Origin of the sequence: Mucilaginibacter sp. SG538B (genome assembly GCF_013376065.1) — a bacterium.
Classification (GTDB): Bacteria; Bacteroidota; Bacteroidia; order Sphingobacteriales; family Sphingobacteriaceae; genus Mucilaginibacter; species Mucilaginibacter rubeus.
Genome location: NZ_JABMJI010000004.1, coordinates 115,344 through 230,686, shown reverse-complemented (window position 1 = coordinate 230,686; position 115,343 = coordinate 115,344). Strand labels below are relative to the sequence as shown.

The window sequence follows — 115,343 nt, the reverse complement described above, 5'->3', positions numbered from 1 at the left end:
CCAGGGGAAAAACCCGGCCGATTTCCAGGCTGTGCCCATGCTCTCAAAACCAACGTGGGTAACGGCCTGGGTATCGGCTACGATGCGGTCGTGCTCGTGGTAGTCGGCAATTTCAACTATATTGCTGCCAATGGCCGTAAACAGGTCGTACATGCGCTGGTAGGCATCGGGTGTTGAGCGGTGCGGGATCAGGATGAGGGTTTGCCCGGCGGGTTCAAACCCCGGGCCGTGCATCCCATGAAAGGTAACTATCTGGGCATCGGCAGGCAGGTGCTTTTCAAAGGTGGCAATCTCCGGGGACTTAACCGAAGTTTGCCCGGCCACTATAGCGCCGTACTTGGTTGAAGGGCCATACTCTGCAACCACACGCTCCATGCTATCGGCCTCAACCGAATAGATGATCAGGTCGTTGATGCGGGCAACATCGCTGCCGTGATCCATTACGGTGATGCCATGGGGCGTAAGCTCTTCTTCAAGCTTTTCACGGTTGGCAGGCAGATCGCAGCCCGAAACGGTGTAACCGGCCTTTGCGAAAGCCTTTGCGTAAAGGCGGCCCATATCACCTAACCCAATAATACCTATATTCATGCCGCTAATATAACTATGAGTAGGTTAATTACGTACGAAAGCTTATTTTAGCCTCAAAAACGCAGGGTGTATATAATAAAAACCGTAAACATCCTGTTTTGTTAATAGCATATACCTAATTTTACATTTGATGAACAAGCATTTACTACTTACGATAACGGTTTTAATAGCGATGATAACGGGCAGTGTTGCGGCAACTTTTGCACAGGACAGCACCAGGAAGAAAACCGCTGCCTTAAAGCCTAATGCTATTCCGCCCATTGTAAGATCGAGCCCGGCAGCGCTTAAAAATCCGGCTGTAACATCGCAACAACCTGCTAAATCTGCTTATACCCTGCCCAAAATCAGTGCTGCTGCCGATTCGGCCCTGCAAAAAGATAAAAGCCTTAATGGCCAGTACAAATACCTGCTCAGCAAACTATACCACTATCAGCAGCCGCTGGTTGCCGCCCTGTGGAAAAACATGAAGGATACCCTGAACACCGAGCGCCGCCAGCTTAAAGAGGCCCGGGCCAAACTTGCCGAACAGGGTAAAAATGTTGAAAGCCTTAAATCTGACGCAAGCAATAAGGAACAAGCCCTCAACGAATCAAACGCCAAACGCGACGAGATCAGCCTGCTGGGAATTCCCTTCACCAAAGCAACATACAACCTGGTAATGTGGGGCTTGGTTATTGTTTTTGGTGTAGTTGCCGTTATAGTGATAGCCCGCTCAGGTGCACATAGCCGCGAGGCTAAATACCGCATCAAACTTTACGAAGAGCTTGATGAGGAATACAAAGCCTTCAAGGCCAAAGCCAACGAAAAAGAAAAGAAACTTGCCCGCGAGCTTCAAACCGAACGCAATAAGCTTGACGAGCTGTTAGGCAGAGGATAATCTCTTTGATTTCGGAATTGGGATTTTCGATTTCGGATTTTCTATCGGCAACTGAACATTTATTGATTTTATTTGTCATCTTGAGCGATAGCGAAAGATCTTCTTCACTTGCATAACTGCTATACAGGACGAAGAAGATGCTTCACCATGCCAAAATATTAACACCTACTATGCCCAACACCAACCTGCTTTCCCTTATAACCCAACTACGTTCCATTGCCGATACAGGTCTGCTATACGCCAAAAACGAATACGATATTGAACGTTACCAGGAACTGCAACACCTGAGCACTAAAATGTTTGATGAGGTAAGCGGCTATGGTGCAGAGACCATCAATATGCTATTTCCCCAGGCAACGGATTACCCTACTGCCAAAGTTGACTTGCGTGGCATCCTGCTTTCGCCGGATAATAAGATCCTGCTGGCTAAAGAGAGCGGGGATGGAAAATGGTCGTTACCCGGTGGATGGGGCGATATAGGCTATACACCTAAGGAAACCATAGTAAAAGAGTTTTGGGAGGAAACCGGTTTCCAGGTTACCGCCGACAGGCTGCTGGCCGTATTTGATAAAAAAATGCACCCGCACCCGCCACAGCCTTTTTATGTGTATAAAATGATTTTCTACTGTAAAGCCATAACCACAGAAATTAATAAAGGCTTTGATGTGCTGGATGTTCAGTATTTTGACATCAACAATCTGCCCCCACTATCGGAAGACCGGATCCTGAAAAGCCAAATCGAACTGCTCTATCAAAAGATCATTACTAACGATATCAGCGTTTGGGCAGATTGATTAATGCTAACTGCGCCAACTCATATCTAACCCAAACTGCTACTGCAACTGTCGCTGCTACTAAAAAAACTACTCTTTCAAATCGGGCAGCGTACGTTTATCAGCCGGCAGTGCCAGATACTTCTTGTACGAATCATTGATATAAACCGCCAGCGACGGACCACTGTTACTTTTGATGAACGCGTATGACGGCCTGTAAAGCGTCATGAAATTTTCAAGCTCCCGGCCACGCAACGGAATAATGCTTTGCACGTAGTTCATGGTAAACACTTCGTCTACATGGCGCTCTTCTTCTTCGTGCTTAAAGTATTTTTTTAAACGACGGGCGTCTTTTGCTTCCTTGCTAAACCATGAGGTTGGGGACAGGGGATAAATTTTACTCCGGGTGTATACCTCGGGATATTCTTTATGAGCATCAAAAGTTTCGCGTTTGGCGTTGATGTTAACCTGCTTTAAAGCTATGGTTTGAGCAACCAATTCTATTTTTTTGTTGGTAAAATCGGTAACATATAAGGTATCCGATACATAACCCGGAGAACTGAAAATAAGCGTATGCCCTGTTTCGGTACGGATACTGAAATTACCTTTGCTGTCGGTAATGGTCATCTGCCGGTTTTGGTTATCGCGCACAAAAACATCCCCCATTTTATTGTTTTTACCAAACTCAAAAACAGTGCCTTTTACAACGGTTTGGGCATTTACGGTGCAGGCTAAAAACAGTAATGCGAATAATACAAGGTATCGGTATTTCATAGTAGATTATTTGTGCTGTAAATTAAACTTATTTTTTGTACCAAAGGTTTTCAATTTAACACTTTTTAACCCCACCCTTGTCTTAAATGACAAAACCCTGAACCAGCATTACCATATGGTGCAAAAAAAACGCTCCATCAAATTGATGGAGCGGATGGCAAGTCATTATTGTTGTATTATGTCCCGGTATCGTTTTACTCAGGATTTAGGTTAATATCGGTTAACTTTAAAATCAGAGATCCCACCACTCATATGGATCAGGATCCTGTTTTTTGCGGCATCAAAGCCATCGGTTTCGTAGTCGTTATCACTCTTTTTACTAAAGCCCTCAAACTCGTTTGATGAGAGGCCGGTATTGGAGGTGATACGGCATGCAGCGCCCTTTGGTACCCTTATAGTAACCTCCGACGCGCCGGTTGAAACCTCTATATTAGTATTGGCAAGAGGGGCTCCAAGCTTAACATCAAACGAGGCTGCACCGCCCTTTAAAGATAAGCTTTTTATTTTAAATTTTGAAAGATCAAAATTTAAATCTGTTGCACCTGTAGTTACGTCAATATCCCAAACCGGATTGGTGTTTAATTTGATGTCGGCCTTATTGTTTTTGCGGTCGTCGGAGTCAAAATGAAAACCTTTATTATTTTTCAAATTAAGGTTAAGCACATATACCGAATCATCCTTACTATGGTTAAAGGTATACTTACCGTAAAGTTCCTGCGTTTGGGCATTGAACAAATCGGCAGTGCTGTCGCTTAAATTATATATGGTACCGCCGCCGCTGATGTTAAGGCGGGCATGTTTAATATCCGCAGTATACTCCTGTTTAAAAGTTTTATCGCCGCCTATTTTAACCACACCCTGATCGGTGTTGGTAGTATCGCTGTCATCGTCATTGTTATAATCATCGCTGTGGAAGGTCCATGCATTTGGCCAAAAATGGTAGCGTTTGCCAAAGTTGCCAAATACCAGCAATGCAAAGCAGCCTACTACAACCGCCAGCTTGAGAATAGTAGCTAATGGCGACCGGTTGCCTGCAAATACCAGGCTGATACCCCCCATTATTAAAAATATAGGCCATAGATACAGGAGGTTCATCCAGTCGAAATTTATTACGTGGAAGTTATCCAGCAGGAATACCACTCCCAACAATACCAGGATCGCGCCCGGAACAAGTTTATCGCTTCTCATAATATTATATAGTTGGAGGTGTATCTTTTGTTTCAGTTTCTTCTTTTGCAGGTTCGGCTTCCGGAGCGTCTGTTACCTCGTTAGCATGCCAGTTTTGTTTTTCCCATGGCTGTTTTTTTACTCCTGAAATTATCAGGGCAATACCGGCGCCTACCAGCATTACGGGCCAAAGGCTTTCAAAATCCCAGTCGGGCATCAGGTCAAGCTCGTTAAGCAGAAATATCGACCCTAAAAAGATCATCGCCACGCCAAATATTAACCCAACTGTTGAAGCCTGCTTTTTAGGAGGATTTACAAATGGCGGAGGATTAAAAGGCCGGCCGGCAAATTTCGGGTCGTAAAATGGTCCTGATTGTGGAGCACCTGTAAACGGGTTATCCTGCGGAGGTACCCTGTAATCAACGCCGGGGGTAAAGTCAAAGCCTTTCTTGGGCAATACTATCCATAGTACTATATATATAGGTAAGCTAAAGCCTTTTAAAATAAGGGTTACCAAAAATATCGCCCTGATAACTGCCACGTCCGTGCCAAAGTGCTCGGCAAGGCCCGCGCAAACACCGCCTATTACCTTTCGGTGTTCATCGCGATGAAGTTTCTTTTCCATAATTTATGTTCGTTTATGTTTTAAGTTGATTTATCATAACTGGCCCGGCGCAGGTTTGATGATGATTTCGTCGACATTGGCGCCGGGGCTCATCCTGTAAATATTGATGATTGCCGATGCTATGTCTTCGGGCAGCACCATGGTATTTGGGTCAACCACCGCGCCTTTCCATGAATCCGTTAACGTTGATCCCGGAATTACGGCCGTAACTTTTACACCATGCTCCTGCATCTCGAGCCTCATTACTCTTGTTAGACCTAACAACGCATACTTTGTTACACTGTAACTACCCGCTTGTGGCACCGGGTTTATAGCGGCTACCGAACATATATTAAAAAAGTGGCCTTTATGCGCCTTTGCCATGGTTTTACCAAAATAACGGTACAACTCATAGGCCGGCATCAGGTTGGTATTCATCTGTACCTGAAGGGTATCCTCGTTATCATCCAATATACTTGCGGGGATGAACGTGCCCAGGTTATTTACTACAACATCAATAAAACCAAATTCTGCTTCTGCTGCAGCTGCAAATTTCAGCAGTTCGGCTTTATTACTGCCATCGGCCTTCATAGCAAAAACCTTTACCCCGGCATCAAATTGTTCAAGCTCATCTTTAAAATTCAATAATTCCTGCTCGTTCCGCGAACAAATTGCCACGTTTAATCCTTCATTAGCAAAAGCAATTGCAATTGAGCGGCCCATGCCTTTAGTTGAACCGGTGATGAGTACGTTTTTCATATTGTTTAAATTAATTTTTATAGTTAGTGAAGCTTTATGCCCGCAATTTACGTAAGCAGAGTAATTGAAACGCTTATAAAATTGAATTTAAATGACTGGTTTTAACACCTGACCATTTAGGCTTAAAGGTAAAAAGCGTATTTTTAACCGATTTTTTATGCATCTACATGTTTCATAGCTTAGGAAAATATATACTCTTACTGCGTTTAAGTTTCAGGAAACCCGAAAAATTCAGTGTATACTGGGCCGAGATCATGCGTGAGATGGTTTCGGTGGGTATTGGCTCTTTAGGCATTGTTGCTATTATTTCGCTTTTTATTGGCGCGGTAGCTACCATCCAAACGGCTTTCCAGCTTATCAGCGATTTTATCCCCAAAACAGTGGTAGGAGGTATTACCCGCGATTCAACTATCCTGGAGTTTAGCCCAACCATATCGGCACTGGTATTGGCCGGCCGTGTAGGCTCGGCCATGGCATCGCAAATTGGCACAATGCGCGTTACCGAACAGATAGATGCCCTGGAAATTATGGGTGTAAACGCCCCTGGTTATTTGATATCGCCTAAAATCATTTCCGGTGTTACCATGATCCCCTTACTGGTTATTGTTTCTGTAGGTTTAGGATTAACCGGCGGCTATATTGCCTGCTGGGCATCAAATGATGTATCAACCAATGATTATTTGAGAGGCCTGACCGACGGATTTAACCCGGTTATTGTCACTGTTTGCGCCGTTAAAGCGATATCATTCGGCTTCGTAATTACCTCCATATGTTCATACCAGGGCTTTTATGTTAACGGCGGATCACTTGAGGTTGGCCAATCTGCAACACGCGGAGTGGTGTGGAGCTGTATCATGATCCTGTTTTGTGACCTTATCATTTCACGCCTGTTACTATGATCGAAATACAAGACGTATATAAAAGCTTCGGCGAAAACGAAGTACTGAAGGGCATCACTGCAATTTTCCATCCCGGAAAAAACAACCTGATCATCGGTGGGTCTGGTTCTGGTAAAACCACTTTGCTTAAATGCATTGTTGGGCTGCATGAACCTACTAAGGGCGATGTGATTTTTGATGGCGAGAATTTTACCAATATGAATTTTGAGCAACGCGTGCCTATCCGTACTCAAATAGGGATGCTTTTTCAGAACTCGGCCCTTTTTGACTCCATGACGGTTGAGCAAAACATTATGTTTCCGCTTAACCTGTTCACCGATCAATCAAAAAGCGAAAAACTTGACCGCGCCAACTTTTGTCTCGAAAGGGTTAACCTTGCCGGCAAAAACAAATTATATCCATCCGAACTATCAGGAGGTATGAAAAAACGTGTGGGTATCGCCCGCGCCATTTCCATGCAACCTAAATATTTGTTTGTTGACGAACCGAACTCGGGCCTTGATCCGGTAACATCTATCCTGATAGATGAACTGATTGCCGAACTTACAGCAGAGTACAGCATTACTACCGTAGTGGTAACCCACGATATGAACTCGGTAATGGGGATTGGCGATCACATCATTTTCCTTCACCAGGGTAAAAAATGGTGGGAAGGATCGAATAAGGAGATAGCCAAAACCGACAACAAAGAGCTCAACGAATTTGTATTTGCCAGTCCGTTTATGCGGGCAGCGAAGGCTACGCTATAGCGAGTCAGAAGTGGGAGGTCCGAAAGTCCGAAAGAAAGCATTTTTGTGTGAAAATTGAGAGATCGAAAGTCCGTAGGAAAAACCTTAGATTTGCGCAATTAAATTAATTAACGCAAGATTTCCGGCAATAGACTTCTCTATCTTTCGGACATCCGACTTACGGACTTTCGGACTTCAAAAAAATGATCCAATTACTTACCCCAACGCACTGGAAAGATTACGAACTGATTGATTGCGGCGACTTTGAAAAGCTGGAACGTTTTGGGAATATCATACTCATCCGTCCCGAACCGCAGGCGGTTTGGAACAAAACCCTGCCCGCTTCAGAGTGGCAGCGTCTACACCATATCAAGTTTAAAGGCCGTTCGGCAACATCAGGCGAGTGGTTGAAAAAAGATCCTAAAACTCCCGACCGCTGGCATATCGAATATAAAAACAAGGAAGCCGCCATTAAATTCAGGCTGGGCCTTACCTCGTTTAAACATGTGGGCATCTTCCCGGAACAGGCCGTAAACTGGGATTACATTAGCCAAAACGTTAAACGCTTCAAAACGCCAGATCCTAAAGTACTTAACCTGTTTGCCTATACCGGCGGTGCTTCATTAATTGCGCGCGCCGCAGGTGCCGATACCACTCACGTTGACTCCATTAAACAAGTAGTTACCTGGGCCAATGAAAACCAGGAAATTTCAGGACTTAAAGATATACGCTGGGTTGTTGAGGATGCTCTGAAGTTTGTTAAACGCGAATTGAAACGCAGTAAAAAATACAATGGCATCATTCTCGATCCGCCAGCTTACGGCAATGGGCCAAACGGCGAAAAATGGAAACTGGAAGATAATATCACCGAAATGATGCGTGATGTAACCCAACTGCTCGACCCTGAAGAGCATTTCCTGATCCTGAACACTTACTCTCTTGGATTTTCATCTGTAATAGTTGAAAACCTCATTAAAAGCTCGTTCCCGCAGGTGCAAAACCTCGAAATTGGTGAGCTTTACCTGCAGGCAACAGCCGGGCCGAAACTACCTTTGGGGGTTTTTGGAAAGTTTCATAAAATTAAAAGTAATTAATTTCCAATATCTATCTTTGGCGGCGACCAAACCAACACAATTGCTGCTTTATAAGTAGCTGGAAATTAAATTAATTAGACACGCCTTACATACACCTGCATTATATTGAAAGTTAAAACAATGAAATTAAAAACGCTTGTACTATCCGCTACATTTGTGGCATCGGCAGCTTTGCTTTTAAACAGCTGCTCACAAAACGGCAGCAATGCCAAAACCGACGGTAAAAAAACCGCAGCTGCAGTTAAAGGTGATTCGGCCCAGGCTGAAACAGCAGATACCTTAAGCGTTAAAAAATCCACCTACCCTCCTATTGATAAAAAGCTGTACGATTCGTTGATGAAATTCAACGCGCATGGTGATACTACAGGCAGGTGGCCAGTAAAAAATACGCCTTATCCAATTGGTGGAGCTATTTTACCATTCAAACGTGTAGTTGCTTATTACGGTAACCTATACTCAAAAAGAATGGGCATTTTGGGCGAATTGCCGCCAAAAGAAATGCTTGCCAAATTAAAAGGCGAAGTAAAACACTGGGAAAAGGCAGATCCTAAAACTCCTGTTCAACCTGCGTTGCATTACATTGCCGTTGTAGCCCAGGGCGATGGCGGTAAAGATGGCAAATTCCGTTACCGTATGCCATTTAAACAGATCGACAGTGTATTGGTACTGGCTAAAAAAGCCCATGCTATTGTATTTTTAGATGTACAGGTAGCTTTAAGCAACATCCGCGCGGAATTACCACTACTTGAAAAATACCTGGAATTGCCACAAGTACATTTTGGTATGGACCCTGAGTTTTCAATGAAAGACGGAACTCACCCAGGTAAAAAGATTGGCACTTATGATGCCGATGACATCAACTACGTATCAGACTATCTTGCCAAAATTGTTAAGAAAAATGGACTGCCGCCAAAAATCCTGATAGTTCACCGCTTTACTAAAAAGATGGTGACCAATTATAAGAGTATCAAATTGCACCCGGAAATTCAACTGGTAATGAACATGGATGGCTGGGGCGAACCTGACCTAAAAACCGGCACTTACCGCTACTTCATTAACCAGGAGCCGGTACAGTTTACAGGCTTTAAATTGTTTTACAAAAACGATATCAAAAAACCACCTCACCACATGTTAACCCCTGAGGAGGTTTTATCAAGATACAAACCATACCCGATTTATATCCAGTATCAATAAGTTGGAAGTCTTAAGTCGAGAGTCTAAGTAGGAAGTTAAAAGTCCTGAGTAGGTAATAATATATTATTTACTCAGGGCTTTTGCATTTAAAGCCATATACTTGAAAAATCAATTTTTGACTTAGAACTCCGAACTTAAGACTTAGAACTATGTTTAAATGGGGCATTATTGGATGCGGGCGTATTGCACACAGATTTATGCAGGGTTTCGCAGTTGTTGATGGCGTTGAACTTTCAGCATCCTATTCGCGTAGAGCCGAAACTGTTGATGCCTTTGTTGCACAATATGGTGGTATAGCTTGTAGAAGTATCGATGAATTACTTGCGAGCGATATTGATGCAGTTTATATAGCTACGCTGCCTGACAGCCATGCCGCCTATAGCATTGCCGCGCTTAAAGCAGGTAAACATGTGCTTTGCGAAAAACCGGTTACCGTAAACCTTGCCGAGTTGGATAATGTACTTGCCGTTGCCAAACATACCGGCTTGCTTTTTATGGAAGGAATGAAACCGCCCTTCTACCCTTTATACAGTAAATTAAAAGAATATATTACTGATGACCCTATAGGTCCTGTTGGCTATATACGCGCCGGATCGGCCGTGGCCGATTGTCCGCCCGATCATCCAAATTACAATCTTGAACTTGTCGGTGGTAGCCTCATGGGGATTGCCATTTACGAAGCCTTTTTGGCACTCGACTGGCTCGGCCCCATGCAGGACATCCAAGCCATGGGCAGGTTTGGTGAAACCGGGATCGACATGTTTGCCATTTTTCAAACCCTGCATCAAAATGGCTACGCCCAATTGTATTGCGGCTTTGATATGCATGGTAAAGGCGACGCATTGATAGTAGGTACGCTGGGGCATATTACCATCCACAAAAACTGGTGGAACCCGGCAAAGGCAACTATTAGTTATCTTGATGGCCGCACGATAGAACTGGATGAACCATTTGTTGGCGGAGGGCTTAATTATGAAATCATCCATTTTTGTGAACTTATAAAACAAGGCAAAACCGAAAGCTTGGTACTGCCTCATGATCTATCCAGGCAGATGATTGCCATGATAGATCAGGCAAGGGAGCAAATAGGGTTAAAGTATCCGGTGGAAAAGTAGAATCTATAATAAACTTTGCTGGCGCAAGTTTTGTGCGATAGCCTGAGCACGCTAACTTGTGCCTTCTACGTCATGCAAAGGGACAAAGCAGGAAAAGCACAAGTCAGCCACCCACATACCCAGGGCTCAAGACTTTCGCTAAAAATACTCCATAATAAATCCGAAATTCTATTTACAGTTTAGCTGAGTTTAGCACCGGGTTTTGGCTTGCGTTTACCTGGTAGGTGTAGATAGCATTTTGCTCATCAACTTCAACTATGCGATAGCCTTTGTAGTCAGTACCCCAGTCACCGCCTATATGCGAATCAAAAAAATGTGGGAGTTTATCGGTATAACGTACGCCATCTAACAAATGATCATGCCCATGAAAAACAGCTTTAACGTTGGGATAAGCATGCAGCAATTGGATAGTTTCAGGGCAATCGACAAATACATCATTCTTAACCCATTTGGTAGGCGGGATGTGCAGTATCACAAAAACTATCTTTTTATCTGCAAGTTTGTCTAATGAAGCTTTCAGAAAAGCATTATTGGGGCATGTATAAACGCCTTTTGTATCAGCGGTGTGAGCCAGTACAAAACCTATATCGCCAAACTCTACCGTGTATTTATCCTCATAACCAAAGGCATTCTTCCAAACTGTGGCATCCGCAAAATCATGATTGCCGGGGATGGTATGGTAGGGGACATTTAATTTATCAAGGTATTTTGTTTTGATCTCCGGGAGCAGGTCCGGGCGATTGTGTACCAGGTCGCCGTTCACGATAACAAAATCAAGGTGGTTTTTGCTATGATCCTCGTTTAGCCATTTAATCATGTTGCCGGTGTGTAAAGCAAAGTCAGTTTCCGGCTGCCCGTAGTGAATATCAGATGCTAAAGCAAACCTTAATTTTAGTTTGGTTTTAGTGGCACGGCTATACCGGTTATTTTCGGCAGCAAAACTGTTAACAGCAGGTAAAAGACTTAAAGCGGCAACACCTGTTAAGGCAGTGCCAAAAAATTCGCGGCGCGAGGTCATAGGCTATTAGTTTACGGCAAAGGTAGGCTTGGGGTGTTAAATGAAAATTAAGAAAACATCGAATTTGACGTGTATTGTAATATACCGTAAGAAGTTTACTCCAGTTTTAACGGCGGACCCACTATTTGCATATCATGGTCGTTAAAAATTTTGGCGAGTTCCTGTTTTGTTGGTTCATGATCCAATGCTTGCATTGTTACAAAAAAATCTTCAAGCTTACCAGCAGGTTGAAACGTAACCGTCATTTTTCCTTTTTCAGATACTTGTGTCCATGCATGTGGTACATTTCGGGGTAAAAAAACACTATCGCCTGTACTCAAATGGAACTTATCTTCACCAACCTGGAAGTAGTAGGTACCATCTAAAACATAAAATATTTCGTCTTGCAAGGGATGCACATGCAATGGAGTACCCCGGCCTTGCGATAAACTTGTTTGTTCAAAAATAGCCAGGTCGCCGTCGGTATCACTGCCAGATACTTTCACATCCATTATATTTGAATTGACCCCTTTTAATTTAATATGCCCATGTATGCGGCCCTCTCCCGCACCTATTTTAAATCCTTTGTTTACCCGCATAAATCTCTTTACATCTATAGAAAAGGACGTTAAAGGCATTGCAGCAAAAGCTAACATGGCAGTAATGAAATTATTTCTTTTCATGGCAAAGCGGTTTTACATTGGTTTATAAAAAGAAACTTGTTAATATCTTACCTCATTGATATAAAAGTAGTTATAATTATTCAGTTACGCTAATCCCTAAATATTCTTACGTAATTGGGGTGCCGTTTTAGTTGATATATACTTGAGGGCTTTGATATTGCCCGCAAACATTTACTGGTTAGCGGGGCATATACCGAAAGGTCGCGGCGCGAGGTCATAGGATATTATTTCATTTGCAAACGTTGCTCTGTTATGGTAAATGACAGTTAAGAAACTATCTGAATCAGAATTTTCAAAATGCTTGAATTTTCAGAATTAAACACATCACATTCCGGACATTCTGAAAATTCTGATTCAGACAATTTACCTCAACCCCTTTTCTTTTAAAAACTTCACCAAAGCGGCAGGATGGTCTGTTTGTAAACCTTTTAAACCTGCTACAAGGGCTTTGTTCCAATCCGCGGGGCCTTCACCTACACTTTGGATATCAGGCCAAACCGGGATGTGGTATTCTCCGGCCAAGGCCACCATATCAGCAGTGTATTGGTTATAAGATCCGTCAAGAATATCGGGGTGATACTGATCAATGAAGCTTTTCATGCCGGCAGTATTTTTAACACTATCGGGCAGGCTCAGCATCAGCGGCATTTTGGGGGAAGCTTTTCGCCAGCCTGTAAATTGAGCGGCGCTGTTGATATAAACCAATACCTGCTTTTCCATGCCATATTCTTTGATCATTTGGTAAGCCTGTTCGGGGTCTGCAGCCTTAAAATCAAGGTAGATCCCTATCCGGTTTTTACACAATTGCAGGATCTGCTTAAAGGTTGGGATCCGGAATACCTGTTTACTTGCAGTATCTTTACTCTTAACTTTTAACTGCAGCAATTCCGCAAGTGTAAAATCCTTCAGTTGGCCTTTGCCATCAGTCATGCGGTTAATGCTGCCATCATGCATGCTTACCAGCTCGCCATCTTTGGTGGTACGCAGGTCTATCTCTACATAATCCGCCTCATTTTTTATTGCCTCCTTATACGCTTCAAGCGTGTTCTCCGGATAAATGACGTGATCGCCGCGGTGGGCAGCGACTATAAACTTGTGCCTTGAAACAGGAGCCGGGTTGGCCTGCCATCCATCACCGGGCAGCAGCCATAGTAAACCCAAAATTGTTAATAGTTGAAAACGCATCGTTATTTATTTTTTAGCTGTAACACTATTTATCGCATCCCCCACCTCATGACCTGCCGCGGCTTTAAAATCAAAGCCCAATAAATTGGCTATGGTTTGGGCCAGTTGCTTATGATAAGTTGTTTCACCTTGTTTCATTTCTCCTGATGCCGGGGTATCCGGGCCGATTACCGCAAACCAGGTTTGCTCTGAATGCAACACGTCCGACCCATGGTCATGCCATTTCTTCATTGGCTCATCGCCCCTGCCGTGGTCACAGGTGATGATCAGGGTAGTTTTGTTTTTATATGCCGGTTCTGATTGGATATAATCCCAAAGTTGTTTTATAAAGCCATCTTCCTGTTTAATGCGATCAAGGTAAAATTTATAATTGCCTGCATGGGCCATATCATCCGGTTCATCAAACGATACATATAAAGCACGCGGCTTGTATTGCATCATGTAATTTTTGGCAAACTCAAATGTCAGGAAGTCGATGCGGGTTGAATCGCTGATATAACGCGGTGCTTCCAATTGCAGTTCATTCAAGTATTTCAGGCGGTCGTTCATACCAGGAACATCCAGAGGCATAAAACCGGCGTTAACTAAAATACCGGCACGTTTCGGGCTTAAGATCTGCGAAAAACGTTCCCACGATGCAAATGCGGCTACCTTGTTTTCAAAACCTTTTTGCTTATTCAGAAATTCAAGCAGGTTCACGTTGGGGTTATAGATCCCATCGTTGGTATTCATGCGCTTATCCGGGAACCCAGTAAATATTTCATTATATCCGGGGTATGAAAAATGATAGGGGTTGGCTACTTCATCTTTACTCCCCAGATCGCGGTTTCCGTAAAGCTGACCTTTTTCAACCAAAGTACTCCAAAAGAAGGGCATCAGCAGTTTACGACGGTCAGCGGGTGCGTCGGCCCAGAAATTTTTACGCACCTCATTTTTATCATGCGTATCATTTGAATTGATGATGGCCGAATCGGCACCACGGAAAACCTCCTGCCAGCGTAAACCATCGATGGTGACAATAACTACATTTTGAGTTTTGCGCGTTTGCGCAAAGAGGGGGGTAAAAGATGCTGAAAACAGCATCACTAAGATCAGCTTTTTCATAGGTTGTGTTTAATCAATAAAGGCCCCAAACTAAGGGGCCTTTATATAGTGTTATTTACGGTTTGTTATTTAAGCAACCACATGATGCCATTGATATCATCACTGCCGCCAAACTGGCTTGTTAATGCCGCTTTGTAATTTGTAGCGTTAACAGTACGCTCTGACTGCGGATATTCAAAACGTGTAGGGATACGGCTGCTATTACCCGTCCCCGGCCCGGTAGTGAATGCAGGTACACCTGTACGACGATAAGTGAAATATGACTCAAGGCCTGAGTGACGGAACAACGCGAGATATTTTTGCTGTAATATTTGTGTAAGACCTGTTGCACCGTCGGCATATTTTACAGCAGGTTGCGCATAGTAGGTTGTCCAGTTAACAGTAACTGGGAACACATCATAGCTCGACTGATCGGCTGGACCTTTGGTTGCGCCCGGTCTGTAAAAGTATGCCGAAAATATACTTGAACCGGCAACTGTTGGGATACCATAATACTGGTACGATGCCTGGATACCATTAATATAATAGGTTTCGGCATTGCCTGTTGCCCAGCCGCGGTTAATACCTTCGGCAATATTGAACATCAATTCAGGATAGCCTATCTGGATACTTGGCTCGCCTATATAAGTTGAATAAAAGTGTTTACGGTTAATGAACGAGTAGCGCTGTAAGGTTGCATTGTTATACATCACACCAAGGTCAAGACCCGGATCGGCACCTACAAATGAATCAAAACTTGTTGGGCTTTGTTTCAGCGTATCAACCAAATAACGTGAAGGCTCTGCAGTTACAAAAACCCTTGGATCTTTAAATTTAGTAAGCAAACCGATATAAGTTGCCGATGAGTTTTGCCTTGATCCGTTTTGACCAAAGTTATCCGGGTTTTGAGGATAGTAGTTACTCGGCGCTACAAATTTATATTGCAGGTTATCGTCATTGCTGGTCATCAGCGGGTATTTAGTTGGATTACCAACAATAGCGGCAAATTGTGCTTTTACATCAATATCAGCTGTTTTTTTACTTAATGCAAGTAATAACCTGATGTGGAAACTGTTTACAGTTTTTTGCCACTTTGTAAGATCATTACCAAAGTAGATATCGTTTGACAAAGCGGCACCAACCCCTGTACCGCCCGAATTTGGATCGGCAATCAGTTTGGTTAAGTCGGCATTAGCGGCTTCAAGCCATGCTAAACATTGTACCATTACATCTTTCTGCGCATCATATTTGGGAGTAAGGTTATCCAGGCCTTTCAACGCATCGGTCATTGGAATATCACCTTCTTCGAGGCTCATTTTGCTGAAGAAGTAAGCCCTGAAAAATTTACCCATAGCTTCATACGGGTTAACGGCAGCGCCACCGGTTGCTGCAGCACGCTGCTCCATTACTACTACGTTTTTTAACGTGTTGTAATAGTTATCGCCACCGTCGGCAAAGGCATCATAACGGTTATTGCCATAATAATCGTAGTTATAAAGGTAATATTGCGAATAGATCTCATTGCTTGATTGTGGCAAATCAGCCATCTTATTAAGGATCCCGTTGAATAATAATGATGCCGGCACAACGCTTGGCACATTATTATTTTTGGTAAGGTCCTCAAAACTTTTCTTACATCCGGTTACTGTTAGCAAAGCAAACGCCGGCAGTATTAAAATTCTAAATATCTTTTTCATAATCATCGTATGTTTTATTAGAATGATACATTTAAGTTAAAACCATAGCTACGTACTGTAGGCGACTGCAATACAGTTGAAGAAGTAGCATAGTTATACTGATCTAAATCCACATCCTTGAAGCGTTTGTCTCCGTAGAAGTATAGCAGGTTACGGCCATAAACCGATACCGATGCTTTTTTGATGAATGATTTATCAAGCCATGCTTTAGGGAAATCATAACCAAGGGTTACTTCACGAAGTTTTGAGAAGGTTTTGCTCATCAGGTTTGACTCGTCGACATTGTAATATTTACTTACATAATCCTGCACAAATACTGTTTTGCCGTTAGGAGCGTATTGCAAAGCACCGTAGTTAATAATTTTACCTGTGGCCGGGTCATAGTTAATAGCGGCACCATTTGACACGGTTACGCCTTCGCCTACATAACTGCCGTTATAACCCTTTTTACCAAAGTTTTGCCAGTCTTTATAACGGGCGTCACCCAAAGCACCTGTAGCGGTTTCAATGTTTGCACCACCACGCATGGTTTTATTGTGCATGTAATCGATGATCACACCACCAACCGAACCGTCAAACTGGAAACCCATATTGAAGTTTTTGTAACGCAGTTTGTTACTGAAGCTCCATGAGTATTTGGCATTTTCGTTGCCTAAATATTGCGGAACCGGCAATGCTAACGGTTTACCGGCAGCATCATTGATGATTTGGCCCTGAGGAGTTCTTGCAAAAGCGGTACCATATAGTTTATCGGTACGGTCGCCTTTTTTGAAGAATGTTTTATAAGCGTCCTGACCCGGAGGCAACTCTTCATAAACGTCTTTAAAGGTAGCTACGTTAACTAAAACATTCCAGCTAAAACCGCCAAGATTTTTGATAGGGGTGCCTTCTAATGAAAACTCATAACCGGTTTTCCTGGTTTTTAAAGCGTTAAGATATAAAGTGGTGTAACCAGTAGCCGTTGAAATTGAGTTAGCTAAAATTTGCGGACCGTCAATATATTGGAAAGTAGTAGCCGATAAACCTAAACGATTTTGTAAGAATTTGATATCGAAACCTTCTTCGTAGTTAACGCGAGTTGAAGTTTTGATATTTGGCTGATACAAAAAGTCAGATGCAGAAGCTGCCGGTTGGCTGTTATAGGGTTTACTGGTTAAGTAGAACGGGTTAAGCTGATAACTTGGGCCGTTATAAGGCGAGTTATAAGTACTGCCGTAACCAAGCGGATTTAAGAATAACGGGTTTGAATTTGGATTGCTGGTAGTTGTTGAACCGCCATAAACCGAAATAGCGTTAAATGGGGCAGGGCCAATTGTTGAACTTGAAGCATCGGCTTTTACTGTTGAGTAAGATGCCCTTGCTTTTAAGAATGAGATAACCTCGGGCAGTTTAACGTAATCAGAGATCACTGTAGCTGCCGATACACTTGGATAGTAATAAGTAGTTACGTTTTGAAAAGCCGACGATTTATCAATACGGCCGGTGCTTGATAAGGTAGCATATTTACCAAATGTAGCGTCAATTGAGTAGTAACCGCTTAACACACGTTCGGCTGATGAGAAGTTGGTTGACTGTACAGCGTTTTTTGAGTTACTGAAAGCGTAAACTTCCGGCACGTTCAAATAATCTGTTGATGTCCAGCTGGAGTTGTAGTTGAAGCTACGCAGGTTTGAACCAACTAAACCTGATAAGTTCACGAAGTTTTTGATCGTGTAGTTGTAGTTAACAAATAACTCGGTGTTGTTATCAAACAGGTTACGACGGTCTTCGCGGTAATCGCCCTGATTACCTTCACGGCCATAAGGGTGGGCCGAAAATGGAAGGTCTTCAGTACGAAGGATGTTATACGTATCAATTTGTGAGCGCAAAGTAACATTTAAGTTATCGTTGATTTTGAAGTTACCTGACAAGTAACCGTAAACGTCGTTTTTGTAATGGCCGCGGGTCCATTTTTGAGTTAACAGGTAAGGGTTATGGTAACGGGTGTACTCGGCAAATACCGATTGTACGCCTTCTTTACCTGGCTGCCAAATGGCTTTGATATCCGGTGCGTTGATATTCCAGTCGGCACCTGTCCATACAGCAATGTTATAGATAATACTGTTAGGGCCGTATTGCACATCTGGAAAGTTATCAGTTGATTGCCTGTTAAAATCAACGTTCGCTTCAAATTTCCAACGCTTTGTAGGAGTGAATTGAGCGTAAAAGTTAGCATTGGCTATATCAAGGTATTGAGAAGGGATATAGCTTGTCTGGTGCTGTTGTGAAACTGAAAAACGGGTTACATAAGTATCACCAACCGAACCTAATGATATGTTATTGTTGGTTTGGTAACCGGTTTTCAAAAAGTTTTTCAGGTTGTCTTTACCACGTGCAACCCATGGAGTGCCCTGGCGCACGCCGTTAACAACCGGGCTGTCATATTGCGGGATTAACTGACCTGCAAAGTAAGGACCCCAAACGTCGTAATCGCTGTCCACACCACCTGGTGCACCACCTTTACCATCAACAAAGGTATAAAAAGTGTTTTCACCCGGACCAAACAAGCTTTGGGTACGAGGGAAAGCAAGGAAGCCCGTATTCATTACCGTACTGCTGTTAATATCAACTGTCAAGCCTTTTTTGTTTTTCTCGCCTTTCTTAGTGGTAATTAAAATCGCACCGTTTTGTGCACGGCTACCATATAGTGCGGCTGCAGACGGGCCTTTTAACACTGTATAGGTCTCGATATCATCAGGGCTGATGTTATAGGTATCAGTATTAATAGGAAAACCGTCAACAACATATAATGTAACCGAGTTACCCCTGATCAATACAGATGGGTTACCCAAAAGTTCGGCCGAAGGGCCTACTGATAAACCGGCCACTTTACCTGTTAAACCTGTAATAGGGTTAGGGTCGCGGGCCATGGTAACATCGGCACCGTTTACTGATTGGGTTGAGTAACCGATACGCCTGGTTTCTTTCTTTACACCAAGGGCTGTCACAACAACCTCATTTAAAGCCTTGCTATCGCCAATCATAGTTATGTTTATGGTTGTTTTGTTATCAACTACAACGTAAACCGGCGCGTAACCTACAAATGAGTAAATGAGTGTTTGACCGGCAGTTGCCGTAATACTGTAACGGCCATCAATATCGGTAACAGTGCCTTTATTTTGTTCTTTAATTCTTACGCTTACGCCCGGCAGGGGCAAGTGTTTGTCATCGGTAACAGTACCGCTTATTTTGGTTTGTCCGAATAAAATAGATGGAGCTACGCAAAATAACAAAACCGTTATTACGGTTTTTAATCTCTGGTAAATCTTGTTCATCTGCTAAAGTTTAAGGGTGAAACAGTCAAATTTTTCATGCAGCAATACTAAACTTTGTTTATTATTAGTAAACCAATTTAGTATTAAGCTATACTTAACTTGATGTTCACCCTGTGTTAAGCAGGTGATTTTTGTAACAGGCAGATTATATATTAATCACAAAAACTTAATATGATATTATTCGTTTACCACCTGCAGATGCGCCAGGGCAATAGCTTTTAAATGATCAAGGTTATTTACGGGTACATACATTTCCTTGGCCATGTCGTCCCAGTAGCGCAGTCTGATGATAAGTTCAGCATCCTGGTTTAATTCAAATTCTGCAGCTTCGGCCGCAGTCATTACGCCTCCCTGAAATTCGAGGGTGGCTTTACTGGCATCCGACAGGCGATTATAGTATTCGGGATATTTATAAGTAAGATATCTTTTGGCAATTACATGGCCCTGCACCAGGTTGGCAACCCGTTCAGAAAACCCACGCTCTAACAGGTAATCGGCACCCAGGCGCTCATGGTCAACATTGCCCATGCCATCCATACTTCCTGCTTCTTCAGCATCAGCACAAAGATGCCCTATATCATGAAAAAACGCGGCAAGTACAACCTCATCGTCATAGCCCTCAGCCTCCGCAAGCGAAGCTGCCTGCGACATATGCTCCAGTTGAGAAACAGGCTCCCCTATATAATCGGCATCGCCAAATTTTTCGTATAAAGAAAACACTTCATCAACCACAGCTTTCGGATTATATTGAGATGGTGCCATGCAATTAAAATTTTTAGGTGCAAATAAACAGCATGCAGGTTAGGTAATTATTAAATATTCATGAAATATATCAATCAGAACCCATATTTAACATTAAATTTTAATACAACAGGGCCGCTTATCTTGCTAAAGATAGGCAATTTCAAAACGCACGTATTGTTATTGAAACTTAACTAATACAACAATATTATATAAATATCCGTTAACATTTACACTATACTGTTCAAAGCGTAACAAAAAAATCATTTTGGATAAATAGCCTGATTAATTACTTTGCGCACCAAATAACCTGCTATAGATGGAAGAAGACATACTGATACAGATCAGTAACCGGATAAAAGAACGCCGCCGGGAAAAAAATATAACCGTACAGGAACTTGCTATAAGGGCTAACGTAAGCAAAGGCCTGATATCCCAAATTGAAAACAGCCGTACCATTCCATCGCTTATCGTACTGATAGATATTATTAAAGCACTGGAGATAGATTTGAACGAGTTTTTTAAAGATATGCGTTCAAAAAGCGATCATCTCCCAGTTTTGGTAAAGCGCAAACACGAATACGATCATTTTGAAAAAGAACATGCCGATGGTTTTCATTACCAGCGCATCTTTACACAATCAATAAGTCAAAGTACTGTTGATATCGTAATATTGGAGCTTGAACCCGATGCCTCCCGTCCGCTTGTTGAAACCGAAGCATTTGAATATAAGTATATCCTATCCGGCCAGGTTGCTTACCGGTTTAATGACGATACCGTAACCCTTAACCAGGGCGACAGCATGCTCTTTGACGGGCGCATCCCCCACACTCCAAAAAACATGGGCGATACCACGGCGAGCATGCTGGTGGTATACTTTTTTGAAGAGAAGAAGTAGTTTAGTGAATGGTTGATTGGGTTGATTAAGTGAGTGGTGAATTGGATATAGAATAATACACTTTTATCAACAGAAAAAACTCCGGTTAGTGCGTCCACTCGGTAGGTGCTTTGCCAAATTCTTTTTTAAACGAATGGGAAAAATGGGCCAGGCTTTCAAATCCTAAATCGAGGTAAATTTCAGATGGTTTACGGTTTTTGTTTTCGATGAGGTGGCGCGCCTCCGCAAGTCGCCTGGTTTGCAGCCAATGTCGGGGCGAAGTATCAAAAGTTTTTTGGAAATCGCGTTTAAATCCCGCAAGGCTCCGGCCGGTAAGTTGCGCGAATTTCTCGACAGGTACGTTAAAATGAAAATTGCTGAGCATAAATTTTTCCAGGTCGATTTTATGAGGCTCCGAAAAATCGAACAGGAAATCTTTAAGCTCGGGCATAGTATGTAGTAATAAGTGTACGGCTTCCCTTACTTTCAGCATGCCCAGTTGTTTGGTTATTTTTTCGTTGGGATGGTGCACATAAGGAATCACAGATTGAAAAAAGCCCCGCAGAAATTCACTTTCGGGGATTTTGATATTGGGCTGACCGGTGTATTTCCGTCCCGGCTCTATCTGTTCTTCCAGGGCAAGCTGCCGCAGCATATCTTCTTTCAGGCAAATGATGATAGTTTGATAGTCACCGCCATCAACGGGCATTTTGACGAGTTCGCCCAATTGATTTTTACGGATCAGCATCATTTCGCCGCCCTTCATCGAAATTTTTTGATTTGCGGTTTCGATGCTGAATTGCCCTGAAACCTGTAATACCAGGGTGCTATGCTCAAAAAAACCTACCTTTTCCTTTCTCATCCCCGAGAAAAAAGAATAAAAGATTACGCCTGGAATTATTTCGGTTGGATTGGTCACTATGTAAATATATAAAACAGGAGGGGCTTATGCAGCCCCGTCCATTTATCGTTGCAGGTATGTACCACCTAATATTGCCCCCTGGGCAAAAGCGGTGTTGAGTGTATTCATTTCCTCAGCACTAAATTCAATTTGCATGGCCTGTATATTTTCCGGCAGGCGCGATCTGCGGCTCATGCTTACCAGCGGCATAATGTTATCGCCCTGAGCGTTTACCCATGCAATGGCAAGTTGGGTAGGCGTGTAGCCTTTGTCGCCGGCCATTTGTTTTAGTACTTCAACTTTTTCAAGGTTCTTCACCAGGTTTTCTCCCTGGAAACGTGAAAAGTGATTATGATAGCTATCTGCCGGAAGCGGCGCTTTCATATCGCCCGTAAGTAAACCTTCGGCGGTATTGGCAAATGCTACTACGCCAATGCCCAGTTCTTTAGCAGTAGGCAGCAGATCGTTTTCAATTTGCCTGTCAGCTAATGAGTAGCCTATTTCCAGCGCGGTTACCGGGTGTATGCTGTTGGCTTTGCGTAACTGATCGGCTGTAATTTCAGAAACACCAAGGTGGCGTACTTTACCTTCCTTAATCAGATCTGCAACGGTACCTATCACATCCTCCACCGGTACGCTGTTATCCAGGCGGCATGGCTGATACAGGTCGATAGTATCGATACCTAATCGCACTAACGAATAATTGATGAAGTTTTTAATAGCTATAGGGCGAAGGTCTAAGCCAAGCCATTGCCCATTATAAAAGATAGCGCCAAATTTTACGCTGATAAACGCGTCATCCCTGCGGCCTTTAATGGCCTTGCCTACCAATAACTCATTATGACCGGCGCCATAAAAATCGCCGGTGTTTAAAAAGTTAATGCCACTATCTAAAGCTGCCCGTATGGTAGCGATACTTTCATTTTCATCATTGGCCTTGCTGCCCCAAACTGATGACATGCGCATACAACCCAGGCCCAGTTTTGAAACCAGCGGACCGTTTTTGCCCAAGTTTATTTTCGTTATGTTCTCCATAGTTGATATTTAATTTAAAACAAAGATCAGGTATCTTGTTCATGGGTAAATTTCTTGCACGGCTCAATTTACTTGTCTGTATGGCTCAAATTTTTACGATAACTCTTTGTAAAACTCGCACACAAACTATGGGAACAAAATCGACCATTTACCACCTTAACCAAACCTTAACACTAACTTAGTTTAATTTTAATAAAATAAGTTTAGTATTGCTAAACATTATAAATGTTGTTATGAGTATAAAATTAGTGGTATTTGACATAGCCGGCACCACGGTTAAAGACGATCATGAAGTTAGCAAAGCTTTCAGGGCTGCCATGCAAAAGTCCGGTTATGAAGTTGGACTGGAAAAAATAGATCCGCTGATGGGGTATGAAAAAACCCTCGCTATCCGCAAAATGCTTACTGAACACGAGACTGATCAATCAGTTATTACGGACGAGCTGGTAACCACTATCCACAAAGAATTTGTGCAGCAAATGATTAACTTTTACCAGTTTGAGCCGGGTATTGAGCCGTTGCCAAACGTAGAGGAAACGTTTGCTAAACTGCATGAGCAGGGCGTTAAAGTTGGTATCAATACCGGCTTCTCGCGCGATATTGCAGATACCATTGTAAACCGCCTGCAATGGCAGGAAAAAGGGCTGATAGATTACGTTGTTGGATCAGACGAAGTTGAACTTGGTCGCCCGCATCCTTTTATGATCCGAAAAATGATGCTTGAGGCCGGCATAACAGATGCACTTGAAGTGGCTAAAGTAGGCGACACCGAGGTTGACGTACGCGAAGGTCAAAACGCGGGCTGCAAATATTCCATAGGCGTAACTACCGGCATTTTTACCCGCGCCGAGCTCGAAACTTATAATCCTACCCATATTATTGATGATATTGCACTGGTAATTGATATCATAAACCAATAAGTATATGATGCTGATTGAAAGTTTACGTGCAAGAGTAGCCCGATGGCCTTATGCGCTGATATCAGTTTTAGCAGCGGTTTCAGCCTTCGGAACGTATACATCCATGTATGCCTTTCGTAAGGCATTTGCAGCGGCAACTTTCACAGGTCATGAGTATTTTCATGTTGATTATAAAGTTTGGCTGGTTATAGCTCAGGTTATAGGCTATATGAGCAGCAAATTTTACGGCATAAAATTTATAGCCGAAGTTAACAGCAAAACCCGCGCCCGTTATATTTTAACCCTTATCGGGATTGCCTGGGCGGCGCTGCTGGCCTTTGCTTTTGTACCGGCCCCATGGAATATCGTGTTTCTTTTTATCAACGGTTTCCCGCTTGGCCTTATCTGGGGACTGGTTTTTGGTTATTTGGAAGGCCGCCGCTCAACAGAGTTCATGGCCTCGGTATTATCCATCAGTCTCATTTTTGCGTCGGGTTTTGTAAAAACAACCGGACGAACTTTAATAACCGGTTTCCATGTAAACGAATACTATATGCCATTTTTAACAGGGGCGGTATTTGTGTTGCCGCTTTTATTTTTTGTAGGTTGTATGGAGCTTATCCCTGCCCCTACCGCCGAAGATAAACGTCTGCGTTCGGAACGTACACCGATGAATGCAGCAGAGCGTAAACAATTCGTCATCCGTTTCTTGCCGGGTATTATCCTCACGCTCATTGTTTATGTATTACTCACCATTATGCGCGATGTGCGCGACAATTTTGAAGTAGAGATCTGGGCCAGCCTGGGCATTAAGGATAACAGCATCTTTACTACTACCGATATTAAAATTTCGCTGGTGGTTTTAGTCGCCATGAGTTTACTGATCCTTGTACGAAAAAACCTTCGTGCTTTTAGTATCATCCATTTAATGATCATTGCCGGTTGCGCGCTGGTAGGTATATCAACCATCCTGTTTACCCTTAAAATGGTAAGCCCAACCTTATGGATGACCTTGGTAGGCCTTGGCTTATACATGGGCTACGTTCCCTACAATGCTATATTTTTTGAGCGGATGATAGCATCGTTCCACTATAAAAGCAACGTGGGCTTTATCATGTACATGGCCGATTCGATGGGCTACCTTGGCAGTGTTAGTGTTTTGCTGGTAAAAGAACTTGGTCGCCCCTCAATAAGCTGGGGTGCCTTTTTCCGGGAAGGCGCAATGACGGTAGCCATTGTTGGTGGAATTTGCGGTATTTTATCGCTCATTTACTTTTTGCAAAGCGCTGCCCGTGATAAAAAAAAGATAATTGCAGATGAAACTGATGAGCAACAAACGCTAACTTTCAATCCAGCCAATTAAATCAATTGAGGTTTGAACAATTCAAACCAGTGAACTAATGAACTATTGAACTAATGAACAACAATAAAAGTGCAATAATCATAGGCGCGGGCATTGTAGGCTTGGCTACGGCCCGCGCTTTGGCCATTCGCGGCTATAAGGTAACGGTATTTGAGCGCAATGAACGCGCGGTGGGCGCTTCCATCCGTAACTTTGGTATGGTATGGCCGATAGGCCAGGCTACAGGGCCAATGTTTGAGCGCGCCATGCTATCAAAAAGCATCTGGAAAACGGTTTGCACCGAGGCCAAGATCTGGCATAATGAGGTTGGATCATTACACCTTGCTTACCATGATGATGAGCTGCAGGTGATTGAAGAATATGTAGATGTAAACAAGCAATACCGCGATTGCGCTGTGCTAACTCCTGGTGAAGCTGTTTCAAAATCACCTGCCATTAATACTGATGGCTTAAAAGGCGCCCTGTGGAGCGGTGAGGAAATGATTGTTGAATCGCGGGTAGCAATCGGGCAGGTAGCAGCATATCTTGCCGAAAAATTTGGCGTGGAGTTTCACTGGAATACAGCTATCAGCCGTATCCAACATCCCAAAGTTAGTTCGGGCGTCCAAAGTTGGGAAGCCGACGAGATCTATGTTTGCAGCGGCGCCGATTTTGAAACTTTATATCCTGAACTATTCGCGCAAACACAGATCACCAAATGCAAACTCCAAATGATGCGCCTGGTTACCCAACCCGATGAATGGCGCATCGGCCCATCGCTATGTGGTGGCTTGTCTATGATCCATTACCCGGGTTTCCAGGCCGCAGCTTCATTGCCTGCTTTGCGTAAACGCTATGAAGAACAGTATGCCACACACCTTAAATGGGGCATCCACGTAATGGTATCCCAAAATGGCAGCGGCGAGCTTACTATCGGCGATTCGCACGAATATGGTTTGGTTCATGATCCCTTCGATAAAGAATTTATTAATAATTTGATAATTGAGTACTTACATACATTTGCCAATTTTAAAGATTGGAAAATGCTGCAGTCATGGCACGGCATCTACCCTAAAATGACCAACGGCGCGTACGAACTTATAATCGACATTGAGCCTGGGGTAACCCTTATCAATGGCCTCGGCGGTAACGGCATGACCCTGTCATTTGGCCTATGCGAGCAGGAGATTGCCAGGCGGAAGGATAATTAGTTTATAGTTGATGGTTCATGGATCATAGATTTTGAAAACTTTGCTATATATTGAAAGCTCAAAAATATTCTCTGATCCGTCGAACTAATACCGGAGGCCAAAAAACTAAAAAACACCATGATCTATCATCTATAGGCCATGAACTAAATAAAAATACACATGTCTGATTCAAGAAGAGATTTTCTTAAAAAAGCAGCCTTATTAACCAGTGCAGCGGGCCTCGCCAGCATTTTACCCGAATCTATTCAAAAAGCAATGGCCATTAACCCGGCACCGGGCAGCACCTACCTGGATGCTGAGCACATCGTGATCCTGATGCAGGAAAACCGCTCGTTCGATCATACTTACGGGATGCTTAAAGGGGTACGCGGTTACAACGACCCGCGCGCTATCGATCTGCCCAACAAAAACAAGGTTTGGCTGCAATCAAATAAAAAAGGCGAAACCTATGCTCCATTCCACCTTGATATCAAAAATACCAAAGCAACCTGGATGAGCTCATTGCCGCATTCATGGAGCAACCAGGTTAATGCACGTAACGATGGCAAGTTTGATCAATGGCTTAACGTTAAACGCAACGGCATTAAGGAATATTCTAACATGCCTTTAACCATGGGTTTCCACAACCGCGAGGATATCCCGTTTTACTATGCACTTGCCGATGCCTTTACCGTTTGCGATCAAAACTTTTGCTCATCCCTGACAGGTACAAACCCAAACCGGTTGTATTTCTGGAGTGGTACTATCCGTGCCGAACAGCATGAAAACTCCCTTGCACACGTTTGGAACGATGATATGGATTATGGTACCCTGAACTGGGCTACCTTCCCCGAGCGATTGGAAGATCATAATATATCATGGAAACATTACCAAAATGAAATTGCCATTGATACCGGCTTACAGGGTGAAGAAGATCCATGGTTATCAAACTTCCAGGATAATCCACTGGAGTTTTTTGGTCAGTACAATATTAAACTGTACGATAAACATATCGCCCACCTGCAAAAAAGATCAACAGTTTTGCCTGATGAGATAACTGCCCTTGAAAAACAAATTGCTGCTTTGCCTGCCGGCGATGCACATATAGATCATTTACAAAAGCAGCTTAAACAAAAACAACGCGACCTGGACAACATCAAAAAGGATATGGCAAACCTTGATCCGGGGAAATTTGCAAGCCTGTCGCAGCGCGAAAAAAACCTTCACCAGAAAGGTTTCGTAACCAATACCAATGATCCGCACTATCGTACTTTAAGTCCGCTGAAATATAATGACGAAGGCACCGAACGCGAAGTTTTAGTACCTAAAGGAGATGTATTACACCAGTTCCGTGCCGATGTAAAAGGAGGTCAATTACCTACCGTAAGCTGGCTATCGGCGCCCGAGCATTTTTCTGACCATCCAAGCTCGGCCTGGTACGGTGCATGGTACGTATCTGAAGTACTGGACATCCTTACCCAAAATCCCGAAGTTTGGAAAAAGACTGTTTTCATTTTAGCTTATGATGAAAATGATGGCTACTTTGACCACATCCCTCCTTTCACCGCGCCTAATCCGCATAAACCGGGGACCGGCAAGGTATCAGCAGGTATCGACCCAAGCGTTGAATTCGTTACTTTAGAACAGGAAAAAGCGCGCAATAACTTCCCGGAAGTATTTGATCGTGAAAGCCCGATCGGTTTAGGCTTCCGTGTGCCGTTGGTAATTGCTTCACCATGGAGCCGCGGCGGCTGGGTAAATTCAGAAGTGTTTGACCATACTTCAACCCTGCAATTTTTAGAGAACTTTTTAAGCCACAAAACCGGTAAAAAAGTAACCGAGCCTAATATCAGCCAATGGCGCCGTACAGTTTGCGGTGATCTTTCGAGCGTTTTCCGCCCATATAACGGCGAGAAGATCGAGAACCCTGAGTTTGTTGCAAGGGAAACATTTTTGGAGAGCATTCACAAAGCCCAGTTTAAGAAACTGCCATCAGATTATAAGTTGCTTACCGCCGATGAAATTGCGCAGATCAATAAAGATCCGCATTCATCCCCATATATGCCCCAACAGGAAAAAGGCATCAAGCCATCATCAGCCCTGCCTTACCAGCTTTATGCCGATGGTAAATTAAGCGCTGATAAAAAATCATTCGAGATCAAATTTACTGCGAGTAACAAAGCATTTGGCTCTAAAGCATTAGGTTCGCCATTTAACGTATATGCTCCCGGCAAATATGCTACGATGAATGATCCGCAGAAAATGGAAGACCTGCGTACCTGGGCCTATACCGTTAAAGCCGGCGATACCCTGGCAGATGTATGGCCGCTGCATGAATTTGAAAACAGCGAATATCATTTGCGTACCTATGGCCCTAACGGCTTTTTCCGCGAGTACCAGGGTAATACTGCCGATCCGCTGGTTGATGTTGTTTGCGAATACGAACAGGTTGCCGGTAAGTTAACAGGTAACATCTCCCTGAAAATAACAAATCATACAAGTAAGGCCCAAACTATTACGGTAACAGATCATGGCTACAAAACTCCCGATCATAAAGTTGCTGTAAAGGCAGGCTCAGGCGCAACCATTACATTAAACTTAAGCAAAAGCCATAACTGGTATGATTTCAGTACAAAAGTTGACGGCTTTGATAAATTCGGTAAACGCTTTGCAGGCCGGGTTGAAACAGGTAAATCAAGCTTCAGCGATCCGTTAATGGGAAAAGCATTAGCATAATATTTAAACTTACTAAAAAGTGAAAAAGCCAGACTGCTCAGTCTGGCTTTTTGCATTTTAAGCCTTCCATTTCTTTTTGGATCTTGAAAGCTGTTAAAAATAAAAAAATGTAGAGGCGCATAATTGTGTCTCCCCGGAGGACAAGTCGATTTAAAAGTGCTCCAATCGCCGTAAATTGCAAGCGGGAGACGCAATTATGCGGCTCTACATTCGAAAAAAATTTAAACAATCTTTCAGAAACGGTTCAGATAAAACTTCTTTTAATCGCCAGTAGCTCCGGTTTTATGAATTGCCGATGACATTGATTTTGTAACCCATTATTGCACTTTTTAAAACAACATTATACATTTGCGTAATCAGTTACATAATTAGTTACTTATTAATATGGAGTTTTTTAATAAAGTGGGTAAGATGGCCATAGGTAGCAGGTTGAGGATGCTTACCGAAACTATCAGCGAAGACGCGGCACGCATTTACAAGTTATATGATATCGACTTTCAGCCTAAATGGTTCCCGGTTTTTTATGTATTGCAGGATGGTGCCGAATTTACCATTACAGCTATTGCCAGAGAGATCGGCCACTCGCATCCTTCTGTAAGTAAGATCATTGCCGAAATGGTGAAGAACGGTTTTGTTATTGAGAAAAAGGATAAGGCTGATGGCAGGCGCAACATGGTTAGCCTGTCGGCTAAAGGACTTGAGGTTGGAAAAAAAATCCAGGACCAGTATGCAGATGTGACTAATGCCGTTGAAGAACTTTTAGCCCAGGCGAATCATGACCTATGGAAAGCCATTGAAGAATGGGAATACCTGCTGGAACAAAAATCATTGCTGCGCAGGGTACAGGCACATCAAAAAATAAGGGAGAGCAACAAAGTACACATCGTGCCTTATGAACCCAAATATGCCGGGGCTTTTAAAGCATTGAATGAAGAATGGATCTCCAAATACTTTGTGATGGAAGAGGCCGATTATAAGGCCCTTGATAACGCCGACAGTTACATTATTAACAACGGCGGCCATATCCTGGTCGCGCTTTATAATAACGAACCCGTTGGCGTATGTGCTTTACTGAAAATGGACGATCCTGATTATGACTATGAGCTTGCTAAAATGGCCGTTTCGCCAAAGGCGCAGGGAAAAAATATAGGCTTTTTGCTCGGACAGGCTATTATTGAAAAGGCCAAAGCGCTTGGCAGCCATAAACTTTACCTGGAGAGTAACACTATTTTAAAGCCGGCCATCAGCCTGTATCATAAATTGGGCTTTGTTAAGGTAGCAGGCAGGCCTTCACCATACGAACGGGCCAATATTCAGATGGAACTTGCGTTGAAATGAAAAGCCAGTTAGCGGGTTTATTACTTCCCTCAATAGATATATTAACTATTGTATAACAATTGTGAATAAATTCAACAAACAGTTTATAGTATTTTTTGTTTCTTGCAATTGAAACTTAAACACTATATCTATATGAAACATAAAAAACTCCTGCTCCCTACCCCAATACACCTATTATCTTTGAAAAACTTCAAAAAACATCTTATCATTTGTCTGGGTATCTGCCTATTTTGCAGCACTACTGTACAAGCCCAGTTTGGCGGTTTTGGGAAAGCCATATTGGGTAAAGGAGCCGATATGGTATCGGGCGGTAGCCTTAATAAATTGCTGAAACAGCCGCAGGCCATTACCACCAGTTTTAATGACGTTAACAAGACAGGCTCCAAACCACCATCGTTTATGGAAGGGCAGGTAGCCGAGCCTTTATACCTTTTGCCAAAAGCCCCCGGGGGCGGCTTTAAGCTTTGCGCCGGTTTTTATGAAATGACCAGCAAAAGCTATTGTCTGCATGCGGGTACCCGTGGCCCCAGTACAGGCGACGGGTATATGCTTGCCCCGGTGCTGGGGCCAAAGCGCGATGTGGTGATACTGATATTAAAACATGCTGAAACTCATCCCGAGGTTGACCAGCATAGCATCCAGATATTATTATGGTCGATTATTGCACGCACCAGGTTTGTTGATATGGGATCCGATATTAAGCTTACCGCGACCAGGCTGCTATCAGCTAATGAACTGTTAATGCTGGAAGGCGGTGCGCTGGGTGTATTGCCCGCCAGTGTAATGGATAAAGCCAAAAGCCAATTTCCGCCTGCGGTTCAAAGTGTTTTTGAGGCCGAAAACAATATCCGCCGATTAGCTGCCTCTGGTAATTCATCTTACGAAGAGATGGAAAAGTATGCCATGTTAGCCGGTTTGGCTCCGGCGCCTGATCCGGCGGTACCGTCAGGCATATGGTCATTGCACCCTGATGGATATTACATCCGGTTTTATCCGCATAGCTATTCAAAAACCACTGTACAGATCTACGTGCCGAAAGAACTCCTCAGCACAAAACCCGGTTTGGTTTACGACGGGCCTAATGGCATTGCCTGTCCGGCCAATGTGGGTTCGCAGCGCCTGGCTCAAACCAATGAACCGCTAAATCCTGATTATAATCAAAAATTAAAAACGATCTGTAATCAATAGATAGGGAAAGGTTAAAGGGAAAAGGCGAAAGGTTTTGTTACTTTTCGCCTTTTTTTGCTGGAGACCAATGCTTTATTCTTAAACAACCGGCGGATGAAAAGACTTCCCTGATGGTTACCCGCAATAACGTGGTGTAGAGACAACAGAACAGTCAAATACAACATTCACACTTAATTGAGATCTTTATGCTGAAACTCGGGTTTCAACAAGCTATTCATGGCCTTACGCAACTTCATTACCTTAGGTACTGAAACATGGCTGATATACGGGCTATTCATATGCAACCGGTAATATCCCTGGTGATAGTTTTCGGCAGGATATAATACTTTAAACGGAACAACCTGTGTAACGATAGGACTGCTGTAATGATGTGTAGCGTTAACTTTAGCTATTACACTTTCTAAAGTTTTCTTTTCTTCCGGTGTACGGTAAAAAGCTACTGAGCGGTAGTCGTCGCCCACATCCGGGCCCTGCCTGTCTACAGTGGTAGGATCGTGTGCATAAAAAAAAGCTTCGGCTAAAGCAGCATAGCTTATTTCAGCAGGGTTGTAGTATACCTGTACTGATTCGGCATGACCGGTATTTTTACCGCAAACATCCTCGTACGATGGATTTTTAGTTGTGCCGCCGGCATACCCGGCTACTACTTTATTAACACCCTTCAATTCATACAAACCTTCCGAAAGGCTCCAGAAACAACCACCGGCAAAAGTGGCAACCTTTTCGCCCGCCTTTGGGGCAGGCAGGCTTGCAAAACCGTTTCCGCCGGTCTGCGCATCGGCACAGCCAAACAATATCAGCAGGCCAAGCAGGCATACATTTAACTTTTTTGTTAACATGATATTTTTAATTTAATAGTTTATTATTTAGCCGGAACAAACTTGAAAGCGTATGAATCCATGCAATAGCGCTTGCCCGTAGGTGCAGGCCCATCATTAAAAACATGGCCGAGGTGCAAACCGGTCCTGGCTTCAACTACCTCTTCGCGCACCATCCCATATGATGTATCCTTAACAATTTTGATCGCATTTGGATCTATAGGTTTAAAGAAACTCGGCCAGCCTGTACCCGATTCAAACTTGGCATCCGAACTAAATAACGGTTTGCCGGTAGCCGCGCTCACATATGTTCCTTTTTCATGATTGTTCCAATAAGGATTGTGAAAGGGCTGTTCCGTCCCCCTATTTACCAATATCTCATACGCCTCGGGCGTTAATACCTGTTTCCAATAGCTGGCCGGCTTAGCCTGCGGATATGTTTTAGTGTCAACAGTTTTATCGGCATGCGTGCTTTGACTGCACGCGTTAAGGGCCAATAATATAAATGGTATTACAAACAGATTTATCTTTTTCATGCCCTTTAGTCGTAGAAAAACAGAAAACCTTACAGGGGAACTAACGCATTTCTGTCATTTTATTGTCTGAAATTGATCGGGTCTGCGTTGATCTGGAATTAAAGAATTACTTGAATTCTGACCATGTTATGCTGTTTCCGTTTCAGAAAAAAATAAAAAATCCTGTAAGGTTACCTTCTTCTTGCCGACTAACGCTCAAATTAAAAACAACAGGAAGATAGCATGAACGATAAACTTTTACTCAAACCATTACCGCCACATTGATTTATGCAAAGCCAAAACAGCAACTACACCAGTCTTGATGACATTACCGATCCGCGTGCCTGGGTAACGCGCCATGCCGACTATCTTTACAAGTATGCACTTACCCGCATTAACGACGAAGAATTAGCCCGCGATCTTGTACAGGAAACTTTTTTGGCCGCTCTCGAGCGCTTGCAAAAATTTGAGGGCAAAAGCACCGAACGTACATGGCTTACCGCCATACTAAAAAACAAGACTATTGATATTTACCGCAAAAAAGCATCCGCTTTTGTTAAGGAACCTGCAGTAACATTTGCCGAATATGAAACAGACGATTTTTTTGAACCTGATGCCCATAACTGGAAAACCGATCACAGGCCAGCGGAGCTTGGTATTGAACAACCCGATCACCTCGAAAGCAAAGAATTTGAGTTGATACTGCAAAGACGCATGAGAAAATTGCCCTCATTATGGCTCTCGGTTTTTACGATGAAACACCTCGATGATGAGCCCGCCGATACCATCTGCAACCACCTTAGAATATCACCTTCCCACTTTTGGGTAATTATTCACCGCACCAAATTAAACCTGAGAGAGTGCCTTCAAAAAAATTGGATTTAAACTATAGAATATGGACGAATTAACCAAAATAGCCTACAATTGCAAAAAGGCTACTTACCTGATCGAGAAGCAGCATATAGGAGAGATCACCCTGCGCGAAAAACTGGAATTAAAGATCCACCTGGCAGGGTGCCGCGTTTGCAGGATATTTCAGCAACAAAGTACCGCCATTAATCGGATGATCAAAAACATGGTCCATCAGTCTGTTGCCCGAAACATCAAGCTTGATGACAAATTTAAAGATGAATTGCAACACATGATCGATGAACAACTGGAAAAATAAAACCTATAGATAAAAACTATACTTTAAAACCGGCGATATAGCAAAATCTCAAAAGCAGGCATGAACGATAAGAGTCCGCTTCTCACCTGCTATGCCTCAGGCAATATCAATCGCTTTTTGATCACCCGCCTCAGGTGTTCGCTGTGAGTATCGCCCCACTGGCCGAGCTCATTAATGATGGGCATTATTGATTTCCCTAAATCTGTTAAATAATATTCTACTTTAGGCGGCTGCTGATTATATACTGTTTTGGCCACCAGTTCGTCATCCTCTAATTGATTTAGCTGGATATTCAACACCCGGCGGGATGCTTCCGGGATATTTTTTTGTAATTGCCCCGGCCTGCTGATTCCCTGCGATATGTAATGCAACAAATGGATCTTCCATTTGCCAAATACCACCTCACGTATCAGCTCAAGCCCGCATTCTTCCTGTATAGGTAATTTCCTTTCATACATAACAATTCCGTTTTGGTATTATTTAAACTGCCAATTTCGGCGGCTACAGGGATAAATTTGTCCGTATTGAATCATTTTTCCGTACTTGACCCGGCTATGATACATCCTGAACTTTGTGCGGTCAAATAAACAAAAAAGAGAGTAAAATGATTGCAAAGGTAAATTTCAATATCGATCCAAATGAATTTAATGGTAAAAAGATCCTGGTTACAGCCGGAACAAAAGGTGCAGGCAAAGCCATTTTTGAGCGCTTGCTTAAAGGTGGCGCCAATATCGTAACCACAGCCCGTACCCAGCCAACAGATATTGACCCTAAACAGTTTATCCAGGCCGATCTCAGCACCAAAGCGGGTACTGATATAGTGATTAAAGAAACCCTTGAACGCTTGGGAGGTATAGACATCCTGATCAACAACCTTGGAGGTTCTGAATCGCCGGCAGGCGGAGTTATGGTGCTAAGTGATGAAGACTGGGAAGCAGCCCTGCAAACCAATTTATTAGCGGCTGTTAGGTTAGACAGAGGATTGCTGCCAACCATGCTTAATCAAAAACAAGGGGTGATAGTGCACATTTCGTCCATACAACGTAAAATGCCGCTTTTCGAGGCAACATTACCATACGCAGCAGCAAAAGCAGCCCTGAGTAATTATAGCAAAGGCATTTCAAAGGAGCTTGCACCAAGAGGTGTGCGGGTTAATTCGGTAGCGCCAGGTTTTATCAATACCGGCGGGGCACAGGGTATGATTGACAACCTGGCCTCACAAAACGGCGGTGACAAAGAAGCAGCACTAAAAACCATTATGGATTCGTTAGGGGGCATCCCCATGGGCCGCCCGGCAGAGCCTGAAGAAGTTGCCGAACTGGTAGCCTTCCTGGTATCAGACCGTGCTGCTTATTTAAACGGAAGCGAATTTACTATAGATGGAGGCACTATCCCTGTTGTATAATCCATTAACTTATTTACAATAGCGGATAATTTTTATCCGCTATTTTTTTACAATTGAAACCCCTATCCCTTGCATACTAAAACCTAAGCTCAAACGTATTTATGCTAATCACACCGGGGTTAAAATTTTTAATCCAAAGTAGCGTAATGCCTGCTGGTTACGTAAAGTTAAAATATCAGTTTACTACCAATATTTTATTTTATGAAAACAGTTCAGCAAAAATTAACAAGGCGGGCAGGCATTATCGGGATGGTGTGTTTGCTGGCAACAACACTCAGCTCGTGTTTAAAAGATCACAACAACTACGTTCAGCCTCCGGTGGCACTTGTTTCAGTCATCAATGCCTCACCCGATTCTGATCCGGTTGATTTTTATCTTGAGCCCAACAGGGCCAATAATTTCCCAATTCGTTACGGTCATGGTATAGATTATATTAATGCCTACCCAGGTAAAAGAACAGCAACCTTTTATGTTTCGGGCACAAAGCAAAAAGTTGCAGACGATACCATCACCCTCGTAGCTAAAAAACTTTACTCGGTATACCTTGCCAACACAGCAGGTAAACGCGATGTAATTTTTGTTGCCGATTCTATCATTCAGCCGGCTGCCGGGATGGCCAGTATCCGTTTGGCAAATCTCAGCGCCGATGCCGGTACGGTTGACCTGGTTACTTCAAAAGATTCGGTTCTGGCATCAAACAAAGCATACAAGCAGGTATCTGATTTTGTGACTATTAAAGGCAATGTTACCTACACGCTTAACATTCGTCAAAAAGGCACTACTACGGTATTAGCCAGCCTTACTAACGTTAACCTTCGGGCGGGTTCTGTATATACCGTGTGGCTGCAGGGTATTAAAGCAGCAACCGACGATAAAAAACTAAGTGCAGATATTCAAACCAACGTTTACTATTATTAAATAACCTATACCTGTGTTGTAAGGCCCGGCCATTGTGCCGGGTTTTATTTTTTGTAGATCAACCTGCAGGTTAACAATTTCATAATATAAACTTCGCCATATTTAAACCTTACCATTATACATTTAACCCGGTTAATGTTTTTTTGATAAACCTCAAATTTCCGGAAAAGATGGATGAGCGTGTAGTGATCATTGTGCCGGCCCGCATGGCATCAAGTCGTTTATATGGCAAAGTAATGCTGCCTATATTGGGTAAAAGTTTATTGGCCCGCATGGTTGAGCGGTTGGATATGATCCAGCACCAGGCCAGCATTGTCATTGCCACCTCGGAAGCTATTGAAGATGATGTTATAGCACAAGAGGCCGAAACCCTTAACATTCCCTGCTATCGCGGCAGCCTTGGCAACTTGTTGGACAGGCATTACCAGGCGGCCAAATTTTTCAATGCCGATGTAGTAGTAAAAATCCCTTCCGACTGCCCGCTGATCGATCCGCGGATCATTGATAAAGTGCTTGAATATTTTTTCAGCAACAGGCAAAAGTTTGATTATGTGAGCAATCTGTACCCGGCCACCTATCCCGACGGTAACGATGTAGAAGTAATAACCATGGCCTGCCTCAAACAAGCCTGGGAAAATGCCGGTCGCCCTCATGATCTGGAGCATACCTCGCCATACATCTATGAAAACCCACTTATCTTTAACATCGGCAACGTAACCTGGGAAACCGGCCTGGATTATTCCATGTCACATCGTTTTGCGCTTGACCACCCCGAGGATTTTTATTTCATCGAGCGCGTATTTAAAGAGCTGTACCCGGTTTGCAACCGTTTTTCATGCCAGGATATCCTTAATCTGCTGAACCTAAAACCCGAGATCTACGAAATAAACGCCCGATATAACAGCACCAACTGGTACAACAAACACCTGAGCGAAGTAAAGCCCGAGTTTGCGATGGCTTGAGGGTAGAGTTAGAGGTTGGTGATTGAAGATTAGAAGAAGTTCGTTTCATATCTTTCTTTTGGCGCAAGTGTTGCGTGGCTGCCTATGGGATATGGCTCACTTGTGCCTAACTCAAAAGGTTTTTTTTACTAATTATGGCGTTACCTTCGGCCCGGGCTATCCGCTCATACTACACAGGGCCTTAGCCACTTGGCCGGTATCCGCTTCTATCCCTAACGCAAATTTAACATCAGATATTACCATTAGGAAACCGATATCAGGCGAGCCTCAAATCAAGTGTATAAAGGTACCTTATCAGCGAGATCAACGTAATCATTTTAAAAATCAACGGTTATCTTTGCCGTATGCTGATATCGCCATCCACTCTACGCACATTTACCGAAAACATATTCAAAGCTATTGGCTGCAGCCATGAACATGCGGTTTTAGCAGCCGACGTGTTGCTTAAATCCGATCTCCGTGGTATCGACTCGCATGGCGTGGCCCGCCTGAGCGGCTATGTACGCCTGTGGGAGAAGAAACGCATTAATCCCACGCCTAACATCCGGGTAGTGTATGAAACGCCAACAACAGCCACTGTAGATGGCGATGCAGGCCTTGGTTTAGTAGTAGCTCCGTTTGCCATGGAGGTGGCCATTAAAAAAGCTGAGCTATACGGATCGGGTTGGGTATCAGTACGTAACTCCAACCATTTTGGTATTGCTGGTTATCATGCGTTAATGGCTGTGGAGAAAAATATGATCGGCTTTGCCATGACCAATGCCAGTCCACTGGTTGCTCCTACCTTTTCTAATGAACGGCTTTTAGGTACCAACCCAATGTGTTATGCTTTTCCGGCAGGAAAATATCCCCCGGTAATTGTTGATATGGCAACTTCAGCAGCTGCCAACGGTAAACTGGAAATAGCCCAGCGCTTAGGCAAGCAGGTTCCCGAAGGCTGGATCCAGGATAAAGAAGGCAGCTATACTACCGATCCGCATGCGCTAAAGACCGGCGGTTCCCTCCTGCCTCTCGGCAGCGACCGCGACCATGGCAGTCATAAAGGTTTTGGTTTAAGTGCGACAGTTGATATATTATCCGCGGTACTATCGGGAGCCAATTACGGTCCATGGGTACCGCCGTTCGTGGCCTTTCTTGATCCGCCGAATGACCCGGTGGGCGCAGGTATAGGTCACTTTTTAGGTGCTATGCGCGTGGATGGCTTCCGTCCTGTTGATGAGTTTAAAGATCATTTAGATAACTGGGTGGAGCGGTTTAAATCTTCAAGCACAGTTGATCCGTCACAAAAGGTCATTATCCCTGGTGAGCCGGAACTTGAAGCAGAAGCCGACAGGATGGCAAACGGCATTCCTTTGGTTGATGCGGTTTTAGAAGATTTGAATAAACTGGCGGAGAGGTTCAATATTAGCCCGCTGCTGCGGGTTTAGCGCAGCGTAACCCGTGGTAACCACAAAGTCAGCTTTCAGCTTACGGAGCTTCAGCCGAAAGCTGAAACCATACTAAACCACGGGCTGAAAGCCCGCGGCAGTGATTTTATTAAAGTGAAAAGCCTGTTTTGCTCCTCAAAACAGGCTTTTCACTTTAATTCCCCCTTCAGGGGGTTAGGGGGCTAATAGATCAGATTAAACAGCCTGCTCCAGCGGATCTTGTGGATAAACGATGCATTGTCGTCAACACTCATCCAAATGAACAGTGCTTTACCCACAATATGATCTTCAGGAACAAAGCCCCAGAAACGTGAATCTTCCGAGTTATGACGGTTATCGCCCATCATAAAATAGTAGTTGAGTTTAAAGGTATAGCTATCAGCTTTTTTTCCATTGATGAGAATGTCTTTACCGTTCACTTCAACCTTGTTGCCTTCATATACGGCAATCGCACGACCGTAGATCGGGAAGGTTAAACTATCCAGCTTTACTGTCCAGCCCTTTTTAGGTACAATGACAGGGCCGAAATTGTCTACATTCCACTTATAGTCGGGAGTGTTAGCTCCTATTTTGTAGTTGGAGAAAATGGCAGGATAAACCGGGTTCATCGGATCGGACGCCCCCGGCGGAGTTAACCGCGGAGTAACTGACCTGATGTTTGAATATCCCCTCAGTGCCTTTGCCGATTCCTCGGTAGTATTGGTAATAAACTCAGTATTATTTACCGATGAAATATCCGACAAATGCAAATCTGTTGCTATCTGCGGGTTAAGCTCATTCCCATCTGTTTTAACATCATAAGTAATCTCGCCTTTTGGTGGGGTAACAGCAGCTTTCCCATTTATAAATACCTGGGCCTTAACTACGCTCAGCGTATCGCCCGGGGTACCCTGACAGCGTTTGATATAGTTTTCGCGTTTATCAACCGGCCTGAAATAAGGCGAGTCGGCATCCATAGGATAATTGAACACTACCACATCACCTTTTTTAACATCGCTTAAACCCGGCAGGCGGTAGTATGGTAATTCCAAACCGTCCCAATAGGCTTTGGTATTGATAAGCGGCATGGTATGATGTGCGAAAGGAAATGCAACTGGCGTCATGGGTAAACGCGCTCCATAGTTCACTTTGCTTACAAACAGGTAATCGCCAATAAGCAATGAACTTTCCATGGAAGCACTGGGGATCACATAAGCCTCGATAAATAGCGTACGGATGAGTGTAGCAGCAATTACCGCAAAAATGATGGCATCAGCCCACTCACGTGCCTGGGTTTTCTTAAGTGCCCGCTTGTACTTCTCCCTGAATTCCGGGCTTGCAGATTGGCCCAAATATTTGGTATCCTTATCAAAACCCCATTTTGGGAAATAGATGAACTGCAGCACAATGCCGGCGCAATGCTCTGCAAACGTGAACTTACCGTATGATTTAATAAAATCGATAGTTATACCCAAGGCAACAAGAAAGCCCAAACCGGGTATCAGCAATAATATAAACCACCAGCCCGGCCTGCCGCTCAGTTTGATCATGATGTATAAATTGTACAAGGGCACTATAGCTTCCCAACCCGGCCGGCCGGCTTTTTCGAATAATTTCCATAAGCCTATATAAGGCAATATGATTAAAACAATAAATGTTATTACAAATCCTAAAACGTTCACTTTGGTATTTTTATATTTTCAATTAATGTATGCCCCTGAACAACCGGTTCCACCTTATTTTATTAAAGAAGCTGGCTGTACTGTCAATACTCATCCAGGTAAATAAAGCTTTGCCTACTACGTGATCTTCCGGAACAAAACCCCAAAAGCGCGAATCTTCCGAATTATGACGATTATCACCCATCATAAAATAGTAGTTAAGCTTAAAGGTATAAGTATCGGCTTTTTTTCCGTTAATCATGATATCCTTACCCACAACATTTACTTTATTATTTTCATAAATCTCGATAGCGCGGCCATAAACCGGGAAAGTCAGGCTATCCAATTTAACTGTCCAGCCTTTTTTAGGGATAATGATTGGGCCGTAGTTGTCAACATTCCATTTAAAGTCAGGAAAATTAGGTGTGATCTTATAACGCGGGTACTTGGCAGGATAAACCGGGTTCAGCGGATCGCTGGTGCCTCTTAGTGTTACCGCCGGCACAATTGATTTTACATTTGAATAAGTTTTCAAAGTAGCTGCCGATTCCTTAGACATCATCATTTCATAACGGTTGCCGGTATTGCCCCTGATATCTATCTTAAGCTCGTTCAAAATAGCCGGGTTAAATTCCTGCCCATTGGTTTCAACAAAATAACCTTCCTTTCCCCTTTCCGGATTTGGAGCGGCTTTACCGTTAATATAAACCTGCGCGTTAACTACGCTTAAGGTATCCCCGGGAGTACCCTGGCAGCGTTTGATAATGTTTTCGCGCTTATCCACCGGCCTGAAATAAGGAGAATCGGCCTCTATCGGCGCGTTAAAAACCACGATATCCTGCTTCTTTATATCACTTAGTCCTGGCAGGCGGTAATAAGGCAATTTTATTCCCCCCCAATAGGCCTGAGTGCCCCAGGGAGTGGTGTGGTGCATAAAAGGAAACGAAACAGGCGTTATTGGCATCCTTGCGCCATAGTTAACCTTGCTCACAAACAGGTAATCACCAATTAAAAGTGAGTTTTCCATCGAACCGCTGGGGATAACGTAGGCTTCGATAAACAGCGTACGGATAAGGGTGGCGGCTATTACTGCAAATATGATAGCGTCGCCCCATTCACGAAGCGCACTTTTTTTCATTTTTACTTTAGTTGAATCTTTCTTTTTCCAGAATTTCCAGTTCATATGATGTATCGAATGTGCAAATTTCAGATGTGCAAATGTGCAGATTTTTTAATGTTTATATTTTATGTATAAGATATATGTTACACGTTATATGTTACGCTCCCTCATATTAATTATAGATTCCTATTATTAGGGCACAAATTGATAATTATTTAATCTCTCACCTGCACATCCGGAATTTGCACATCTGCATATTTCTCTAATTAATCCTTCTAAATACCCTGTCCCATCTTATTTTACAAAATGAAGGCGAATTGGCATCCCAGCTCATCCATACCAATACGGCTTTACCTACAATATGGTCTTCGGGCACAAAGCCCCAAAAACGCGAATCTTCAGAGTTATGCCGGTTATCGCCCATCATCCAATAGTAATCCATTTTAAAGGTATAACTATCGGCTTTGCTCCCATTAATAAGAACTCCGTTCCCTTTAACCTGCACTTTATTATTTTCATACACCTCAATGGCCCGGCGATAAAAAGGCATGGTCATGCTATCCAGCTTTACCGTCCAGCCTCTTCGCGGAATAATAATTGGCCCCAGGTTATCCTCATTCCATCTAAAGCGCGGATCATGCGGAAAAACCTCATGATCATACACCCCTCTTAACTTAATATCGGGCTTCACCGCCTTGATATAGGGATACTTTTTTAGCTTTTCGGCCGATTGTGCAGTCATATTCGCTGTAAAATCAACCGAGGTAAACTGTTGAATATCCGACAGATGAAGGTTGTATCGCGTATGGGGACCAAACCCGCCTCCCGAGCCATTTGTACGTACCCGGTATTCCATTTCTCCGTTGGGTGGGGCGGCTATCAAACGGTTATTTACGTATACCTGGCCGTACTCAAGCCTTATGGTATCGCCGGGTGTGCCCTGGCACCGTTTGATATAATTTTCCTGCTTATCTACAGGGCGGTAAAACGGCGAATCGGCATCCATTGGATAGTTAAATACTACTGCATCACCCTTTTTCACTTCGCTGAAACCCGGCAGCCGATAGTAGGGCAGCTTAATACCATCCCAATAGGCTTTAGTACCGGTGAGCGGCATAGTGTGGTGTGCAAATGGAAATGCTATGGGGGTTATAGGCAGGCGTGCACCGTAATTGATCTTGCTCACAAATAAAAAATCGCCTACCATTAGTGAGCTCTCCATAGATGACGAAGGGATGGTGAAAGCCTCGAGGAAAAGCCCGCGAATAACCGTTGCCGCTATTATAGCGAAAAGGATAGCTTCCGTCCATTCCCGCACAGGTGATTTATCAAGGTCACGGTATTTTTCCCTGAAATCGTCACTTGCCGACGGGCCAACGTAACGGGTGTTTTTATCAAAGCCCCACTTGGGGATAAAAATAAAAGGCAACAGCACCGACATGGTGATTTGCCCTATGCCCACCTTGCCAAACGATTTAATAAAATCAATGAGGATACCGATACTTATAATAAAGTTTATGCCCGGTATTAAAAGCAGTAAAAGCAGCCACAACGGTCGCTGGCTTAACTTGAGCATAATATAAAGATGGTAAACCGGGATCAGCGCTTCCCACCCCCGGCGACCAGCTTTTTCAAAAAGTTTCCAGTATCCGGCCAGTATTAAAATCAATAGCGGGCCTGTAATGATATAAAACCCTATATAGCCCGCTATTGCCATTTATATTAAAAAGCTATTAGCTGTTAAAATCAAACATGGCTTCCACAGAGTAAAAACCCTTTTTATCGTGCAGCCACTCGGCAGCCAGTACAGCTCCCAAAGCAAACCCATTGCGGTTATGGGCGGTATGCTTAAATTCGATGCTATCCACTTCCGAATCATAAATAACAGTGTGTGTGCCCGGTACACTGTCAATCCTTAATGATTCTATAAGCAATTGATTAGGAGCAACATTCGCATCATCATCGCTGTCGTCGGTAGTTAATACATTAATCCACTCATTTTTGGTATCGGTGTTGTTAATGATGCCTTCGGCGATGGTTATTGCCGTACCGCTTGGCGAATCCATTTTTTGGGTATGGTGGATCTCTTCAACCTGTACTTCGTAATAAGGGTACTTGTTCATGACTTTAGCCAACAGCTTATTCACGTAAAAAAACACGTTAACGCCAACGCTAAAGTTTGAAGCCCATAATAGCGCCTTATTCCCCTCAATACATTGCTGTTTTACTTCCGGTAATTTCTCGTACCAGCCTGTAGTACCAATAACAACAGGCACATTGGCATTAAAGCAATGCTCGATATTTGATAATACGGATGCCGGGGTAGTAAATTCAATTACCACATCTGCTTTTTGCAGGTTTTCGGTTGTAAGGTCATGAAGGGTTTCATGATCAATGGTAAGTACAATTTCATGCTTGCGGCTAAGGGCTATCTTTTCGATGATTTTGCCCATTTTTCCGTAGCCAAGTAACGCTATCTTCATTTCAGGTATAGTGGTTTTCCTTATTAAAACGTAAAGGTAACTTTTATACCCGGAATATAAGCATTATTAGCGCCCTGCGCATAAACCGGCTGATTAATTATACCCGGAGCTACTTTGAACGACAAATTATTATCCACCGTGTATGAGTGGATGAACTTGGCATCGATATAAGCATCAATAGCCTGGATACCCCATACAGCTAAAAAGCCCAGTATGCTCAAATCACGGTTACGCCTTGAATTTTCACGGGCATCGCTCAGGTTGGCATCGGGCACATCTTTATAAAGGTTATATTCTGTATAATAAGGGTCGCCGGGATTAGGAGGAGTACCCTGGCGGTATCTTGATAATGTTAAATATTCCTTGTAATAATGCTGGTTATATATAATGGCCGAGGTTAGCAAACCTAAACCTCCGTAAATTAACGGCACTTTCCACCATCTGTGGTTGTACACCTGTCCCCAGCCCGGTATCATCAAAGAATGTATTACCGCTTTATGCGGAATATGGGTACTATCGGGATGATAGATCTTTTCTTTGGCGGGATCAATTTTTGGGGCAAATGAGCCCGACGGGGTTTTAACAGGATGCTTTACTTTCAGCGTATCACTTTTTTTACTCCCCGTACTATCAACTACCTGAGCCTGTGCAGCAGAAATAAAAAAAGCGGATACAACTAAAAAAAACAGGAATTTATACATTTCTTAAATTAACAATTACCAATCAAGCATTTCAAGGATGCGGCCAAGGTCATCTTCCGAAAGGAAAGGGATCTCGATAACACCGCTTCCACGGCTGCCAACTTTTAGCTTTACCCTTGTACTAAATTTTGAAGCCAGGTCATCCTGGATCTTTTGCAACTGATATGATACCGGCTCGGGCTGTTTGCCTTCCTTTTTTACCGGCGACTTTTGCATCTCTCTTACCAGTTCTTCAACCTTACGAACGGATAAACCTTCCTTTATAATATGCTGATGTATAAATAATTGTTTGGCAGGATCGGTTAGCGTTAAAATAGCTTTGGCATGCCCCATTGAAAGCTCGCCATCACGAATAGAAGCCTGGATAACCGGCGGCAACCTTAACAGGCGAAGGTAGTTGGTTACTGTTGAGCGGTTTTTGCTCACCCTGTCGCCCAGTTCTTCCTGCTTCAGGTTACATTCCTCAATCATGCGCTGAAAACTCAGGGCAACCTCAATAGCATTCAGGTTTTCGCGCTGAATGTTTTCAATAAGTGCCATTTCCAGCATTTGCTGATCATTGGCAGTACGCACATAAGCCGGGATCTGGGTTAGGCCAGCCAGCTTTGACGCCCGAAAACGACGCTCGCCTGATATCAGCTGATATTTATGTGCCCCTATTTTCCTGAGCGTTATCGGCTGAATTAAACCCTGCAGTTTGATCGACTCTGAAAGCTCGGCCAGTGCCTGCTCATCAAAATCGGTACGTGGCTGAAACGGGTTAACCTCAATTTCGGCCAGTTTTATTTCATTAACCGAGCCAAGGTCATTTACCTCGGCCGGGCTTGCTGTTTCCCTGTTTCTGTTTTGGTATGGTTGTACGTTAGGCGTGTCGTTTAATAGCGCACTCAGTCCCTTGCCCAGGGCATTTCTCTTTTCACCACTCATTTACTATACTGTTGCTGTAGCTGTTGCCTGTTCACCCTTAACCAACCCGTTTTTTTCCAGAATTTCGCGGGCAAGGTTTAAATAATTTATTGCACCCTTACAGGTAGCATCATGCATAATTACCGATACGCCAAAGCTCGGGGCCTCGCTTAAACGGGTATTACGCTGTATAATGGTATCAAAAACCATATCTTCAAAATGGGTCCTAACTTCATCAACCACCTGATTGCTCAAACGCAAACGCACATCGTACATGGTTAACAAAATACCTTCAATCTCCAGTTGCGGGTTAAGGCGCGATTGAACTATTTTAATGGTATTTAACAATTTGCCCAAACCTTCCAACGCGAAATACTCGCACTGTACCGGTACAATTACCGAATCGGCAGCGGTTAAAGCGTTAATGGTGATCAAACCTAATGACGGCGAACAATCGATAATAATAAAATCATATTCATCCCTCACTTTTTCAAATACCTGTTTCATTTTAAACTCACGGCCGGTTAAATTGATCATTTCAATTTCGGCACCTACCAGGTCAATATGTGCGGGTAATAAATCAAGATTTGGAGTTTCAGTTTTCTGAATGGCCTCATGAGGGTCAACCTCATTGATGATACATTCATAGATACTGTTTTTTATATTGCGGGGATCGAAACCAATGCCCGAAGTTGAATTAGCCTGCGGGTCGGCGTCAACCAACAAGGTTTTATAATCTAATACAGCTAAACTTGCAGCCAGATTTATAGATGATGTAGTTTTCCCTACGCCGCCTTTCTGGTTGGCTAAAGCAATAATTTTACTCATTCTATAGTTTAAAAAAATTTATAGTTCTGTGATTTATAACAACGTTAAATAGAAACAGAAATTTCTACTTTCGTAAAGTTTTTATCCGGTGATAAAGATACGGAATTAAATAATGTAGAATTCCACAGCTTTTGCCTATTTACAAACAATATTGATCAAATTAGTGAATTATCAGTGCGGCAATTAATAAATATTATTACTTAATCATATTTATTACTAAAGCATTCATTAACAAAACATTACAAATTATCCAGCAACGATATTACTAATCAGATCAGTCAGCAATTTACTAATAATAAATGATAACCATAATATCGTCAACCAACAGACCGGGAAGCTCAACGCTCAAACTTGCTAAGGTTTATCAGCAAAAACTGCAGGAAAAGGGTGTTGAAGCGGGCATCTTATCACTTGCTCAGCTGCCCCCAAACGTTATTGAAACCGACCTCTACAACAAACGCAGCGCGGCATTTGAGCCTATCCAACAAATAGTTGCCAATACGGATAAATTCATATTCCTTATCCCCGAATATAACGGCAGCTTCCCGGGTGTACTTAAGGTTTTCATTGATGCCTGTAGTTTCCCCGAAAGTTTTTATGATAAAAAAGCGGCGTTAGTAGGCTTATCATCGGGCAAATATGGTAATATCCGCGGGGTTGACCATTTTACCGGCGTTTGCCATTACCTGCACCTCAACATTATGGCGCTTAAATTACATATAGCGGCCATACACAAAGAGTTTGATGAAGAAGGGCACCTATTTAAGCCCGATACCATAAAATTTGTCAATGAGCAGATTGAAAAGATCATTAAGTTTTAACCTGTTTGATTTCACCGATTGATGGCTTAGTTTAGTCCAAGATCCAGGGTGGCAGTCAGAGATCAGTTTTTTATCCTATAAACTACATGATTTACCTCTTGCTATGCCCTGCTCCCGCCGGGTGTTGGGCTAAAATAAAAATGCTTACTCCTTCTTATATTCCTTATGTACAATCAAGAAACTTGCACGCTCTTCCTTATGAAAAGGAATATTCCAATTACCCTGGTAGGTAATTTTTGTAGGTAGCGGTTCGCCCTGGAAATTATTAAGCTCGATGTCCATCTGCACATTAAAATCAAAGAACATGTTGCTGAATTTCATATCGATATAGCGGCCAAGGATCTGAAAGGTACGCTCATCAAAAATGGTGGTCATTTCCTTGATCATGGTATCGCTGTCGGATGTGCTCGGCTTGCACCTCACCTTAAAGCGGTAAACAGGAATGGTGTCGAGGTATTTACCACGCGCAAATTCGTAATAATAATACTGGCGCATATCATTAGAGAAAATTTCCGTTTTGCTGCTGATGAAAGGGATCCCGCTTACTTTACGGCCCGGCGTAAAGATCAGCGTTTTGAGTTTGCTTTTGTATGATTCATTTTTACCTCCCGATCCCGGCAGGGCATCACCTTTAGTAAAATCAGAGTTATAGGCGTTCATGAAAATAAAATCGAACATCTCAACCGTATACAACTGGTACTTGCCGTTCTTTTTGTAAACATCACCACTGTCCTTTTTAGCAACGTATTCTATTTTATGTTTACCGGCTGCGTTGCTGTGGAGTATTTTACGGTAGATGCGCCCGTTTACCCGGTTCTTGCTGTCGTAAGTAAAAATTCGGTTTTCGGCAGTGAAGCCAAAGCCTTTCATATTCTGGAAGGCTTTATAAAAGCCTGTATCGGCCAATACGGCATCTATGAAATCCTGCACATTGAGTTTATGTGAGCGGATATCAACCAATGAATCGATAACAATAGTACGGATAGTATCAGGGTTAAAGCGATTGATTTGCTGAGCTTTGGTGAAAAGGCTTGCGCCTGTAAGGATAAGGATCAGGAGTAGTTTTTTCATTGATTGCTTTTTACAGCATGTCATTGCGAGCGTAGCGCGGCAATCGCATGCAATACAGAGCGGATCTGCAAAGTTCGCGATTGCTTCGTACCTCGCAATGACATGGTTTTTAGTTGCCGAGTTGTTTAACCGCCAAATAAGCCATCAAACCGGTACTTATTTTAAATGCATCTTCTTCCACATCAAAAGTAGGTGTGTGCACAGATGAAGTTATTCCCCGGGCTTCGTTACGGGTACCGAGGCGATAAAAACAGCTGCTGGCAGCCTGCGAGTAATAAGCAAAATCTTCGGCAGCCATCCAGATGTCCAGGTCGAGCACGTTTTCTTTCCCCAGGTAAGCTTCGGCATGGCCGCGGGTGGCATGGGTTAATTTTTCTTCGTTGATCAGGAACGGATAACCACGCATGATATTGAAATCGCAGCTTCCGCCCATGCTTTCGGCAATGCCTTCAGCCATTTTTTTCATGCGTTTGTGAGCTTCCTCGCGCCATTTCTCATCCATGGTGCGGAAAGTACCTTCAAGGTAAACCTCGTTCGGGATCACGTTGGTAGCCCCATTGGCTATTACCTTACCAAATGATAATACCGATGGGCTTTTAGGATCGGCAAAACGGCTCACCACCTGCTGTAGCGCGGTTAATATATGTGCGGTGATGATAACCGGATCGATATTTTGCTGCGGCTGGGCACCGTGGCCGCCTTTACCTTTAACAGTAACATAAAGTTCATCAGTTGAGGCCATATATTTACCTGCACGAAAACCCACCTTTCCGGCATCAATCAAAGGCATAACATGCTGACCCAATACGGCAGCCGGTTTTGGGTTTTCCAAAACGCCCTCTTTAATCATGAGGCTTGCACCGCCGGGCAGTTTTTCTTCGGCCGGTTGAAAGATCAGTTTAACGGTGCCTGCAAACTGACTTTTCAATTCGGTTAATATTTTAGCTGTACCTAATAATGATGACGTGTGCGCATCATGGCCGCAGGCATGCATCACGCCCGGGTTTTGCGATTTATACGGAACATCATTGGCTTCCAATATCGGAAGCGCATCCATATCGGCACGCAATGCAACCACATTGCCGGCGTCAGACGGTTTTTCGCCTTTAATAAGGGCTACCAAACCTGTATCAGCCATTTTATGGTATTCCAGGCCAAGCTCTTCAAGCTTGTTGGCTACAAACACCGAGGTTTGCAGTTCATGAAACGAAAGCTCCGGGTTAGCATGCAGGTGGCGGCGATTGGCCACTACCTCATTGAATATTTTTGCGGATAATTCCTGTATTTGCTCTTTAATCATTATTAGGATCCGTTTTAGGAAGATTTATTTTTTCGGAAATGATGAATATGCTCGAAAACGACGAGCGCAGTTCCTGTACCAGTTTTTCAGCTTCGAGCCGTGTACGAAAATCGCCTGCTTTCACTTTAAAGTTGGGCTCGCGATAGCTGATGTAAGTACGCAGTTCGGGATATTGCTGTTGCAACCGATTTTGCGCGTTATAGGCATCCTTTCGGTTTGAGCCGCTGAAGAATTGTACGCGGTAGCCGTAGGATGAATAACCGGCAGCATCGGTACCTGCTGTACTGTTCAGCGTAAATCTTTTAGCTATCAGACTGTCAACCAGCGGGTCTTTGATCACTTCAACCTTGCCGCGGGTTTGTGCAAAGCCTTGGGTTGATGCAAGCAGTAATAAAACAAAAAAGCAGTATCTGATAACGGCTGATTTAGCTTGATGATCAAATACTGCTTTTTTCATATGGTAAATTATTATTTGGCATTAATAGCGGACGAAACTTGCGCAAAGGCCTGTCACCCTGAGGCTGTCGAAGGGGCGCGTGTAAGAGCCCTGCCAACCATGCTTCGACAGGCTCAGCATGACACCCTTTTTTAACCGTCATTGCGAGGTACGAAGCAATCCCCGATTGGAAGAGCAGCTATAAAAGCTCGCCCTGTACAGTTTGGGATTGCTTCGTACCTCGCAATGACGTGGTTATTATAGCCCGTTTTCACGGGCTTTATATTAATTCTGCCCTACACCGTGGCAGTTTTTGTATTTTTTACCGCTACCGCAAGGGCAAGGGTCATTACGGCCAATTTTATTTTCAACCCTTACCGGGGTGATCTTTTGCGGCTCCTGCGGAAAATCATCCATCGGCACACCGTTGCTTTCGTTTACAACTTCAGCCTTGGTGGTTTTCATTTTGCGCAGGTCCATTTTTGGTTCGGGCTTTGCTTCCCTTACCTCTTCGGCCTGTTGCTGAACCGGGATGCCACCGCGGAACAGGAAGCTTACAATTTCCTTGTTCACATTGGCCAGCATGCCGCGGAATAATTCAAAGGCCTCAAACTTGTAAACCAACAGTGGGTCCTTTTGTTCGTAAACCGCGTTTTGTACCGATTGTTTTAACTCGTCCATTTCGCGCAGGTGCTCTTTCCAGGCATCGTCGATCAGGTACAGGGTAACGTTTTTCTCGAAAGATTTAAATACCTCGTGACCGTGGTTTTCAACCGCTTTTTTAAGTGGAACAGCCACCTGAATACCGTGGATCCCGTCGCTGAACGGAACAACAATGTTTTCAACATACTGACCGCGGGTTTCATAAACGTCTTTAATAACCGGATAGGCCTGTTGTGCAACTGCTTCCTGTTTACGTTTATAAAAGTCCATTACCGTTTGGAAGGTCAGATCAGTTAACGCCGGAATTGTTTTTGCAGTAAATTCGTCAGCGCTAAGCTCAATATCAACCGAGAACAAACGGATCACTTCTAAGGTAAAGCCTTCGTAGTTGGCACTTTCTTTATATTCGGTAACAATGTCCTCAACCACATCAAAAATGGTGTTGCTCAGGTCAACGTCCAAACGCTCACCAAATAGGGCGTTTTTACGTTTGGTGTAGATCACCGTACGCTGTGAGTTCATCACGTCGTCATATTCCAGCAAACGTTTACGAATGCCGAAGTTGTTTTCTTCCACTTTTTTCTGTGCACGCTCAATTGATTTGGAGATCATGGAGTGTTGGATCACTTCTCCTTCTTCAATACCCATGCGTACCATTAAGCTTGAGATCCGCTCTGATCCGAATAAACGCATCAGGTTATCCTCTAACGATACGAAGAACTGTGAAGAGCCCGGGTCACCCTGACGACCAGAACGACCGCGCAACTGCCTGTCAACACGGCGCGATTCGTGACGCTCGGTACCCACAATGGCTAAACCACCGGCTTCTTTAACACCAGGGCCCAGTTTAATATCCGTACCACGACCAGCCATGTTGGTAGCAATGGTAACAGTGCCGGCCTTACCAGCTTCGGCCACAATATCGGCCTCTTTCTGGTGCATCTTGGCATTCAGTACGTTATGTTTGATACCGCGCAGTTTAAGCATACGGCTCAATAACTCCGAGATCTCAACCGACGTTGTACCAACCAGTACCGGGCGACCAGCCTGAGTAAGACTAACAATTTCCTCGGCCACCGCATTGTATTTTTCACGTACAGTACGGTAAACAAGGTCTTGCTTGTCATCACGGGTAATTGGGGTGTTGGTTGGTATTTCAACCACATCCAGTTTGTAAATCTCCCAAAACTCGCCTGCTTCGGTAACAGCGGTACCAGTCATGCCGCAAAGCTTATGGTACATCCTGAAGTAGTTTTGCAGGGTAATGGTTGCAAAAGTTTGGGTAGCATCCTCAACTTTTACGTTTTCTTTAGCCTCAATAGCCTGGTGTAAGCCATCAGAGTAACGGCGGCCGTCCAATACACGACCGGTTTGTTCGTCAACTATCTTTACCTTTCCTTCGTCAAGAATGTATTCGGTATCTTTTTCAAACAGGGTATAAGCTTTCAGTAACTGGTTAACCGAATGGATACGTTCAGATTTGATGGAGAAGTCACGCATCAACTCGTCTTTACGGGCAATCTTTTCTTCAGCGCTTAAGGATGATTTTTCAATTTCAGCAATTTCGGTACCTACATCAGGCATCACAAAGAAATGCGGATCTTCGCCGGAGGCGGTGATCAGCTCAATACCTTTTTCAGAAAGTTCAACCTGGTTGTTCTTTTCGTCAATAACGAAGAATAATTCAGAGTCAACCTTAGGCATTTCCTTGCCCTGATCCTGCATATAGTGATTTTCTACTTTTTGCAGGATGGTACGGTTACCACCTTCGCTCAAAAATTTGATTAATGCTTTGCTTTTTGGCAAACCACGGAAAGCACGTAACAAAGCTAAGCCACCACCATCAACATCGGTATTACCGTCGTTAATAGCTTTCTTAGCTTCGTTCAATACGCCGTTGACGTAGTTTTTTTGCGCATTAACCAAACGCTCGATGCGTGGTTTCAACTCATAAAACTCATGCTCATCACCACGTGGTATAGGGCCTGATATAATTAAAGGTGTACGGGCGTCGTCAATTAAAACGGAGTCAACCTCATCCACCATGGCATAATGCAGTTTGCGTTGTACCAGTTCTTCAGGGCTGCGTGTCATATTGTCACGCAGGTAATCAAAACCAAATTCGTTATTGGTACCAAAAGTAATATCAGCCAAATAAGCGGCACGGCGCTGCTCAGAGTTCGGCTCGTGCTTATCGATACAATCAACAGATAAACCATGAAACTCATACAGCGGGCCCATCCATTCACTATCCCTGCGGGCCAGGTAATCATTCACCGTTACAATGTGAACACCTTGTCCGGCAAGGGCGTTTAAGTACGCAGGCAGCGTGGCTACCAGCGTTTTACCTTCACCTGTGGCCATTTCCGATATTTTACCCTGGTGCAGTACAGTACCGCCAATCAGCTGTACATCATAATGAACCATGTTCCAGGTAACCTCGTTGCCGGCTGCTATCCAGGTGCTGCTATGAAAAGCTTTATCGCCTTTAATAGTAACGTTTGGTTTGCGGGCAGCCAGCGTGCGGTCAAACTCGGTAGCGGTAACTTCTAATGAACTATTGGCAGCCAGGCGGCTTGCTGTTTCTTTAACTACAGCAAATGCCTCGGGCAATATATTCATCAATATATCTTCAAGCTCTTTATTACGGTCTTTTTCAAGCTTATCAAGCTGAGTATAAAGCTCAACTTTTTCGGCTACATCCATATCAAGCTCGTTTTCTGTACGATCTTTAATGGCTTGTATCTCACTGTCGATACCAGAAAGGCCTTCGGCAATGGTTTCTTTAAAATATATGGTCTTAGCCCTAAGCTCATCATTACTCAGGGAGCCAAGCTTAGCATATTCAGCCTTAATTTTCTCAATTATAGGCTGTATACTTTTTACATCCCGTTCTGATTTGCTTCCGAAAAGCTTACTGATAAAATTTAACATATTATTTTATTATGATACAACCCGGTTCAACAATTGCGCCATAGCAGCCGTTAGAGCCAAATTGACAGGCAAATGTAAGATTTTGTGCCGAATGCCGAAAGGATAATGCTTTAAACCGTTATGCGTGGATGTAAGATTGACATTACGGTGTTTGTATTTGTTATTGCCTGACTCAGAATGTCTGAACTCGAATTAAACGAATTAAAGATTTTTGGAATTTGCCTGGCATCCGGTTAATTCATTAAATTCTATAAATTTAGGTCCAGAAAACTCCCACCCCGTTGTCGTGAGGGCACGACAACGGGGTAAAACTGATCTTTAATTTTTAATCACTAACTACTCTATTCCGTTTTCAAACTTTTTACCGGGTTCATTGAAGCTGCTTTTATACTTTGATAACTTACGGTGAGCAGCGTTATGACGATAGCTCCTATTGCGGTGAGGCCAAATATCCACCATGATAAATCGGCCCGGTATTTATAATCCTGCAGCCAGCCCTGCATAAAGTAATAAGCTGTTGGTATGGCTATCAATAATGATACCGATACCAGAAGCACAAATTCCTTCGACATTAATTGCCATAGGCTAAATATTGAAGCACCCAGCACTTTGCGTACACCAATCTCCTTAGTACGTTGTTCGGCCATGAATGATGCCATACCAAACAAGCCCATGCAGCTGATAAAAATGGCAAGCAGCGTAAAGAACCCGGCGAGTTTGCCTATGCGCTCTTCGTTGGTGAATTTACGGGCATACTCTTCGTCGGTAAACTTATATTCGAACGGGCTGCCGGGCGCATATTGTTTAAAAACTGACTCAATTTTGGCAATAGCGTCGTGGGCGCTCATTTTGGGGTTTAAACGGATATCCACAAGCCCGCCCGGATCATTATCCAGCACAAATATCGATGACTTAACCGGCTCATATGGCGACGACATCACCATATCCTTTACCACGCCTATGATCTTGAATTTTTTGCCCCAGTCGATTGTTTCGCCTACAGCGTGCTTAAAATTCATGAAACGGGCGGCAGTTTCGTTTACAATCATGCTTGACGAATCGCCTGCATTGTTGCGTTCAAAATCGCGGCCTTCAATTAACTTCCACTGGGCAACCTTGCCAAACTCCGGACTAAGGGTTATCGTGGCGAAGTCATCCTGTAAACCGGCAGGTTTTCCCCGCCAGTTTAAGCCGCTGTTATTGGAGTACACAGCAGTAAGCGGGCTACCAGACTCGGCAATTTCAATAATAGCCCCCGATTTAAGCAGATCGTTCCTTACGGCTTCAAAATGTTTATGAATTTCATCGGTACGCATATCTATCTGTACCAACCCCGTACGTTCATAACCGATAGGCCTGTTTTTGGTGAACTGCACCTGCCTGAACACGATGATAGTGCCGATGATTAGCGTAACCGACACAGCAAACTGCAGTACCACCAGTATTTTACGCGGCACTGCTGCATAGCGGCCGGCCTTGAATGTACCCTTCAAAACCTTAACCGGTTGAAAGGACGACAGATAAAATGCCGGGTAACTACCGGCAATTAGCCCTGTGATAATGCTGAAACTTAAACCCAGCAGCCAGAAAACCGCGTTGCCCCAAAGGATGTGCATGGTTTTATCGGCCACGCCATTGAACCACGATAGCGTGAGCTGCGCCAGTAAAACCGAAATTAAAAATGCGAACAACGCTAATATTACCGACTCGATAAAGAACTGGCTGATCAGCTGGCTCCTTAACGAGCCCACCGTTTTACGAATCCCCACTTCCTTGGCACGTTTCTCACTACGGGCGGTACTCAGGTTCATGAAATTGATACAGGCCAGCATCAGCACAAACACGCCGATAATACCAAACATCCATACAAATTTGATATCGCCGCCAACATTAAAGCCATCTTTAAAGCTCGAGTAAAGGTGCCATTTACTCATTGGATGCAGAAATACTACCGGTTTAAAGCTGGCGCCAACGTCGTCTCCCTGCGCTTTAATCGCACGCAGTTTAAGATCTTTGATCTCGGCCGATACTTTTTTGGCGTTGATACCAGGCTTCAGCTGAGCAAAAATTTGCCAGGAGTTATTGCCCCAACGTGTTTCGGCCCGTTTTAACCAGGCGGCGGTAGTCATATATAAATCCCATGGCGCTATGAAACCCAGCTCGCGAAACTCGGAATTATGCGGCATGTCTTCATAAACGCCGGTCACTTTAACATTCCATACATTATCTATTTTGATGGTTTTAAGCATCGGATCGGTATCACCAAACAAGGCCTTGGCCAATGTTGCCGAAAGTAAAACAGATGATGGATCTTTCAAACCATCACGTGTGCCCTTCAGCATTTTTAAAGTAAGCAGATCAGGCGCTTCGGCCTGCATGTAGCTTCCCTCCTTAGTCAGCTTTTTTTCTCCATAGGCCATGATGTGCCCATAGTTCCAGGAGGAGAGCACCACGTATTTAAAATCGTGCTTATAGTCGTTCCGCAACTTATAACCCAGAGGTATAGGCATAGCCGTTTGCGAGCCTGTTACTCCATTGAATGTTTGGTTTTGCCATACCTGAACTATCCGGTCGTAATTATCAAAGTTTCTATTGTACGATAACTCATCCCAGATCCACAGGCCAATAAGCATAGCTACTGCCATACCTACCGACAGGCCTGTAATATTGATAAGCGTATGTGCCTTGTTCTTAACAAGGTTTCGCCACGCAACGGTTAAATAGTTTTTAAACATTTACCCCTCCTAACCTCCCCAAAGGGGAGGGATCTTTAATTTGATTATTAATTTATTAGCCCTCTCCTTTGGAGAGGGTTGGGTGAGGTCTTACTCACTCCTCAAATTCTTCACCGGGTTGGCCAGCGCCGCTTTTATGGCGTGGTAGCTAACCGTTAATAAAGTGATTACCACGGCGCCAACTCCTGATGCCGCGAAGATCCACCAGGTTATGGTCGACCGGTATTCATACTTATGCAGCCAGTTGTTCATATAATAGTATGTTGCAGGAATAGCTATAAAGAGCGATATGGTAACTAAAACCACAAACTCGGTGGAAAGCAACCGCCAAAGATTAGCCACCGAAGCACCCAATACTTTGCGCACCCCTATCTCCTTGATACGCTGCTCGGCTACAAACGAAGCCAGACCAAATAAGCCAAGGCATGATATAAATATAGCCAATACTGCAAAGATGGTGGCAAGGTTACCTATGCGCTGCTCATCCGAAAACTTGTGCGCATATTCATCGTCATTAAACTTAAAATCGAAGGGGCTACCTGGGTTATACTTTTTAAATACCGGTTCAATTTTTTTAAGTGCCTCCTGCATTGGCATGGTTGGTTTAACCCTAACAGTTATGAAGTTAACCCAACCCGGTATCATCATAAATACCGTGGCTACAGGTTTTTTATATGGCGATTCCATCACCATATCTTTAACCACCCCGGTAACAACATGATCCTGCTTGTTCCACCGGATCACTTTACCTACCGGGTTTTTAATACCGCTCATTTTCACTGCCGATTCGTTGAGGATAAAGGCACCGGTATCCGTTGGGAAGTTTCTTGAAAAATCGCGGCCCTGGATAATTTTCCAGCCTACAGTATGCCCAAAATCATAAGTTATAGCAACGGTACCAAAAGTGGGGTCGAAGCCTGCGGGCTTGCCCTCCCAATCGAACCCACCATTATTTGCCCAAATCTCTGTAGTAGTACTGTTTGATTCGGCCATATCCTCAACCGCGCCGGTTTGGATCAGGTCGTTACGCATGGTTTCATAATGGCCGTAAATCTCAGGGGTCTTCATCTCGAAAGAAAGTAAGCCCGCGCGTGAATAACCAACCGGCCTGTCTTTAGCATACTGGATTTGCCTGAACACAACTATAGTACCGATAATCAGCGCTATGGATACCGTAAACTGCACAACAACCAAAACCTTACGCGGCAGAGACGCAAAACGGCCGACCTTGAAAGTGCCCTTTAAAACCTTCACCGGCTCAAATGATGAAAGGTAAAATGCCGGATAACTGCCTGCTATGACGCCTGTAAATAAGGTAAAACCCAAAGCCAGGAGCCAAAACCAAACATTGCCAAATGGCATATTTATTTGTTTATCAGCAATATGATTAAATGATGGCAGCGCAACCAAAACTATACCCAGTGTAACTACCAGCGCCAAACAGGCAAATATTACCGATTCGCTCAAAAACTGATTGATGAGCTGTGAGCGCATGGAGCCGATAGACTTTCTGATCCCCACTTCCTTAGCACGTTTCTCACTTCGGGCGGTACTCAGGTTCATAAAATTGATACAAGCCAGTAACAATACAAATACGCCGATGATACCAAACAGCCAAACCATTTCAATAAGCCCACCTACAGGTTTGCTGTTTTTAAAATCGCTGTACAGGTGCCATTTGCTCATGGGGTGCACCTGTATACTTTCATCATTCATCTTAAAGTGCGGCTTTGTAATGTTCCTGATCTTAGCCGATACTTTATCAAAGTCCACATTATCGGCCAGCTGAACATACAATGAGCAGCCATGATTGTCCCATGCTCCTGTTTGGGTGCCCCACCAATTGTTTTTATTAAAAAAAGGCATCAGGAACTTCGTTTCATAAAATGAAGTATTGCGTGGCAGGTCTTCATATACGCCGATAACTTTTAAGTTTGTTTTATTATCAGCTTTGATGGTTTTATTGACCGGATCGGCATTACCAAATAGTGCTTTGGCAATTGATTGAGATATAACTATGGATGAAGGATCCCTGAATTCGGTATAGCTACCTTTTACCATTTTCAATGCAAGCATAGCCGGCAAATCACCTTCGGCCCAGGCACCAATTTGTGATATCTTTTTATCACCTACCGAAAGAATATGCGCCCCTCCCCAAAAAAGCGAAGTATGTTTAAAATCGCCGGCATACTTAGTGCGCAATTCGGCACTCAGCGGCACCACGGTCGATCGAAAAGTAGGCGTTTCTCCATTTGCCGTTTGTGTAACCATAATCTGACCCATGCGGTTATAGGTGCTATGGTACTTATCAAACGATAACTCGTCCCAGATCCAAAGACCGATAAGCATGGCCACTGCCATCCCCACCGATAAACCCGCAATGTTAATAAAGGCATGCACCTTGTTTTTAACAATATTACGGAACGCGATTTTGATGTAATTCTTTAACATAACATTTCATTAAGTCATTGTTTCATTTTGCCGGGTAAATACCCTGATGACGCGAAGCAAATGAAATAGCGACAATTATTCATTTCTTAAACTTTTTACCGGATTAGCCATTGCTGCTCTTAGCGTATGCAGGCTCACGGTTACTAATGTTATTACAAAAGCACCGACAGCAGGCAGCACGAATATCCACCAGCTTATTTGTGCGCGATATTCATACTGTTGCAGCCAATGGCGCGTGAAATAATATGCTACGGGTATTGCTACGAACAAACTGACCAATACCAGTAATACAAATTCGGCCGAAAGCATACGCCATAATTCGGTAACTGATGCGCCGAGCACTTTGCGGATCCCGATCTCGCCGGTGCGTTGCTCCGCAATAAATGACGCCATCCCAAACAAGCCAAGGCAGCTTATAAAAATCGCCAGCGTTGCGAATGAACTTGCCAATTGGCCGGCACGTTTTTCACTGCCGAATTTTTGCGCGTAGTCTTCATCAACAAATTGAAAATTAGCAGGCTGAGAAGGCGCATATTTTTTCATAACCGCGCTGATTTTTTCCAATGCCTGGCCGGTACCAATGGCCGGATTTATTTTCATGGTTACTATTCTGCCTCCGTCATTGTTTAAATAAAAAAAGCTCGGTTCCACCTGCTGGTACGGCGAACCCATGATCATATCTTTCACTACGCCTATCACGTGAAAAAGCTGGCCGTTCCAGCTTATGGTTTCGCCAACAGGCTTCTTTAAACCCATGTACCTAACCGCTGCTTCATTAATTACAAAACCTGCCGAATCAGTAGCAAAAGCTTTTGAAAAATCACGACCAGATTTAAACTGCCACCCGATGGTTTTACCATAATCATAAGAGATATCTATGTTAGGAAAAACTACAGCCTGGCCCGGGTCTTTTCCCTTCCAGTCGAGCCCGCCGCTAAAACTACCTATGGATGTAGTCGGACTGCCCGATTCGGCTATTTGGGTTATTGCACCTGCTTTCAGCAACTCATCTTTGATCACTGCAAAGTTTTTATGAACATCAGGCGTAAATGTTGACAGGCTTAGCAGATTATTTTTATCATAACCTATAGGCCGGCTTTCTGCAAATTTGATTTGCCGGAAAACAACGATAGTGCAAATGATTAAAAAAACAGAAACGGTAAATTGTACTACTATTAATGCGCGGCGTGGGTTAGAAGCATACTTACCTGTTTTAAATGTACCCTTTAACACTTTAACCGCTTTAAACGATGACAGGTAGAACGCCGGGTAACTTCCTGCCAATAAGCCTGTAATAAACGTAAAGCCAAGGCCTAAAAGCCAAAATCCTTTATCACTCCACAAAATCTGGATGCGCTTGCCTGCAACCTGGTTAAAATAAGGAAGGCAAAATTGCACCACGCAAATGCTGATCAAAAATGAAACCGCAGCGATCAATACCGATTCCGTTAAAAACTGTACAATCAGTTGCCCCCTCAACGAACCTACGGCTTTGCGCACGCCTACTTCCTTAGCCCGCTTTTCGCTCCTGGCAGTGCTTAGGTTCATAAAATTAATGCAGGCCAGTAGCAGTATAAAAATACCGATGATCCCAAACAGCCATACATACTGGATACTACCACCTACATTCACTCCATTTTTAAAATCGGTATACAAATGCCATTTGCTCATCGGATGCAGAAAAAGTTCGGGCTTATGCGTTGCCTCATCCGCATTACATTTATCAAGTTTCGCCTTTTTTATCTTTGCCGAAGCTTTAGCCATATCAACATTATCAGCTATCTGCACGTAAGTCAAAAAAGAACTCCTGCCCCACTCGTTCATAAAACGGTCCATCCACGGGTTCTCATTCACAAACAACTGCCATGGCACAAAGAAAGAAGCATCTGCAAAGGTTGTATTATACGGCTGATCCTCATAAACACCAGTAACTTTAACCACCGATTTATCACCAAGCTTCATCACTTTGTCCATAGGGTCTTCATCGCCAAAATAGGCCTTGGCCAATGATGCTGAAAGTATAATGGAATTGGGATCTTTAAATGCGATAGCCCTGCTTCCCCGAAGCATTTTTATGCTGAATATATCAAGCGCCTGCGGCTCAAAATATACACCGCTCGGACTGAGTGATTTTTCGCCCGCCGCCAGGGTGTGTATACCGGCACCTGTTGCCATGGTTATATATTTAAAATCGCTGCCATAACTTTTGCGCAATTCCGGACCCAGCGGTAGAGGTTCGTTAGGCCTGGTTTGCACTTCGCCATTATTGCTCTGGTTTTGCATTACCTGTGCTATACGATCATAGTTTTCATAATATTTATTAAAACTAAGCTCATCATGCAGCCACAAACCAATCAGTATGGCCACAGCCATACCAACCGACAAGCCAGCAATATTGATGAAGGTATGTCCCCTATGCCTTGTTAAGTTACGAATAGCGATTTTTAAATAGTTTTTTATCATGGTGTAGGTTTATATATTATTTCATTAGGTGATTCTATTCTGTCATTGGTTCATTAAGTCATTTTTGGGTCGAAAATTTTTTAACGCACTGCGAAAATGACTTAATGACCAAAATCATTCCGCCTTCAAGCTCTTCACAGGGTTCATTCTTGCAGCTTTTATGGCTTGTGTGCTTACCGTTAGCAGGGCTATTACCATAGCCAGCACACCGGCCAGGGCAAACATCCACCAGCTTATAGTTACCCGGTATTCAAATGCCTGCAGCCATTTGCTCATGCCCCACCATGCTATCGGCGTGGATATTACAAGGGCTATCAGCACCAGTTGTACAAAATCTTTCGACAATAACTGCACAATACCCGTTACACTGGCGCCGAGCACCTTACGTACACCTATTTCCTTACTGCGCTGTTCGGCACTGAAAGCTGCCAGGCCAAACAGGCCAAGGCAGGATATCACTATCGCCATCAGCGTAAAGGCATTAATAATTTGCGACAAGGTAACTTCAGTTTCATACTGCTTTTGCACCTCGGTATCTAAGAAAGAATATTCAAATGGTGCGTCGGCTATGTCTTTACGCCACAGCGCTTCCATTTTGCCCAGCAGCGATTTATAGTTTTTGCTATCTGTTGATACCACCATCACATTAAACTGCCTCGGATCATTACGGTAAACCAGCATAAACGGCTTTACTTCCATATGCAGGGAGTTGTAATTAAAGTCCTTCATTACCCCGGCCACTTCAACAAAGGTTACCGGGTCCGGATCATATTGGGTATACAATCGTGTACCCGGAGCAGTCTGCGGGTTTAGTCCCAGGCGCTTACATAAGGTTTCATTAATGAGTACCCGGGTAGTATCCCCTATCCGGAAGTCCCGGCCGGCAATTATTTTAATACCATTGGCTTTGGCAAAAAACTCATCGGTATTAATATTTTGTGCATCGATGGCGGTGGTCATATTGCCCCCTGCCGTGTAAACTCCGTGATCATGCGGTACAAACTGGCTCAGGTAATTATCAGCATTGCTAACGGTCTTAACTTCGGCCAGTTGCCTTAAATCATTTGCAAAATTTTTCATTTTGCCCTGCGTGGTATTGGTATAAAAATTAAAGATGAGCTTTTGATTTTGGTCGAAGCCAAGATCTTTATTCTTTACGAAATTGAGCTGACTGTAGATCACAATAATGCCTGTTATAAGTACTATAGACAGCACAAACTGAAATACTACCAATGATTTACGGATCCCTGCTGCCGAAATATGACTGGTAAAATTCCCTTTGATCACCTTGATAGCCTTAAACGCCGACAGGTAAAATGCAGGATAGCTTCCGGCCACAAAACCAGTAACCACAACTATGCCCATCAGCATTAGCCAAAGCCTATAATTGCTAAAAAACGATAAATGAATATCTGTATGGGTTACCTGATTTAAATATGGTAGCAGCAATACGAGTAATGGTAACGCTATGGCTACGCCCATGAGGGTCAGCATAAACGATTCGCCTAAAAACTGCTTCATCAAATCGCCCTGGCCCGCTCCTATTACCTTGCGTACGCCAACCTCTTTGGCACGTTTGGATGCCCGCGCTGTTGATAGGTTCATGAAGTTGATACAAGCCACTACTTGTATCAGTACAGCTACCAGTATCATAATGTACAGGAATGCAGGATCAAGTGTTTTGGTTAGCTCATGCTCATGTCCTGGCGTTGTATGAATGGTAGTTACAGGCTGCAGGTGCAGCGCCTTTTTCATGCCGATGGCCTTCAGTTGGTCGGCACCGTATTTATTTAAAAAGTCCGGAAGCTTTTTTTCCAGCGCGGCAGCGCTGGCATTGGGACGTAGTTTTACATAAGCGTATAAAAAGTTATTCCCGGCCCAGGCGGTATTCCTCCTTACATACTCGCCCAAACCGCCGCTGTTCATGGCCATAAACATACTGGCATGAAGGTGCGACTGGCCGGCACTTTCGTCAACAACCCCCATAACCTTAAAATCATGCTTACCGAATGAATTGTCGATAGAGATCATTTTGCCTATAGCATTTTCTCCCCCGAAAAGCTTATCAGCAACCGGTTTCAACAATACAATACTATAAGGTTCGGAGAGTACCTTATTAGCATTACCGCTAACAAAATGAAAGTTGAACACATCAAAAAAAGTAGAATCGACATAAGCCGCATCCTGCTGATAAAATGATTTTTCTTTGTAGCGCAAAAGGTGCTGCTTTGCCCCAAAACCTTCGGTAGTAACTAACCGGGTAAACTGCAAAACCTCGCCAAAATCATTTTTCATGGCCGGCGCTATTGGCGGCGAGCTTGCCGCGCCATCATGCTTATCACCCGTGAGCTCAAGCGTTGTGGTAATACGGTACAGGTCTTTAACATCTTTGTGTTGCTTATCATAACTGTACTGATCCTGCACATAAAGCAAAATATAAAGGCAACACAGTGTACCTGTAGCCAATCCCACTATATTAATTAAACTAAAGGTTTTGTTTTTCAACAAAAACCGCCATGCCGTTTTTAAATAACTTTTAATCATTTTATTAGTTCATTTGTTCAATGGTTCATTATAGTGCTTTCAAACATGTCATTGCGAGCGTAGCGTGGCAATCGCACGGAAGCATCGCCGCTCTGTATAACGTGCGATTGCTTCGTCGTCCCTCCTCGCAATGACATATTTTATATTCCAAAATCAACCTAACCTCTAATCTCCAACCTCTAACCGCTCTACTCCGCTTTCAAGCTCTTTACCGGGTTCATTAACGCGGCTTTAATGCTTTGATAGCTTACCGTAGCAAGGGCTATCATAATTGCGGCCACCCCCGCCAGCGCAAACATCCACCAGCTAAGCTGTACGCGATAGGTAAAATCCTGCAGCCATTGGGTCATTGCATAATAGGCTATAGGCGTTGCTATCACAATGGCAATAAATACCAGTTTTACAAAATTCATGGATAACATTGCAGTGATATTGCCAATAGTAGCGCCTAATACCTTGCGGATCCCTATTTCCTTGCTGCGCTGCTCGGCCATGAAAGCAGCCAGGGCAAACAGACCGAGACAAGCAATCATGATAGCCAGTACCGCAAAACTTGTGAAAATACGCCCCATACGCTGTACATCGGCATACATGCTGGCAAAACGCTCGTCCATAAAAGTGTATCTAATGGGCTGGTTTGGTGCAAACTGTTTCCAGGTTGCAGTGATTTGGTCGAGCGCTTTTTTTACATCACCGGCTTTTATTTTTACCGATACTATCGATTCGCTTGAGCTTAAATGCATCACCAATGGCTCGATACCGTCGCGCATCGAGTTAAAATTAAAATCCTGCACCACGCCGATAATTGTTTTACCCGGGCCATAGTTAACTATCTTTTTCCCTATCGGATTTTTAAGTCCGAGTTTGTTGGCCATCATTTGGTTAATGATCACCGCCTGCGAGTCGGCTTTCATATCGGGAATAAAGTCGCGGCCAGCCACCAGTTTAATGCCCAGTGTTTTGAGATAATCATGATCCACATCCCAAAACTGACCACCTACAGTAGGATCTATTTTTTCTCTTCCCTCAATAAAAAATTGGTTGCCATTACGCTTAGTGCCCGAAACCGGTAAAAAATCGCTGATTGATGCACTTTTAACTGTGGATAGTTTCAGCAATTCGCTTTTAAATGGTTTCACCTGATTATCAAGCGTATTGGTACCTTGTATCATCACCACCTGATCTTTCTCAAAACCTACTTTTTTGTTAAGCAGGTATTGCATCTGGTTATAAATAACTACCGTGCTGATGATGAGGATAATAGATGTAGCAAACTGGAAAACCACCAGCACATTACGCAATACCGAACTTTTACTTCCGGTGCTTAAATTGCCTTTAAGCACTTCGGCTGGTTTAAAGCCCGAGAGGTAAAACGCAGGATAAATGCCCGCCACAATGCCAATTAAGAATGCCGCCGCCAGCACTACCGGTACTAACCACCAAACCACCCACGGCATAGTAAGCGATTTGGACGCCAGCGTATTAAAATATGGCAATAGTACCCAGGCCAGGATCAGGCCTAATACAAACGAGAAAAAGCTATACAATAATGATTCGGCCAAAAACTGCCTGATCAAACCACTTCGCTGCGAGCCAACTACTTTACGTAACCCAACCTCTTTGGCCCTGTTAGCCGATTTGGCTGTAGAAAGGTTAATAAAATTGATACAGGCAATCACCAAAATAAAACCGGCCACCGCGCCAAACAACCACACGAAACGGATATCCCCGTGCGACATGCCATCATGAATATCGTACGAGCGTAAATTGATATCCTGTACATTTTGAACCACTAAATTAAAAATGCTCATTACCCTGCTGGCGCGTTTATCGCCATTATGTGTCATGCTGGGGATGTAATAATTTTTCAGGATGCCATCATTTACCTTTTTATTAAACTGTGCTATGTTGGTGCCGGGTTTCAGCGCCATGTATATATGATAATTATTGGCATCCCAGGTTGCCTGTTCGCCATTCCAGAACTCAACACCGGCAAGGGTGATAAAGAACTTAAAATCGTGCAGATGCGAATTACCGGGGATATCCTGCATTACCGCGGCTATTTTAAAAGGTTTAGTTTTGTTATTGTTTAGGTACATTACCTTACCTACCGGGTTTTGACCGGGGAAGTATTTATCTGCCTTGCTTTTTGAAATCACCATACTCAATGGCTCACTCAAGGCATGTTTTGAATCGCCGTAAACCATGGGCAGGTTCAAAATATCTATCAGGCCCTGATCTGCATAGGCAAAACCTTCTTCGTGGGTATTATCAGCCTGGTCTGCACGCTTTAACTCATTGGCGCCTGCACCCCAAAAAAGTGAATTTGGCATTAAACGACCTGATTTCTCTACTTCCGGATAGTCCTGTTTAATCACTTTGGCCATCACCGAAGGCCAATCAACACCTTTTTCATCTACCGAGCCATCGTGGTAATGCCCAAGCAAACGGTAAACATTAGCGGCATTAGGGTAGCTTTTATCAAAGCTTAACTCATCGCGAATATACAGAGCAATTAGCAGGCAGGCCGCAATACTAAACGCAAAGCCGCCGATTTTAATAGCAGCATACATTTTTTGCTTGCGCAATTGCCTTAAAGCGACTTTTAAATAATTTTTGATCATGGCAGTGCTATTTAAAAAGGGGCTATGTTGTTTTAATTTTTCCGTACTGTTATAATTAGCCTGCATGGTTTTCTCCGGTTTAACCGGAGAGGGCGTTTCAACTGCAACCGCTGGTTGTCCTGTACCCTCCATATCTTTGATCTTTGCCTGGATCTTACCAAACAAAACCGAACCGTCACTCTTTGGCTTTTCCTCTCCATCATCCCACCATTTCGACATTAACCTTAGCTGGCTATGCAGCTCCGGGTTTTCGGCCAGCAAAGCGTTTAGCTCCTGCAACTCCTTTTCCGAAGCTTCATTAGCCAATTTCTTTGAAGCAAGGCTCCAAATGTGGTCATCCAAGTTCATCTCTCAAACGGGCGTTAGTTTATCAAAGGCAGTGCACAACTGTTATTTTCGAATAAAACATGTGCCATTTATACAAATATCTACATATCAAATACTTACACAAAAACACCCGTTATTACTGTACGAAAGCGTACATCTGGTGTCCGGTTTTAAGCAAGGTCATTCCTTAGCCTGAGCAGGCATGATAACACCAGCCACAACTGAACAGCTTTAACCAATCATTGGTGTTACCCCCCCCTCTTTAATTAAAAAGCTTATTTTCAATTATTTATTCAATAAAAATACGAATTGTGTTAACCCTGTTAACCCCCAAGCCATCCGGTTTAAACTCACAATTTCTCTACTCTCCCGTAACATAATCCTATCCCGTGCGTCATAGGTGATTTACGCACAAAACATTTTGGCTGGCAGGGTGTATATTTGAAAATTAACTATCCTTAACAGCTTGTAAAAAGCAAACTTTTTGTACTACATATGACTGATCGCAAACTAATTACAAAACTCATGCTGTCGTGTGTGCTTACCACAGCTATGGCAACCGCTTACGGGCAGCAAACCCCTCCACCAGAAAACCCGGCATTAAAAATCTACCGGGCTGCACCAACTAAAATCAACGATCTTATCCACACCAAGCTTGATGTGCGCTTCGATTACAAAAAACGCTACCTGTACGGTAAGGAATGGGTTACTTTGAAACCTCACTTTTATCCAACTGATAGCTTAAGGCTCGACGCTAAAGGCATGGACCTTAAAAATATCTCGGTAGTAAAAAATGGTAAAAATGTGCCGCTTAAGTTTACGTACCAGGACAGCCTTTCGGTAGCCATTAAACTGGACAAGGTTTACCGCAATAACGAAAGTTATACCATTTACATTGATTATACTGCCAAGCCCAATGAGCTGAAAGCTAAAGGCAGTGCAGCTATCAATGACGCAAAAGGTTTATACTTCATCAACCCCGACGGTACCGAAAAAGATAAACCAACCCAGATCTGGACACAAGGCGAAACCGAGAGCTCATCGGCCTGGTTCCCTACCATTGATAAGCCAAGCCAGAAAACTACTGAAGAGATCACGATGACCGTGCCGGCAAAGTACGTAACCTTATCAAACGGTAAACTAACCGCCCAAAAAACAAATGCCGATGGCACCCGTACCGATACATGGAAGCAGGAATTACCGCATTCGCCGTATTTGTTTATGATGGCTGTAGGCGATTTCAAGATCTATAAAGATAAGTGGAAAGATAAAGAGGTAAGCTACTACCTGGAGCCTAAATATGCGCCTTACGCCAAAGAGATCTTTGGTTTCACGCCCGAAGCTATCGACTTTTATTCAAAAACTTTAGGTGTTGATTTTCCATGGGTTAAATACTCACAAATTGTAGTACGCGACTACGTAAGCGGCGCTATGGAAAATACCTCGGCTACCTTACACGGCGATTACGTACAGGCTACCCACCGCGAACTGATAGACGCCAACTTTAGCAATGGCCGCAGCACTATTGTGCACGAGCTGTTTCATCAATGGTTTGGCGATTATGTTACTGCCGAAAGTTGGAGCAACCTTACCGTAAACGAATCGTTTGCCAACTTCAGCGAAACCATCTGGGCCGAACATAAATATGGCAAGGACGAAGCTGATGCGCATAACTATGCAGATATGCAAAGCTATCTCCGTTCGCAGGGAGCCAGTACTAAAAACCTGGTGCGTTTTTATTATGCCGATAAAGAGGACGTTTTTGACGCTGTAACCTACCAAAAAGGTGGCCGCATCCTGAACATGCTCCGCAATTATTTAGGCGATGCTGCATTTTATAAAGGACTTAACATCTATCTGAAAACTAACGCCTTCAAAAACGGTGAAGCCCAGCAATTACGTTTAGCATTTGAGGAGGCCAGCGGCCAGGACCTTAACTGGTATTTTAACCAATGGTATTATGGAGCCGGTCACCCGATACTGAACATCAGCTACAAATGGGACGAGGCAACTAAAACCGAAACCGTTTACCTGAAACAAACACAGGATGGCCAAACCTTTAAACTGCCAATGGCTATTGATATTTACCAGGGCGGTAAAAAAGTGCGCCATAAAGAGTGGATGAATGACAAGGTAGATTCTATTAGTTACCAACTGGCCGGCAAACCGGATCTGGTGAATGTTGATGCTGATAAGATCCTGCTTACCAAAAAAACTGATAACAAAACTATTGAAGAGTTTTCATTCCAGTATTTTAACGCTCCTAATTACCTCGACCGTTACGAGGCTATAGAAGCTGCTGCATCAGATCAAACCCGTCCGCAAGCACAAAAAATCCTGATCGCGGCTTTAAAGGATAAGTATTATGGCCTCCGCATTAAAACCATCAGGGCATTAAACCTCACTAAAGATGATGTGCGTAATGCAGCCCAGCCAATATTGATCGCATTAGCTCAAGCCGATAATAACACGCTTGTAAAAGCAGCTGCTATTACTGCATTAGGCAAATTGAAAGCAAGCGGTAATATGACTTTGTTTACCCAATCCATATCGAGCGAATCATACGCTGTACAGGGCGCGGCCTTAAACGCCATTGCACAACTTGACCCGGCCAAAGCATTAAGCTTAGCCAAAGGCCTTGAAAAAGACAACAAAGGCGCATTAACTACCGCTATCATGACTTTATATACTACTAATGGTAATGATGCCGAATGGCCGTTTGTTTACCATGCGTTTACCGAGGCAGGGATTCAGGAAAAATTCAATTCCCTTAAAAACTTTGCTGACATGACTGCCAAAGTAAATAAGCCAGAGTACGCTCAGCAAGGTATTGAAGAGCTTAAAAATGCCGGCATTAAATTTAAGGTTTACGGAGCAGCACCATTTATAGTAACCCAACTGGAAGGTATCAAAACCTCACGTACTACTATGAAAGACGATGCATCGGCAAAAGCTGCTGACGATGCTATCAAGGCTGTGAATGATGCCAAATAAGCAGAAAATCAAAGGCTTAAAGCTAAAAGCTTTATAGCTTTGTTCATTCACCTAAATACAAAAGGCCGCTCTTATCAAAGGCGGCCTTTTGTATTTAGCGTAAAGCGATGTGGTTGAGCTTAAGGCATAAAGCCAAAAGCGTTTTGAGTGTTAGCGTTATTAGCTTTGAGCTTTTTGCGTTCGGCTTTAAGCCTTCTGCTTTTAGCTTAAATTACTTTACTAGCGTACCAATATCTTCGCCTTTGGCAATTTTCATAAAGTTACCTTCCTTGTTCATATCAAATACAATGATAGGTAGCTTGTTTTCCTGGCAAAGGGTTATGGCGGTCATATCCATTACATTCAGGCCTTTATCATATACTTCCTGGAAGGTAATCTCGTCGTAACGGGTTGCACTTGGGTCTTTCTCCGGGTCGGCAGTGTAGATGCCGTCAACACGGGTACCTTTTAATACCACATCAGCTTTAATTTCAATGGCGCGTAATGAAGCGGCAGTATCAGTAGTAAAGTAAGGGTTACCAGTACCGGCACCAAAGATCACGATCTTGCCCATTTCCAGGTGGTGCATAGCGCGGCGACGGATATAAGGCTCACAGATCTGTTCCATTTTAATGGCTGATTGCAGACGGGTTTCCACACCAATGCTTTCTAAAGCATTTTGCAGCGCCATACAGTTAATCACTGTTGCAAGCATACCCATATAATCGGCCTGCGCACGTTCCATACCCGATTTTTCAGCACTTAATCCCCTGAAAATATTACCGCCTCCAACAACTACCGCAATCTCGATACCGGCATCATAAACGTTTTTAATGTCATGAGCATACTGCAAAACCTGGTTGTTATCAATACCATATTGCCTTGCGCCCATCAGCGATTCGCCCGAAAGTTTCAGTAATATTCTTTTGTATTTCATTTGGTGTGATTTGCTAATAATAGAAAAAGATGAAACCTGCTTTTGTTTATATCAAGAATTGATAAAGCTCTGTTCATACGGGAGTAGTTCGCCAAAAATAGCGAATAAATTTCAGTGTTAAAATTTTATGTTGTCTTTGTTAAAAAATCACCTTTTAGTATAGTCCCAAGCACTTCAAAATCAGCGTTAAAAATAACAAGGTCGGCATCAAAGCCTTTCTCTATTTTACCCTTTTTTGTTTGCGATGCTAACTCGGCGGGATATAATGAAGCCATATTTACGGCCTCAGCCAGGTCAATACCGGCCAATTTAACGCAATTTTCAACTGCTTTAAGCATGGTAAGGTTTGAACCTGATAAAGTACCGTCGGGCATGGTATACCTGTCGCCCCTTAGTTCATGTTGATAAGCTCCTTCTTTGGTTGAAGTAACGGCATCAGTGATCAGGAAAAGCTTGTCGCCAAGCTCACGTTTGGCGAGGCGGATCATAGCAAAATCAACATGGATACCATCAGCTACGATGCTGGTATATGGCCGCTCTTCAAAAATAGCGGGAATATAACCAGGCTCACGATGGTGCATGGATGGCATAGCATTAAACAGGTGGGTTACTGCCTGCACCGGTTTCTTTAAAAATGATTTGCCTTCGGCATAGGTAGCATTACTATGGCCGGATGATATGATAACACCCTGCTCATATAAATAATCTATCACCTCCTGATCCTGCAGTTCGGGCGCAATGGTGATCATCTTGATAACACCATCAGCTTTTTCAAGCCAGCCTTTAACCTCAGTCAAAGTAGCCTTTTTGATAAACTTTTCGGGGTGAGCGCCCTTTTTTGCAGGGTTTAAATAAGGCCCTTCCAAGTGCAATCCCCAGAAAGCCCCCCTGCTTTTTTGGCTATAGATCTTAGCCGCTTCAATACCAGTTTCCACAATTTCATTGGTATTGGTGCCGATAGTAGCAAACACGCCAATGGTGCCCTGGTTCAGCAGGTCATTCTCCAATTGTTCAAGCGCCTCAACGGTAGGTGTACCGGCAAAAAGCTTACCGCCGCTGCCGTAGATTTGCAGATCGATAAATCCCGGAGCAAGGAAGGCACCGTTGAGGCTTTTCTTTTCAGCATCCGCCGGAATAGCGCTTTCGTCTATAACATCAATGACAGTACCGTTTTCAATTAAAACGGCTTTACCTTCGGTGATGGTGCCGGCTGAAATGAGTTTGAGGTTGTAAAGGGCGAGAACAGGCATGATTCTTCGTTTACGTCATTGCGAGGCACGAAGCAATCGCGAACTCTACAGATTGGCTCTGCATATCGGGGATTGCTTCGTACCTCGCAATGACGGGGTTGATTAAAAACAACAGGGCAAAAAAAATCCCCCGATTTTCATCGGGGGATAATATGATTAAGCTCCTAAAGCTACCCGCTTGAAGGCGGTTACTGTAAGGCCTTTTTCAACCGAGTCAAGGAATTGTGAAATGCTCTTAGACGAATCTTTCACAAACTCCTGGTTTAACAGGGTTGAGTCTTTGTAGAATTTATTCAGTTTACCTGCAGCAATTTTTTCAACCATTGCTTCTGGTTTACCTTCTGCACGGATCTGCTCTTTAGCAATTTCAAGCTCACGCTCAATTACTGAAGCGTCAACGCCATCTTTATCCAAAGCGATAGGATTCATAGCAGCAATTTGCATAGCTACGTCTTTACCGGCTTCTTCTGCACCTGCGCCATCAGCGCTTAAAGCTACCAATACACCTAAACGGAAGTTACCGTGGATGTAAGCAACAACCTTTTCGCCGTTAACAACTTCATATTTAGATACACCGATTTTTTCGCCGATTTTGCCGGTTTTTTCGATGATCGCATCACCGATTTTAACGCGGGCAGTTTCAACGTCGATTTCAAGGGCGTAAAGCTCTTCAATTGAAGCTGGTTTTGCTTCAACAGCTTTGTTAGCAATTTCATTTGCAAAAGCGATGAACTCAGCGTTTTTAGCTACGAAGTCAGTTTCGCAGTTAAGCTCGATGATAACACCGGTTTTAAAATCTTCAGAAGTACGTGCAATAACAACACCTTCGTTTGATTCCCTGTCCTGACGGCTTGCTGCAACTTTAGCACCTTTTTTCCTTAAAAAATCGATAGCTGCTTCAAAATCACCGTTAGTTTCGGTTAATGCTTTTTTGCAATCCATCATACCGGCACCGGTTTGCTGGCGCAGTTTGTTTACGTCGGCTGCAGAAATTTGTACTGTAGACATGTTTTTTTGAGTTTTAAGATTTTTTATATCGGGTTACAAGTTACCGCTATGGTATTATGCTACTGTAACCTGCAACTATTTTTAATATTAAAAATCCTCCCTGATGCTTTTAACGGAATCAGGGAGGCTTTAAATATTTGTTCCTTGTTCCCCCTTCAGGGGGTTAGGGGGCTTATTCTTCTGTTTCAGCAGCCGGAGCTTCAGCTTCGCCTTCAGCAGCTACTTCAGCAACTTTACGGGTTCTTTTACCGCCTTCGTTAACTTCAGGAGCATCAGCTTTAGCTTTTGCAGCTACTGCTTCTTTTTCAGCTTCGTCTTCTTTCTCGCGTTTGCGCTCATCTAAACCTTCTTCGATAGCTTTGATGATGATGCTGGTGATCAAAGAGATTGATTTTGTAGCGTCGTCATTCGCAGGGATCGGGAAGTCGATGTTTGAAGGGTCAGAGTTGGTATCAACCATAGCAAATGTAGGGATGTTCAACTTTAATGCTTCTGAAACCGCGATATGCTCTTTCTTAACGTCGATCAGGAATAAAGCAGCCGGTAAACGGTTCAGATCAGAGATACCACCTAAAAGGGTTTCTAATTTGATACGCTCACGCTGAATCATCAGACGCTCTTTTTTAGAAAGGTTGCTGTAAGTACCGTCTTTAGTCAATTTATCGATGTTTGACATCTTTTTGATTGACTTACGTACAGTAGCAAAGTTAGTTAACATACCACCTAACCAACGCTCGGTGATGTATGGCATGTTTACACTTTTTGCATAATCAGCAACGATATCTTTCGCTTGTTTCTTTGTAGCTACGAATAATACCTTACGGCCTGATTTTACAATTTGTTTTATAGCTGCAGCAGCTTCTTCAACCTTAGTTAAGGTTTTATTTAAATCGATAATGTGGATACCGTTACGCTCCATGAAAATGTACTGTGACATTTTCGGATCCCATTTGCGGGTAAGGTGACCAAAGTGTACACCAGCGTCCAGTAAATCCTGATAAGTTGTTCTTGCCATTTTGTTGTCCTCCTTTGATTAACGTTTACTGAATTGGAATCTCTTACGTGCTTTCCTGCGACCTGGTTTTTTACGCTCAACCATACGGTCATCGCGGGTCATTAAGCCTTTAGCACGTAATGCCGGTTTCTTTTCAGCATCAAGTTCAACAATAGCTTTAGCGATAGCTAAACGAACGGCTTCTGCCTGTCCTTTTACACCACCACCTGCAACGTTTGCTTTAACATCGTATTTTCCGGTGCTACCAGAAACCTCAGTGCTCTGAGTTACGATATATTGCAATGGCAAAGTAGGGAAATACTCTTTGTAATCTTTACCGTTAACGATGATCGCACCATTTCCTTCTGTAAGGTAGATGCGGGCAACGGCTGTTTTTCTTCTGCCTGAAGTGTTAGTTGTTGGCATTTTTTTTCTCCTTAAAAATTAAAAATTAAATGGCTGTTGGGTTTTGCGCTGCATGAGGATGCTCAGCACCTGCATATACATGCAAATTGCCGAATAATGCTTTACCCAAACGATTTTTAGGTAACATACCACGTACCGCTTTCTCGATGATGCGGGTTGGATGTTTCGCCAATAACTCCTTAGGAGAAATAAAACGCTGACCACCTGGATATCCAGTGTAACGAACATAAACTTTGTCGCTTAGTTTGTTGCCGGTCAGTTTTACCTTGTCTGCGTTGATAACGATCACATTATCACCACAGTCTACGTTTGGGGTGAAATCAGGCTTGGTTTTACCACGGATGATCATTGCGATCTTCGTAGACAAGCGCCCCAAAATCTCGCCTTCGGCGTCAACAACAACCCATTGTTTGTTAACGGTTTTTTTGTTGGCTGAGACAGTTTTGTAACTTAACGTATTCACTTGCTTTAAATTAAATTGTTTAAACGTTTATTATACCCCGTATTTTCGGGACTGCAAAGATAGGGTTAATTATCTTATTAGCAAATAGATTTTAAGGAAAAGATTGCGACTGGACTGATGGAGTGTCTGAACCGGAATTTAAGGGGGGGGGCGAAGATTGTCAGGATTTTATTTTGTCTGAACCCGAACTTGTTGAATTTTCGGAATAGTCAAAATTTTAGGAATTCGAAAAAATTCAATAATTCGTTTAATTCGAGTTCAGACAACTACCAGAATCCGATAAACCCGGTTCAGAAAAAATCTGTGTAATCAAAAATCAATCGGTGTAATCCCAATAAAAAAATCCGACATCCAACATCCGAAATCTCAAATCAAAATAATGGTGTTGCCTGCGGCCCGGGCTATACGTTCATACGCCTGCAGGCATTACGCGCATGGCCGGTATCCACTTCTATCCCTAACACAGAAAACACATCCGGAATGCTATATGAGTATGATGCTTTACCTTCTTAAATCTACTAAATCAGTTCTCCAATTACTTAGCTAAAGCAAAATCCAATACCTCATCAGCATGTGTTAGCGGGTTATCCTTTACCATAAAGTCTGGCATTACCGGGTGTTGATCATTAGTATTACCATTGGCCCTGATAAATTGCTTGGTTGAAGTAGTAAACGTAAACCCGGTGTTAGGCAGTTTCAAAAAAATCAGTTCACCATAATCATTGGCCGGTTCGCCTGATGGTTCACCGACCAATGTAGCCAGCTTATAATCCTGAATGGTATTGGCCAGCATGTTGGCACTTGAAAACGTATGCGGGCCAATCAGCACCAAAACGTTCCCTTTGAATAACAAATCATTAAATGTTGACCGGGCAGGTTTATCACCGCTATTTGATATAGTAGTACCATTAATGGCATTAAAATAATAAGCCATCGTTTGTGGCCCTTCTCCTTTTAACTTTTCATTAAGCTGATCTTTGTACTCCTGGCTTACTTTCCACTTTACACCTCCTGCCATCCGGAAAGGCTTATCGGTAATATAGCCTAATAACATTTCGGCTAATGCCGAATTACCTCCCCCATTTTTTCGCAAATCGATGATCAGCACCTTGGCTTGTTTGTTTTTAATGGAAGTAAAGCACGAATCTAAAAACCGTTTAAATACAGCCGGTTCAGCTGTAAGTGTATTCAATGCCAAATAGGCTTTATCCGTATTCAAAAAATCAAATTGATGATCTGCAATTGGTTTAATCTTAGGCAGGTCTTTCGCTCTTGCAGCAATATTGCTTCTGAAATCTGCCCATGAAACCGGGTTTACTACTGCACTATCTACCTGGTTGTTGCGCAGGTAACGGATATGCCATGGCCCGTTTACTCCATACAGATGCAAATACACGATGAGGTTACGACAGATATCAAGAGCTTTATATTGCGGCAGACCGCCCGCATAACCACCCAGCTTACCCATCAATTTCTCTGTAGCAATTCCATTGATGCTGATGATGGCATCGCCCGGCTTTAGTTTATCTTCCAAGGAAGCATCAAGCCTCACAATAAACCCTGTACCGTTAAACTCTCTTATCAGTACCGGAAATAAAAGATTTCCCCCAGCCTTCAATTCGTCAACTAACGATTCGGGATAGTTAAACACACTATGCCCTTCATTCAATGCGCCTATCAGCCCTGCCATAATTGGCCACGCCTCTTTCGCTGTCATACCATCGTGCAGGCTGGCAAGCACCCTATCAGTGAGCCGCGAATAGGAAGCCTTACTTATGCTGTGATACATATCAGGATGCACGTCGGCAACCGTGGCAACCAGGTATTTTACATCTTCGGCTAACTGATGTTTTGAGTAGTGTTTTTCTGTAGCAAGAGTATCCTGTTTTTTTGCAGATAAGCCAACAACAGGCAACACCATTATTAGTAATAAGAGTAAAGGCAGCTTCATATCAAACATGATGCACAAAATAGCAAATTGGTTGCAAGCAGCTTCTTAATTGCTTGTAATTAGTTATTGGTCAGACGGCCGGCACTTATGGAATTTTTATTTTGTAATAAGTTTTTTACATTCAGATGATATAAATATATTAGCAGGAACACTAATTAATTCCTGAATAATTGGCTCCCGCTGCTTACCGGCTCACCTTAACCTTGATTGTACTTTTAAGTACCTGCAAGTTGTTTGCCCAAACCCTGGCCGATCCGGTTGATTCGTTACAAACACAGGTAGACGCCAATGGAATCTTAGCTTCCATATTCAGCGGCAAAAGCAGCAAACCTGCCGCAGCTACCGAACAGCTACGAAATCGTACCTATTGGTCGGTATTACCATCGGCAGCTTACAACCCAAGCGTGGGTTTTGCCGTTGGGGTTATCTCATCAGGAGGAAAATACTTTGGTGATCCTTCAACTACAACACTTTCGGTAATTAATGCCGGCTTTTACCTGTCAACAAGCGGGCTCTCTACTTTTGAGTTTAAACAAAACGCTTTTTCGGCTCAAAACAAGTGGAACCTGCAGGGCACTGTACAAATAGGGAAAACCGTTGCCATGGACAACGGCCTCGGCACCGGCAGGCGCAGTTTTGGTGAAGGCAGCTTTTTCATGAACAATACCCACTTTGAAAACAATCCGGATGCCTTCCCTATCCGTTATGTATACATCAAAGCCAATGAGCGCATCTACCGTAAACTGGCACATCATATATATGTAGGTGCCGGGCTAAGCTTTAATTATTACAGCCATATAGATGATGACCGCAAGGATATCCCCATATCAAAAACTCATAACTACCGCTATAGTATCCGTAACGGCTTTCCTGTTAACTCGTACCAGGCTAATGGCTTGTTGTTCAATTTCCAGTTCAATAACCGCGACCAGCCTAACCGCCCGTTCAGGGGTATTTATGCCGATATAGTTTTTCGGAGCAACCAAACCTGGCTGGGAAGCAACCGCAATGCCATGCAGGTAAAGTTTGAGTTCAGGAAGTACTGGAGCCTGTCATCAACTCACCCCGAACATGTTTTTGCGTTGTGGCACTGGTCAAACTATTTATTAAGCGGGGCACTGCCCTACCTTGAACTGCCCGGCACCGGCAGCGATGCTTATGGCCGCATTGGCAGAGCATTTATTATAGGTAGGTTTAAAGGCATGTCGTTTGTATACAATGAGGCCGAATACCGCTTTCCGCTAACAAGCAATAAGTTGCTCAGCGGTGTTGCCTTTGTCAATGCCGAAACGGCTAACAACCAGCAACGCATAAAACTATTCAGGTATTGGGAGCCCGGTGGCGGAGTGGGCTTGCGACTGTTGTTTAATAAATACACGCGCTCTAATCTATGTATTGATTATGCCAGGGGAACTTATGGTTCAAGTGGGTTCTTTTTGGGACTTAACGAGGTATTTTAACTATAAGCAGGCTACGATGATGGTTATACCGTTATAATTGGTGTCATTTTTGTGCTGAAATTGCCTGAACAAGCAATCTACCATAAATGCGCACTCCGTTAACCTCACAACTACTCGGCGACCTGATTGAAAAAGGCTACGAATATGTATTGGTAAAGATCAACCTGAACCAACAGCAAGATGAGGCTGTCGACATAACACTTGTACCAATAAAAGAAAAACCGGAATTAAATAAATTACCAACAGGCTTTGAAACTTTTTACCGCATCACCCGCGAGCCCATGCAACTGGTTTGTGGTGTCGACAATACCAGTATTTTCATCGAATATCAAACCTTTGGTGACACTATAACCAGCCAGGACCTTTTCGACGACACTTATTTTAGGATGAGCGAGGAATTTTTCAGGCAGGTGTTGGACAGCCTGGAAGATTACGCGGTGATCACTACAGATAAAAATGGTGACGTTAACAGCTGGAATACCGGTGCCCAAAAAGTGCTTGGCTACACCGAACAGGAAGTATTAGGCCTAAGCGCCCGGATTTTTTTTACTCCCGAAGATATTGCCGAAGGTAAACCTGAAGCCGAATTAAAAAAAGCGCTGAGCCGGGGCAGAGCTATCGATGAGCGTTATCATGTACGCAAGGACGGCACACGCTTTTGGGGCAGCGGGCTGGTTTTCCCGCTGTTTGATGAACAGCACAATCATCGTGGTTTCACTAAAATCATGCGTAATCAACGGGAAGAACAGCGATCAAAAGAGCTTGGCATATAAAACAAAAGAGGTGCTCAAATGAACACCTCTTTTGTTTTATATCTTTTCGGGAAAAAGGATTAAGCATTATAGCTTACACCGTGATCTTCTTCTACCTGTGGGTTAATGAATGGTGAACCTTTGGTAAAGCAACCTACAATTAAAAGGTAAGCACCAAAAATCAATTGCGGAGCTACCAATTTATCAGAAAAAGCATAAACCCATGGTGAACAAAATAAAAATGATCCCATAATTACATCACCAACATTATGCATAACCATCGGAAATTGCTTAATAAAGCCCATTTCGTTTTTAGCGAAGATAGCCATGATCAACTGTAACCAACCAATGATCAAAGGCAGGAACAAAGCAGCACCGCCAACATGAAGTGTATCAAACGTCCATAATGATGAAATCATTAACAGGGCTACAACGTAGTTTAAAAATCCGTAAGTTTTTGTTGAGATGAAGCCTTTCATTTTTAGCTTATTTATAAAGTATCAGTAAAATGATTTATATCTAAATTTTGTGCCAAAGGTAAACATTTGCACGGCTTAAGCACAGTAAATTTAAAAAAATTGAATTGCGTGGCAATCAATTAGCTACGAGGTCACGAAACAGCTGAATATGCCAGCTATCTTTAAACGGCACCTCCCATTTAGTTTCAAGCTCGGTTAAATTTTGCACCAGGTTGTTGTAAACAACCGTTTCCTTATTGATGCTACCATCTTTCAGCTTAGCCTCAAAATCATGGCGTGGCAGTGAGAGCACTTCCTCTCCTTCGCGATAAGCCAAATTGAACCTGTCGAAAAGATTGATGCCTAAATGTTGCTGTACCTGCTGCATAAAATGAACCGATTTATCGATAGAGCACCCGCTGGCACCTGCCTGGCTTTCATCAACAATCAATATAAAAAAACGGTTATACCTCACCTCGCCTTTGGCTTTCAGCTGGTTGTTGTGTGCTGTCCAGTTGGTGGTGAACCTGTCCAGCTCGGGCTGTATCTGCTGCACTTCCAGATCGGTTAATTTCCTGTCCGACTGATAGATCCAAACTCTTGACTGTGGAGAAAATTTCATTTCCAAAAATATCAATTTATTAACTTCGGGTTACATTTTGTTGTCATGAAAATATCAATTCTGCCATCAATTGGAAAAACTGCGCTCATTACATCAATTTTAGCCTTTATTGCGCTAAATTACGGTTTTAAAGCCGAAATGAGCGAACAGGAATGGTTAAACTGGAGCAATAAATGCCTCACCAACTCATTCAACCCTGCACCCGATATTAACCTTAAAAAGTGGGAGCTTAACCTTACTAACGATTATTTTTTACGTTTAAGGAAAACTTATCAACAGGGCAAGCAGGAATATTTTTCTTTCAACTTGCACCGTTTAACCAATGTTGATTATGTGGGCAGCGACACCACAGGTACAGTAAAATTCAATACCCAAACCGATGATATCATTGTACAAACCTATGAGGATCCCAATGGCAATATCGACTCAATGGCCACTACATTTGATTTACCGGTACATAACATGAGCTCCACCAAATTTGACAGTCTGAAGAGCGCGTTGCATTATTTCAGGACAAAAGGTTTATAAACCATTAGCCCTAACCGTGATCTCGGCAATATCCAGCACCTTTATCTCCTGTTCCTTATCCTGATTTTTTACGCCATCAGTAAGCATTGTCATACAAAACGGACAGGCGGCGGCTACCACCTGTGCTTTGACTTCTATAACATCGGCAATCCGCTCTATATTGATATCCTTTTTGCCTGGTTCAGGTTCCTTAAACATTTGCGCGCCGCCCGCACCACAGCACAGCCCGTTTGATTTGCAGCGTTTCATTTCCACCAATTCGGTATCCAGTATTTCAAGTGCCGCACGTGGCGCTTCGTAAACATCATTTCCCCGGCCCAAATAACAGGGGTCATGATAAGTGATCCTTTTCCCCTTAAAACTTTCGCCACCTTCGGCTTTCAGCTTACCGGCATCAATTAACTGTTGAATAAGTTGCGTGTGATGGATCACCTCATAATTGCCGCCCAGGCCGGGATACTCATTTTTTATGGTATTAAAACAATGCGGGCAACCGGTAACTATTTTTTTGATGTTATAACCATCCAGCACCTGGATATTCATCATGGCCTGCATCTGGAACAGGAATTCATTTCCCGCACGCTTGGCAGGGTCGCCGGTGCAATTTTCTTCTGTACCTAACACTGCGTAGCTAATACCCACATGCTGCAATATCTTACAGATATCGCGGGTAATTTTCCGGGCACGCTCATCAAAGCTACCGGCACATCCTACCCAAAACAAAATTTCAGGCTCCTTACTCTGTGCAGCCATTTCGGCCATGGTAGGGATGGCCAATGGTTCATTGTTCATAGCTCATGGTTTTATTTATGGTCGATAGTCCATGGACCATTGTTAATTATTTTTATTTCCCTTCACAGCCATGATCTATAAACCATTAACTATGATCTGTAAAACTATTCCTCCGCCCAGTTAAATCTGTCGGCCTGGCTGTACTTCCATGGGGCGCCGTTGTTTTCTACGTTACCGAACATATTATTTAAACTTGCCGGGGCCTGCGATTCTTCCATTACAATATAACGGCGCATTTCTGTTATGATCTCCAGCGGATTGATGTTCACCGGGCAAGCTTCCACACAGGCATTGCAACTGGTACAAGCCCAGAGCTCTTCGCGGGTAATGTAATTGTCAAGCAATGATTTATCATCCTGATGGTCTTTACCGTGCTTATCAATGTTATTGCCGACTTCCGTAATCCGGTCGCGGGTATCCATCATGATCTTGCGCGGCGACAGCAGTTTGCCGGTAATGTTAGCCGGGCAAACCGAGGTGCACCTGCCGCATTCGGTGCAGGTATATGCCTCCATCAGGTTTTTCCAGGTAAGGTCGGTTACATCCTTTGCACCAAAACGGGCGGGATCGCCATTATTTTCGGGAACGAATGATGGATCAAGCATGGCTTTGACCTCATTAGTAACCGATGCCATATTGGTAAATTTCCCTTTAGGGTTCAAGTTTGAATAGTACGTATTGGGGAAAGCCAACAGGATATGAAAATGCTTTGAATATGGCAGGTAATTTAAGAAACACAAGATTCCAACAATATGAAACCACCAGCAAACACGCTCGGTAATTACCAATGCCGAAGCGCTACCAGGCAGTAACGGCGCCAGCAATGAACTCACCGGAAAGCTTCCGGCTGTAACGTAATGACCAAAATGCAGTAATTGTAATTTATAATCGGCCGCATTCATGGTCAGGAAAGCGGTCATGAGCAAGATCTCAGTAATAAGGATGTAATTAGCGTCAGATTTTGGCCAGGAGGTCATTTCTGTACCGGTAAACCTTTTAAGATGTACAACATTGCGCCTGCACAGGAAAACGATACATGCCGTAAGTACCAGTACTGCAAGCATCTCGAAACCGCCTATTAAAAAACCATACAAACCACCAAGAGGATGTGAAAAGATGCGGTGCGAGCCAAAGATCCCATCAATCATGATCTCCAGCACTTCAAGATTGATGATAATAAAACCAATATAAATAAAAAAGTGCATTACCGCCGCTACGGGGCGTTTAACCATTTTTGTTTGCCCAAGGGCAATTTTGGCCATTACTTTCCAGCGCAGGGCCGGCTGGTCGTTACGCTCCGTGTCTTTACCCAGCAAAATATTGCGCCTGATTTTAGACACGTTCTTGCCAAAGAAGTAAACGGCAACCGCCAGGATGATAATAAATATAAGCTGAGCAATCATTATGCGTGCATAGTATTTTTCTCAAAGTTAAATGAATTGTTTAAAGCTCAAAATGTTTTGGGATTGAAAAAATATTTGAAAATTAATTAGCTGATTACCTGCACAATTATTTAAAACCAGCGGACGAACAGAAACTTTTTTCAAAAAAAAGTTTTCAAACATAAAAAAAAGGCTACATTTGCACTCCCCAAACACGGGAACGGTTTGGTACCATAGCTCAGATGGTAGAGCAAAGGACTGAAAATCCTTGTGTCACTGGTTCGATCCCAGTTGGTACCACCCTCAAAAGCTTCTTAGAATTCTCTAAGAAGCTTTTTTTATGCCTTAAAACTGCTATTGGAAGCTATAAATGCGGTTTTTAATAAAATCTTGTTAATTACTCTTTTGTTTTGCTTGTCTGTTACATTCCTGTCTGTTTCGTGTTTTCTACTTGTTTTGAAGGTTATTTGGCGCACTTTTGGCGCATTTTTTTAAGTGAATGAATTATGATGCCCATCCACGCTTATAGCAATCAAGTGCAAGGAGGAACGGAATAAAGGAAAGGTTGTGTACAGGCTTGTGTTTATGCCGTAGTTCCTTGCCACGCTTCAGCAGCTATAAGTAACTTTGCTTATAATTCATTATCACTCTAATTTAACTATTTCCCTTTTAATACGAGCGATTGCACTCCTCTTTTCCCTTCAACCACACATCAATTGATCAATCCAACCATCTAACAATTTATCACTTTATACGGGAATGTAAAAGTCTGGATTGGGTATTGAATTAGTCAATCCATCAAATAGAGAGAATTAACCTTTATAGGGGTACTTCAAAGTTTGGATTGATAGATTGAGAATTGAATATGCCAATCCAAAGAAATAGTAAAATACCCTTTATAAGGGGAAGTTAAATTGTTGGATTAATTGATGTTCAACTTTAAAAGTTAATCCTGGAAGTTGAGGCTGGCCGTTCAACCAGTTTCACTTAAAAGGTAAGCCTTGCAGTGGCATTTATGGCTATCTTTTGAATGCTTTATGGATTTGTACGTTCAAGTCTTTTTTTCTTTCCTTGCTCTATCAATCTTTGTGTTCTTTTTTTCAAATACTCTGAATATTTCAAATAAACATATAGACTTCTTTTTAAAAAATTCATTAACAAGCTTTTAATAATTCACTAACAAATTGTTTATGATATATATTATTTGTAAGTTTATGTAACCAATTGCATTATTTATGGTGATAAAATTTTAGGCATTATTTTGTCTTTACCTGACTCTTTTACCAAGAAGTTGTCGCCCGCCAAATAAAAACCACTGCCAGACGAAATAAAGCCTTATATCATATTAAACCTTAAGCATTATGAATAAGATTTTAGTTTTCGCAGCTTTATTTAGCTTCTTGATCTTTGGATGCAAGAAAAAAGAGAAGTCGTCCGAGGCAGGCCTTTCGGGTGTATATGAACTTGAAAAACAAGTGCTTGATCGAGGAGGCAAAGACTCTGTTATTAAACGAACGCAAATTAAAATCTACACAGATCATAACTATTTATACGCCAGTATCGTTCCTGATTCATCTGTTGGGTTTGGTGTGGGCACTTATACACTCGACTCTGCTAACCGACTTAAGGAACATAGTATTTACACCAGCAGAGCGCTCGACTCATCCCTAACGTATAATCTTGAGGTTACAAAAAAACCGGATGGTTATACCCAAGTCATCCCCGACTTTGCCACGGTAAAAGGTGTAAAATATGCATTGAAGGAAGAATATAAAAAATTCCCGTCAGCGGATAGCTCAGTGCTTGACGGCTTGTGGAAAATGGAAAGAACCTATACAATAAAAGGCAAAGACACAATCTCAACTGACGTAACGCAGTATAAAATATTCTGGGAAGGGCATTTTATTTTCGTCCACAGGCTTGCTCAAAATAAGGAAAAAACCATCTTTAAAAATGGGTTTGGCACCGGGGTATTTACTTTTAGTAATGATACGCTTAGGGAAGAAGAGCAAATATCAAACTACCGGCTTCTTCAGGGTAATAAATTTACCGTTAAAGTTACGATGAATGGCCATGACGAATATACCCAGGTGATTAATAGTGCCACAAATGGCCAATCTATAGAAATCTACAAGCGAGTCAAATAAAAATTCTTTATTTAACCTTGTGGCGCTGGCTCACTCCCTGTTGGTACCACAGAAAAAGAAATCCTCTAAGTTAACGCTAAGAGGATTTTTTGCTTCTTGCAAATATCAATCTATTTTCAATAACTTTGTATTTCAAAGTGCTTTTATGAACATAAATTACAGGTAAACATGCCGATTTCTACCACGCTCGACCAATTGCATTACCAGGCAAAAGGAAATAAATGGATGCAGCTTTTTGCTACTTTTAACAGGATAATGCTGGCGGCTGGTTTTTTTATTGCCGGTAGTGTTAAAATTATGGGGGAGCGGTTCGCCAGCGGTTTATCGACCAATCAACCGATGGGCCATTATTTAGAAGCGTTGCACCATACAGGTTATTATTACACTTTTATTGGTGTTCTGCAGGTTGCAGCAGCTATCCTGTTATTGATTCCCCGTACCCGGCTCCTCGGGGCGTTAATCTATTTTCCGATTATACTGAACATCTGCATACTGGCCTACGCCGTCAGGTTTGAAGGCACCCGCATCACCACCTTAATGGTACTTGCCAACTTATATTTGCTGGGGTGGGATTATGACCGTTTAAAATTCATTTTGCCATTCAAGCAAAAAAACAGCCATACAACGCAACCTGAAATACGAAATAACAAGTTTCCGTTCGTGTTTTTTGGAGGCGTTTTTGCAACAATAGCCGCAGTAATAGTAATTAACCAGTTCGTATATGATATCCGACCGGGCAATTCATTAATGGAATGCAATAATGGGTGTGCTGGAAATGCCAAGCCGGAGGCTTGTAAAGTTTTTTGCGACTGTGTACACAATCTGGGCAAACCACTGGACAGTTGCCTGGCTCAGTATGATAAAGCTCCGGGTAAAACTATCCAGACATCAGGCGTGGGCAATGCAAAACATAGCAGGTGAGCAAGGATATGCTATTTTCTCATTGCCTCTCCATGGGTGTTGTGTAGCCGGCGATTTGTATGTAATAATATTGGGGTAATTAGATCCTTTTTTTGGACCAGATTTGTCGCTTTAGCCGTATTTTTGAATATGCGGCACCCTTTTTTGAGGATATCGCAAGGCTTCGACAACAATATGCCAACCGGTATGAAAAAGAAAACGGAAAAGAAGTATATAATTAAAACATGGCGAACCATGAAACGCCATCTCCGCTCTTTTGTCAAAAACGACGAACAGGAAGATTTGCATCGTTTTCGCACCGGGGTAAAAAAACTACGGGCGCTTTTGATCTTGGGAGACAGCGCGGCAGAGGACGTTACGCTGGAGAAACGCTTCAAACCTGTTCGTAAGATATTTAAACAGGCCGGCGAAATCAGGAATGCTTATATAAACCAGGAACTGGGCAAGGCAGTTGGTGAAAACACCGATTTTATCCGGGAGCAACAGCAGATTATGAAAATCACCACCCGGAGATTTAACGCCGATAAGGATCAGCACAGCGCCTGGCTCCGAAAAACACGCCGCAGCCTGCTGAAGTGGATCAGGCCGATCAGTAAACATCATCTCTCCTTGTATTACAGGCAACAACTGGAAATCATTGCTACAACCATAAACCCTCCCCGTTTTAATGAGGAATTGCATACCTGCCGTAAACAACTGAAGGTACTGCTTTATAATTACCCTCTGGCCGGCCCGGAACTGGACCTCCCTTTTAATGAACCTTATCTTGACCAGGTACAAGCAGCCATCGGCGATTGGCATGACAATGAACTGGCCATCGCACTTCTTTTAACCACTGCGGATACCCCGAACAGCAAAGAGACACTCAAAGGACTAAAGAAACAGGCCACCGTGCTTAAAAGACAACTCACCAGGCTCACCCGGAATTTCCGCGAACAGGCAAGCCCTCCGGCCGTAATTTAACCAGAAGGGAAAAACTATAACTTCAAAACCTTTTCTTCTTCTTTTTTTTGGAGGTGGCCATTAACGCTGCTTCGTTTTTTTAGCGGTAACACGAAGAAAAAAGTCGATCCCATGCGGGGTTCACTTTCCACCCAAATGCGGCCCCCATGCCGTTCAATGATCTCTTTGGTAATGTATAACCCCAAGCCCAGGCCAGTAATGCTCCTGTTTACATCTTTTGCACGATAAAACTGACTGAATATGTGGCTGATATTTTCCTCATTGATGCCCATACCATAATCTTTAACAGATACCTGAATTTCCGTTTCTGACCTTTTTGCTGATACTTCAATTCTATCAGATTCCGGCGAATATTTGATCGCGTTGGTGACCAGGTTGGTTAGCACCTGATCCAGCCTCATTTTATCCCCTTCTAAAATCATTTCTCCGCTTTCGTCAAAATAAATTTCATGTGATGTGTATGCTTCTCGGATAGCTTCAAGGTTTTCTTTGATAAGCCCCGTAAAATCAAATTCTTCAAAATAAAACTGCAATTTTCCGGATTGGATTTTTGAGATATCAAACAAGTCGTTGATCAGGGCATTCAGCTTTTTTAACTGGGTTATTGCTTTTGCAACAAAAGGCCGGTTTACATCAATTACCTTTCGTTCCAGCAGTTGTAAAAAACCGCTCATAGAAGTGAGAGGTGTTTTCAATTCATGGGAAGCCAAAGCGATAAATTCATCTTTTTTCTGACTCAGCTCCTTTACTTCTGTAAACAGCCTGGAATTATCGAGTGCCACTGCCGCCTGGGAAGCCAGGCTAACCACGATGTCTTCATGCTCTTGCATGAAGACCCCGGCTTCCGGGTGACCAAAGAATAAGCCACCAATAATATTGCCTGAACTGCTTATAACCGGCACGGCCAGGTAGCTTACTACCGGCAGATGCCCCTCGGGCATTCCAAAATGCGGTGCATTTCGTCCATACCTGGGGTCTTTCGTTATATCATCTACCCTTAGTACGCCTTCACCGCTAAATGTGCGATGGAAAACTGCTGTATTCCGGGGCATTCCGAAATTTTCAAATGCCTCTTTTGGTGCGCCCGACAAAGAGTACAACATATAGGCTTCGCCGTCCTGATTGATGGTATTATAAAAAAATGCGCCAAAAGCGGCACCGGTAATCTGTGTAGTGGCATCCGTTACTTTTTGCAGGATAGATTCGGTATCAAGTTTCTCTGAAATGGCTTTCCCTATAGTATTCAGGATCTTCAGTTTTGCCGCCTGGTGTCGGATGGCCGTTTCGGCTTTCTTTGCGGCTGTAATATCTCTGGCAATCTTTGATGCGCCAATAATGGTTCCATGCCGGTCCTTTACCGGTGAAACAGTAAGGGATATATCAATGGCGCTTCCATTTTTGTGCAGCCTAACGGTTTGGAAATGATCAACTTTATTACCGTTCCTGATGTTTTCAATGATAACATCTTCTTCGGAAAGCCTGTCGCGAGGAATAAGAATAGATATATGTTTACCGATAGTCTCTCTTTCCTGGTAACCAAATATCTTTTCGGCACCACCGTTCCAGGTAGTGATAATCCCGTTAAGGGTTTTGCTAATAATGGCATCATCAGAATTTTCAACAATTGCAGCCAGCATGCCTCGCTTCTCTTCTGTCTCTTTTTCGTGGGTCACATCACGCATAATGTGAGATGCTCCAATTACTTCCCCCTGTTCATCCCTTATTGGCGAAATAGTAAGTGATACCGGAAAATCAATCTGTAGCTTACTGCTGCGGACAGTATATAAGTGATTTATTCTTTCACCTGACCATACACGTTCAAGAATAGCCAGTTGTTCCTGACGGACACTTTCGGGGATCAGGGTAAGGATGTTCTGCCCTAACAACACCGGGGCCGGGCAGCCAAACATTTTTTCAGCAGCCGGATTACAATTTAAAATAATATAGTCAAGATCGTGGCTCAATACCGCATCTTCCATTCCCTCAAAAATGGCAGTTAAGGTGAAGAGGTCAGGTAATAAGTTGTTTTTCATGAAAAGCTATCTTCTTTTGCCCTGTCAGTGAATATCCGGTTTTATTTAGATGTGTGGTTTATACATCTTATCCAATCATTGAAAACTCAACAGGCTGTTTCGATGCAGGAATAACAGGGATTGGCAAAAAAAGTTTTAAGCACCGTGCATGCGATGTTACTTTGTTATACAATAGCTAACGTTTATTCCTTCGTTAATTATCAGAAAATAAAACTTATGAATGCTGTTGCTTGCGTTTGTACTCGCTTGGCGTACAGCCATATTTTGCTTTAAAAACCGTGGAGAAATAATTTGGTGTAGAGAAACCCACCATATAAGTTATTTCAGATATCGGATACCCTTCATTCATTAACAAATATTTCGCTTTTTTTAGCCGGCGGTTTAATATGTAATCGGAGATGCTGCAGCCAAGCAACGCTTTAACCTTTCGGTAAAGCTGGATCCTTGAAACTCCTATCAGTTTACATATTTCATCAACGCTAAAGTTTTCATTCGCTAAATTCTGTTCTACAATACCGGCAAAATCATTCAGGAATTTTTTGTCGAGGGCTTTTGAGACAGGCACAGTTGATTTACTTACATCACTGGTAAAATGTTCTTTGAGTGTTGCCCGGCTTTTGATCAAATTCTTCACGGTAGCGAGTAAATAATCAAAGTTAAACGGCTTAACAATGTAGGCATCGGCCATGCAGGTAATCCCATCTATCTGTTGTTCAACACTGCCTTGTGCCGTTAAAAGAATTACAGGAATGTGCGAAGTACGGACATCAGTTTTCAGTTTTACTGTTAAAGTTTTGCCAGACATCCCCGGTAATACCACATCAGATATGATCAGGTCCGGGACACGCTCAAAGGTTTCATTTAATCCGCTTGTGCCATTATCCGCTGTAAATATCTCATAAGTAACTCCCAGTTTTTCACTCAGGTAGCTCAGCAGGTCTTTATTGTCTTCGATGATCAATATGGATTGCTCCCTGGGCGTGCCGAATATTTGCCCTTCATCCGTTAATGTAACAGGTGCTGCCAGGTCTGTAACATAAATTTTTGCCCGCTCTTCAATACCTGTTTGTTTTGCATTAGCGTGCTCCTGTGCAGTTTGGTCAAAATGACTATTTCCCAACAGCAGGTTAATGGTAAAAGTAGTTCCTTCCCATTTTTTACTCCTAACTTCTATACTGCCATGATGCAGGGACACAATTTCTTTTGACAGCGCGAGCCCTAATCCAGATCCTCCTGAAGAGCTGTTTTCCGCCTGGTAAAACTGCTCAAATACATGGGTAGTGTCCTGCGGCTCCATACCGATCCCGTTATCCTGGATGGCAATATCAACAGAATTGTCATCTCTATTTTTGAAACTAACCTGGATACGGCCATTGTCGTTGGTAAATTTCAGCGCGTTAGCTATGATGTTAAAAAACACCTTATCTAACAGGTTAACATCATACCAAACAATTATCTGTTGCTCATCGCTTACCAGGCTCAGACTGATGTTACGCTTCTGGGCATTTTCCTGAAAGCTGGTGATGATCTCCCTGGCAAATTCAACAATATTATTGGGTGATACATTGATCTGTTGTTTATCATATTCTATTTTACGGTACTCGATCAATTGGTTAACCAGGCGTAGCAAACGGTATACGTTTTTATGGATCAGTTTCAGACTTTTCCCTGCAACCAGGTTTAGCTTTTCATTACTCATCATATCTTCTACTGGCGAGAGGATAAGTGTGAGCGGCGTACGGAATTCGTGAGAAATATTAGTGAAAAATTGCAATTTAGCCTCCGTAGCTACTTCAGCCTTTGCCGACATCTCGATCAGTTGGTTACGCTGCTGCAGAATTTCATTATTTTTTGCCTCCAGGCTTTTGTTGATCTTCCGGTTTTCCATGAGCCAGTAAAATGCAAGACCGCCAAAAACAATAGCTAACACCAGCGACATTACAATTACATTTAAAACCAATTGCTGGCTGTTGTACACCTCACGCTGCTCTGTCAGTAATGATCGTTGCCGTTCAATATCTTTCTGCTGACTGCTGATCTTACTCCATTGCATTTTCATTAACTGTACATTGGCAGAATCAATAACAACCGACTGTAGCAGGTTTTCCCTTGCGAACGACTCTTTATTCAAGATCCTGAAAGCGGTCATAATTGCTTCTTTACCCCCTGTAGGATATAGCATACTGGCATTGATAGTTTTTGAAGCAACCATTTGCAGGCCACCTCCATGCCCGGGCAAGGCATCAACGCCCAACACTTTGGTGCCATGAATTTTAAAGTTGTCAAGCACCTCTCTCGTTCCGAGGGCCATTACGTCGTTATGTGCAAATATTACATCTGCATTTTTTATAACAGGTGCAATCCTGGTCAATTGCTTTTTAGCACTATCCTTTAACCAATCGCCATATATCCTGTCGGTTATATTAATATCAGTGTATTTCCTTAACCCGTCAGAAAAGCCGCGGTCCCTTTCAATAGCCGGAGACGAGCCGGGCAGCCCCATAACTTCTACAACGTTCCCCCTTCCCTTTAAAAGAGCACCTGTATATTCACCCGCCATTTTACCTATCTGGTAATTATCCGCACCAACATAAGCTGTATATAAAGCTGATGATGTTTTACGGTCGATCACAATTACCGGGATACCTTTATTGTACGTTTGTTCCACTATCCCGGTGAGGGGCTGCGCTTCATTGGGTGATATGATCAGCAAATCGACACCATCATCCAGCATTTTTTTCACCTGTTCAACCTGCTTGCTGCTGTTACCGTCCGCATCGGCATAAATAAACTGGGCGTCGGGGTGTAATGAAAGTTCCATCCTCATTTCATCAAGCATCGTGCGACGCCAGAGATCAGAACCAATACATTGCGAAAACCCTATCGTATACTGTGATGTTTTATCAGCCCGCTTACAACCGGCAGCAATAAGTATCATAAAACCGATCAGTAGGATACCGGTCCGTATGTTTTTTGCATGCCACTTATTAAGCAAGGTCATAAGCTCAGATTATTTGGAAGAAAAAGGTAATAAAACAGGATTAATTATTGGTTTATTTTTTCCCTTTTAGGGTTAAACAAAGTAAAGATATCTATAAACGTTCCTGAAAAACAAATTTATAGGGCCGGGCAACCTACCTCACAACCGGAGTGATGTAACCAAATTGAAAGTAACAGGTAACATAAACGAATATTTCAATTTCAAATTTCGCATTTTTTATTTTATCTAACTGAAAACCAACAAGATAAAACAAGATTGATTTTTATACTTTATTGATACAAAATCAATAACCCTCACATGGCCCATTACCCTACTTTGGCCTCAATAAATCCAATATAACACCTTTTATAATTATTATGAGAAAACACTCCGTCCTGGCCTGGTCCATGGTCGTGGCCCTTGGTGGCTTCCTTTTCGGGTTTGATACCGCTGTAATATCGGGCGCTGAAAAATCTATCCAGCTATTCTGGCACCTATCCGTAGTGGAGCATGGGTTCACGATTTCTATCGCACTAATAGGAACAGTCATCGGGTCATTGTTAGGAGCCCGGCCTTCAGACCTTTTTGGCCGCAAAAACACGCTTTACTTTGTAGCTGCCGCGTATTTGCTATCATCATTGGGTACTGCACTGGCTGATAGCTGGTATGTGTTCCTGGTTTTCAGGTTACTGGGCGGCCTCGGCGTTGGTATTTCATCAGTTACGGCACCTATCTATATTTCAGAAGTTTCACCTGCCGACCGTCGTGGCAGGCTGGTGGGCCTGTTTCAGTTTAATGTGGTATTGGGGATACTGATCTCATACCTGTCCAACTACCTGATAAGCCAGGTTGGCGAAACTTCATGGCGGTGGATGCTTGGTGTACAAGCCTTTCCTTCAGCGTTGTTTTTTGTGCTGATCTACTTTATACCTGAAAGCCCGCGCTGGCTGATCCTGAAAAGAGGCGAAATGGCAAAAGCGCTCGGCATATTACGGATCATTAACCCGCTCAACTGCGATGAGGAGTTGGAATCTATAAAAAATTCAACCTTAAATGATACGGCTTCAAGCGGCAGCCTCTTTTCGGGGCAATATAAAACCCCTGTTATACTGGCCGTGCTGTTTGCATTTTTCAACCAGGTTTCGGGCATCAATGCTATCATTTATTATGCGCCGCGCATATTTGAAATGGCCGGATTGGGCGCCCATTCATCGTTATTGTCAACAGTGGGCCTTGGGGCAATCAACTTTGTGTTCACCCTTGCTGCTATTAATATTATTGATAAAGTAGGCCGCCGGATCCTGATGCTTATTGGCTCGGTTGGCCTTATCATTTCCCTGTTCCTGGTAGCCTATACCTTTTACTCGGGGCACATGAGTGGCTTTGCCGTTCCCGCTTATATGATGCTGTTCATTGCATTCTTTGCGTTTTCGCAGGGTGCCGTTATCTGGGTATTTATTTCGGAAATATTTCCAAACCAGGTACGTGCCAAGGGCCAAACATTGGGCAGCTCAACCCACTGGATCATGGCTGCATTGATCGCTTTCTCCTTTCCGTATTTCGCCGAAAAGCTTGGCGGCACAATAACATTTTCCTTTTTCGGCACCATGATGATATGCCAGTTAATTTTTGTGTGGAGGTTGATGCCCGAAACCAAAGGCAGATCGCTGGAGCAAATTGAAACTAACATGGTAATGCATTAATCAAGATCTGCTATGATGAACCTACACACAAATACCATAACGCCGGCCATTTGCTATGGCGAGATACTTTGGGATGTTTTGCCGGATGGCCCCCAACCCGGAGGTGCTTTGCTGAATGTTTCATACCATCTTAATAAACTGGGTATACCCACCAGCCTGGTAAGTAAAATTGGTAATGATGCCGATGGCCAAAAGCTTGAAAACCTGCTCGACGACTGGGGCATAAAAAAACACCTGCTGCAAACAGATTCCGAACACCCAACCAGCCAGGTGATAGCCAAAATGAATAATGGCAACGAGGTATCCTACGAGATTATTTTTCCTGTAGCCTGGGATTTTATTAATGACAGCGAGCACATCAAAACACAGATCAGGCCTTCAACCTATTTCGTTTTCGGTAGCCTTGCGTCAAGGAACAACGTATCGCGCAACACCTTGTTTGAGCTGCTGGAAAGCGATGCTATCAAAGTATTCGACATTAATTTGAGGCCGCCCTTTATAAGCCGTGACCTGCTGGCCGATCTGCTGCACAAAGCCAACATCGTAAAATTTAACCAGGCCGAGCTTGAGATGGTGCAGGGCCTGTTCAGGGGTTCATTCTGGAAGGAATCGGAACAGATCAAATTTATCCAGGATCATTTTAACGTCCCTGAGATCATAGTTACCAAAGGCGAATTCGGCGCTTCTTATTATAAAGAAGATAAAGCCTATCACATTGCCGGGCGTGAGGTGAAAGTAAGGGATACCATAGGCAGCGGCGATTCCTTTTTAGCGGCATTCATAGCCAACCATTACCGTGGCGAATCACCAGAAATTTTATTAAAAAATGCAATAGCGATGGGCGGTTTTATTGCAACAAAGAAAGGAGGTTGCCCGGATTATAAAATTAAAGAATACCAAGACTTTATAAACAAAATGTTTTAACCAAACCAATTACTCTTAAACAAAAATCAATGAGAAAATTATTACTTATTTGTTCTTTCCTTATACTGCTCATAAGTGAAGGATATGCGCAATCCCGTACCATTACCGGGACTGTGTTAGATAACTCCTCGAAACCTATAGACGGAGTTACTATAGTGGTTGTTGAAACCCAAAAATCAACACTATCAGATGCAAACGGAAAGTTCAGTATCGCCGTAAAAAACGGTCAGTCGGTGCGGTTTTCTTATGTAGGTGCCAAACCAATACTGGTTACTATCACTGCGGATACCAAAACACTTGACGTAGTATTTAAAGACGCGGAAAACAAGCTGAATGAAGTAGTTGTAACCGGTTACACTTCTGAAAGAAAGAAAGATTTAACAGGCGCGGTTGCGGTTGTTGATTTAGCGCCGGTAAAAAACAATAGTTCGGGAAATACCATGCAGGCATTACAGGGCCGGGTTGCGGGTTTATATATTGAAAAAGATGGCTCGGCCAATGGTGCAACCAGCAGGATCCTGATTAGGGGGGCCAATACTTTGGGCAACAATAACCCGCTGTATATTATTGATGGGATCCCTACCACCAGGCCAGAGGTATTTCAAAACCTGTCGCCTTCAAATATTGCATCAGTTCAGGTATTAAAAGATGCCTCATCCGAATCAATTTATGGTTCACGCGCGTCTAACGGCGTTGTCATCGTTACCACAAAAAACGGCGGCAACACCGAGGGTAAGGTACAGTTCCAGTTCAATAACAGTACTTCAATCCAGTCCGAAAAATCGTTACGGTTTAAAATGCTGAACTCGGTAGACAGAGGTAGGGCCTTGTGGCAAGCTTCAGTTAACGACGGGCAGGACCCCGCCGCGGGTTATGGAGAGATCTATAGCTTTGATTGGAATAATAATTTCAGTAACCCTGTTTTAAACAGCGTTACGCCTAAACCGTTTGTAGGCGGCGACCCCAACACTCCCGCCGGCGATACCGACTGGCAAAGCGTATTATATAAAACAGCTTTTGTCTATAATAATGATTTTACGGCTTCGGTAGGTAATAAAAACTCTTCTATCCAAATAAATTTTGGAAACATCAAAAACACCGGCCTTGTGCGCTTTACCAAATACGGACGTACCACCGGTAGCATTAATGCCATAACGCGGCCTTTTGATGGCAAAGTTACCTTCGGCGTCAATATAAAAATCACCAACTCAAACGAAACCCTTACCACTAACGATCTGGGTGGTGCCTCGACCCCATTTCTGGCAGTTACGCTGGCGCCCACTATCCCCGTTTATCAAAAAGATGGTGTAACCTACGCCGGCGAATCAGGGGCTGGCTACTCTGACAGGAACAACCCATTGCACATGCAGGACCTTGCCAAATGGAATAACGCCAACAGGTTAAACACATTCGGCAACGTATTTTTAGAAGTACAGCCCATTAAGAATTTATACTTCCGGTCAAATTATGGTGCCGATAATGCAGACTACCTGAGCAAAGTAATTACACCAACTTTTTCGGAGGGTGCATTAAATCGCACTACCAACAGCTTATTTTTTGATCAGAACCATTACCTAAGCACCACACTTTCTAACACTTTGAGGTACAGCTATGATTTGAATAGCAAGCATCATTTTAAAATATTAGTTGGTACAGAGTATATTAAAACCTTCACTGATTTTCAAACAACCTTAAAACAGGGATATACAATCCAAACAGAAGATTATTTTACGTTGGATGCCGGCACAGGAAATACCATTGTTACCGGCAGGTCAATAGGTAATAGCTTATTTTCGCAATTCGGTCGTTTTGATTACAATTATGCAGGCAAATATTTAGTGTCGGCTACCGTTCGGCGCGACGGTTCATCAAGGTTCGGTACCAACAACCAATATGGTATTTTCCCTTCCGCCTCAATCGGCTGGAAAATAGACCAGGAAAACTTCCTGAAAAACAGCAGTATATTCTCTGAACTTAAATTAAGGGCCGGCGTAGGCCGGGTAGGTAACCAGGAAATTGGCGACCTCTCGCGTTACTTGCTTTATAACACACGATACGGCACCACCCAAAACCAACTTACGCCAGGCTTTTGGGAACAATATATGAACGTTGGTACCGCATATTCATTATCCGGCGCCAATACAGGAGCGCTGCCATCAGGCTTTGTTCAGACCCAGGCAGCAAACCCTGCTCTTAAATGGGAAACAACCGACGAACTAAACACGGGGTTAGACTTTGCTATATTAAACGGCAAAATCTCGGGTTCATTCGATTATTTTACCCGGAAAACCACCGGCATCCTGATTACTCCTCCGGTTGCATCCGCACTTGGTGAAGGACAATCTAAAACCGTTAACGGTGCATCAAAAACCAATAGAGGCTGGGAGTTTTTAGTAACCTACCACGGCCAACGGTCAGGAGATTTTAATTACAATGTGACTTTAAACTTCTCTCATTTCAGGGATAAGATCACCGATTTACCGGAGAACGTTAGACCAGCTTACCCGGGCAATATAGACAATACCATCATAGGGCATTCACAGTTTGATATATTTGGTTATAAAACCAATGGACTTTTCCAATCACAGGCCGAAGTTGATGCTGCCCCAACGCAAATCGGCGCCGGTCCTGGCAGGATCCGCTATGTAGACATCAATCACGATGGAAAAATTGATGCCAACGATCAAACATGGATAGGTACTACTTTACCGGCTTTAGAGTACGGCGCAAGAATTGATCTCACCTATAAAAAATTCGACCTCTCCATATTCGGATCAGGTGTTGCCGGCCGAAAGGGGTTTGACGTATATACTCTGTTTAACAATTTGATGCACAGCCGCGAAAACGTTGGCCCCGGCGTATTTGATGGCTGGACACCGCAGCATACCAACACCAATGTACCAGCATTAACGTTAAAAGACAATAACAACGAAGGCCGTACTTCTGATTATTTTATTGTAAACACCTCTTATTTCAAATTAAGGAACCTTCAACTTGGATATACCATTTTACCTAAAGCTGTATTTACCAGGTTAAGGGTGTTTGCCATGGCCGAAAACATCTTTACTGTAAAAAGCAGCAAGTACCTGAGCCCCGATCCTGAGCGGATTGACCTCAACCCTATCCCAATTCCACGGATCTTCAGCTTTGGCGTCAATGCATCATTTTAACGAAAAAAATCATTCAATATGAAATCGAAAATATTAGTAACAACTATTTTATCGGGGCTAATAATTTTTAGTTCCTGTAAAAAAGCATTAGATTATACTCCAAAGGGTGTATTATCTCCTTCAGATTTAAAATCACCGGCCGCCGTTGAAGGTTTGGTAACCGCGGCCTATGCAGCTATTGGAAACGGTGATATGATAGGGCCTATATACAGCGACTGGGCTTATGGCAGCGTTCGTTCAGATGACGCTTATAAGGGCGGCGGCGGTACAGGCGATGTTGGCGAAGTTGACGCTTTGGAACATTACAACCTGGTAACGCCCTCGATGGATTCGTTTGTGTCACGCACCTGGAAAAATTTGTTTAAATCTATCTCAAGGGCAAATGTGGCAATTAGGGCAGTTAACTCCCTTTCGGATGCTGAATTCCCAAACAAAAAGGTCCGTTTGGCCGAATTGAGGTTTTTGCGGGCACATAGCTATTTTACCATGAAATTGCTATACAAAAACATCCCTATTTTTGATGAAACCGCAACTCCTGCCGACATCCTGAAGGTTTCAAACACTTTATCAAATGACGATTCATGGAATAAAATTGCCGATGATTTTCAATATGCAGTTGATAATTTGCCGGCTAAACAACCTGAATTAGCGAGGGCCAATAAAGTAAATGCACAGGCTTATTTAGCTAAATTAAGATTGTACCAGGCCTATGAGCAGGATGATAAACACCATGTAATCAATATCAATAAAACAAGGCTACAGGAAGTTGTTACGCTTACACAAGCGGTGATAGCATCTGGCAAATACTCGCTAAGCCCGGATATTGCTGATAACTTTTTACCCGAAACAGAGAACGGGCCCGAATCAGTATTCGCCATACAATTTACTATCAATGATGGTACTACCGCCGGGCGTTTAAATTTTGAAGATGGCTTAAACTATCCGCACGGGGCACCTCAATATGGCTGCTGCGGGTTCCATGCTGCAAGTCAGAATTTAGTAAATGCCTATACAACTGATGCCAATGGTTTACCTAACTTTGATACATTTAATAACAGCATAGCCGATCTGTCAAAAGTTACCGTCGACACCAGGTTAGACCATACTGTTGGCATTGACGGGCATCCGTATAAATATGATAATACCAAACCATTCAGCAATAGCTGGGTGCGCGACCCGGGAGTTTATGGCAACTTTCATACCATGCGTAACCAGCAATTAGCTACAAGCGCATCTTATTTTAAACTGGGACCATTTATGGGCTCGGCAAAAAATTATGATATCATCAGGTATGATGACGTTTTATTAATGCAGGCCGAAGCTTATATTGAGTTAGGGCAACAGGCAAGTGCGCTGCCATTAATTAATCAAATCAGGAACAGGGCTGCAGCCAGTACAGGGCGGCTTAAAAAGCTGGATGGAACTTTCCCTTCATCCTACAATGTAAAACCCTATAACCCGGCAAACTGGACACAGGACTATGCCCGCAAGGCTTTACAATGGGAAAGGCGATTGGAATTTGCTACCGAAGGGGCACGTTTCTTTGATTTAGTTAGATGGGGCATTGCAGAAAAAACTTTAAACGACTACATTAACGTTGAAAAAGTTAGGAGACCATTTTTAGCAACGGCTAAATTTACTGCCGGAAGAGATGAATACCTCCCGATTCCGCAATCGGAGATTACCTTCACCAATGGCTTATATAAACAAAACCCTGGCTATTAAACTATAATTAAACAACGGAAACCTGGCCTGAATTATTAGGCCGGGATTCCCTTTTTTATACCAAATACCATAAGTTTTTGCATACCCTGCCAAATGTATAACCTATTAAAAGCTTAAATTATGAAAACAAAATGCGGCACATTAATACTGCCCCTCCTTATTGCTTTAAATTGTATTTGTAAGGCCCAGGATTCCTCCCCAAAACCTTATGCCGATGAGCATCGCCCCCAGGTACACTTTTCGCCGGCCCAACATTGGATGAATGATCCAAATGGTATGGTTTATTATAACCATACTTATCATTTATTTTTCCAGTATTATCCTAAAGACATTGTATGGGGACCTATGCACTGGGGGCATGCGGAAAGTAAAGACCTAATCCACTGGAAACAGTTACCTATCGCATTGTATCCGGATAGCCTTGGATATATTTTTTCTGGTAGCGCTGTTGTCGATTCCAATAATACAACCGGTTTTGGTAAAAATAGCAAAATACCCCTGGTAGCCATATTCACCCATCATGATCCTAAAGGAGAAAAAGACGGTACCGATAAGTTTCAAAACCAAAGTCTTGCCTATAGCCTGGATGGTGGCGGCACATGGACTAAATACAGCGGCAACCCGGTTTTAAAAAACCCCGGAATCCGGGATTTCCGCGACCCCAAAGTCATGTGGTATGGCCCGGAGAAAAAATGGGTAATGACCCTTGCAACTCAAGATCATATCTCCTTCTATTCGGCCCCTGACCTGAAAAACTGGAAAAAAGAAAGTGAGTTCGGCATCAAAGCAGGTGCGCACGGTGGTGTATGGGAATGCCCCGATCTGTTCCCGCTAAAAATGAACGGAAAAACCTACTGGATCCTGATCGTAAACCTTAATCCCGGCGGGCCTAACGGCGGTTCGGCAACGCAATACTTTGTGGGAAATTTTGACGGGAACAAATTTAGCCCCCTTGATTCAAATACAAGATGGCTTGACTACGGCCCCGACGAATATGCAGGCATTACCTGGAGCAATACCGGCAGCCGTAAAATATTTTTAGGGTGGATGAGCAACTGGCAATATGCCAACCAAGTACCCACAAAGGCCTGGCGCAATGCTGCAACCATTCCACGTGAGCTTAGCCTGAAACAAAGCAAAGGCCAAATTTTATTGGTATCCAAACCGGTGAATGAACTAAAAAATATTGAAGAAAAAACAATTGTGTTAAAGCAGCCCGTGGTTAACAGGTCTCTTGATCTTACTTCAAAAATTAATAAGCTCAAAAGCCGGTATGTTTTAAAATTGAGCTTTGCTACCTTAAAAGATTATAGCATCGGGCTGTCAAACACTAAAGGTGAAGAACTGCTTATTGGTTATGACCCTGCCAAAGATGAATACTATATAGATCGTACCAAAGCCGGAAAAATGGATTTCCAAAAGAATTTCTCCGGCCGTTTTACGGCTCCGCGGCTAAGCGCTGTTAAAAATTCCGACCTCATTTTAGTAGTCGACAAATCATCAGTAGAGTTATTTGCCGACGGAGGCTTAACCACCATGACTGCAATCTATTTCCCAACCGAAGATTTCAACAACCTTACAGTTAAAACCACCGAAAAATTAGCCATTAACAATATCAGCATTTCCGGATTGAGATCTATCTGGAAATAACCGGCGACAGTAAGCTCTGAAAGGTTGTTTTCATCCCGAAAACAACCTTTTTCATTTCCGGGCATTTCGGGGCACTCTCTCCAATCGCTTTATCGTATCGTTATATTATAATATTAATATATAATACCCCCCATAAATTCCAGTTTTGCCCCCTATCCATGGGATTTTAAGTATGTTAATTTGTGTTACCAATTAACCAGTACTCTCATTAACTATCGGGAGAAGCACACCTATTAACCTAAAAAATCTTTATTATGAAAAATTTAACTTTTATTTTAATTGCATTTATTGTGATTACATCGTTTTTTGCATGTAGAAAAGATAATGCAGCTACCGCCAATTCCGCCGCAAATACTTCAGCCAGTCATCTTGCAACTAATACGGTATCATGGGTAAATGTTATTCCTTCTACCTCCTTTAGCTCGTACAGCACTTATTGGAATGACCTGTATCCATGGGGATCTGATCATAATGGGTCTGCCCGTATGCGCTCTCAAAATATTTCAGTTTCCGGAGGAGTGCTTACACTAACCAGCGCGCCAAGCGGCAGCGTTGGCAACAGCAATAAAGATCCATATTTACCGATCCATTATTACTCAGGGACAGTTTATGCCAAGACAGTACCTGTGGTAACCGACTCCTGGCCTAAGTGGCATTTTAAAGGTGAATTTCAGTGCGAATCACAAACTGGCACATGGCCTGCCTTTTGGGTAACAGGAGCCGACTCATGGCCACCAGAAAGCGATTTTATGGAATTTAAAGGAAGTGCAACCTGCTGGACAAACACCTACAAAAATGCAAGCGGAGGCTGGTCAAGTGTGGGTACAACTATTTCCAGCCCCGGAAACTGGCACACTTATTCGGTTTATATGACCAAGACGAATGCGACCGACGTGTCCATCGAATACTGGATAGATGGTTCTTTAAAAAGCACCCAAACCGGCGCTAACTTTGTTGGGAAAAACCTGAATATCATTATTGATTACCAAATGGAAGGGTCGTCAGGATCACCCGGTCCTACCGGAACCACCTATATGCGCGCAAGGAATGTAATTGTTGAAAAAAGCGCTACATTATAGCTTTAACCAAATTATAAGCTTGCTTCTCCGGTACCGGTGATATTCCTGGATCATTAAAACTAAAAAGGGTATGTATACGCAAAAGCGAAATGCATGCCCTTTTAGCTATTACTTTCAAAAATAGTACCACACATAATTTATAAATAAATTAATCAATACTACAACAACTTTTCACAATTGTAGATTGAGCGTAGTAATACTATCCATTTTTTTAAAAAGCGGATAATATATCTTAACTTATGCAACAATATCATAATTATCAATTATGTTCCGATTACTCTTTATTGATGACAGTAAACTTGACCATATTATACTGGACAAGCTTATTGCAGGAATTGAAGATTTTAAACCCGTGTCACATAGTTACGACGGTGAAGATGCGTTAAAATCATTGACAGACAACCCGGCGGACTGCCCGGATGTTATTTTTCTGGACATCAGGATGCCCAGGTTTGATGGCTGGGATTTCCTTGAAGGCTTTAGGGACCTGTACCCTGCATTGCCGGTTAAACCGCTACTCTATGTATTTTCGTCATCCATCGATCCAACAGACCGTGAGCGGGCGCTTAGCTATAGCTATGTGACCGGCTTTTTTAGCAAACCGGTTTCACGGCCGGTGCTTGAACAAGTATTAACGGCCTGTATTGAGCGTTCGAAAACATAAGGATGATTACCCATTTCACAGGTGTTCAATTTTTAAAAGTGTGAACACTTTGTATTTTTCGCCAAAAAAATAGCACTAATAATCAACAACTTACATCTGTGTTAAAATACACCAAACCGTGTTTTGAACAAACTATCGTTGATAATCAAGCCATTACAAAATAGCATTCCCAAAAGTTGAACAGCTGCTTTTTAAAAAATTGAACACTGACAAGATGTTGTCATCAATATCTGATTCCTTACCAAATTTTGCTCACATGCCGCAGGGTAAAATCACTCAGTATGATAACCTTTTAATCATATCATAGGTAGTACTTAAACATATCACTGAGCTAAATCTCTTAATTATACCGGCAAATCCTTCCCTTCCCAAAAAAGAATCTCATTCATTAATGAGTATAATAAAACCCTGTGTGTGTCTTTATGGTGATTGAGCGGATAGCGCCGATCATTACACTAAGTCATAAACCTAAAATTTAAGAACTATGAGTTTTTTTTACCAAAAAAAGTATTCGGCGAGGTGCCTTTTAGTTTTTTTGCTGCTGATAGGCATGGGTTATCATGCTGCGGCACAAAGCCGTCAAATCAGCGGTACTGTCACAGATTCAACCTCCAGGGAACCCCTGCCTGGTGTAACTGTGCAGGTTATGGGCACTACCAATGGCATCCAAACTGATGTAAATGGCAAGTACAAACTAACCGTTAATCCGGGGGCAAAATTATCCTTTGCTTTTGTGGGCTATAATACGCGTAGAGCAACTGTTGGCGACGACGCTGTCATCAATATTCAGTTATCAGGCAAAAGAAGCGATCTGGAAGAGGTTGTAGTGGTTGCTTACGGTACACAAAAGAAACCGTCGGTGGTAGGTGCCATTGCCACGGTGAGCTCAAAAGTTTTTGAAGACCGCGGGCCAACCAATAACCCTATTGCCAATTTACAGGGCCAGGTTCCGGGTTTGGTGGTAACCAGGAGCTCGGCGCAGCCGGGGCGCGAAAACTGGAACTTTCAGATCCGCGGAGCAACCTCCGTTAACGGACAGGATCCCTTGGTCATTTTGGATGGGGTTGCCCTTAACAATAACAACGAGCTGAACTCTATCAATCCAAATGATATCGACAATATTTCGGTTTTGAAGGATGGTTCGGCTTCAATATATGGTGCACGCGCTGCTTATGGTGTTGTACTGATCACTACCAAAAAAGGTAAAGCAGGTAAAATGGTGATCCAGTATGACCCTTCTGTGTCTCAGAAATTGTTAGGCCTTCAGCCCAAGATGACCAACATTGATCAGTGGGCAAATGGCCTGCTTCAGGCCCGAACAAATGATAATTATGGAGTAGCGCCAACAACCGATCTTTGGTACCAACTGGCCAACTTCGCGCTGGCCAATAAAGGCACGGTGGTACTGGCATCGCAGATTCCCGGAAACACCACCGGAGGTATCACTGCAAATTCATTTTATAACGGCTTGCCTGTACCAGCATTCCTCGATGTAAAGGAACTCGACTTTATTGATGTATCACTACAACAGTACATATGGGGAAGGGCTACTTCAACACAACACAATTTTTCGGTATCAGGCGGAACAGAAAAAAACACTTATCGTGTTTCGTTAGGGTATTTAAATGACGGCAGCCAGCTCCGGATAGGCAATAACGGTAATCAACGTTATAACCTCAGACTTAATAACAGCTACAGATTCAGCGATAAAGTGCAACTGGAAACCAATATTTCGCTTGAGCAAAACAACATCCAGCAGCCAACCATGTACACTTCCGGAAGTTACAGTGCGCTTGGAAACGGATTTCAGATCGGTTTGCCTATGTTCACGCAATCTGGCCGGCCATATCAATGGGGAGGAGTAACAAGTCCCGCGGGACTATTAAGGGATGGAGGCGACAACCTGGAAAATAATAGCCGGGCACTGTTAAACTCAACGCTTACCTATAATTTTATGAAGCACCTTACCTTTACCGGAACAGCGGGATATAACGTTTGGTGGCAGGATGACCGTGTGCAAACCAAAACGGTTCGCCTTTATTCATACGATGATAAATACCTGACCGGGACTACCGCGCCGGCAGGTGGTACTTCGGGAGGGAGCCAAAACTATTTCCGTGCTAATATCAATGATAAATATTATAACCTGATAGGACGTGTTACCTATGCCAATACCTTTAACAAAGTACATGACGTATCATTAATGATCGGCAGCTCCTACGAAAGGGATGAGTATGATATGTTTAATACACGTACTTACAATTTGGGCAGCGATGATGTGCCTTCTTTAAATTTGGGGCTGAGCAGTTCGTTGGCCGGTTTTGTAACCAACGACGAACAGCGCAATCACTACGCCCTGGGTTCATATTTTGCAAGAGCTACCTACGCATATAAAGGCAAATATCTGTTTGAAGGAACCGGCAGGTATGATGGTTCTTCAAAATTTATTGCAGATAAACGCTGGAAACCATTTTACAGCCTCATGGGCGGCTGGCGCTTAGGCGAAGAAAGCTTCATCAAGAAAACAAATATTTTTAGCGAGTTAAAGCTACGGGCCTCTTACGCTACGTCGGGCAGCCAGGGCGGTATCGGCCTTTATGATTACCTGCAATCGCTTAATGTCGGGAACAGCAATACCCTTTTAGGTTCAGCGCTCGCAACCGCCACTACCACCACCGGAAACCTGGTTTCGCTTAACAGGACCTGGGAAACAGTGATTAAACGGAACATTGGTATTGATTTCGGCCTATTAAACGGCCGCTTAAACGGAACTTTTGAAGTTTTCCGCAATCAGAATAAAAATATGCTGGTAAGTGTTACCTATCCGGCGGTTTTGGGTATCGGCGCGCCGCAGTCAAACAACGGCGACCTGAAAACCTGGGGATGGGAAGGGCAATTAACCTGGAGAGACCACGTTGGGCAGGTAACTTACAGCATTTCGGGTAATATTACCAACAGCCAAAACAAATTGGTATATTTTAACGGCGTTCCGGCATTAGGTGCGGGTTATAATGCTACCGTTGAGGGTTATCCGCTTGGGTCATATTTCGGCCTTAAATACGGAGGCCGTTTCCAAACACAGGCACAGGTTGATACCTATAACTCCACCTATTATGCCCCCGGCGGAGTGATTAATACTATCGGCATACCTGTAGCCACCCCTTTAACCAACCTGCCGGGTCAAAACTCAGGCTTACGTCCGGGAGATAATTATTTTGTTGATGTTAACCACGATGGTAAGCTTACTACAGGTACATCGGCAAAAGATATGGGCGACCTTGTTTATTTAGGCAGCGATGTTCCGCGCTATACTTTTGGTTTGACATTAAGCCTGCAATGGAAAGGTTTTGATTTTACAAGCATTTTTCAAGGGGTAGGTAAACGGACAATATTCAGGGCCAATGGTGGTGCAAATAATTGGCGCGTACCTTTTGCCGCCGTTTACCAGGCGCAAACCACCCAATGGGTTGGTAAAACCTGGACCCCTGAAAATACAAATGCCTATTACCCTAACCTGCATAGCAATGGAATTAATGGTTACAACTACCAGATTTCAAGCTGGTCTGTTGAAAACGGCGCTTATGTACGCCTGAAAAACCTTGTTATCGGTTATACCTTACCAAAATCGTTAACAGAGCGCACCAAAGCTATCAGCCGTTTAAGGTTCTACATTTCGGGAAGCGACCTGTGGGAATACAGCAAAATTCATGATGGCTGGGATCCTGAAATGACCAGGACCACTGCAGGCAACGAGCGTTATCCATTTTACAGGTATGTAACCGTAGGCGCAAACATTACTTTTTAATTGAAATGATTATGAAAAATATTTACCGGAGGATCTTCAGTATCCTTTCAATAATTATTGTTACAGGCTTGTTCGCCTGCAACAAGTCACTTAACCTTAAACCGCAGGACCAGCTATCGGATCCGGCATATTTTAAGTCGGCCAGTGATTTTAAAACATTTGCTAACCAATATTATGGTTATCTCCGTAATTTCAACAATTCGTTTGCAGATAACCCTCATTATGACGGGCGTGCCGATGTATTTGGCGGAGGTGGCGTTTATGGCGCCGGTATCAATACAGTGCCGGCAAGTGATAGTTACTGGAATAATAATTACTCGCGGATCAGGAACTGCAATTATTTACTTGAAAAGGCAGCCACATTTACCGATCAGGCCAGTATCAGCCAGTTTGTTGCCGAAGCCAAATTTTTCAGAGCTTACTGTTATTTTGAATTACTGCAGCTTTATGGCGGCGTTCCGCTGATCACCAAAACGCTGAACCTTGATTCGCCCGAACTATATGGCACCAGGGCGTCACGCGATCAGGTAGTTGATTTGATTGTTGCCGATCTGGAAGCGGCCATACCAAATCTGCCTGCATCCATCTTAGCCAATTCTGCAGATTTTGGCCGGGTGAGCAAACCTGCCGCGCAAGCGTTTTTAGGAAGGGTTGCACTTTATGAAGGCACATGGCAAAAATTCAGAAACGGTGATGCTGCCCGTTATAATATGCTGCTCGATAAATCGGCCACGGCTTCCAGCGCGGTGATAACCAGCAATCAATTTGCACTTTTCGGTACCCCGGCTTCAAATGCCCTGGGCGGTAATAGTACCATATTGGGCGACTCTGCGCAGAAATACCTTTTTATCCTCGAAAATCCAAAATCAAACCCGGCTTCAGTTACCAAAACTGCTAATCATGAGTACCTTTTATCGTACCGTTATGATGATGTGAGCAAAACAATCGGAACAAATATCAGCAGGCAGGGAACGCAGATTGGGCCTCAGCATAAATACGTGAACGCGTTTTTGTGCCAGGATGGATTGCCTATTGAAAAATCGCCCCTGTTCCAGGGTTTTGAAACTTACGGATCGGAATTTATAAACCGCGATAATCGTTTAAAGTACACTATCCAGGTTAACAATATGTACTACTGGTACGGTAACGCCAATTACCGGGTAACCTGGCTAAATGACGCCGCTGATATTGCTTTATCTATGGGAAAAGTTGTTAAGATTGGCGGTTATACCAATCAAAAATGGGTAACCGAACGCAACTGTCCGGATACCAAAGAGTCGGAAGATTACCCGGTGATCCGCTATGCCGAAGTATTGCTGAACTATGCTGAAGCGGTTTATGAACGTGACGGTGCCATAACAGATGCCGATCTCAACAAATCGCTCAACTTGGTGCGCCTGCGTGTTAATAAAAATATGCCGCCATTAACCAATGGTTTCGCAGGTGCAAACGGATTGGATCTGCGTACGGAGATCAGGAGGGAACGCTTTATTGAGCTTTATTATGAAAACTTCAGGTTTGACGATATTAAGCGCTGGCATAGTGCCGCTACCGACCTGGTTACCAACACCGGCGGTACCGCCTATGGAAACATCAGTGCTTTTGTAAGCCCGTGGCCGGTAGGTATTAAATTTAAAGGTACACAGGCCGATGTTGGACCAAACCCTTTAAAGCCTGCTCCTACCAACGCGTTAGATGCCAACGGTCAGCTGATCCTTGACAATACAGCGCGTAATTTTTCGGAAAAAAATTATTTATACCCGATCCCGGCGCAACAAATTACCCTTAATCCAGCTTTAACACAAAATCCGGGCTGGTAAATTTATTTAAACAATCAAAAGGCTGCCTCAGGGACAGCCTTTTGATTGTTATGTGTTATCACCCTATAATAACAAACCTGGCCTAAATAGATACTTCCGTTTATAACGTTTAAACAAGAGAAAGTAGTTGTTAATTTTGGCATGGCCAATTTATAGCGGGCGTTGCTCTACCTGATCCTGATCAAATAAAATTGATCCAAAGTAGTATTCCTCTTCTTTTTGATGATAAAGGGCAGGCTCAGGTTTTCATGAGGAAAATCCTGGAAAGCTTTTATTATAGTATAAGCAATCCCTTTGTTTTTTAATTCGGCTACCGCTTTTTCATCGGCTACTATAATCCGGTTTTTCAGACTGTCTGTTTTTAGAATATCATCAATGTTACTATAAGTCGCTTCGCCTTTGTAATAAAAATCGAAGGTATTTGATAAAACCGCGGCACTCACTTTTTCCCGTGGATAGTTTTGATTGAGGTATTCGGCGGCCGAAAGATCCCCGCGGTAATCAACAATAATAGGATAAGCTACGGTCACCAGGTAGGCATTCACTAAAACAGACACTGCGCAGGTAAATAAAAACACAGGCTGATAAATTTGTGTTGGCTTTTTATAAATGTAGATGGACAATCCAATAAACCCTGCAATCAACAAAACAAATACCGGCCAGCATTCGGGTGCGAAAATGAAATTAAGCACGATAACAGCAACCAATAAAAGCCCTGTCATGATATATTGAGTTATCTTGAAAAACTTAAATTCGGCGCCAGCTTTTAATGAACTAATAAAAACCGCGGTTATAATAGCAAAAAACGGGAACAGGATATTAGTGTAAAAAGGCAGCTGAAATTTGGAAGCTGAAAAGATCAGCAACATTAATACGCTTCCCGAGATACACAGATACTCGGGCTGGGTTATACCTTTAATCATTTTCCTGACGGTAGCATAAAGTGCATAGAACAGGAGAATAGCCCATGGCGCGAAAGCCCACAGCAGGGTATGAACAAAAAATAGTTTGTCGCCGTGTGTATTCGTAATGTAACCGTTATTGTTAAAACGCCCGAACTGGCTGTCCCACAAAAACCAATGGATGCCTGAAATCCCGGTGCGACCGAAAACAACTTTTTCGGGGTGAAGATCAAACTGGGTATATACCGAATAAATTTCGGGTAAAGTAAATATCACCACCAATATAAACGAGAGCAGCCATTTCCAATGGAACACGCCTTTGATATTCCCCTTAAATAAATAATCGCCAATAATTGACGCCCCAATTGGGATGAGCAGGTAGATGCCTTTAGTCATCACCGCGCAGGCAGTAAATACTGATGCCAGCAGCATATCGGCCATGCTGAACCGTTCTTTTACTTTATAAAAATGGTAAACGGCCCCCATGAGCAGGCCCATAATATAAGGCTCGGCACGTACATCCGTATTTGACATTACGCTATGTTGAGCGGTAAGCAGGATCAGGATAGCGATAATCGCTGTTTCACCGCCATAAAACTTTTTGGCAAGCGTGTAAGTGTACGCCACCGACATGAAAAAAAACAGCAGGGCTGGCAATTTATAAGCAAAAGTATTGATGCCGAAAATCTTAAAACTGATAGCGATAATCCAGAAGGGGAAATGCGGTTTATCCAGCCAGTCGGCACCGTGATACATCAGATCGGTAAAGTTATTGTTTTGTACCATGCTCCGGGCCAGGGCCGAATACAAGGCCCCATCATCAGTAAAGAATTTGATGCCGATACCGGCTACATTAAGCACGATAGCTAATAACAGCACAATAAAATAAGGCCGTTTTTGCGATGAAAAAATTGAAGCTGCTGTACTCTCCACTAAAAATATTTATGCCCAAAAATAGCTGAATTTTAATTATTCCAGGGCAGGTATTTGGGTTGATCGCGATTGATCAGTTCGGGCTTGGCTGAATTTAACACCTGACCGTTCAAAACCCGTTCGTACAGGGCTAAATATTCCTTTGCCATCTTGCCGATACTGAAATTATCGGCAGCATATTGATGGCAATATTGTTTATTAAAGCTTTCAACGTTTTTAAGTCCGGTAGCCAATTCTGTTTTACTTGCCGATAACATACCAACTTCCGTAGGTACGAGCTCGGGCAGCGAGCCGTAAGGTGTACCGAAAACCGGGCAGCCGAAATAAAGACTTTCAACAATAGCTATCCCAAATGGCTCATGCCACAGCACCGGGAAAAGCAGGGCTTTTGAACTGTTCATTACAACTGACTTCGCTTCATCGCCCACCATCCCTTTGAAACGGACATTTAAGTTGGGTGTAAAGCGTAATCCCATTTTCAGGTTGAGGCGGGTACCTCCAAGTACCACCAGTTTATTACCACTCATGGTAGCTACATCGATGGCCCCTTTTACATTTTTAATCCGCCAGGCTGCCTTAGCCAGAAAATGGGTATGGGTGCGCTTATTATCGAGCATAGGTTCTTGATAATCGGCAGTGTCTATCGCGTTATGCACAAAAACTGTTGAGCCGTGCCTTTGTGCATGATTGGCCGACACAAATACCGAGTTAACATCTAATTGCAAACCACCAGGGTTATTATGAACAGTTACGATATATGGCTTTTTAGTAAAACCACTCACCTGGAACTGGAAATGAACCACATCAATATCATCGGGCACCTGTTGGTTTATGTCAACAGCCGGATCGTAGATCAACACCCTCGCAAATGGACAGCTTGAGCCTGCACCTACCAGATAAATAATTTGATGCCCCAATCGGTTCAGCTCGCGGCCAAGCCACCAGATGATACGCTCGGTACCGCCATATTTAGTAGCAGGAATTGGGGTGTTGTTTACGATGAGGATATTCATAGATGTTGGAGGCAAAGGTAATAATCTGCGTATTCTATTTCAGCCTTTAACAAAATGCATTAATAGTTTTAAGAGATTTGTATATTCACTCAAAAATCTATTTCCTGTCACAATGAAACTTAAGTTAACATTTCTATCGATAGCTGTTACCTGCTTTATTCAGCCAATTTTTGCCCAAAACTACATGGCCGATTTTAAGGCTCTTGTTGCTAAAGATGATACCGCCGCTGCATTTAAAATATTACAAGCCTGGCAAAAGACCGGTATAAATGATCCTGATTTTTATATAGCCAGCTATAATTATTATGCCAAAAAGGGGCTAACCGAAGTACTCAGCCTTCAAAAAGACCAGCCGGCGGGTCAAAGTTTTCAGCTTACCGATAGTACGGGCAAAGTTGCCGGCTATCTTGGTGGTGGCCAAACTTCTTATAATTTAATTTATCTGAATAAGGGGTTCGAATATATTGATACCGGCATAGGTAAATTTCCGGCGCGACTGGACATGCGTTTCGGCAAAGTTTATCTGCTCGGCAAAATTGAAAACTACAAAGCTTTTTCAGAAGAAATTATCAAGGCTGTTAACTACGGCCAAACTATCGGTTTTAAATGGATCTGGAGTGGGGGCAAACCAGTTGAAGATCCGGAAAATTTTATGCTTAGCAATATTCAAACTTATATCATCCAATTAAATAACGCCGGCGATCAAAACATGGATTATATCCGTGATATTTCCCTGGCCATTTTGAAATACAAGCCAAATAATGTTGTCAGTCTTTCCGATCTCTCTATCAGTTATCTTACCAAAAAGGACTACCCTCGCGCGTTGGAGACATTGCTGAAAGCCGAAAAACTGGCACCGCATGACTACATCGTTTTAAATAACATTGCCTATTGTTACGAATTGCAAGGAAATAAACCCAATGCACTCAAATACTATCAGCTTGTGAAACAATATGGCAACGATGAAGCAAAAGCAAGCGCAGATAAAAAAATAGCCGAGCTCAATAAAAAATAGTCATTTCCTAAACCACTTTCTGCTCGCCACCAACAACCCAAACTCTTCTGAAGGGTATTTCTCCGTTGATTTATGATGAATTTTATGCGCCCGGCGGATGCCGGCCAAATAACGATTATCACTTTTAAAAGCTTTGAAACGATTATGGATAAACCAGTCGTGGAAAATGAAATAAATGATACCATAGATGCTGATACCAGTACCAATCCAAAACCGGTAGTCCAGAGTTAAATGCCCTATCCATATCAGCCATAAAGCAAAACCAGCGAAGCCAATACTGAATAGGTCGTTCAGTTCAAACCAGCCATGCCTTTGTTGATGATGTGTTTTGTGAATAAACCATAATGGCCCATGGAAAAGGTATTTATGCATAGCCCAGGAGATGAGTTCCATCAACGCAATGGTTAATACTACAATTCCTATATCTGCCAATACTATCATATCATTTAGCGGTTAAGCTTCGGGCTATCAGGTCTTTCATCTTTTGGGTATTTTCATCTTCGTAATCACCGTAGCCGGTCTTCTTTAAAATCAACTTCCCTTTCTTATTAAAGATAATCACCGTTGGATATCCTCTGAAACCAAACTGCCTGTCGGGGCATTTGGTTTTATCCTCAGGCGTATATTTTGCTAATACCTTACCGGTGTAAATCTTTTCGTTACAACCTGGTATAAAATACACAGGCAATTTAAAATCGTCCCGCATACTGTAATGTTTATACAGGTTAACAAAGTTAGTCATCGATTTATCCTGTGTTATAAACCGCTTAACTATCCCGCTATCGGTTTGGCATAAGGTTATGAAACAAAATTTTTTATTGTCTTTATATTGGGCGTAAAGCTTGTGCAGCATGCCCATTTCACGAAAACAAGGCGGACAGGGCACAAACCAGCAATCAATAAACAGCACTTTATTTTGGCCTAATTGCTTTAGCGTGGTATGCTTTCCGTTGATGTCGTAAACCTCAATATCAGGTATTGATTTAATTTTTTTGGTTTGCGCATGAACTACACAGCCAAGCAAAATAAAAAATGCGAATAAGGAGCAGGTTATTACTTTCATAGCCGAAGTATTTACCGCTAACTTAAAATTAAAAAAGCGGCTATCAAATGATAACCGCTTTTAAATATTTGAAATTAAAAATCCGAAATCGAAAATCCGATATCCGAAATTATTAAATATGTATCGCCCTGTTTTCAGTAGCGGCTAAACATGCTTCGCGCATCGCTTCAGTATAGGTTGGGTGGGCATGGCTCATGCGCGAAATATCTTCGGCACTTGCACGGTACTCCATCGCCACAACAGCTTCCGCTATCATATCGGCAGCACGCGGACCAATCATGTGTACACCTAAAATCTCGTCGGTAGTGGCATCGGCCAATACTTTTACAAAGCCGTCTAGGTCACCGCTGGCGCGGGCACGGCCACTTGCTTTGAATGGAAATGAACCGGTTTTGTATTTAACACCGGCTGCTTTCAGCTGCTCTTCTGTTTGACCAACAGCGGCAACTTCGGGCCAGGTATAAACTACACCCGGGATCAGGTTGTAATCAATATGCGGTTTTTGGCCGGCAATAATTTCGGCAACCAGCGTACCTTCATCTTCAGCTTTGTGAGCAAGCATGGCACCTTTAATCACATCACCAATGGCGTAAACACCTTTTACTTTGGTTTCCAGGTGCTCGTCAACCGTAATTTTACGACCGCGTTCCTCAACAGTAATACCGATATTCTCTAAACCTAAACCATCGGTGTAAGCTATACGACCTACGGCTACCAGGCAATAATCGCCTTTCAGTTCCAGCTTTTCGCCTTTAGGGGTATCACAGCTAACGGTTACTTCTTTACCTTTTACTGTGGCGCCTGTAACTTTATGGCCGAGGTAAAATTCCATACCCAGTTTGGTCAGTACTTTTTGTAATTCACGGCCAAGGCCCTTATCCATAGTTGGGATAATGCCGTCCATAAATTCAATTACAGATACTTTGGCGCCTAAACGGGCATAAACCGAACCCAGCTCCAAGCCGATAACGCCGCCACCGATCAGTACCAGGTGTTTTGGCACTTCGCTCAGGCTTAATGCTTCGGTTGATGTAATAATGCGTTTTTTATCGATAGGCAAAAATGGCAATGCCGATGGTTTTGAACCAGTAGCGATGATCACATTTTTACCGGTAATCTCAGTAACGGTACCATCGTTCTTTTTAACAGTGATGGTGTTTTTATCTTTAAATGATCCTACACCAAAATGAGTGTCGATCTTGTTTTTCTTCATCAGGTAGCTGATACCGCTGGTGTTAGCATCAACAACTTCCTGTTTGCGCTTGATCATCTGTCCAAAATCTATCGAAAGATCTTTAAGGTTGATGCCATGGGTTTTAAAAGCATGGGCAGCATTGTGGTAATGCTCAGATGAATCCAACAGTGCCTTCGACGGGATACAGCCTACATTAAGGCAGGTACCGCCAAGGGTATTATACTTTTCAACAATTGCGGTTTTTAAACCAAGCTGGGCACAGCGGATAGCGGCTACATAACCACCGGGGCCCGAACCTATAACTATAACATCATATTGCATAGTAGTGTGTATTTTATGGTGGGCAAAGTTAAGGATTTTAAAGTTGCTTTTGAGAGATTAGTGATTGGAGATTAGAGGTTAGCAATTATTTTCTGAACCATGATTTTTGGGATTTAATCCCGGTTCAGACAAAAATCCGAAATCGAACATCCGAAATCCGACATAAAATTTATCCCATACCAACAGCTTTTTACCCAGTTTGTAACAGAACCATTGATAAATCGGTTTATCGTTAACTCTTTATTAAATTTAACCCAATTTAACACGACTGATCTTATGAAGA

General features: G+C 43.1%; 90 protein-coding genes and 1 tRNA gene (2 of these 91 cut by a window edge). 40 read left to right on the top strand and 51 right to left on the bottom strand.

Translation table 11 applies throughout. The features are described 5' to 3' along the window. Positions 1–588, bottom strand: partial view of a prephenate dehydrogenase gene (locus tag FHW88_RS21890; RefSeq protein ID WP_091165348.1) — the beginning only. Its footprint begins 672 nt before the window's first position; only the first 588 of its 1,260 coding nucleotides appear in the window; it begins with the start codon at positions 586–588; its stop codon lies off the left edge, out of view. A gap of 130 nt (positions 589–718) precedes the next feature. On the opposite strand from FHW88_RS21890, the gene FHW88_RS21885 reads away from it, so the two are divergent. Both FHW88_RS21885 and FHW88_RS21880 read left to right on the top strand, forming a co-directional pair. Next, positions 719–1,465 (top strand): hypothetical protein, encoded by a 747-nt coding sequence (locus FHW88_RS21885; RefSeq protein WP_176627921.1) that lies wholly within the window; start codon positions 719–721, stop codon positions 1,463–1,465. A gap of 170 nt (positions 1,466–1,635) precedes the next feature. Continuing rightward, on the top strand, positions 1,636–2,259 hold the full coding sequence (locus FHW88_RS21880) for an NUDIX hydrolase (RefSeq protein WP_176627920.1): 624 nt from the start codon (positions 1,636–1,638) through the stop codon (positions 2,257–2,259). A gap of 69 nt (positions 2,260–2,328) precedes the next feature. On the opposite strand, the gene FHW88_RS21875 is transcribed toward FHW88_RS21880, so the two are convergent. From FHW88_RS21875 to FHW88_RS21860, 4 genes are all read right to left on the bottom strand, one after another. Then, the gene (locus FHW88_RS21875) at positions 2,329–3,012 is read right to left on the bottom strand and encodes a carboxypeptidase-like regulatory domain-containing protein (protein ID WP_090529327.1); all 684 of its coding nucleotides are present in this window, start codon (positions 3,010–3,012) and stop codon (positions 2,329–2,331) included. A 210-nt stretch (positions 3,013–3,222) separates the two neighbouring features. Then, positions 3,223–4,200 carry a LiaI-LiaF-like domain-containing protein gene (locus tag FHW88_RS21870; protein ID WP_091165337.1) on the bottom strand — a complete coding sequence of 326 codons (978 nt, stop codon included), beginning with the start codon at positions 4,198–4,200 and terminating at the stop codon, positions 3,223–3,225. A 4-nt stretch (positions 4,201–4,204) separates the two neighbouring features. Then, on the bottom strand, positions 4,205–4,804 hold the full coding sequence (locus tag FHW88_RS21865) for a PspC domain-containing protein (RefSeq protein WP_176627919.1): 600 nt from the start codon (positions 4,802–4,804) through the stop codon (positions 4,205–4,207). Between the two features lie 33 nt (positions 4,805–4,837). Further along, positions 4,838–5,542, bottom strand: coding sequence for an SDR family oxidoreductase (locus FHW88_RS21860; RefSeq protein WP_176627918.1), 705 nt, complete (start codon positions 5,540–5,542; stop codon positions 4,838–4,840). Positions 5,543–5,709: 167 nt separating this feature from the next. Here FHW88_RS21860 and FHW88_RS21855 point away from each other — a divergent pair, with 167 nt between their 5' ends. The 5 genes from FHW88_RS21855 to FHW88_RS21835 all read left to right on the top strand — a co-directional run bounded on the left by FHW88_RS21855 (position 5,710) and on the right by FHW88_RS21835 (position 10,572). Next, entirely contained in the window at positions 5,710–6,441 is a 732-nt protein-coding gene (locus tag FHW88_RS21855; RefSeq protein WP_090529338.1) for an MlaE family ABC transporter permease, read from the top strand. Further along, entirely contained in the window at positions 6,438–7,190 is a 753-nt protein-coding gene (locus FHW88_RS21850; RefSeq protein WP_090529341.1) for an ABC transporter ATP-binding protein, read from the top strand. The genes FHW88_RS21855 and FHW88_RS21850 overlap by 4 nt, the downstream gene beginning before the upstream one ends. Positions 7,191–7,372: 182 nt before the next feature. Next, on the top strand, positions 7,373–8,263 hold the full coding sequence (locus tag FHW88_RS21845; protein ID WP_176627917.1) for a class I SAM-dependent methyltransferase: 891 nt from the start codon (positions 7,373–7,375) through the stop codon (positions 8,261–8,263). A gap of 120 nt (positions 8,264–8,383) precedes the next feature. Next, positions 8,384–9,457, top strand: coding sequence for a DUF4148 domain-containing protein (locus FHW88_RS21840; RefSeq protein ID WP_176627916.1), 1,074 nt, complete (start codon positions 8,384–8,386; stop codon positions 9,455–9,457). Positions 9,458–9,606: 149 nt separating this feature from the next. Next, on the top strand, positions 9,607–10,572 hold the full coding sequence (locus tag FHW88_RS21835) for a Gfo/Idh/MocA family protein (RefSeq protein WP_176627915.1): 966 nt from the start codon (positions 9,607–9,609) through the stop codon (positions 10,570–10,572). Positions 10,573–10,744: 172 nt separating this feature from the next. On the opposite strand, the gene FHW88_RS21830 is transcribed toward FHW88_RS21835, so the two are convergent. The 7 genes from FHW88_RS21830 to FHW88_RS21800 form a co-directional block, all read right to left on the bottom strand. After that, positions 10,745–11,590: a metallophosphoesterase family protein gene (locus tag FHW88_RS21830; protein ID WP_176627914.1), complete on the bottom strand. Its 846-nt coding sequence runs from the start codon at positions 11,588–11,590 to the stop codon at positions 10,745–10,747. 95 nt (positions 11,591–11,685) lie between these two features. Further along, on the bottom strand, positions 11,686–12,252 hold the full coding sequence (locus FHW88_RS21825) for a cupin domain-containing protein (protein ID WP_176627913.1): 567 nt from the start codon (positions 12,250–12,252) through the stop codon (positions 11,686–11,688). 363 nt (positions 12,253–12,615) lie between these two features. Then, positions 12,616–13,437: a glycerophosphodiester phosphodiesterase family protein gene (locus tag FHW88_RS21820; RefSeq protein WP_176627912.1), complete on the bottom strand. Its 822-nt coding sequence runs from the start codon at positions 13,435–13,437 to the stop codon at positions 12,616–12,618. 6 nt (positions 13,438–13,443) lie between these two features. Next, positions 13,444–14,541 (bottom strand): alkaline phosphatase family protein, encoded by a 1,098-nt coding sequence (locus tag FHW88_RS21815; RefSeq protein WP_176627911.1) that lies wholly within the window; start codon positions 14,539–14,541, stop codon positions 13,444–13,446. A 65-nt stretch (positions 14,542–14,606) separates the two neighbouring features. Further along, positions 14,607–16,217: a SusD/RagB family nutrient-binding outer membrane lipoprotein gene (locus tag FHW88_RS21810; RefSeq protein ID WP_176627910.1), complete on the bottom strand. Its 1,611-nt coding sequence runs from the start codon at positions 16,215–16,217 to the stop codon at positions 14,607–14,609. Between the two features lie 17 nt (positions 16,218–16,234). Further along, on the bottom strand, positions 16,235–19,531 hold the full coding sequence (locus FHW88_RS21805; protein ID WP_176627909.1) for a SusC/RagA family TonB-linked outer membrane protein: 3,297 nt from the start codon (positions 19,529–19,531) through the stop codon (positions 16,235–16,237). A 177-nt stretch (positions 19,532–19,708) separates the two neighbouring features. After that, positions 19,709–20,293: a phosphonate degradation HD-domain oxygenase gene (locus FHW88_RS21800; protein WP_176627908.1), complete on the bottom strand. Its 585-nt coding sequence runs from the start codon at positions 20,291–20,293 to the stop codon at positions 19,709–19,711. Between the two features lie 298 nt (positions 20,294–20,591). Here FHW88_RS21800 and FHW88_RS21795 point away from each other — a divergent pair, with 298 nt between their 5' ends. Next, complete coding sequence (locus FHW88_RS21795; RefSeq protein WP_090529371.1) at positions 20,592–21,170, top strand: helix-turn-helix domain-containing protein; 579 nt, start codon at positions 20,592–20,594, stop codon at positions 21,168–21,170. Between the two features lie 85 nt (positions 21,171–21,255). Here FHW88_RS21795 and FHW88_RS21790 read toward each other — a convergent pair whose 3' ends face one another. Both FHW88_RS21790 and FHW88_RS21785 read right to left on the bottom strand, forming a co-directional pair. Further along, positions 21,256–22,011, bottom strand: a complete 756-nt coding sequence (locus tag FHW88_RS21790) for a helix-turn-helix domain-containing protein (RefSeq protein ID WP_218117268.1) — start codon at positions 22,009–22,011, stop codon at positions 21,256–21,258. A 102-nt stretch (positions 22,012–22,113) separates the two neighbouring features. Further along, positions 22,114–23,085 (bottom strand): aldo/keto reductase, encoded by a 972-nt coding sequence (locus FHW88_RS21785; RefSeq protein ID WP_176627906.1) that lies wholly within the window; start codon positions 23,083–23,085, stop codon positions 22,114–22,116. A gap of 233 nt (positions 23,086–23,318) precedes the next feature. Here FHW88_RS21785 and FHW88_RS21780 point away from each other — a divergent pair, with 233 nt between their 5' ends. From FHW88_RS21780 to FHW88_RS21755, 6 genes are all read left to right on the top strand, one after another. After that, the gene (locus FHW88_RS21780; protein WP_090529380.1) at positions 23,319–24,005 is read left to right on the top strand and encodes an HAD hydrolase-like protein; all 687 of its coding nucleotides are present in this window, start codon (positions 23,319–23,321) and stop codon (positions 24,003–24,005) included. A 4-nt stretch (positions 24,006–24,009) separates the two neighbouring features. Then, positions 24,010–25,347, top strand: coding sequence for a DUF5690 family protein (locus tag FHW88_RS21775; protein WP_176627905.1), 1,338 nt, complete (start codon positions 24,010–24,012; stop codon positions 25,345–25,347). 53 nt (positions 25,348–25,400) lie between these two features. Continuing rightward, positions 25,401–26,537, top strand: coding sequence for a TIGR03364 family FAD-dependent oxidoreductase (locus FHW88_RS21770; RefSeq protein ID WP_176627904.1), 1,137 nt, complete (start codon positions 25,401–25,403; stop codon positions 26,535–26,537). Positions 26,538–26,696: 159 nt separating this feature from the next. Then, positions 26,697–29,252 carry a phosphocholine-specific phospholipase C gene (locus FHW88_RS21765; RefSeq protein WP_176627903.1) on the top strand — a complete coding sequence of 852 codons (2,556 nt, stop codon included), beginning with the start codon at positions 26,697–26,699 and terminating at the stop codon, positions 29,250–29,252. Positions 29,253–29,636: 384 nt separating this feature from the next. Then, on the top strand, positions 29,637–30,590 hold the full coding sequence (locus FHW88_RS21760) for a bifunctional helix-turn-helix transcriptional regulator/GNAT family N-acetyltransferase (protein ID WP_176627902.1): 954 nt from the start codon (positions 29,637–29,639) through the stop codon (positions 30,588–30,590). A 132-nt stretch (positions 30,591–30,722) separates the two neighbouring features. Continuing rightward, positions 30,723–31,778: a hypothetical protein gene (locus FHW88_RS21755; RefSeq protein WP_176627901.1), complete on the top strand. Its 1,056-nt coding sequence runs from the start codon at positions 30,723–30,725 to the stop codon at positions 31,776–31,778. Between the two features lie 170 nt (positions 31,779–31,948). Here the strand turns inward: FHW88_RS21755 and msrA are convergent, their stop codons facing one another. Beyond that, positions 31,949–32,617 carry a peptide-methionine (S)-S-oxide reductase MsrA gene (gene msrA / locus FHW88_RS21750; RefSeq protein WP_090529400.1) on the bottom strand — a complete coding sequence of 223 codons (669 nt, stop codon included), beginning with the start codon at positions 32,615–32,617 and terminating at the stop codon, positions 31,949–31,951. 23 nt (positions 32,618–32,640) lie between these two features. Beyond that, positions 32,641–33,132, bottom strand: a complete 492-nt coding sequence (gene msrB, locus FHW88_RS21745; RefSeq protein ID WP_176627900.1) for a peptide-methionine (R)-S-oxide reductase MsrB — start codon at positions 33,130–33,132, stop codon at positions 32,641–32,643. Positions 33,133–33,399: 267 nt separating this feature from the next. On the opposite strand from msrB, the gene FHW88_RS21740 reads away from it, so the two are divergent. Continuing rightward, complete coding sequence (locus tag FHW88_RS21740) at positions 33,400–33,996, top strand: sigma-70 family RNA polymerase sigma factor (RefSeq protein WP_176627899.1); 597 nt, start codon at positions 33,400–33,402, stop codon at positions 33,994–33,996. Between the two features lie 10 nt (positions 33,997–34,006). Continuing rightward, on the top strand, positions 34,007–34,279 hold the full coding sequence (locus tag FHW88_RS21735; RefSeq protein WP_176627898.1) for a hypothetical protein: 273 nt from the start codon (positions 34,007–34,009) through the stop codon (positions 34,277–34,279). Positions 34,280–34,368: 89 nt separating this feature from the next. Here the strand turns inward: FHW88_RS21735 and FHW88_RS21730 are convergent, their stop codons facing one another. Next, positions 34,369–34,737, bottom strand: a complete 369-nt coding sequence (locus tag FHW88_RS21730) for a winged helix-turn-helix transcriptional regulator (protein WP_176627897.1) — start codon at positions 34,735–34,737, stop codon at positions 34,369–34,371. Between the two features lie 146 nt (positions 34,738–34,883). Here FHW88_RS21730 and FHW88_RS21725 point away from each other — a divergent pair, with 146 nt between their 5' ends. The 4 genes from FHW88_RS21725 to FHW88_RS21710 all read left to right on the top strand — a co-directional run bounded on the left by FHW88_RS21725 (position 34,884) and on the right by FHW88_RS21710 (position 38,991). Further along, on the top strand, positions 34,884–35,684 hold the full coding sequence (locus FHW88_RS21725) for an SDR family oxidoreductase (protein ID WP_176627896.1): 801 nt from the start codon (positions 34,884–34,886) through the stop codon (positions 35,682–35,684). 201 nt (positions 35,685–35,885) lie between these two features. Then, positions 35,886–36,602, top strand: a complete 717-nt coding sequence (locus FHW88_RS21720) for a DUF4397 domain-containing protein (RefSeq protein ID WP_176627895.1) — start codon at positions 35,886–35,888, stop codon at positions 36,600–36,602. A gap of 143 nt (positions 36,603–36,745) precedes the next feature. Continuing rightward, a complete protein-coding gene (locus FHW88_RS21715; RefSeq protein WP_255485393.1) occupies positions 36,746–37,564 on the top strand; it encodes a cytidylyltransferase domain-containing protein in 819 nt (272 codons plus the stop codon). A 344-nt stretch (positions 37,565–37,908) separates the two neighbouring features. Beyond that, positions 37,909–38,991 carry an Ldh family oxidoreductase gene (locus FHW88_RS21710; RefSeq protein ID WP_176627894.1) on the top strand — a complete coding sequence of 361 codons (1,083 nt, stop codon included), beginning with the start codon at positions 37,909–37,911 and terminating at the stop codon, positions 38,989–38,991. A 182-nt stretch (positions 38,992–39,173) separates the two neighbouring features. Here FHW88_RS21710 and lepB (FHW88_RS21705) read toward each other — a convergent pair whose 3' ends face one another. The 7 genes from lepB (FHW88_RS21705) to FHW88_RS21675 form a co-directional block, all read right to left on the bottom strand. Further along, positions 39,174–40,652: a signal peptidase I gene (gene lepB / locus FHW88_RS21705; RefSeq protein WP_317171377.1), complete on the bottom strand. Its 1,479-nt coding sequence runs from the start codon at positions 40,650–40,652 to the stop codon at positions 39,174–39,176. A gap of 22 nt (positions 40,653–40,674) precedes the next feature. Then, on the bottom strand, positions 40,675–41,814 hold the full coding sequence (gene lepB / locus FHW88_RS21700) for a signal peptidase I (protein WP_176627893.1): 1,140 nt from the start codon (positions 41,812–41,814) through the stop codon (positions 40,675–40,677). A 199-nt stretch (positions 41,815–42,013) separates the two neighbouring features. Continuing rightward, complete coding sequence (gene lepB / locus FHW88_RS21695; RefSeq protein WP_176627892.1) at positions 42,014–43,468, bottom strand: signal peptidase I; 1,455 nt, start codon at positions 43,466–43,468, stop codon at positions 42,014–42,016. A 16-nt stretch (positions 43,469–43,484) separates the two neighbouring features. After that, complete coding sequence (gene dapB / locus FHW88_RS21690) at positions 43,485–44,234, bottom strand: 4-hydroxy-tetrahydrodipicolinate reductase (RefSeq protein ID WP_176627891.1); 750 nt, start codon at positions 44,232–44,234, stop codon at positions 43,485–43,487. Between the two features lie 23 nt (positions 44,235–44,257). Further along, positions 44,258–44,935: a DUF5683 domain-containing protein gene (locus FHW88_RS21685; protein WP_176627890.1), complete on the bottom strand. Its 678-nt coding sequence runs from the start codon at positions 44,933–44,935 to the stop codon at positions 44,258–44,260. A 15-nt stretch (positions 44,936–44,950) separates the two neighbouring features. Then, on the bottom strand, positions 44,951–45,862 hold the full coding sequence (locus tag FHW88_RS21680) for a ParB/RepB/Spo0J family partition protein (RefSeq protein ID WP_090529441.1): 912 nt from the start codon (positions 45,860–45,862) through the stop codon (positions 44,951–44,953). Positions 45,863–45,865: 3 nt separating this feature from the next. After that, positions 45,866–46,669, bottom strand: coding sequence for a ParA family protein (locus FHW88_RS21675; protein ID WP_090529444.1), 804 nt, complete (start codon positions 46,667–46,669; stop codon positions 45,866–45,868). Positions 46,670–46,968: 299 nt separating this feature from the next. Between FHW88_RS21675 and FHW88_RS21670 the strand changes: the two genes are divergently transcribed. Continuing rightward, the gene (locus FHW88_RS21670) at positions 46,969–47,490 is read left to right on the top strand and encodes an NADPH-dependent FMN reductase (protein ID WP_176627889.1); all 522 of its coding nucleotides are present in this window, start codon (positions 46,969–46,971) and stop codon (positions 47,488–47,490) included. A 144-nt stretch (positions 47,491–47,634) separates the two neighbouring features. On the opposite strand, the gene FHW88_RS21665 is transcribed toward FHW88_RS21670, so the two are convergent. The 9 genes from FHW88_RS21665 to FHW88_RS21625 all read right to left on the bottom strand — a co-directional run bounded on the left by FHW88_RS21665 (position 47,635) and on the right by FHW88_RS21625 (position 67,059). Beyond that, positions 47,635–48,561 (bottom strand): hypothetical protein, encoded by a 927-nt coding sequence (locus FHW88_RS21665; RefSeq protein WP_176627888.1) that lies wholly within the window; start codon positions 48,559–48,561, stop codon positions 47,635–47,637. A gap of 109 nt (positions 48,562–48,670) precedes the next feature. Further along, on the bottom strand, positions 48,671–49,861 hold the full coding sequence (locus FHW88_RS21660; RefSeq protein ID WP_090529452.1) for a M20 family metallopeptidase: 1,191 nt from the start codon (positions 49,859–49,861) through the stop codon (positions 48,671–48,673). Then, entirely contained in the window at positions 49,854–50,318 is a 465-nt protein-coding gene (locus FHW88_RS21655) for an SPOR domain-containing protein (protein ID WP_176627887.1), read from the bottom strand. Before FHW88_RS21655 ends, FHW88_RS21660 begins: the two co-directional genes overlap by 8 nt. 264 nt (positions 50,319–50,582) lie before the next feature. Further along, positions 50,583–53,894, bottom strand: a complete 3,312-nt coding sequence (secA, locus tag FHW88_RS21650; RefSeq protein WP_176627886.1) for a preprotein translocase subunit SecA — start codon at positions 53,892–53,894, stop codon at positions 50,583–50,585. A 341-nt stretch (positions 53,895–54,235) separates the two neighbouring features. Further along, positions 54,236–56,629, bottom strand: coding sequence for an ABC transporter permease (locus FHW88_RS21645; protein WP_176627885.1), 2,394 nt, complete (start codon positions 56,627–56,629; stop codon positions 54,236–54,238). A 90-nt stretch (positions 56,630–56,719) separates the two neighbouring features. After that, positions 56,720–59,080 (bottom strand): ABC transporter permease, encoded by a 2,361-nt coding sequence (locus FHW88_RS21640; RefSeq protein WP_176627884.1) that lies wholly within the window; start codon positions 59,078–59,080, stop codon positions 56,720–56,722. 75 nt (positions 59,081–59,155) lie between these two features. Continuing rightward, entirely contained in the window at positions 59,156–61,543 is a 2,388-nt protein-coding gene (locus tag FHW88_RS21635) for an ABC transporter permease (RefSeq protein ID WP_176627883.1), read from the bottom strand. Between the two features lie 114 nt (positions 61,544–61,657). Further along, a complete protein-coding gene (locus FHW88_RS21630; RefSeq protein ID WP_176627882.1) occupies positions 61,658–64,087 on the bottom strand; it encodes an ABC transporter permease in 2,430 nt (809 codons plus the stop codon). Between the two features lie 188 nt (positions 64,088–64,275). Beyond that, on the bottom strand, positions 64,276–67,059 hold the full coding sequence (locus tag FHW88_RS21625; RefSeq protein ID WP_255485392.1) for an ABC transporter permease: 2,784 nt from the start codon (positions 67,057–67,059) through the stop codon (positions 64,276–64,278). A 474-nt stretch (positions 67,060–67,533) separates the two neighbouring features. Between FHW88_RS21625 and FHW88_RS21620 the strand changes: the two genes are divergently transcribed. Further along, entirely contained in the window at positions 67,534–70,032 is a 2,499-nt protein-coding gene (locus tag FHW88_RS21620; RefSeq protein WP_229701653.1) for a M1 family metallopeptidase, read from the top strand. Positions 70,033–70,243: 211 nt separating this feature from the next. Here FHW88_RS21620 and pyrH read toward each other — a convergent pair whose 3' ends face one another. From pyrH to FHW88_RS21585, 7 genes are all read right to left on the bottom strand, one after another. Next, entirely contained in the window at positions 70,244–70,948 is a 705-nt protein-coding gene (gene pyrH, locus FHW88_RS21615) for a UMP kinase (RefSeq protein WP_090529473.1), read from the bottom strand. A gap of 125 nt (positions 70,949–71,073) precedes the next feature. Continuing rightward, positions 71,074–72,198, bottom strand: a complete 1,125-nt coding sequence (gene nagA, locus FHW88_RS21610) for an N-acetylglucosamine-6-phosphate deacetylase (RefSeq protein ID WP_176627881.1) — start codon at positions 72,196–72,198, stop codon at positions 71,074–71,076. Positions 72,199–72,354: 156 nt separating this feature from the next. Continuing rightward, positions 72,355–73,206 (bottom strand): translation elongation factor Ts, encoded by an 852-nt coding sequence (gene tsf / locus FHW88_RS21605; protein ID WP_091165207.1) that lies wholly within the window; start codon positions 73,204–73,206, stop codon positions 72,355–72,357. 172 nt (positions 73,207–73,378) lie between these two features. Next, positions 73,379–74,221, bottom strand: a complete 843-nt coding sequence (gene rpsB, locus FHW88_RS21600; RefSeq protein WP_090529482.1) for a 30S ribosomal protein S2 — start codon at positions 74,219–74,221, stop codon at positions 73,379–73,381. Between the two features lie 18 nt (positions 74,222–74,239). After that, positions 74,240–74,626 (bottom strand): 30S ribosomal protein S9, encoded by a 387-nt coding sequence (gene rpsI / locus FHW88_RS21595; RefSeq protein ID WP_090529485.1) that lies wholly within the window; start codon positions 74,624–74,626, stop codon positions 74,240–74,242. A gap of 25 nt (positions 74,627–74,651) precedes the next feature. Next, the gene (gene rplM, locus FHW88_RS21590) at positions 74,652–75,089 is read right to left on the bottom strand and encodes a 50S ribosomal protein L13 (protein ID WP_090529488.1); all 438 of its coding nucleotides are present in this window, start codon (positions 75,087–75,089) and stop codon (positions 74,652–74,654) included. Positions 75,090–75,624: 535 nt separating this feature from the next. Beyond that, a complete protein-coding gene (locus tag FHW88_RS21585) occupies positions 75,625–77,049 on the bottom strand; it encodes a S41 family peptidase (RefSeq protein ID WP_090529491.1) in 1,425 nt (474 codons plus the stop codon). 194 nt (positions 77,050–77,243) lie between these two features. Between FHW88_RS21585 and FHW88_RS21580 the strand changes: the two genes are divergently transcribed. Then, on the top strand, positions 77,244–78,500 hold the full coding sequence (locus FHW88_RS21580) for a BamA/TamA family outer membrane protein (protein WP_139159990.1): 1,257 nt from the start codon (positions 77,244–77,246) through the stop codon (positions 78,498–78,500). An 86-nt stretch (positions 78,501–78,586) separates the two neighbouring features. After that, complete coding sequence (locus FHW88_RS21575; protein WP_090529497.1) at positions 78,587–79,273, top strand: PAS domain-containing protein; 687 nt, start codon at positions 78,587–78,589, stop codon at positions 79,271–79,273. A 59-nt stretch (positions 79,274–79,332) separates the two neighbouring features. Here FHW88_RS21575 and FHW88_RS21570 read toward each other — a convergent pair whose 3' ends face one another. Both FHW88_RS21570 and FHW88_RS21565 read right to left on the bottom strand, forming a co-directional pair. Beyond that, positions 79,333–79,731 carry a hypothetical protein gene (locus FHW88_RS21570; RefSeq protein ID WP_090529500.1) on the bottom strand — a complete coding sequence of 133 codons (399 nt, stop codon included), beginning with the start codon at positions 79,729–79,731 and terminating at the stop codon, positions 79,333–79,335. A 115-nt stretch (positions 79,732–79,846) separates the two neighbouring features. Then, a complete protein-coding gene (locus FHW88_RS21565) occupies positions 79,847–80,332 on the bottom strand; it encodes an ABC transporter ATPase (RefSeq protein ID WP_176627880.1) in 486 nt (161 codons plus the stop codon). A 45-nt stretch (positions 80,333–80,377) separates the two neighbouring features. Between FHW88_RS21565 and FHW88_RS21560 the strand changes: the two genes are divergently transcribed. Then, positions 80,378–80,860 (top strand): hypothetical protein, encoded by a 483-nt coding sequence (locus tag FHW88_RS21560; protein WP_176627879.1) that lies wholly within the window; start codon positions 80,378–80,380, stop codon positions 80,858–80,860. On the opposite strand, the gene FHW88_RS21555 is transcribed toward FHW88_RS21560, so the two are convergent. Beyond that, the gene (locus FHW88_RS21555; RefSeq protein ID WP_176627878.1) at positions 80,855–81,652 is read right to left on the bottom strand and encodes a (Fe-S)-binding protein; all 798 of its coding nucleotides are present in this window, start codon (positions 81,650–81,652) and stop codon (positions 80,855–80,857) included. The genes FHW88_RS21560 and FHW88_RS21555 overlap by 6 nt on opposite strands. A gap of 104 nt (positions 81,653–81,756) precedes the next feature. Beyond that, positions 81,757–83,055 (bottom strand): (Fe-S)-binding protein, encoded by a 1,299-nt coding sequence (locus FHW88_RS21550; protein WP_176627877.1) that lies wholly within the window; start codon positions 83,053–83,055, stop codon positions 81,757–81,759. A 206-nt stretch (positions 83,056–83,261) separates the two neighbouring features. Here FHW88_RS21550 and FHW88_RS21545 point away from each other — a divergent pair. The 4 genes from FHW88_RS21545 to FHW88_RS21530 all read left to right on the top strand — a co-directional run bounded on the left by FHW88_RS21545 (position 83,262) and on the right by FHW88_RS21530 (position 87,065). Further along, a tRNA-Phe gene (locus FHW88_RS21545) sits at positions 83,262–83,334 on the top strand. 1,061 nt (positions 83,335–84,395) lie between these two features. Further along, entirely contained in the window at positions 84,396–85,181 is a 786-nt protein-coding gene (locus FHW88_RS21540; protein WP_090529557.1) for a hypothetical protein, read from the top strand. A gap of 168 nt (positions 85,182–85,349) precedes the next feature. After that, positions 85,350–86,102, top strand: coding sequence for a DoxX family protein (locus tag FHW88_RS21535; protein WP_090529562.1), 753 nt, complete (start codon positions 85,350–85,352; stop codon positions 86,100–86,102). Positions 86,103–86,288: 186 nt separating this feature from the next. Further along, a complete protein-coding gene (locus tag FHW88_RS21530; RefSeq protein ID WP_176627876.1) occupies positions 86,289–87,065 on the top strand; it encodes a CHAD domain-containing protein in 777 nt (258 codons plus the stop codon). Positions 87,066–87,079: 14 nt separating this feature from the next. Here the strand turns inward: FHW88_RS21530 and FHW88_RS21525 are convergent, their stop codons facing one another. Together FHW88_RS21525 and FHW88_RS21520 are read right to left on the bottom strand one after the other, a co-directional pair. Continuing rightward, complete coding sequence (locus tag FHW88_RS21525; RefSeq protein ID WP_176627875.1) at positions 87,080–89,098, bottom strand: PAS domain S-box protein; 2,019 nt, start codon at positions 89,096–89,098, stop codon at positions 87,080–87,082. A 214-nt stretch (positions 89,099–89,312) separates the two neighbouring features. Further along, positions 89,313–92,036, bottom strand: a complete 2,724-nt coding sequence (locus tag FHW88_RS21520) for a substrate-binding domain-containing protein (RefSeq protein ID WP_218117267.1) — start codon at positions 92,034–92,036, stop codon at positions 89,313–89,315. A gap of 419 nt (positions 92,037–92,455) precedes the next feature. Here FHW88_RS21520 and FHW88_RS21515 point away from each other — a divergent pair, with 419 nt between their 5' ends. The 9 genes from FHW88_RS21515 to FHW88_RS21475 all read left to right on the top strand — a co-directional run bounded on the left by FHW88_RS21515 (position 92,456) and on the right by FHW88_RS21475 (position 108,618). Beyond that, positions 92,456–93,781 (top strand): sugar porter family MFS transporter, encoded by a 1,326-nt coding sequence (locus FHW88_RS21515; protein ID WP_176627874.1) that lies wholly within the window; start codon positions 92,456–92,458, stop codon positions 93,779–93,781. A gap of 12 nt (positions 93,782–93,793) precedes the next feature. After that, positions 93,794–94,705 carry a carbohydrate kinase family protein gene (locus tag FHW88_RS21510; RefSeq protein WP_176627873.1) on the top strand — a complete coding sequence of 304 codons (912 nt, stop codon included), beginning with the start codon at positions 93,794–93,796 and terminating at the stop codon, positions 94,703–94,705. 29 nt (positions 94,706–94,734) lie between these two features. Further along, positions 94,735–97,875, top strand: a complete 3,141-nt coding sequence (locus FHW88_RS21505; RefSeq protein ID WP_129571645.1) for a SusC/RagA family TonB-linked outer membrane protein — start codon at positions 94,735–94,737, stop codon at positions 97,873–97,875. Between the two features lie 18 nt (positions 97,876–97,893). Further along, a complete protein-coding gene (locus FHW88_RS21500) occupies positions 97,894–99,600 on the top strand; it encodes a RagB/SusD family nutrient uptake outer membrane protein (protein ID WP_176627872.1) in 1,707 nt (568 codons plus the stop codon). Positions 99,601–99,720: 120 nt separating this feature from the next. Further along, positions 99,721–101,250, top strand: a complete 1,530-nt coding sequence (locus tag FHW88_RS21495; RefSeq protein ID WP_176627871.1) for a glycoside hydrolase family 32 protein — start codon at positions 99,721–99,723, stop codon at positions 101,248–101,250. Between the two features lie 254 nt (positions 101,251–101,504). Further along, positions 101,505–102,329, top strand: a complete 825-nt coding sequence (locus tag FHW88_RS21490; RefSeq protein WP_176627870.1) for a family 16 glycosylhydrolase — start codon at positions 101,505–101,507, stop codon at positions 102,327–102,329. Positions 102,330–102,594: 265 nt separating this feature from the next. Beyond that, on the top strand, positions 102,595–102,993 hold the full coding sequence (locus tag FHW88_RS21485; RefSeq protein WP_176627869.1) for a response regulator: 399 nt from the start codon (positions 102,595–102,597) through the stop codon (positions 102,991–102,993). 484 nt (positions 102,994–103,477) lie between these two features. Beyond that, complete coding sequence (locus FHW88_RS21480) at positions 103,478–106,798, top strand: SusC/RagA family TonB-linked outer membrane protein (protein WP_176627868.1); 3,321 nt, start codon at positions 103,478–103,480, stop codon at positions 106,796–106,798. An 11-nt stretch (positions 106,799–106,809) separates the two neighbouring features. After that, a complete protein-coding gene (locus tag FHW88_RS21475; RefSeq protein ID WP_176627867.1) occupies positions 106,810–108,618 on the top strand; it encodes a RagB/SusD family nutrient uptake outer membrane protein in 1,809 nt (602 codons plus the stop codon). Positions 108,619–108,785: 167 nt separating this feature from the next. Here FHW88_RS21475 and FHW88_RS21470 read toward each other — a convergent pair whose 3' ends face one another. Together FHW88_RS21470 and FHW88_RS21465 are read right to left on the bottom strand one after the other, a co-directional pair. Continuing rightward, positions 108,786–110,453 (bottom strand): ArnT family glycosyltransferase, encoded by a 1,668-nt coding sequence (locus FHW88_RS21470; protein WP_176627866.1) that lies wholly within the window; start codon positions 110,451–110,453, stop codon positions 108,786–108,788. Between the two features lie 32 nt (positions 110,454–110,485). Further along, positions 110,486–111,466 carry a glycosyltransferase gene (locus FHW88_RS21465; RefSeq protein WP_176627865.1) on the bottom strand — a complete coding sequence of 327 codons (981 nt, stop codon included), beginning with the start codon at positions 111,464–111,466 and terminating at the stop codon, positions 110,486–110,488. Positions 111,467–111,578: 112 nt separating this feature from the next. On the opposite strand from FHW88_RS21465, the gene FHW88_RS21460 reads away from it, so the two are divergent. Further along, positions 111,579–112,481 (top strand): tetratricopeptide repeat protein, encoded by a 903-nt coding sequence (locus FHW88_RS21460; protein ID WP_176627864.1) that lies wholly within the window; start codon positions 111,579–111,581, stop codon positions 112,479–112,481. Here the strand turns inward: FHW88_RS21460 and FHW88_RS21455 are convergent, their stop codons facing one another. The 3 genes from FHW88_RS21455 to lpdA form a co-directional block, all read right to left on the bottom strand. Continuing rightward, positions 112,482–112,922 (bottom strand): sterol desaturase family protein, encoded by a 441-nt coding sequence (locus tag FHW88_RS21455; RefSeq protein WP_176627863.1) that lies wholly within the window; start codon positions 112,920–112,922, stop codon positions 112,482–112,484. Position 112,923: 1 nt separating this feature from the next. Further along, on the bottom strand, positions 112,924–113,544 hold the full coding sequence (locus FHW88_RS21450) for a TlpA family protein disulfide reductase (RefSeq protein ID WP_090534442.1): 621 nt from the start codon (positions 113,542–113,544) through the stop codon (positions 112,924–112,926). A gap of 112 nt (positions 113,545–113,656) precedes the next feature. Then, positions 113,657–115,060: a dihydrolipoyl dehydrogenase gene (gene lpdA, locus FHW88_RS21445; RefSeq protein WP_176627862.1), complete on the bottom strand. Its 1,404-nt coding sequence runs from the start codon at positions 115,058–115,060 to the stop codon at positions 113,657–113,659. 276 nt (positions 115,061–115,336) lie between these two features. On the opposite strand from lpdA, the gene FHW88_RS21440 reads away from it, so the two are divergent. Further along, a protein-coding gene (locus FHW88_RS21440; protein ID WP_176627861.1) for a CocE/NonD family hydrolase crosses the window boundary here: on the top strand, positions 115,337–115,343 show its 5' portion. 1,850 nt of this gene lie beyond the right edge of the window; 7 of the gene's 1,857 nt are visible here — the first part of the coding sequence; the start codon lies at positions 115,337–115,339; its stop codon lies off the right edge, out of view.

Excerpts from the sequence above, each read along its gene's own strand:
- FHW88_RS21795 (WP_090529371.1), top strand. The coding sequence starts at position 20,592 with ATGGAAGAAGACATACTGATACAGATCAGTAACCGGATAAAAGAACGC.
- FHW88_RS21685 (WP_176627890.1), bottom strand. The coding sequence starts at position 44,935 with ATGTATAAATTCCTGTTTTTTTTAGTTGTATCCGCTTTTTTTATTTCT.
- FHW88_RS21740 (WP_176627899.1), top strand. The coding sequence starts at position 33,400 with ATGCAAAGCCAAAACAGCAACTACACCAGTCTTGATGACATTACCGAT.
- FHW88_RS21480 (WP_176627868.1), top strand. The coding sequence starts at position 103,478 with ATGAGTTTTTTTTACCAAAAAAAGTATTCGGCGAGGTGCCTTTTAGTT.
- nagA (WP_176627881.1), bottom strand. The coding sequence starts at position 72,198 with ATGCCTGTTCTCGCCCTTTACAACCTCAAACTCATTTCAGCCGGCACC.
- FHW88_RS21830 (WP_176627914.1), bottom strand. The coding sequence starts at position 11,590 with ATGACCTCGCGCCGCGAATTTTTTGGCACTGCCTTAACAGGTGTTGCC.
- rpsI (WP_090529485.1), bottom strand. The coding sequence starts at position 74,626 with ATGCCAACAACTAACACTTCAGGCAGAAGAAAAACAGCCGTTGCCCGC.
- FHW88_RS21760 (WP_176627902.1), top strand. The coding sequence starts at position 29,637 with ATGGAGTTTTTTAATAAAGTGGGTAAGATGGCCATAGGTAGCAGGTTG.
- FHW88_RS21640 (WP_176627884.1), bottom strand. The coding sequence starts at position 59,080 with ATGTTAAAGAATTACATCAAAATCGCGTTCCGTAATATTGTTAAAAAC.
- FHW88_RS21670 (WP_176627889.1), top strand. The coding sequence starts at position 46,969 with ATGATAACCATAATATCGTCAACCAACAGACCGGGAAGCTCAACGCTC.
- FHW88_RS21530 (WP_176627876.1), top strand. The coding sequence starts at position 86,289 with ATGAAAAAGAAAACGGAAAAGAAGTATATAATTAAAACATGGCGAACC.
- FHW88_RS21870 (WP_091165337.1), bottom strand. The coding sequence starts at position 4,200 with ATGAGAAGCGATAAACTTGTTCCGGGCGCGATCCTGGTATTGTTGGGA.
- FHW88_RS21655 (WP_176627887.1), bottom strand. The coding sequence starts at position 50,318 with ATGAAAAAAGCAGTATTTGATCATCAAGCTAAATCAGCCGTTATCAGA.
- rpsB (WP_090529482.1), bottom strand. The coding sequence starts at position 74,221 with ATGGCAAGAACAACTTATCAGGATTTACTGGACGCTGGTGTACACTTT.
- FHW88_RS21755 (WP_176627901.1), top strand. The coding sequence starts at position 30,723 with ATGAAACATAAAAAACTCCTGCTCCCTACCCCAATACACCTATTATCT.
- FHW88_RS21820 (WP_176627912.1), bottom strand. The coding sequence starts at position 13,437 with ATGCGTTTTCAACTATTAACAATTTTGGGTTTACTATGGCTGCTGCCC.
- FHW88_RS21765 (WP_176627903.1), top strand. The coding sequence starts at position 26,697 with ATGTCTGATTCAAGAAGAGATTTTCTTAAAAAAGCAGCCTTATTAACC.
- FHW88_RS21785 (WP_176627906.1), bottom strand. The coding sequence starts at position 23,085 with ATGGAGAACATAACGAAAATAAACTTGGGCAAAAACGGTCCGCTGGTT.
- FHW88_RS21770 (WP_176627904.1), top strand. The coding sequence starts at position 25,401 with ATGAACAACAATAAAAGTGCAATAATCATAGGCGCGGGCATTGTAGGC.
- FHW88_RS21505 (WP_129571645.1), top strand. The coding sequence starts at position 94,735 with ATGAGAAAATTATTACTTATTTGTTCTTTCCTTATACTGCTCATAAGT.
- lepB (WP_176627892.1), bottom strand. The coding sequence starts at position 43,468 with ATGGCAATAGCGGGCTATATAGGGTTTTATATCATTACAGGCCCGCTA.
- FHW88_RS21810 (WP_176627910.1), bottom strand. The coding sequence starts at position 16,217 with ATGAAAAAGATATTTAGAATTTTAATACTGCCGGCGTTTGCTTTGCTA.
- FHW88_RS21515 (WP_176627874.1), top strand. The coding sequence starts at position 92,456 with ATGAGAAAACACTCCGTCCTGGCCTGGTCCATGGTCGTGGCCCTTGGT.
- FHW88_RS21525 (WP_176627875.1), bottom strand. The coding sequence starts at position 89,098 with ATGAAAAACAACTTATTACCTGACCTCTTCACCTTAACTGCCATTTTT.
- FHW88_RS21675 (WP_090529444.1), bottom strand. The coding sequence starts at position 46,669 with ATGAGTAAAATTATTGCTTTAGCCAACCAGAAAGGCGGCGTAGGGAAA.
- FHW88_RS21645 (WP_176627885.1), bottom strand. The coding sequence starts at position 56,629 with ATGTTTAAAAACTATTTAACCGTTGCGTGGCGAAACCTTGTTAAGAAC.
- FHW88_RS21575 (WP_090529497.1), top strand. The coding sequence starts at position 78,587 with ATGCGCACTCCGTTAACCTCACAACTACTCGGCGACCTGATTGAAAAA.
- FHW88_RS21500 (WP_176627872.1), top strand. The coding sequence starts at position 97,894 with ATGAAATCGAAAATATTAGTAACAACTATTTTATCGGGGCTAATAATT.
- FHW88_RS21860 (WP_176627918.1), bottom strand. The coding sequence starts at position 5,542 with ATGAAAAACGTACTCATCACCGGTTCAACTAAAGGCATGGGCCGCTCA.
- FHW88_RS21665 (WP_176627888.1), bottom strand. The coding sequence starts at position 48,561 with ATGAAAAAACTACTCCTGATCCTTATCCTTACAGGCGCAAGCCTTTTC.
- msrA (WP_090529400.1), bottom strand. The coding sequence starts at position 32,617 with ATGTTAACAAAAAAGTTAAATGTATGCCTGCTTGGCCTGCTGATATTG.
- FHW88_RS21730 (WP_176627897.1), bottom strand. The coding sequence starts at position 34,737 with ATGTATGAAAGGAAATTACCTATACAGGAAGAATGCGGGCTTGAGCTG.
- FHW88_RS21800 (WP_176627908.1), bottom strand. The coding sequence starts at position 20,293 with ATGGCACCATCTCAATATAATCCGAAAGCTGTGGTTGATGAAGTGTTT.
- lpdA (WP_176627862.1), bottom strand. The coding sequence starts at position 115,060 with ATGCAATATGATGTTATAGTTATAGGTTCGGGCCCCGGTGGTTATGTA.
- FHW88_RS21460 (WP_176627864.1), top strand. The coding sequence starts at position 111,579 with ATGAAACTTAAGTTAACATTTCTATCGATAGCTGTTACCTGCTTTATT.
- FHW88_RS21825 (WP_176627913.1), bottom strand. The coding sequence starts at position 12,252 with ATGAAAAGAAATAATTTCATTACTGCCATGTTAGCTTTTGCTGCAATG.
- FHW88_RS21620 (WP_229701653.1), top strand. The coding sequence starts at position 67,534 with ATGACTGATCGCAAACTAATTACAAAACTCATGCTGTCGTGTGTGCTT.
- FHW88_RS21625 (WP_255485392.1), bottom strand. The coding sequence starts at position 67,059 with ATGAACTTGGATGACCACATTTGGAGCCTTGCTTCAAAGAAATTGGCT.
- FHW88_RS21735 (WP_176627898.1), top strand. The coding sequence starts at position 34,007 with ATGGACGAATTAACCAAAATAGCCTACAATTGCAAAAAGGCTACTTAC.
- secA (WP_176627886.1), bottom strand. The coding sequence starts at position 53,894 with ATGTTAAATTTTATCAGTAAGCTTTTCGGAAGCAAATCAGAACGGGAT.
- FHW88_RS21540 (WP_090529557.1), top strand. The coding sequence starts at position 84,396 with ATGAATAAGATTTTAGTTTTCGCAGCTTTATTTAGCTTCTTGATCTTT.
- FHW88_RS21560 (WP_176627879.1), top strand. The coding sequence starts at position 80,378 with ATGAAAATATCAATTCTGCCATCAATTGGAAAAACTGCGCTCATTACA.
- FHW88_RS21510 (WP_176627873.1), top strand. The coding sequence starts at position 93,794 with ATGATGAACCTACACACAAATACCATAACGCCGGCCATTTGCTATGGC.
- FHW88_RS21535 (WP_090529562.1), top strand. The coding sequence starts at position 85,350 with ATGCCGATTTCTACCACGCTCGACCAATTGCATTACCAGGCAAAAGGA.
- FHW88_RS21865 (WP_176627919.1), bottom strand. The coding sequence starts at position 4,804 with ATGGAAAAGAAACTTCATCGCGATGAACACCGAAAGGTAATAGGCGGT.
- FHW88_RS21490 (WP_176627870.1), top strand. The coding sequence starts at position 101,505 with ATGAAAAATTTAACTTTTATTTTAATTGCATTTATTGTGATTACATCG.
- FHW88_RS21850 (WP_090529341.1), top strand. The coding sequence starts at position 6,438 with ATGATCGAAATACAAGACGTATATAAAAGCTTCGGCGAAAACGAAGTA.
- FHW88_RS21585 (WP_090529491.1), bottom strand. The coding sequence starts at position 77,049 with ATGTTTGATATGAAGCTGCCTTTACTCTTATTACTAATAATGGTGTTG.
- FHW88_RS21555 (WP_176627878.1), bottom strand. The coding sequence starts at position 81,652 with ATGAACAATGAACCATTGGCCATCCCTACCATGGCCGAAATGGCTGCA.
- FHW88_RS21720 (WP_176627895.1), top strand. The coding sequence starts at position 35,886 with ATGAAAACAGTTCAGCAAAAATTAACAAGGCGGGCAGGCATTATCGGG.
- FHW88_RS21725 (WP_176627896.1), top strand. The coding sequence starts at position 34,884 with ATGATTGCAAAGGTAAATTTCAATATCGATCCAAATGAATTTAATGGT.
- FHW88_RS21835 (WP_176627915.1), top strand. The coding sequence starts at position 9,607 with ATGTTTAAATGGGGCATTATTGGATGCGGGCGTATTGCACACAGATTT.
- FHW88_RS21450 (WP_090534442.1), bottom strand. The coding sequence starts at position 113,544 with ATGAAAGTAATAACCTGCTCCTTATTCGCATTTTTTATTTTGCTTGGC.
- FHW88_RS21880 (WP_176627920.1), top strand. The coding sequence starts at position 1,636 with ATGCCCAACACCAACCTGCTTTCCCTTATAACCCAACTACGTTCCATT.
- FHW88_RS21840 (WP_176627916.1), top strand. The coding sequence starts at position 8,384 with ATGAAATTAAAAACGCTTGTACTATCCGCTACATTTGTGGCATCGGCA.
- lepB (WP_176627893.1), bottom strand. The coding sequence starts at position 41,814 with ATGAACTGGAAATTCTGGAAAAAGAAAGATTCAACTAAAGTAAAAATG.
- tsf (WP_091165207.1), bottom strand. The coding sequence starts at position 73,206 with ATGTCTACAGTACAAATTTCTGCAGCCGACGTAAACAAACTGCGCCAG.
- FHW88_RS21565 (WP_176627880.1), bottom strand. The coding sequence starts at position 80,332 with ATGAAATTTTCTCCACAGTCAAGAGTTTGGATCTATCAGTCGGACAGG.
- FHW88_RS21570 (WP_090529500.1), bottom strand. The coding sequence starts at position 79,731 with ATGAAAGGCTTCATCTCAACAAAAACTTACGGATTTTTAAACTACGTT.
- FHW88_RS21815 (WP_176627911.1), bottom strand. The coding sequence starts at position 14,541 with ATGAAAAAGCTGATCTTAGTGATGCTGTTTTCAGCATCTTTTACCCCC.
- FHW88_RS21635 (WP_176627883.1), bottom strand. The coding sequence starts at position 61,543 with ATGATAAAAAACTATTTAAAAATCGCTATTCGTAACTTAACAAGGCAT.
- FHW88_RS21475 (WP_176627867.1), top strand. The coding sequence starts at position 106,810 with ATGAAAAATATTTACCGGAGGATCTTCAGTATCCTTTCAATAATTATT.
- FHW88_RS21485 (WP_176627869.1), top strand. The coding sequence starts at position 102,595 with ATGTTCCGATTACTCTTTATTGATGACAGTAAACTTGACCATATTATA.
- FHW88_RS21855 (WP_090529338.1), top strand. The coding sequence starts at position 5,710 with ATGTTTCATAGCTTAGGAAAATATATACTCTTACTGCGTTTAAGTTTC.
- FHW88_RS21790 (WP_218117268.1), bottom strand. The coding sequence starts at position 22,011 with ATGAGAAAGGAAAAGGTAGGTTTTTTTGAGCATAGCACCCTGGTATTA.
- FHW88_RS21455 (WP_176627863.1), bottom strand. The coding sequence starts at position 112,922 with ATGATAGTATTGGCAGATATAGGAATTGTAGTATTAACCATTGCGTTG.
- FHW88_RS21630 (WP_176627882.1), bottom strand. The coding sequence starts at position 64,087 with ATGATTAAAAGTTATTTAAAAACGGCATGGCGGTTTTTGTTGAAAAAC.
- FHW88_RS21875 (WP_090529327.1), bottom strand. The coding sequence starts at position 3,012 with ATGAAATACCGATACCTTGTATTATTCGCATTACTGTTTTTAGCCTGC.
- FHW88_RS21775 (WP_176627905.1), top strand. The coding sequence starts at position 24,010 with ATGATGCTGATTGAAAGTTTACGTGCAAGAGTAGCCCGATGGCCTTAT.
- FHW88_RS21710 (WP_176627894.1), top strand. The coding sequence starts at position 37,909 with ATGCTGATATCGCCATCCACTCTACGCACATTTACCGAAAACATATTC.
- FHW88_RS21550 (WP_176627877.1), bottom strand. The coding sequence starts at position 83,055 with ATGATTGCTCAGCTTATATTTATTATCATCCTGGCGGTTGCCGTTTAC.
- FHW88_RS21805 (WP_176627909.1), bottom strand. The coding sequence starts at position 19,531 with ATGAACAAGATTTACCAGAGATTAAAAACCGTAATAACGGTTTTGTTA.
- pyrH (WP_090529473.1), bottom strand. The coding sequence starts at position 70,948 with ATGAAATACAAAAGAATATTACTGAAACTTTCGGGCGAATCGCTGATG.
- FHW88_RS21885 (WP_176627921.1), top strand. The coding sequence starts at position 719 with ATGAACAAGCATTTACTACTTACGATAACGGTTTTAATAGCGATGATA.
- FHW88_RS21780 (WP_090529380.1), top strand. The coding sequence starts at position 23,319 with ATGAGTATAAAATTAGTGGTATTTGACATAGCCGGCACCACGGTTAAA.
- FHW88_RS21465 (WP_176627865.1), bottom strand. The coding sequence starts at position 111,466 with ATGAATATCCTCATCGTAAACAACACCCCAATTCCTGCTACTAAATAT.
- FHW88_RS21495 (WP_176627871.1), top strand. The coding sequence starts at position 99,721 with ATGAAAACAAAATGCGGCACATTAATACTGCCCCTCCTTATTGCTTTA.
- FHW88_RS21520 (WP_218117267.1), bottom strand. The coding sequence starts at position 92,036 with ATGATACTTATTGCTGCCGGTTGTAAGCGGGCTGATAAAACATCACAG.
- FHW88_RS21680 (WP_090529441.1), bottom strand. The coding sequence starts at position 45,862 with ATGAGTGGTGAAAAGAGAAATGCCCTGGGCAAGGGACTGAGTGCGCTA.
- FHW88_RS21660 (WP_090529452.1), bottom strand. The coding sequence starts at position 49,861 with ATGATTAAAGAGCAAATACAGGAATTATCCGCAAAAATATTCAATGAG.
- FHW88_RS21845 (WP_176627917.1), top strand. The coding sequence starts at position 7,373 with ATGATCCAATTACTTACCCCAACGCACTGGAAAGATTACGAACTGATT.
- msrB (WP_176627900.1), bottom strand. The coding sequence starts at position 33,132 with ATGAAAAAGATAAATCTGTTTGTAATACCATTTATATTATTGGCCCTT.
- dapB (WP_176627891.1), bottom strand. The coding sequence starts at position 44,234 with ATGAAGATAGCGTTACTTGGCTACGGAAAAATGGGCAAAATCATCGAA.